At 39.8% G+C, this 88,420-nt stretch carries 65 protein-coding genes; 29 read left to right on the top strand and 36 right to left on the bottom strand.

Annotated features, from left to right (window positions below):
- Positions 1–278: 278 nt before the first annotated feature.
- The gene (locus tag J2X77_RS12460; protein WP_209579141.1) at positions 279–1,301 is read left to right on the top strand and encodes a LacI family DNA-binding transcriptional regulator; all 1,023 of its coding nucleotides are present in this window, start codon (positions 279–281) and stop codon (positions 1,299–1,301) included.
- Positions 1,302–1,441: 140 nt separating this feature from the next.
- Here J2X77_RS12460 and uxuA read toward each other — a convergent pair whose 3' ends face one another.
- The 9 genes from uxuA to ettA all read right to left on the bottom strand — a co-directional run bounded on the left by uxuA (position 1,442) and on the right by ettA (position 12,155).
- On the bottom strand, positions 1,442–2,602 hold the full coding sequence (gene uxuA / locus J2X77_RS12455) for a mannonate dehydratase (protein ID WP_209579140.1): 1,161 nt from the start codon (positions 2,600–2,602) through the stop codon (positions 1,442–1,444).
- Positions 2,603–2,614: 12 nt separating this feature from the next.
- On the bottom strand, positions 2,615–3,433 hold the full coding sequence (locus J2X77_RS12450) for an SDR family oxidoreductase (RefSeq protein WP_209579139.1): 819 nt from the start codon (positions 3,431–3,433) through the stop codon (positions 2,615–2,617).
- A gap of 105 nt (positions 3,434–3,538) precedes the next feature.
- Positions 3,539–3,700 carry a cbb3-type cytochrome oxidase assembly protein CcoS gene (gene ccoS, locus J2X77_RS12445; RefSeq protein ID WP_209579138.1) on the bottom strand — a complete coding sequence of 54 codons (162 nt, stop codon included), beginning with the start codon at positions 3,698–3,700 and terminating at the stop codon, positions 3,539–3,541.
- A 5-nt stretch (positions 3,701–3,705) separates the two neighbouring features.
- Positions 3,706–6,099, bottom strand: a complete 2,394-nt coding sequence (locus J2X77_RS12440; RefSeq protein WP_209579137.1) for a heavy metal translocating P-type ATPase metal-binding domain-containing protein — start codon at positions 6,097–6,099, stop codon at positions 3,706–3,708.
- 9 nt (positions 6,100–6,108) lie between these two features.
- A complete protein-coding gene (gene hemN / locus J2X77_RS12435; protein ID WP_310080982.1) occupies positions 6,109–7,479 on the bottom strand; it encodes an oxygen-independent coproporphyrinogen III oxidase in 1,371 nt (456 codons plus the stop codon).
- Position 7,480: 1 nt separating this feature from the next.
- Complete coding sequence (locus J2X77_RS12430) at positions 7,481–7,897, bottom strand: lactate dehydrogenase (RefSeq protein ID WP_209579136.1); 417 nt, start codon at positions 7,895–7,897, stop codon at positions 7,481–7,483.
- Positions 7,898–8,142: 245 nt separating this feature from the next.
- Positions 8,143–9,210 carry a response regulator gene (locus tag J2X77_RS12425; RefSeq protein ID WP_209579135.1) on the bottom strand — a complete coding sequence of 356 codons (1,068 nt, stop codon included), beginning with the start codon at positions 9,208–9,210 and terminating at the stop codon, positions 8,143–8,145.
- 68 nt (positions 9,211–9,278) lie between these two features.
- A complete protein-coding gene (locus J2X77_RS12420; RefSeq protein WP_209579134.1) occupies positions 9,279–10,463 on the bottom strand; it encodes a PAS domain-containing sensor histidine kinase in 1,185 nt (394 codons plus the stop codon).
- A 9-nt stretch (positions 10,464–10,472) separates the two neighbouring features.
- Entirely contained in the window at positions 10,473–12,155 is a 1,683-nt protein-coding gene (gene ettA / locus J2X77_RS12415) for an energy-dependent translational throttle protein EttA (protein WP_209579133.1), read from the bottom strand.
- A gap of 185 nt (positions 12,156–12,340) precedes the next feature.
- Here ettA and J2X77_RS12410 point away from each other — a divergent pair, with 185 nt between their 5' ends.
- Entirely contained in the window at positions 12,341–14,866 is a 2,526-nt protein-coding gene (locus J2X77_RS12410) for an ATP-dependent Clp protease ATP-binding subunit (protein ID WP_209579132.1), read from the top strand.
- Between the two features lie 137 nt (positions 14,867–15,003).
- Positions 15,004–15,420 (top strand): hypothetical protein, encoded by a 417-nt coding sequence (locus tag J2X77_RS12405; protein WP_209579131.1) that lies wholly within the window; start codon positions 15,004–15,006, stop codon positions 15,418–15,420.
- A gap of 64 nt (positions 15,421–15,484) precedes the next feature.
- On the opposite strand, the gene recN is transcribed toward J2X77_RS12405, so the two are convergent.
- Complete coding sequence (gene recN, locus J2X77_RS12400) at positions 15,485–17,146, bottom strand: DNA repair protein RecN (protein ID WP_209579130.1); 1,662 nt, start codon at positions 17,144–17,146, stop codon at positions 15,485–15,487.
- Positions 17,147–17,447: 301 nt separating this feature from the next.
- Here recN and J2X77_RS12395 point away from each other — a divergent pair, with 301 nt between their 5' ends.
- Complete coding sequence (locus tag J2X77_RS12395) at positions 17,448–18,062, top strand: sprT domain-containing protein (RefSeq protein ID WP_209579129.1); 615 nt, start codon at positions 17,448–17,450, stop codon at positions 18,060–18,062.
- Between the two features lie 68 nt (positions 18,063–18,130).
- The gene (locus tag J2X77_RS12390) at positions 18,131–18,544 is read left to right on the top strand and encodes a hypothetical protein (RefSeq protein WP_209579128.1); all 414 of its coding nucleotides are present in this window, start codon (positions 18,131–18,133) and stop codon (positions 18,542–18,544) included.
- Positions 18,545–18,716: 172 nt separating this feature from the next.
- On the opposite strand, the gene J2X77_RS12385 is transcribed toward J2X77_RS12390, so the two are convergent.
- Positions 18,717–18,977: a hypothetical protein gene (locus tag J2X77_RS12385; RefSeq protein WP_209579127.1), complete on the bottom strand. Its 261-nt coding sequence runs from the start codon at positions 18,975–18,977 to the stop codon at positions 18,717–18,719.
- A gap of 627 nt (positions 18,978–19,604) precedes the next feature.
- On the opposite strand from J2X77_RS12385, the gene J2X77_RS12380 reads away from it, so the two are divergent.
- From J2X77_RS12380 to J2X77_RS12365, 4 genes are all read left to right on the top strand, one after another.
- A complete protein-coding gene (locus tag J2X77_RS12380; protein ID WP_209579126.1) occupies positions 19,605–20,120 on the top strand; it encodes a hypothetical protein in 516 nt (171 codons plus the stop codon).
- A 203-nt stretch (positions 20,121–20,323) separates the two neighbouring features.
- Positions 20,324–21,199 (top strand): hypothetical protein, encoded by an 876-nt coding sequence (locus tag J2X77_RS12375; RefSeq protein WP_209579125.1) that lies wholly within the window; start codon positions 20,324–20,326, stop codon positions 21,197–21,199.
- A 38-nt stretch (positions 21,200–21,237) separates the two neighbouring features.
- The gene (locus J2X77_RS12370) at positions 21,238–22,506 is read left to right on the top strand and encodes a MutS-related protein (RefSeq protein ID WP_209579124.1); all 1,269 of its coding nucleotides are present in this window, start codon (positions 21,238–21,240) and stop codon (positions 22,504–22,506) included.
- A gap of 95 nt (positions 22,507–22,601) precedes the next feature.
- Positions 22,602–23,162 carry a plasmid pRiA4b ORF-3 family protein gene (locus J2X77_RS12365; RefSeq protein ID WP_209579123.1) on the top strand — a complete coding sequence of 187 codons (561 nt, stop codon included), beginning with the start codon at positions 22,602–22,604 and terminating at the stop codon, positions 23,160–23,162.
- 37 nt (positions 23,163–23,199) lie between these two features.
- Here the strand turns inward: J2X77_RS12365 and J2X77_RS12360 are convergent, their stop codons facing one another.
- The 5 genes from J2X77_RS12360 to J2X77_RS12340 all read right to left on the bottom strand — a co-directional run bounded on the left by J2X77_RS12360 (position 23,200) and on the right by J2X77_RS12340 (position 33,526).
- Entirely contained in the window at positions 23,200–24,213 is a 1,014-nt protein-coding gene (locus tag J2X77_RS12360; RefSeq protein WP_209579122.1) for a YhcG family protein, read from the bottom strand.
- A gap of 165 nt (positions 24,214–24,378) precedes the next feature.
- Positions 24,379–26,559, bottom strand: coding sequence for a S41 family peptidase (locus tag J2X77_RS12355; RefSeq protein ID WP_209579121.1), 2,181 nt, complete (start codon positions 26,557–26,559; stop codon positions 24,379–24,381).
- Positions 26,560–26,729: 170 nt separating this feature from the next.
- A complete protein-coding gene (locus J2X77_RS12350) occupies positions 26,730–28,064 on the bottom strand; it encodes an SWIM zinc finger family protein (protein ID WP_209579120.1) in 1,335 nt (444 codons plus the stop codon).
- A gap of 2 nt (positions 28,065–28,066) precedes the next feature.
- The gene (locus J2X77_RS12345) at positions 28,067–31,177 is read right to left on the bottom strand and encodes a DUF6493 family protein (protein WP_209579119.1); all 3,111 of its coding nucleotides are present in this window, start codon (positions 31,175–31,177) and stop codon (positions 28,067–28,069) included.
- Positions 31,178–31,321: 144 nt separating this feature from the next.
- The gene (locus J2X77_RS12340) at positions 31,322–33,526 is read right to left on the bottom strand and encodes a TlpA disulfide reductase family protein (protein ID WP_310080977.1); all 2,205 of its coding nucleotides are present in this window, start codon (positions 33,524–33,526) and stop codon (positions 31,322–31,324) included.
- Between the two features lie 323 nt (positions 33,527–33,849).
- Here J2X77_RS12340 and J2X77_RS12335 point away from each other — a divergent pair, with 323 nt between their 5' ends.
- The gene (locus J2X77_RS12335; RefSeq protein WP_209579117.1) at positions 33,850–34,377 is read left to right on the top strand and encodes a hypothetical protein; all 528 of its coding nucleotides are present in this window, start codon (positions 33,850–33,852) and stop codon (positions 34,375–34,377) included.
- Between the two features lie 63 nt (positions 34,378–34,440).
- On the opposite strand, the gene J2X77_RS12330 is transcribed toward J2X77_RS12335, so the two are convergent.
- Positions 34,441–36,792, bottom strand: a complete 2,352-nt coding sequence (locus J2X77_RS12330) for a BamA/TamA family outer membrane protein (protein ID WP_310080975.1) — start codon at positions 36,790–36,792, stop codon at positions 34,441–34,443.
- An 8-nt stretch (positions 36,793–36,800) separates the two neighbouring features.
- Here J2X77_RS12330 and J2X77_RS12325 point away from each other — a divergent pair, with 8 nt between their 5' ends.
- The 6 genes from J2X77_RS12325 to J2X77_RS12300 all read left to right on the top strand — a co-directional run bounded on the left by J2X77_RS12325 (position 36,801) and on the right by J2X77_RS12300 (position 44,039).
- A complete protein-coding gene (locus tag J2X77_RS12325; RefSeq protein WP_209579115.1) occupies positions 36,801–37,550 on the top strand; it encodes an RNA methyltransferase in 750 nt (249 codons plus the stop codon).
- A gap of 59 nt (positions 37,551–37,609) precedes the next feature.
- On the top strand, positions 37,610–38,782 hold the full coding sequence (locus tag J2X77_RS12320) for an MFS transporter (protein WP_209579114.1): 1,173 nt from the start codon (positions 37,610–37,612) through the stop codon (positions 38,780–38,782).
- A 199-nt stretch (positions 38,783–38,981) separates the two neighbouring features.
- Positions 38,982–39,896 (top strand): hypothetical protein, encoded by a 915-nt coding sequence (locus J2X77_RS12315; RefSeq protein WP_209579113.1) that lies wholly within the window; start codon positions 38,982–38,984, stop codon positions 39,894–39,896.
- A complete protein-coding gene (locus tag J2X77_RS12310) occupies positions 39,893–40,570 on the top strand; it encodes an ATP-binding cassette domain-containing protein (protein ID WP_209579112.1) in 678 nt (225 codons plus the stop codon). Before J2X77_RS12315 ends, J2X77_RS12310 begins: the two co-directional genes overlap by 4 nt.
- A gap of 35 nt (positions 40,571–40,605) precedes the next feature.
- Positions 40,606–41,148, top strand: coding sequence for a GNAT family N-acetyltransferase (locus tag J2X77_RS12305; RefSeq protein WP_209579111.1), 543 nt, complete (start codon positions 40,606–40,608; stop codon positions 41,146–41,148).
- Positions 41,149–41,297: 149 nt separating this feature from the next.
- Positions 41,298–44,039, top strand: coding sequence for a DNA gyrase/topoisomerase IV subunit A (locus J2X77_RS12300; protein ID WP_209579110.1), 2,742 nt, complete (start codon positions 41,298–41,300; stop codon positions 44,037–44,039).
- 163 nt (positions 44,040–44,202) lie between these two features.
- Here J2X77_RS12300 and msrA read toward each other — a convergent pair whose 3' ends face one another.
- Both msrA and J2X77_RS12290 read right to left on the bottom strand, forming a co-directional pair.
- Entirely contained in the window at positions 44,203–44,718 is a 516-nt protein-coding gene (msrA, locus tag J2X77_RS12295) for a peptide-methionine (S)-S-oxide reductase MsrA (RefSeq protein ID WP_209579109.1), read from the bottom strand.
- A gap of 148 nt (positions 44,719–44,866) precedes the next feature.
- Positions 44,867–45,907 carry a N(4)-(beta-N-acetylglucosaminyl)-L-asparaginase gene (locus tag J2X77_RS12290; RefSeq protein WP_409050312.1) on the bottom strand — a complete coding sequence of 347 codons (1,041 nt, stop codon included), beginning with the start codon at positions 45,905–45,907 and terminating at the stop codon, positions 44,867–44,869.
- A gap of 389 nt (positions 45,908–46,296) precedes the next feature.
- On the opposite strand from J2X77_RS12290, the gene J2X77_RS12285 reads away from it, so the two are divergent.
- The 4 genes from J2X77_RS12285 to J2X77_RS12270 all read left to right on the top strand — a co-directional run bounded on the left by J2X77_RS12285 (position 46,297) and on the right by J2X77_RS12270 (position 53,403).
- Positions 46,297–47,523 carry an NlpC/P60 family protein gene (locus tag J2X77_RS12285; protein ID WP_209579108.1) on the top strand — a complete coding sequence of 409 codons (1,227 nt, stop codon included), beginning with the start codon at positions 46,297–46,299 and terminating at the stop codon, positions 47,521–47,523.
- A 7-nt stretch (positions 47,524–47,530) separates the two neighbouring features.
- Positions 47,531–48,586 (top strand): dipeptide epimerase, encoded by a 1,056-nt coding sequence (locus J2X77_RS12280; protein ID WP_293882409.1) that lies wholly within the window; start codon positions 47,531–47,533, stop codon positions 48,584–48,586.
- A gap of 123 nt (positions 48,587–48,709) precedes the next feature.
- Complete coding sequence (locus J2X77_RS12275; protein WP_310080971.1) at positions 48,710–51,916, top strand: TonB-dependent receptor; 3,207 nt, start codon at positions 48,710–48,712, stop codon at positions 51,914–51,916.
- Positions 51,917–51,933: 17 nt separating this feature from the next.
- Positions 51,934–53,403 carry a RagB/SusD family nutrient uptake outer membrane protein gene (locus J2X77_RS12270; protein WP_209579105.1) on the top strand — a complete coding sequence of 490 codons (1,470 nt, stop codon included), beginning with the start codon at positions 51,934–51,936 and terminating at the stop codon, positions 53,401–53,403.
- A gap of 71 nt (positions 53,404–53,474) precedes the next feature.
- Here the strand turns inward: J2X77_RS12270 and J2X77_RS12265 are convergent, their stop codons facing one another.
- From J2X77_RS12265 to alaS, 6 genes are all read right to left on the bottom strand, one after another.
- Positions 53,475–54,878: a M14 family zinc carboxypeptidase gene (locus J2X77_RS12265; protein WP_209579104.1), complete on the bottom strand. Its 1,404-nt coding sequence runs from the start codon at positions 54,876–54,878 to the stop codon at positions 53,475–53,477.
- A gap of 1 nt (position 54,879) precedes the next feature.
- Positions 54,880–55,935, bottom strand: coding sequence for an LD-carboxypeptidase (locus tag J2X77_RS12260; RefSeq protein WP_209579103.1), 1,056 nt, complete (start codon positions 55,933–55,935; stop codon positions 54,880–54,882).
- Positions 55,936–55,944: 9 nt separating this feature from the next.
- Entirely contained in the window at positions 55,945–57,282 is a 1,338-nt protein-coding gene (locus tag J2X77_RS12255; RefSeq protein WP_209579102.1) for a dihydroorotase, read from the bottom strand.
- Between the two features lie 231 nt (positions 57,283–57,513).
- The gene (locus J2X77_RS12250) at positions 57,514–58,209 is read right to left on the bottom strand and encodes a response regulator transcription factor (RefSeq protein WP_209579101.1); all 696 of its coding nucleotides are present in this window, start codon (positions 58,207–58,209) and stop codon (positions 57,514–57,516) included.
- A 103-nt stretch (positions 58,210–58,312) separates the two neighbouring features.
- On the bottom strand, positions 58,313–59,410 hold the full coding sequence (locus J2X77_RS12245) for a TlpA disulfide reductase family protein (protein ID WP_209579100.1): 1,098 nt from the start codon (positions 59,408–59,410) through the stop codon (positions 58,313–58,315).
- Positions 59,411–59,469: 59 nt separating this feature from the next.
- On the bottom strand, positions 59,470–62,085 hold the full coding sequence (gene alaS, locus J2X77_RS12240; protein ID WP_209579099.1) for an alanine--tRNA ligase: 2,616 nt from the start codon (positions 62,083–62,085) through the stop codon (positions 59,470–59,472).
- 421 nt (positions 62,086–62,506) lie between these two features.
- Here alaS and J2X77_RS12235 point away from each other — a divergent pair, with 421 nt between their 5' ends.
- The 5 genes from J2X77_RS12235 (at position 62,507) to J2X77_RS12215 (ending at position 68,662) form a co-directional block, all read left to right on the top strand.
- Positions 62,507–63,355, top strand: coding sequence for a universal stress protein (locus tag J2X77_RS12235; RefSeq protein WP_209579098.1), 849 nt, complete (start codon positions 62,507–62,509; stop codon positions 63,353–63,355).
- 12 nt (positions 63,356–63,367) lie between these two features.
- Positions 63,368–64,210, top strand: a complete 843-nt coding sequence (locus J2X77_RS12230; RefSeq protein ID WP_209579097.1) for a universal stress protein — start codon at positions 63,368–63,370, stop codon at positions 64,208–64,210.
- A gap of 90 nt (positions 64,211–64,300) precedes the next feature.
- Complete coding sequence (locus tag J2X77_RS12225; protein ID WP_209579096.1) at positions 64,301–65,650, top strand: OmpA family protein; 1,350 nt, start codon at positions 64,301–64,303, stop codon at positions 65,648–65,650.
- Positions 65,651–65,796: 146 nt separating this feature from the next.
- Positions 65,797–67,122 (top strand): OmpA family protein, encoded by a 1,326-nt coding sequence (locus J2X77_RS12220; RefSeq protein WP_209579095.1) that lies wholly within the window; start codon positions 65,797–65,799, stop codon positions 67,120–67,122.
- 181 nt (positions 67,123–67,303) lie between these two features.
- Positions 67,304–68,662, top strand: coding sequence for a S41 family peptidase (locus J2X77_RS12215; protein WP_209579094.1), 1,359 nt, complete (start codon positions 67,304–67,306; stop codon positions 68,660–68,662).
- A 48-nt stretch (positions 68,663–68,710) separates the two neighbouring features.
- Here the strand turns inward: J2X77_RS12215 and J2X77_RS12210 are convergent, their stop codons facing one another.
- The 6 genes from J2X77_RS12210 to J2X77_RS12185 all read right to left on the bottom strand — a co-directional run bounded on the left by J2X77_RS12210 (position 68,711) and on the right by J2X77_RS12185 (position 76,609).
- Entirely contained in the window at positions 68,711–68,890 is a 180-nt protein-coding gene (locus J2X77_RS12210; protein WP_209579093.1) for a hypothetical protein, read from the bottom strand.
- A 67-nt stretch (positions 68,891–68,957) separates the two neighbouring features.
- The gene (locus J2X77_RS12205; protein WP_209579092.1) at positions 68,958–69,761 is read right to left on the bottom strand and encodes a hypothetical protein; all 804 of its coding nucleotides are present in this window, start codon (positions 69,759–69,761) and stop codon (positions 68,958–68,960) included.
- Between the two features lie 55 nt (positions 69,762–69,816).
- The gene (locus J2X77_RS12200; RefSeq protein WP_209579091.1) at positions 69,817–71,172 is read right to left on the bottom strand and encodes a hypothetical protein; all 1,356 of its coding nucleotides are present in this window, start codon (positions 71,170–71,172) and stop codon (positions 69,817–69,819) included.
- A 215-nt stretch (positions 71,173–71,387) separates the two neighbouring features.
- Positions 71,388–74,741, bottom strand: coding sequence for a TonB-dependent receptor domain-containing protein (locus J2X77_RS12195; RefSeq protein WP_310080963.1), 3,354 nt, complete (start codon positions 74,739–74,741; stop codon positions 71,388–71,390).
- Between the two features lie 162 nt (positions 74,742–74,903).
- Positions 74,904–75,866 carry a FecR family protein gene (locus tag J2X77_RS12190; protein WP_209579089.1) on the bottom strand — a complete coding sequence of 321 codons (963 nt, stop codon included), beginning with the start codon at positions 75,864–75,866 and terminating at the stop codon, positions 74,904–74,906.
- A 128-nt stretch (positions 75,867–75,994) separates the two neighbouring features.
- Positions 75,995–76,609: an RNA polymerase sigma factor gene (locus tag J2X77_RS12185; RefSeq protein ID WP_209579088.1), complete on the bottom strand. Its 615-nt coding sequence runs from the start codon at positions 76,607–76,609 to the stop codon at positions 75,995–75,997.
- A gap of 262 nt (positions 76,610–76,871) precedes the next feature.
- On the opposite strand from J2X77_RS12185, the gene J2X77_RS12180 reads away from it, so the two are divergent.
- Both J2X77_RS12180 and J2X77_RS12175 read left to right on the top strand, forming a co-directional pair.
- Entirely contained in the window at positions 76,872–78,743 is a 1,872-nt protein-coding gene (locus J2X77_RS12180; protein WP_209579087.1) for a DEAD/DEAH box helicase, read from the top strand.
- A 180-nt stretch (positions 78,744–78,923) separates the two neighbouring features.
- Entirely contained in the window at positions 78,924–80,687 is a 1,764-nt protein-coding gene (locus J2X77_RS12175) for a long-chain fatty acid--CoA ligase (protein ID WP_209579086.1), read from the top strand.
- A gap of 60 nt (positions 80,688–80,747) precedes the next feature.
- On the opposite strand, the gene rlmB is transcribed toward J2X77_RS12175, so the two are convergent.
- A complete protein-coding gene (gene rlmB, locus J2X77_RS12170; protein ID WP_209579085.1) occupies positions 80,748–81,536 on the bottom strand; it encodes a 23S rRNA (guanosine(2251)-2'-O)-methyltransferase RlmB in 789 nt (262 codons plus the stop codon).
- Positions 81,537–81,613: 77 nt separating this feature from the next.
- On the bottom strand, positions 81,614–83,464 hold the full coding sequence (locus tag J2X77_RS12165) for a DNA polymerase III subunit gamma/tau (protein WP_209579084.1): 1,851 nt from the start codon (positions 83,462–83,464) through the stop codon (positions 81,614–81,616).
- A gap of 101 nt (positions 83,465–83,565) precedes the next feature.
- Between J2X77_RS12165 and J2X77_RS12160 the strand changes: the two genes are divergently transcribed.
- Positions 83,566–84,261 (top strand): hypothetical protein, encoded by a 696-nt coding sequence (locus J2X77_RS12160; protein ID WP_209579083.1) that lies wholly within the window; start codon positions 83,566–83,568, stop codon positions 84,259–84,261.
- 306 nt (positions 84,262–84,567) lie between these two features.
- Here J2X77_RS12160 and J2X77_RS12155 read toward each other — a convergent pair whose 3' ends face one another.
- Positions 84,568–84,939, bottom strand: coding sequence for an integrase core domain-containing protein (locus J2X77_RS12155; RefSeq protein WP_310080959.1), 372 nt, complete (start codon positions 84,937–84,939; stop codon positions 84,568–84,570).
- A 166-nt stretch (positions 84,940–85,105) separates the two neighbouring features.
- Here J2X77_RS12155 and J2X77_RS12150 point away from each other — a divergent pair, with 166 nt between their 5' ends.
- A complete protein-coding gene (locus J2X77_RS12150) occupies positions 85,106–86,305 on the top strand; it encodes a hypothetical protein (RefSeq protein WP_293937665.1) in 1,200 nt (399 codons plus the stop codon).
- Positions 86,306–86,412: 107 nt separating this feature from the next.
- Here the strand turns inward: J2X77_RS12150 and J2X77_RS12145 are convergent, their stop codons facing one another.
- Both J2X77_RS12145 and J2X77_RS12140 read right to left on the bottom strand, forming a co-directional pair.
- Positions 86,413–86,850, bottom strand: coding sequence for a hypothetical protein (locus tag J2X77_RS12145; RefSeq protein ID WP_209579081.1), 438 nt, complete (start codon positions 86,848–86,850; stop codon positions 86,413–86,415).
- Between the two features lie 114 nt (positions 86,851–86,964).
- Positions 86,965–88,359, bottom strand: a complete 1,395-nt coding sequence (locus tag J2X77_RS12140; protein ID WP_310080956.1) for a hypothetical protein — start codon at positions 88,357–88,359, stop codon at positions 86,965–86,967.
- Positions 88,360–88,420: the final 61 nt, after the last annotated feature.

The following is an 88,420-nucleotide window of genomic DNA, read 5'->3' as shown; positions in this document are numbered from 1 at the left end:
GGCCAATGGAGGGCATTTAAACCTGCATCATATCATGGGTTAGTTTAGGGTTTAGTTAGGGTTTAGTTAGGGTTAGTTTAGGTTTAGTATAGGTATAAGCTATACTAAACCTAACTTAAGGCTAAGCTATAGGTAAACAAAAACCAAACTAAGGGATAAGAAGGTGGTAACGGTGTATTGCGTAACATGCCTGCTACAGTGTAACAATGCAAGCATATAAAAATGCTTATATACATTTTTTTATGTAGATTTATCTTCTTAAAATAACCAACAAAGCGATGAGCAGAACTACCCTGAAAGATATAGCATTGGCACTCAATATTTCTGTTTCTACGGTTTCCAAAGCATTATCGGACAGTTATGAAATAAGTGAAGCCACTAAAAAGATCGTTCAGGAATATGCCAAAAAGCATAATTTCCAACCAAATAAGTTGGCAAGAAGCTTAAAAATAGGAAAGTCCAACACCATAGGAGTTATCGTATCCAATATCAGTAATACATTCGTTTCACAAATTTTGGATGGGATCCAAATAGCCTCTCAGCAAACCGTGTATGATGTTATTTTCATGCAAAGCCGGGAAGACGAACGGATTGAGAAAAATTGTATTGACGTCTTGCGTATGCGTGGAATTGATGGCTTAATGATAGCTCCGGTATCTTCAGATTCAAATATTGATGAACTAAAAGCATTGATAAAATCTCAGATACCAGTTGTTATCTTTGATCGTATCAACCACCAGCTTGATACATTTAAGGTGGGTGTCAATAATTTTCAAGGCGCCTACAATGCCACAAAGCATCTCACCGAGCAGGGTAAAAAAAGCATATTGCATATTACGGGAAAGAACTTGGGTGTGGCAACCGAACGATTAAATGGCTTTATATCTGCTTTATCAGACGCGGGAATTCCTTTTGATAATAAACACCATATTGAATGTAGTTTGAATAACACCAAAGATATAGACCAAACAATTCGAGAAGTTTTGCTTAAAGAATGTATTGAAAACAAAAATATCGATGCAATTTTCGGTGCTACAGATGTTATTACAACCCGGACGCTGGGTATTTTGGCCGATCTTCAGATCCAGGTTCCTTCTGAGGTAGCTGTAATTGGCTTTTCAAATACACAAATTGCAGCTTCATTAAATCCGGCACTATCCACAGTTGTACAGCCGGCAATAGAAATTGGGGAACTAGCGACAAACAAACTAATCGCCACCATTAATCAAACAAGACCAATACATGAATTTGAAACGATTGAGCTCCCGACACAGCTTATTATTCGCAAATCTTCCCTATAATGTTTGCCATTATAGTGTTTGTCCACATAATTAAAATAAAAGTCGGAAAATAAGAGGTAAGCGCCCCTATTTTCCGACTATCATTGCGTCTGATCTAAATTACCGCATAAGATCGCTAATCTTTACGTGAATTATTGGCATCATTCACCAATAATACCATATTCTAAACCCCGCAATTCAGCTAGCCCTCTCAGTCTTCCAATCGCAGAGTATCCTGGATTTGTCACCTTATTTAGGTCATCCAACATCTGATGGCCATGATCGGGCCTGAATGGAATAGCTATCGATCTCAATTGATTTTCAGCAACCAATATCTTCATAACTTTATACATATTGACATCACCATCCAAGTGGTCTGCTTCGTAAAAACTCCCGATCGCATCCTTCTTCACATTACGTAAGTGAACAAAGTTTACACGCCCTTTGATTTTTTCTAGGATAGCTGGCAAATCGTTTGTCTGACTGGCACCCAATGATCCTGTGCAAAAACAAACACCATTGAATTGCTGTGGAACTGCATTCAGAAAGTAGTCAAAATCTTCGCCATTACTGGCAATGCGGGGTAAACCTAAAATAGGATACGGTGGATCATCTGGATGAATGGTCATACATATACCGTTCTCCTCACAAGTCGATGCAATCCCCTGAAGGAAATAGATCAGATTATCGCGTAAACCGTCTTTTCCAATATGTTTATAGGTATTAAGGCTCGCTTTCAATGCGTCCAATTCCACACTTTTTTCTCCGGGGATTCCCATTAAAACAACATTTGCCAATTCCTGCTTTTGCTGTTCAGAAATTTCATCATAACGTAAAGCCGCCTGTTTGACAACAGCTTCTGGATATGCTGACCTAGCTTCATCACGTTTTAATATAAATATATCAAAGAGAGCCAGATCAATCCAATCAAAATATAAGGCTTTTGAGCCATCTACCATGGTTAAATCCAATTGGGTACGTGTCCAATCCAGCACTGGCATAAAATTATAGCAAATCGTCTTGATACCACATTTCGCCAGATTAACTAATGTCGTGTTATATTTTTGAAGATACTCATCCACCTTTGCCCCTTTTGTCTTAATCTCCTCATGTACCGTCACACTTTCCACCACAGACCAAGTAAGGCCAGCATCTTCAATAATGCGTTTCCTTTCTTGAATATCCGGAAGTGGCCATACCTCACCGTGTGGAATGTGATGTAGGGCTGTCACAATACCAGTTGCTCCAGCCTGTTTAATATCCTGTAAAGATACGGGGTCATTTGGACCATACCAACGCCATGTTTGTTCTAGTTTTCTCATCTTAAAACGTAATTATACGCCGCACCACGCATTAAAGCCGCCATCTACAAAAACAGTTTCGCCTGTCACAAAAGCCGATGCATCGCTCAATAAATAGATTAAAGTCCCTTTTAACTCACGCGGGTCACCCAAGCGATTATAGGGTGTTGCATTAAGAATACGTTTAGTACGATCACTATGTGTACCGTCGGGATTGATCAATAAGTTTTTGTTTTGCTTGGTTAAGAATACTCCTGGCGCAATCGCATTAACACGAACCTGATCACCGTAACGCTGCGCAAGTTCTGTTGCCATCCACTTTGTATAGCCATCGATTCCGTGTTTTGCTACGGTATAGCCCAAAACACGCGTGAAGGGACGACTAGCAGTAAGGGAAGATATATTAACAATGACCCCCTTTCCGCTTTCTGCAATCACCCGGCCAATAATATGGGTAGGAATCATCGTACCATACAGGTTAAGCTCAATGGCTTTGATGGTATCCTGAATATTGCTGGCAAACAGATCTTGATCGGCACCGATTGTTGCACCTGGAATATTACCGCCAACCGCGTTAACTAAGGCGTCTATTCTCCCCCACTTTTGCAACACTTCATCCTTCGCCCTGGTGACATCCTGTTCGTTCATGATGTCTACTTCCACAAATATAGCTTCGCCGCCTAGGGACTCCACTTGCTGAACACGCTCTACACCGATCTGTCCATTACGTCCCAGGATTGCGACCTTGGCCTCTGCCTCGGCTAATGCCTCCACAAATGCCTCACCTAAAATTCCTGTACCGCCCGTAATTACGACTACCTTATCTTTTAATGTAAATGGATTATTATGCATAAATTTTTGATTCAAATTGGTATTTACCCCCAATTTTATTGATAATAACCTTAAATACAAAGAAAAGTAATTGATTTAATTACGATAACGTTTTAGTTACGCCACCTATTTTTCATCTCCTTCTGTCATTTCGTCATCAAACAGAATCCGAATAGCAGGTGTATAGGTATCGTTATGCTGACCAGTCTTATTTGCCCAAAAAAAAGCGCATAGAAAAACCAGGGCCAACAACACACTACACCCGATCAGAATATATATTATTTCCATAAGAACTAGAGTTTACGGCGTTTGGCATACCATCTTGTCATAAGACTTGTAAAGGAGATGATGGTTACCGTACTTATTGGCATTAGAATCGCTGCAAATAACGGCGACATAATACCCTGCACTGCAAAGCTCAACCCAATTACGTTATATAATAGTGAAATGCCAAAGCTCATATGTATTACTTTTACCGCATCCTTGCTAAAAGCGAAGAAATCCGGCATTTTTGAAAATGACTCCCCATCGAGTATCGCATCGCAGCCCGGTGAAAAGTTATTGATATCATCGCTTACAGCGATTCCAAGATCAGCCTTGCGCAATGCTCCTGCATCGTTAAGTCCGTCACCAATCATGCAGACATGCTTTCCAACCTCCTGAAAATTTTGAATTGTCTCAAGCTTTTCCATAGGTGATTGATTGAAAAGCAAACTTGCATTTGAAGGAAAAATGAGCTGCAACGCATCCAGACGTCTATCGTTATCACCAGAGATTAAATGGAGGTGATAATTTACTTTAAAATCTTCAATCAACGCCGAAAGACCATCCCGCCAGGATTGCTCCATAGTAAAGTATCCTTTTAGCTCGCCGCCAATGCGAACAAAAACCACCGACCCATCTGTTTTAATACGTCCAATATCAAGAAAACCTCCGCTACCGATTCTAACTTCATTACCATTTACCTTGGCCTGCATCCCCTTTCCAGGAAATTCCTTAAATTCCTGTACTGCACTAATAGAAGAGACGTTGAGCCACTTGACAATTTCGCGGCTCAATGGATGGCTGGAATTTCTACAAACAGCATTCAGCACCTCTTTGTCGACTGCTGAAAGGCTACCTTCGAAATAAATTGAGGTTGCCTTGGGTGATGATATTGTACCAGTCTTATCGAACACCAAGGTATCAATCGTTGCCATCTGTTCAATGGCAGCAGTATTTTTTACATAGAACTTATTTCGATCAAAAATACTTAACGCCGCAGAAAGGGTAAATGGAGAGCTCAACGCCAACGCACATGGACATGCGATAATCAATACCGCCGTAAAAGCTCCCCAAGCCCTGCTTGCATTTCCATCAACAGCCCAAAATAGCGCTGCCAATAGTGCAATAGCCAATAAAACAACAGTAAAATATTTACTTATAAAGTTGACAAAAGTCTGAAAATGTTTGTCATAATCTTTATAATTATCGTTATTCCACAATTTTGTCAAATAAGATTGTGAAATAGGTTTGACTACTTCAAGTTCTATCGCTTCGCCGGTTTGACGTCCGCCTGCATAGATAATTTCACCCAAGGTTTTGCTCATCGGGCTCGATTCTCCGGTCACGAAACTGAAATCGATCGCAGCATCCCCTTTTAAAAGCATCGCATCGGCAGGGATAATTTCGTTGTTGCGAACCAAGATACGATCACCTACACTGACGTCTGCCAGTTGTACGGGTCTGTCGCCAGATTCGGTCAATACGGTTACTGCGACGGGAAAATAACTGCGATAATCCCGTTCAAACGAGATATGATAATATGTACGTTGTTGTACCCATTTTCCGATCAATATAAAAAACACCAAGCTGCACAGCGTATCCGTAAAACCTGCGCCCGTCTGTGTAATCACTTCAAAAGCAGAACGCAAAAACAATACAAGAATCCCGAGGGCCAACGGCACATCCAGATTCAAACGTCTTTGTTTCAAGCTCAGGTAAGCCGATTTAAAATAGTCCCATGCACAATACAATAAGACAGGAATACCAAAGGCAAGGTTTATATAACCAAAGAAATTGGCATATTCCTTTTCAAAACTCCCCATTCCAAAATAATCGGGAAAGCTGAAGAGCATCGAATTTCCAAAACAGAAACCGGCAACAGCAATTTTTGCGACCAAAGGATTTAGATTATTCTTATTTCCTTCTTTAACAACATCCTGTAAAGTGATTTTAGGATCATAACCTATATTCACCAAAAGATAGACTAAATCTTTCAGTGGTAGTTCATTGTGATTGAATGTAATGCTCGCCTGCTTTTTCATAAAGTCCACACGCGATTGCAACACATGAGGGTTGAGTTTATATAAGTTTTCCAGCAGCCAGATGCAGGAGCTACAGTGAATAGCTGGAATATAAAAAGTGATGATGGTCATCTTATCATCTTTATAATCCACTAATTTACTGGCAATCTCGGGTTCATCCAGATAAGAAAAATCTTCATGCGTAGATTTGTTCGATTTACCAGGATGCTGATTATAGCGATAGTATTGTTGCATGCCACTATCGTTCAGCACCTGGTATACAGTCTGACATCCCAGGCAGCAAAAGTCATGATGATCTAGCCGATAGCCAGTTTCTTCGATTTTATCACCACAATGGAAACATTTTTCTGCAAGTTGCACTTCTTCCCTAAGCTCTCCCATTCCTTTGTTCTAAATTGCTTGACTAAATAATTGATTTCGTGTCCTTGAGCGCAATAATCGCTGGTCAAAGGCCATGCAGATATTTCTTAAAAAAGATCGGCCGACAACAGTACACGCTATAAGGTCGCCCGTTATCGTTACCAAACCGTCTGCTACGAGCTCGGATAATTCGTCTTTAATTTGTCCGTTTAACGGCTCACCTTCTTGCAACTGTACTTTACCTTTACACATCATATCTAAGATATAACGTCTTACAATGAGGTCCTCTTCATGGAGTAAATGCCCCTTTACAACTGGCAACTCGCCTGTTTCAATGAGCTTATGATATTCCTCTACCGTCTTTACGTTTTGAGCAAATGCACCCCAGGCGTCACTGATTGAAGAAACCCCTATACCGATGAGCAAGGGGCTAAATCGATCTGCATAGCCCATAAAATTACGGTGCAATCTTTCCTGTTGAAAGGCTACAAATAACTCATCTTCTTTTTTCGCAAAATGATCCATACCGACATCTTCATAGCCATGCGCCAAAATCATTTTTTTCCCAAGATTATAAAGGGCTAATTTGGCAGCACCACTGGGCAGGTCCGCTTCGGTATAATGCCGTTGACCAGGTTTTATCCAAGGCACGTGCGCATAGCTATAGAAGGAAATCCGATCAGGGCTTAGCTGCATTGCTTTTTGTATCGTATCTTCCACTGTAAATAGTGTTTGCTTAGGCAATCCATAGATCAAGTCGAAGTTAATGGAATCAAATCCAATTTTTCGCGCATTCAACATAACCAATTCCACTTCTTCCAATGTTTGTTGTCTGTTAATCACAAACTGGACAAGAGGATCAAAATCCTGTATACCCAAACTGAGCCGACGGAATCCCAAACTAAATAAAGTTTCTAAATGAGTGACTGTTGTGTTGGCAGGATGAGCTTCAAAGGAGAATGAACTGTCTGAGGCCACATCTGCGAGTTTGAGAATTCCTTCGATAAGCATCTTCAGATTATCCGGATGAAAAAAGGTTGGTGTCCCTCCTCCCAAATGTATCTCTGCCAGCACTGGTCTTTCGCCATTAAATAGAGCGACATACATCTCCCATTCTTTCAAAAGAGATGCGATATAGGGCTCTTCAACACGATGATTTTTTGTGATACGGGTGTTACAGCCGCAATAAGTACATAGGCTTTCACAAAAAGGAAGATGGATATATAAACTAATCCCTTTTTCTTTCGACTGCTGAAATGTCTGGTACACTTGAGCTGTCCAAGCCACTCTAGAAAATGTTTCGTTATCCCAAAAAGGAACAGTAGGATAGCTTGTATAGCGCGGTGCCGCTACGTTATATTTCCGCACCAATTCTTCCATTTTAACCTGCGTTGTCATCATTTTATTTTAGTTTTTTAGCACAGTCGTCTAAACAACAACAGGCTTTTCCCACACACTTTTCTATCCCCCATAGGTTGAGATTCCGAACAGTTTGCTCAGCCAATCCTTTTGGACTTTGATCTTCAAATGGGGCATTAGCAATCTGTATATTCAGATCGCCAGCCTTTGCCAGATCAATATGAGTAGTATCCTTACTTCTGGTCATAATCTTATTGATTCCTAACCCTTTTAAATTAAGTAGCATGCTCTCGTCCAAAATATCGCTCACGGAAATCACTACCGCATCCTTTCCACGCGCGTAGTTCTGTGTTTCCGCATTTAACCCATTTGAAATCAAAGTCAAATCATGTTGTTTGGCATTCGCCAGTGCCCAAAACTCTTTTTCAAATGATCTTACATTATATACTACTACTTTCATCCTGATTCTACAATCACCAATTAAGGTTTATCCTAAGAACAAAAGTAAATCATGCATAAGCGCAAAACCATGATATAGCACCACACCTTAAAATGATTTTTATCACAATTCGCAAATGCCTGTGACGATAGGAGCTGGGTATAAAGCTTCATTCAGAGCAACGACCTGCCCTTTCAGAGAAAAGGCGTGTTCAGAAAAACTGAACACGCCTTTAAAATATTATTTTTAAATCTCCGTTTCTTTACCTACTGTTTCACATCTCGAAGGTTCTTGATCGAATTGATATATATTTTACCTTTCTCTTTCGATATCAATTTTTCTTCTTTAAAATCTGAAAGCATACGGGAAACTGTTTCATTTGCAGTGCCTGCGATTGACGCCAAACCATCCCTTGTCACATCTATCGAACACGTATTGACGGCATTGATATTGATACCACTTTTCTCGGCAACACTGAGTAGCGCATTGGCGACACGTTTACGGACAGAGTGATAGGCAAACCCGAGTAATTGCTCTTCCTTTTCACGTAAATCGACAGAAAGAAGCTTAATAAACTTACTGGCTATTGCTGGTTTTTTCCAAAGCAACTCCAAAAAACTATCTTTTGGGATCAGTACAACTTCGCTTGGTTCAACCGCTTCAGCATAGTCTTCGTAATTATCATTCAACAAGATAGAGGCATAACCAAAGTAATTTCCCTCAATAAAAATACCTGTAGACAGTTCTCTTCCATCTTTATATGACTTAAAGCTACGCACCTGACCAGATTTCACAAAATAGACATATGTTGGCGAATCATCTTTTTCATAAATAGATTGTTTTTTCTTCACTGTCTTTACACGTGAATTAACAATGAGCTCCTGCAGCAACAGGACTTGCTCTTCGGCGTTCAAACTAAAATCTCCCTCTTGAGGGATATCTGCCGCGAGCTGTTCATGTCTTTTAAGGCGTACATCTATAGCGTTCATCAATTCGACATCATCAAAAGGTTTCGTCAAATAATCGTCTGCTCCCATTTCCATCGCTTTACGCATATCTGCACGCTCCGCTTTTGCAGTTAAAAAAATGAATGGGATTTTAGCTGTACTTTCAATTTTACTTAGCATAAATAACACCCCATATCCATCCAGCTCGGGCATCATGATGTCGCAGAGAATCAAATCAGGAATATGCCTGGTCGCCAGGTCAACTCCAATACGTCCATTTTCGGCCGTAATGACATCATACCTACCTGTCAACTCCAATATTTCGGTAGTTCCCTCCCGGATGTCAATATTATCTTCAATAATTAGAATTGTCTTTTTATTTCTCATCTGCAATTAGTTATTCTATCGTCATTATGTTTGAAACGTTTATGCCTCGTTTTATTACCAACTCCACTTTACCTAAAACTCACCCGGAATGAGGTTCCCTTATGCACTTCAGACTCAAATTCCATCTGACCTTCCATGAGTTCTATATACCTTTTTACGATATTCAGTCCCAATCCGGTTCCCGGGATGTTACCTGTGTTATGTGCTCGAAAAAATGGCTCAAACAAATGAACCTGATCTTCTTCGGGTATTCCAATACCGTTGTCCTTTACTGATATTAAGCAACCTTCCTCGTCGATACACGTTGTAAACTCAATTAATGTATCCTCTCCTGAATATTTGATCGCATTGGAAATGAGGTTGACCAAAGCATTTTTCAACAAATTAGAGTCTAAGGTAAAGTGGCCGATTTCTCCAGTATGCTGATAAACAATATGCTGATTTTTTTTACAGATCAACTGCATTTCCTCGGTGATTTCCTCAGCTAATTCGACCAAATTGATATATTGTTTATTTACTACAACAATACCAGTTTCGAGCTTCTCAAGGGAAAGAAAATCATTCAGAATACTGGTCAGCAATTGTACGGCCCCTTTGATCTTATTCGTATGTTTAATGATATTAACTTTATCATCCGGTCTTTCGGCATATTTTTCGATCAGAGAAGCCGACAGTTGAACGGAACTCAAAGGTGTTCGAAACTCATGCGAAGCCATTGACACAAAGCGAGATTTTAGCTGACTCAGTTCAATTTCTTTTTCCAGCGATTTAGAAACTTCTGCTTTGGCCTTTTCCAGTTCGGAAACTAAAGATATCAGATCACTCGTACGTTCGCTAACTTTATTCTCAAGTTCAACCGCATGCTGTCTAAGCATATCCTCGGCATCTTTCTCACGCGTTAGGTCATGAATAAATCCAGTAAAGATATTTTTATCCTTCAACCAGACTTCACTGACAGCCAATCGGAATGGAAATGTTTCGCCATTCTTTTTAAGCCCCATCACTTCGCGCCCAATTCCAATAATTTTTTTGTGGCCGGTAGTCTGATAGTTATGAATATAGGTATCATGATTACCGCGATCTGGCTCGGGCATCAGCATGGAGACATTGTGGCCAATTACCTCGTCTGCCTGATATCCAAACAGTTCCAGGGCAGCAGGGTTAATGCTTTCTACATTTCCCCTGTTGTCTATGGTAATAATGCCATCAATTGCATGATCAATTATAGCAGCTAACAGCCTTCCGCTTTCCATGATTTTATATTACTTTACCAGTTTTTTGTATTTAATGCGGTGTGGTGTCACGTCACCAATACGTTTTTTCCGATTTTCTTCATACTCGGTGTAGTTACCCTCAAAGAAATATACCTGTGAATCACCTTCAAAAGCGAGAATATGAGTACAAATCCGATCCAGAAACCATCTATCGTGTGAAATCACTACCGCACACCCGCCAAAGTTCTCTAATCCTTCCTCTAAGGCACGCAGTGTATTCACATCGATATCGTTCGTAGGCTCATCGAGCAAGAGTACATTGGATCCTTCTTTTAATGTGATCGCCAAATGTACACGATTCCTTTCCCCACCAGAGAGCACACCTACTTTCTTCTGCTGATCAGCGCCATTAAAATTAAATTTCGAAACATAAGCTCTCGAATTCACGGGGCGGTTACCCAACATCATATTGTCGCTGCCTCCTGTAATATTTTCCCAAACTGATTTTTCAGGGTCGAGGTCGTGGTGCATTTGGTCCACATAGCCCAATTTCACTGTTTCTCCCACCTTGAAAGACCCCGTATCTGGCGTTTCCTGTCCTGTAATGAGGCGGAACAAGGTCGTTTTACCCGCTCCATTTGGTCCAATAATCCCAACAATACCCGCGGGCGGCAACATAAAACTTAAATTTTCAAATAAAATACGATCCCCATAAGCTTTAGAGATATTCGTTGCCTCAATGACCGAGTTACCCAGACGTGGTCCTGGAGGAATAAACAATTCCAATTTTTCTTCACGTTCTTTGGTCTCTTCGGAGGCTAATTTTTCATAGTTATGCAATCTAGCTTTTGATTTGGCATGACGAGCTTTTGGTGCCATACGAACCCATTCAAGCTCACGTTCGAGCGTTTTTTGCCGTTTTGTTTCTTGTTTTTCCTCCTGCGCCAGACGTTTTGCTTTTTGATCTAGCCAAGAAGAATAATTTCCTTTCCAAGGAATTCCTTCGCCACGATCCAATTCAAGGATCCATCCGGCAACATTATCCAAGAAATAGCGGTCGTGGGTAACGGCAATAACAGTTCCTTTATATTGTTTTAAGTGTTGTTCTAACCAATCGATTGATTCCGCATCCAAGTGGTTGGTCGGCTCGTCCAGTAACAGCACATCCGGTTCCTGCAACAATAAACGACATAATGCTACACGTCTACGTTCACCACCTGACAAATTGACAATCTTCGCATCGGGTTCAGGACAACGTAAGGCATCCATAGCTCTTTCCAATTTTGAATCAATTTCCCAAGCGTTGGTGGCATCAATTTTATCTTGAAGTTCTCCTTGTCTCGTCAATAACCTGTCCATCTCATCGGCATTTTCATACACCTCTGGTAGGCCAAATTTCTCATTGATATCTTCGTATTCTTGTAATATTGCTGTAATTTCGGCAACACCTTCCTGTACCACTTCAAGCACAGTTTTTTCCAGATCCAATTGCGGCTCTTGTGCCAAATAACCCACAGAATACCCCGGGGAGAATACCACCTCGCCTTGATAAGATTTATCCAATCCAGCGATTATTTTCAATAGGGAAGATTTACCTGATCCGTTCAAACCAATCACGCCAATCTTGGCACCATAGAAAAAAGATAAATAGATATTTTTTAACACTTGTTTTTGAGGCGGATAGATTTTGTTGACACCCGCCATCGAAAAAATGATCTTCTCGTCTGACATAAAATTTAAAAAAATTCGAAAACTCTTGTTATATTAACATACAAATGTAATCTTTTATACTGACATTTTGGACGTATAACGGTCATGGCTTAATTGTTGATGACATTATTTAAAATAAATTTAAGGTTTAAAATGCAGAATTTACTACATTTATATATCCTTAATATAAAACAGAAAGGTATTCAATGGAAGCAAAATTTTCACCGCGCGTAAAGGATGTCATATCGTACAGTAGAGAGGAAGCTTTGAGATTGCGTCACGATTATATAGGAACAGAGCATTTATTGCTCGGTTTAATTCGTGAAGGCGATGGAATGGCGATAAAAATCCTTAAAAACATAGGCATTGACACGACAGCACTACGTCAATCTGTGGAAGACGCAGTGAAGGGAGCATCAGTTTCACGCGCTCCTATTGGCAACATGCCATTAACAAAACAGGCTGAAAAAGTTTTGAAGATTACTTATTTGGAGGCTAAAATATTCAAATCGGATATCATCGGAACGGAGCACCTATTATTGGCTATCTTACGAGATGAAGATAATATCGCTTCTCAGATTTTACAACAATACAATGTGACTTACGACATCTTCAAATCTGAAGTGGAGCAAAATAGAACCACCATTAAGGATGAGGCTCCGGGCTCTCCTACAGGCGATGATGATTTTGCTGAGGATGATCAGTATGTCCAACCTAAAAAGGTTTCGGATATCAAATCTAAAACTCCAGTATTGGACAACTTTGGCCGCGACTTGACCAAAGCTGCCGAAGAGGGTAAATTAGATCCTATTGTAGGTCGCGAAAAAGAAATTGAGCGTGTTTCTCAAATTTTATCCCGACGCAAAAAGAACAATCCCCTATTGATCGGTGAACCCGGCGTAGGTAAATCGGCGATTGCGGAAGGTCTTGCTCTTCGGATCGTTCAACGAAAGGTATCACGTGTATTATTCAACAAGCGGGTCGTCACATTGGATCTCGCATCCTTGGTTGCTGGCACAAAATATCGTGGTCAGTTTGAAGAGCGTATGAAAGCGGTCATGAACGAACTGGAAAAATCACCGGATGTCATTTTATTTATCGATGAGATTCACACGATAGTAGGTGCAGGTGGAGCTTCAGGATCGTTAGATGCTTCCAACATGTTCAAACCGGCTTTGGCAAGAGGCGAAATTCAATGTATCGGTGCAACAACATTAGACGAATACCGTCAATACATTGAAAAAGATGGTGCTTTGGACCGTCGTTTCCAACGCGTAACCATTGAGCCGGCTACACATGACGAAACGGTTGAGATATTGAACCGTATCAAAGAGAAATATGAAGATCACCACAATGTGACTTACACGCCCGAAGCTATTGAAGCCTGTGTATCGTTAACAACCCGTTATATTACGGATAGGTTTTTACCAGACAAGGCAATCGATGCTTTAGACGAAGCTGGCTCTCGTGTGCATTTGAACAACATACATGTCCCACAATCTATTATCGACATCGAGAATAAAATCGAAGAGGTAAAACTAGAGAAAAACAAGGTTGTTCGGAGTCAAAAATACGAGGAGGCTGCGAAGCTGCGTGATACAGAGAAGAAATTGATTGAAGAGCTCGAGAAAGAGAAAATAGCTTGGGAAGAAGAGACTAAATCTAAACGCTATACTGTTTCAGAGGAAAATGTTGCTGAAGTGGTGGCGATGATGACCGGTATCCCTGTGCAACGTGTTAGTCAGTCTGACAGCCAAAAACTGTTGAATATGGCGGAGTTGATGAAGGGAAGAATTATTGGTCAGGATGATGCTGTAGGAAAATTGGTGAAAGCAATCCAACGTACACGTGCAGGCTTGAAAGATCCTAAAAAACCAATTGGCTCCTTTATCTTCTTAGGTCCTACTGGTGTTGGTAAAACAGAATTGGCTAAAGAATTAGCCCGCTTTATGTTCGATACGGAAGATGCGCTTATTCAAATCGACATGAGTGAATACATGGAGAAATTTGCAGTCTCCCGCTTAGTTGGAGCGCCTCCAGGATATGTTGGATATGAAGAAGGCGGACAATTAACGGAAAAGGTACGTCGTAAACCTTATGCAGTCGTCTTACTGGATGAGATTGAGAAAGCGCACCCCGATGTTTTTAACCTTTTGTTACAGGTATTGGACGAAGGCCAATTAACCGACAGCTTAGGCCGCAAAGTGGACTTTCGAAATACCATTATTATTATGACGTCTAATATTGGTGCACGCCAATTGAAGGAATTTGGTCAAGGTGTGGGTTTCACTACTGCTGCAAAGTCACAACAGTCGGATGCACATTCTCGTGGAGTAATTGAAACAGCTCTAAAAAGAGCCTTTGCTCCAGAATTCTTGAACCGTATTGATGATGTGATTGTATTTAACTCATTGACGAAGGAAAATATCTTCAAAATCATCGATATTGAATTGAAGTCATTATTCAAGCGTATCGCAGATTTGGGTTATACCATCAATTTGACGGATGAAGCAAAAGATTTCATTGCGGATAAAGGTTATGACAGTAATTTCGGAGCACGTCCATTAAAACGGGCAATACAAAAGTATTTGGAAGATCCGATTGCGGAAGAAATCCTAAAAGGAACTGTACAAACTGGTTCGGTGTTGACGGTGAGCATTAATCCTGAAACGAAAGATATTGAGGTATCTAGTTCAGATTCTAAGTCTTCAAAAGATACTGCTGAGAAGTAAGCTATAGTCGTATCTAAAAATAATTTTATAAAAATGCACCTTTATGGTGCATTTTTTGTTATAAACAAAGTTGACGTTAAACTTTCGAACTATTTTATCGTCATATAATAAAAAATCTCACAAATAACACACACAATATGAAAAGACTTTTATTCGCAGCATTACTTGGAACCGCAGCTTTGGTTTCATTTTCTTCTTGTAAGAAGGAGTATATCACACAGGAAGTGAACGTTTTAGACGGCACAAGTTATGTGTTTCCTGTAAAATCGACAGAGTGGGTGAAAGAAGGCAATAACACTTATAGAAAAGACATCCAGATCTCAGATCTTGATAAACGTTATTATGAAGACGGTCACGTAAGTGTGGCCATCAATGTGGATGCTACACCTGATCGGTATGAAGCAATCCCATCAGAACTCTATGGATACCAGTTTTCATACAACTACTCCATTGGCGTAGTACGTATTTACGCTAATGACGTAAGTGGCACACCGGCCGCACCTGACAACATGATTGTTAAGGTCGTTCTAACTGACGCTACTATCGGAAACTAGTAAAAAATATAAAAATAACAATGCCTCAATAGTTAAATTCTTTTTGAGGCATTGTTGTATTTCATTACCCCTTCAACAACAACTCCGCATGTTCCAGCGCAGCATCCGTTGGATTGGCTCCGCTGAGCATCTGCGCTATTTCAGCAACCCTACCTGCAGTGTTCAATCGAATAATGTTGGATATTGTCCGATTGGCTTTATCCTCTTTGTACACTTTATAATGGGCAGCACCTTTAGCGGCAATCTGGGGTAAATGTGAAATAGCAATGACCTGCATATTCTCCGCTAAACTTTCCATTACTTCACCAACACGCAACGCCACCTCACCAGAGATTCCGGTATCGATTTCATCAAAAATAATAGTCGGCAAGGCAGAAGTTTTGGCAACTAATGATTTTATGGCTAACATCACCCGTGAAAGCTCACCTCCAGAGGCCACCTTATGGATGAATTGCATTTCCTGCCCTTTATTGGCAGAGAACAAAAATTGGATAGCATCCATTCCGGATTCCCTCATCTCTCCTTCCTTTAAGGGCTCTAAATTAATTTGAAGACGTGCATTGGGCATTCCGACATTTGCTAAGGTAGCTTGCACTTCTTTTGCGATTAACGCCAACACTTTGCTCCTGCTTACTGATAGTTCCCTAGCATTTTTCTGAGCAATGTTCAATTTAACGACTACCTCTTTTTCCAGCCGCTCCAATTGCTCATCGGAAGAATTTATGGCCATCAACTTGGACTCAAGCTCATCCCTCAGTCGAATAAGCTCCTCAACGGAGTCCACATGATGCTTCTTCTGTAATGAGTAAAGTAAGCTCAGGCGCTCATTAATTTCCAACAAAGTACCCTCGTCAATTTGTGTCTCTTCTTCAAGCGCACTTAACTCTGCGGCAACGTCCTTGAGCTCAATCCATGCGCTCTTTAACCGCGCAGCCAAATCTGCTGTTTCAGGAAGAAATGAAGTGATACCTTCCACTTGGTTCATAGCGTCCTTCAAACGGCTTAAAACAGCCGTATCATCATTTTCCAATAGCTGCGATGCACCGGTTAGCGCGCGCTTAATATCTTCTGCATTTTCTAATTGGCGCTGTTGTATTTCGAGCTGCCCCTGTTCATCTGACACCAATTGCGCTGCATCAAGTTCATCAAATTGGAACTGAAAATAATCTTGTTCTAATGCAGCCTTTTTTACCAGCTCCTTAAATTCTTCGAGTTCCTTTTTGGCTTTCTTATAAGCAAAGAAACTATCTCGATAATCTTGCTTTAATGCAAATGTGCCCGCGACACTGTCGACCACTAAAAATTGGAACTGTTCTGTATTGATCTGCAATGTTGCATGTTGAGAATGTACATCGATCAATTGTTCACCCAACTGCTTGAGAATAGTTAGGGTAACGGGAGAATCATTAATAAATGCTCGGGATTTACCATCTGGAGTGATTTCTCTTCGAATAATGGTATGATCTGCATAGTCTAGGTCATTTTCTTCGAAAAAATTGAGTAATTTGTAAGAACCTATTTTAAATTCTCCCTCAATCACACACTTCTTCGTTGGATCGAAAAAGTACTTTCCCTCTACTCTATTTCCTAAAATTAACGATAGGGCTCCCATAATAATGGATTTACCAGCCCCAGTCTCCCCGGTAATCATATTCAAACCTTTATCGAACTGGATTTCCAACTCGTTTATAAGCGCATAATTTTTAATATGTAAGGTATCCAGCATATTTTTAAAGGTCTTATTACAGTTTGGAGGAAATACCTTTCCTCATCATTTTGCATGTTAACATGACTTTTTCTACAGGTAATTTACCTAAAAATCAGACGATTTCAATACATTTTATTAAAAACATAGCTCCTCTGATCTATTGACATATCCGCACGTAACATTTACAAATACTAAATACTAAAAATAATATCATTTTTCCAAATTTAAAACTACTTTTTTTAGTAAATCAATTCTATTTTTGACAAAAGAATGTCGACATGGCGCTTTATTAACATGAATAAATTCCTATTTTTATGTCATGCAAGATTATAGTGCTACACTAAGAAAATACATGCCCGAAGAAGCAGCTCCAATCATATCCAAGTGGATTAATCATACGCAGTGTTTATTTAAGATCTCTCGTTCCAGGAGTACCAAGCTAGGAGATTACCGCGCTCCGTATAGAGGAAGCCCGCACCGTATCTCGGTTAACCATGACTTAAACTCTTATTCATTTTTGATTACGACGATTCACGAATTTGCACATTTACAAACGTGGAATAAACATCAGCATCGTGTCAAGCCACACGGTACGGAGTGGAAAAATAATTTTAAGGAACTAATGAGACCATTTCTTGAACTGAATATTTTCCCAACCGACATCAGCCAGGCTATTCACTGCTATATGGAAAACCCGGCAGCATCGAGCTGCACCGACCTCCACCTGTTTCGTACCTTAAAGTTATATGACACCGTCAAAAGCAGCGCCCTTACGGTAGAATCCTTAGAGGATGGGCACTTCTTTAAATTAAAAAATGGGCGTTCATTTCAGCGTATTGAAAAGATAAGGAAACGTTATAAATGCATGGAATTGGCCAGCAAGCGTATGTACCTATTCCATCCAATTGCGGAGGTATTTCTGTTGGAACAATGATTTTTAACAAATACATTCAATATATTTTTATCTTTGCTAACTTAGGAAATAATTAAAAGAGAGCTTTTATGTTACATTTACACTCGACTATAGCAATTGTCTTATTGCTAGCCCTGGTGATATCGATCGTGATCACCCTATCAAACTATCTAGGCAACAAACCGTACAACCGTAAAATTGCTTTATTGGGTTTCATCGCATCGCATATTCAATTAGTGGTGGGATTGATTTTATTCTTTTATTTAAAGTACCCTTCGATGATCTCTGGTGCTGTAATGAAAGATCCTTCGTTACGATTTAAAATCATCGAACACCCGTTGACCATGATTATTGCTATTGTATTGATCACCATTGGTTATTCTAAAGCTAAAAAGATTGAAAATGCAAAAAAAGCAAATCAAACCGTTTTGATTTTCTTCATCATCGGTTTAATCTTGATGCTTGCTCGTATTCCTTGGTCGACTTGGTCACTTTTCGCTTAATAGCACGCGACACACGATATAAAAAAAGCCTTCCAATTGGAAGGCTTTTTTTATATATGATATTTGTATTTGACAATCCACCTGTATTGTTAACGTCCTAGATCATTCGCTTTATACGTCACAAAAAAAGCCTCAGTAAACTGAGGCTTTAGATATCTTCGCTGAGTAGTAATTAGTCACGGTTTTTTCCAAATCCCAAAATTCCGAACACGGTTTTGAAAGCGATAAGTGCGCCTACGATCATGGAGATGTTAGCTATCGCGGAAAACAAAAATGTTTGTTGACCCATAGACGTACAAACATCCGGTACAAAACGGATAAATGTACCTATTAAACCTAAAGCGATCGCTACTACCAATGTTTTGTAGTAATGTGTTTGATTCGCATTATTATCAGTTGTCTTTGGACCTCTTGGTTGTACAGTTTCTGCCATTTCAATTTCGATTTTATTCGATACAAATGTACAAAATATTCTATGTTTGAAAAATAAATTTGAAAAAAGCAGCGATCATCAATTATTCAGTATATTTCTGTTCATATTTTTCTTTTTTTCGCCTGTAATCATGCGGATGCTCTTTCGTAATATGATATTCACCACAGTGGATGCAACCGTACGGATAGCGTTGCTTTCCTTTCCTGCCCCACTGCCATATCGGTGCTTCCTTCGATTTCTCCCCGGTAGCCACTTCTTATAGCCATTTTAACCAATGAATAAAAAAGCTTGCTTCGCTCCTACTATTAAAACGCACCTTTCCGGTTGCGCGACATTTGCGTCGCTCAATCAAGCTATTTATTTCAAAAGTAGTGAATACTTCATTGATAAACTGCTTTTTGCTCCCCATGTTACTTGCTCCTTTCTCACTTAAATTTTCTGTCACTACTATCTAATAGTCGCATTGCCACCCTATCACGTTTATCCTCCGTGCAAAAGCTGATCATCCCTTTTGATTCATATAGCAGCACACCTGCCTGACGGATGGCAGCACATACTTCTTCCCGACTACTCTGATAACAGATAGCTACTGAAATATGCTTGTCCTTTGGGATACATTCCCATCTTTTGATCGTAAAACCTTCCCAAAGGCTTATCTGCCAAGTGATAAAACGGTTAAACGAAATAGACATTCGCGATGATGAGCTCTCGTTTCTACTTGGCAAGCCTAATAATTATGTCTTTAGTTTCATTATCAAGCCAAGCGATAAGAATCGATTCAACGAAGATCAATTAGATCTTCTCCCCTTTCTTCTCCAATTTCCTTTTTCAAAGATTATAGTGAATGGAACAAAAGATGCAAATATTCAATTACACCATACCAAAGCTATTGACGAAGATGGTTATAAAGGATTTTCCCATATCATTTATTCTGAAAAAGGAGAAGGCACACGCATCATATGGAAAAAGAAAAATGCGCCGAAAGGCAGCACCCGAAAAACTAACAGACCTCTGCTCGAACTTCTTAAAACTTGGATAGAACAAAGCTATTTTGACAGACAAGTTAATGCCTTGGAAATTTTCAAAAGGCTTAAAGCAGAATCAAGCATTAAATTTAGAGTTAGCGACATTGAAAGTGCATGAAGATTCTATGTGGTAGCAGTCAAGCTCTATTGCAGAAAGATTCTATTGATGGAGTGCTGAGGTATTGGAAGGAAGAACTCTAAAAGAAGTGATGTGACAGTTCAATTTACAATACCATTTTATCGGCTAGAATTAAGCGAATTAATATCATTTACTTTATTTTCTTATCAAAAAATTGTATTTTAATCATAAATTACAGCCCCATGAAACGCCTATATATCTTATTTAATTTGTTATTTTTATTTTCTATAACAGTGACAGTAAAAGCTAGGATCTCCTACCATAGAAACTATCCTAACCATTTAACTGATACACTTTCTGATGATATCCGAAAGTATATTACACAATTGGCTGTTTCGGAAGGCTTAGATAAAAGCTCCATTAAAATAAAAACTGATAGCTGGGGAGAGGTAACCGTTTCAGACAACTGGGGTAAAAGTATCAAATACAGCAAAGACCACTGGAACGGATATACAAAAACGGATAACAACGGACTTAAAACATCAGTAAAACAGGATCTTTCCGGCAATATAGTCGTAAAATATAACGAAGGAAAGGAAAAAACGGTCAGGAAAAATATAAGTGGAGATTTTGATATTCCAGATTGGAGTCCCTCCACTAACTTCATGAATACCCTTGATAATTTGAAGATCCGTGACAGCCATGGCAACCTCACTACTATTTCAAAAAACATCTTCGGCGGTTTAGATATCAGTGATGCGAGTGGCAACCACGCCACTGTATCTAAAAATGTTATAGGTGGCTTAGACATTCGTGACAGCCAAGGAAATAGTAGTCGTATATCAAAGGATGTGCTAGGAAACCTGACTATTGAAAATAACACCGGTAAAATTACAACCATTATAACAGACATATTGGGCGGCAAAACAATTGAAGACAACAAAGGGAGCCGTGTTTCTGTAAGAAAGGATATATTTGGAAATTATGAAGCCAGCGATAACAATGGAAACCATGCGTCCATAAAAAAGGATATCTTTGGAATAGTAATCATGGATGATCCAAACGGTATCTTGCAAACTGTAAAACTTCAGCTAATCGAAGATTTAATGCAGCAGTAAAGTCAGCATAAACAATTTTAATAAACCTAAAAGCAATTATGAATGATACACAAGATTTATTTTTATCAAAAGACATTTTACCCATATTTGATTATACATTAAACTCAGATAGTCATTCGGCGCTCTACAAACTTCTACAAAATCCATTATCATCTATCTCCCAAATCAACGATAGACAAACAATCCTAAAACAAATTATTTTGTCCATATCACGCGGGAATGACTACTATTACACTAAAATTGAGTATGCAGATTCACATAAGTTCTTATGTCATTTCCCACTAGAGTACCTAAAAAAAGTCGATTTTCTGACTTACAAAGTCAAAAAACGTAAGAGCAACATCTTACTTGGCGAGTATGCGCAACTAATTAACTTCTTATCTAAGCTTGAAAATGATCTCATAGGAAATATTGAACTGAATGAATTTCCCCATAAATATCAAGAGGATCTTAGGTTTGTCATAAACTATCTCCACTCCTTCAAACTTCGACACTATATATCCAAAATCCGTAAAGGTACACTAGGCTATATTTCCATCCAGGAGCTAAACGCTATTGTTTCTGAAAACCGTAAAAATGGTGATACGCTTTTATTTTTTGAGAAACTAGCTCTTTTCGAAGCTTATTTCTCAATCGGGAAAGCAATTTATAAAAACAATTTTCAGTTCGCTACAATGAATGAATATTGTTTTCAACTCACAGAACTATATCACCCATTGCTATCTAATCCTGTAAAAAATGATATCGATATAAACAACAATATCGTACTTATTACAGGTGCAAACATGTCCGGAAAATCAACACTGCTTAAATCCATCGGCTTATGCGTTTACTTGACTCATTTGGGATTAGCTATGCCTGCCAGCGCAGGAACCATACCTTTTTATGATAATGTATCGATTCAAATTAATCACAGCGATGATCTAAAAAATGGTTATAGTCATTTTATGAAAGAAATTATCAAATTGAAAAACATTGTTCATCAAGCGCATGAGGGTAAACGATGTTTCGTCATTTTCGACGAGCTATTTAAGGGGACCAACTATGAAGATGCATTGGTTATAAGTGTAAAAACGATCAAGGGTCTTCAAAAGTTTGCTACTTCTACATTCTTTATATCTACTCATATAATTGAATTACGGCAAAAAATTGCAGAAGCCAACGTCCAAGTGAGCCCATACTATATAGACTGCAAGATTGTCGAAGAGACGCCAGCTTTTTCTTATGTATTGAAAACAGGATGGTCTAATCTGCAAATAGGTCAATTATTATTCAACAAAGAAGGACTAAATAGTCTTTTAGACTGACAAGAACATCCATTGATTGACAGAGAGTGAGGGATTACAAAAATTACAGCTATTATGAGTTGTTTTAATAGTGAAGAGGAATAAAATAAATACAGATGTTATTACAATTAAAAATACAGATTAAAGGGATAACAAAACCACCAGTGTGGCGAAAGTTATTAGTTCCCGATTATTTCACGTTTGATCGCTTACATCAAGTGATACAAGAAGCATTTGGTTGGCAAAACTATCACCTTTATCAGTTTTCGCCGAAAGGTTTTGGATCATATCCTGAGATTGCCATAATTGACGAAGAGTGGGACGAAGGAAATACCGAAGATGCCGAATTGCTAATATTGAAAGACATTTTAAATCAGCCAGAGCAAAAGTTCACCTACATCTATGATTTTGGTGATAGCTGGACTCACCAAATTGTGGTCGAGGACATTCTAGACAAGCATGTATTAAAAGCGGAGCTACTGGAGGGAAAAGGTGCTTGCCCACCTGAAGATTGCGGAAGTACTTGGGGATATCAAAATGTAAAGGATGTCATGAAAGATATACACCATGAAGAACATGATGAGATGCGAACCTGGCTGGGCTTAGAAGAAGGTGAAAAATGGGATCCGAACTACTTTGATCTCCAAGCTGCAAAGAAAAGAGTAGCAGCGGTATAGTGTTGCATTATAAAAATATATATTGCTCGTTGTAAATTTACGCATCGCCAACTTTACTCACAAAACTTTCCAATTCTTTGCTTACTTCATCCAACAATTGCTGCTCTGTAGGCAAGTAAAGCTCGTATTGACTGGCGACAATCTGTTTTTGGTCTTCGGGAAGGGTAAATTTCACAACCGCATCGTTTTTACTCGCACAGAGTAAAATACCAATCGTGGGATGTTCATGTGGAAGCCTCTCAATACGGTCATAGTAATTGACATACATCTGCAATTGGCCAATGTCCTGATGGGTTAATTTGTGTGTCTTGATCTCAATGATCACAAAGCTTTGCAATAGACGGTTGTAGAAGACCAGATCAACAAAAAACTCATCCCCTTCAATATGTATGCGTTTTTGGCGGGCAACAAAGGAAAACCCATTTCCCAATTCGAGCAAAAACTCTTGTAAATGGGCAATTATAGCGCCTTCCAGATCTTTTTCATAATAGGCACTCTCCCGCTTCAAATCCAAAAACTCCAGTACCATCGGATCTTTTATAATCTCCTTGGCATCAGAGGGCATCTTTTCCTTTTTTGCAACAGCCAATACACTTTCCTTATCGTTGCTAAGCAGCAGACGTTCATATAAATTACTAAAAACCTGTCTTTCCAGCTGGCGTGATGTCCAGTTATTTTTGATGGTTTCAGCCATATAGAATTCTCGTTGTTCGTCCAAGTCAAGCCTCATCAACAACCTGTATTGTGTCCAGCTCAATTGCGAACGCAGTGCGTTCGCAATTGGAGAAACGCGATAAAACTGTCTAAACAACTCAATCTGCCTTCGTGAAAATCCGCTACCAAATTCAGGTTCTAGCGCCTTGGCTAGATACTTTGTAAGATATTTTCCATAATCAGCCCTATCCTTTCCTTGCTGTTCTTCTTCAAAGATACGCTTGCCGATATGCCAGTACATCAACGTACGCTGATGGTCGACAGCACGAATGGCATTGTCTTTGGACTGGGAAATAATCGCTTTTATATCGGATACTAAAGTTTGATCTGTTGGCATAGTTCCTTATTTAAATTGGTATTGACTTTAGAATTGAATAGTATAAAGATAGCTAAATACTATTGAAATACTAAATATTTTAGTATTTATTTTTAAAATAGATCAATTTATAGCATCCGATTTTAAGTCCGCCCCCTTTCACAATCATCGATCGTAAGACCAGACTCATTTATTTAAATACTCCAATGCTTTTTCCATCACCTCATCCTTACCTTCGCGAATCCCCTTTATACTCGGCTTGACAATCTCATCAATTTTAACCCCTACACGCTGAGTTTCACGCTGATCAGGGTAATATACCCCCAGTCCCGAAAGCATTGTCCTTTGATTACCTGGTAAATCAATGGAACTGACATTGCCATCAGCACCTGCAGTTTGAGATCCAAAAACCTTCACATTGCCAGCTGCCTGATAAGCCATCACATGATATTCCGCAGAACTCTGCGTATCCTCATTGACCAGAATAGCCACTTTACCCTGATAACAATCATTGGCATTCTCCCCAACTTGTAATGGGCTGCTCATTACAAAAGTTCCAGGATATTGAAGACTCGTACTGGTAAAACGAACGAAATCAGTAGGCTTGGTCAACAACAAGGGTGTAAGCTTGAACACTAAAAAATCACCGGGATAATTGCGGTCATCAATCACAATACCTTTTACCTTACTCCAGTTTAACCTATTATCTGTAATCATTTTACCACGCAGTAAACTATGATTAATATATAGAATATTATTATCCAGCATCTTAAAAGCCACAGTATCTTTTGGCGCAGGTTTAATTTGGCTAGCAGACATCGCAACAATATTTACTGTAATAGGCTCGCCATCACGCAATATTTCACAGGGTACAAGCTCGCTATTGCTTGTCACAAGCTTTCTTGCCAGATCACGGTTGGCCACAGCTTCATTCGGTGTGCTCATATAAGCCCATAGTGAATCTCTGATTTCTTCAATCTTTTTATGTTCCTTACTGATAAGCACATCTCCTATTCGCAGTTTATCTCCGAATATCTCAGGATCAAGGATTTTAGTTACCACGGCTTTTCCCTCTATTATTCGGATCTCTATTGGCATACGGTACTTGCCATAATAATTTATCAGCCCTTTAGGCGTGCTCCAAAGTCCGGTATGTGCATCTTTTACTTGGGATATCATCTTGAGAAGTGAAAGTCCATAAGATCGATCATCCCGACTAAGGATCATTTCGGGCACAGCGGCTTTTAAAACCGCTTCCCATTTCGGATCCGTCAGGTGTTTATAAGGAGAAAAATACTCGATCATATTCCAGAAGCGAAAAAGCGTCAACAAACGAAATCCTACGTCCGCTGATAATACATTGTCATATTTTTTTTCATTCTTGAAAAGGACATTGCCGATACCTTCAACAAAACCAAAATAATGGTGTTGATCAAAACTACTGTAACGAATACGCTTCAGTTTATCTTTAAGAGCATCATTAAATAGAAGCTCATCGATCCAGCTATAATCTATTTCGTGAACGACGTTTTCAAGCAGTGGCTTGGCATAATTGACCGTTGTGCCGAGACTGTCTAACAGCGCAGCATAATGTGCCTCAACAGATTTATTATCTTTTGCCATAATAACAGCATTTATAGACTTAAATAACTGTTGATCCCAATCATACTTCCCTTGCGCTATCGCCGGATGCCTATATTTCAGAAAACCCCATATTCGTCCCAGATCCACTAAGCGTTGATCAATCTTGGGCGTACTATTAAAGTCAGATATCCCCGAACTTGCAGGTTCACTGATTTCTTTCGCAAATGGCACAAACATTCCCGCTTCCTTGGTAATATCCTTACCATCTACAGTAATGAGCACATCATCAACCCACATCTTACCTTCTCCAGAAAGAAAAAACGCAATGGAGATCCCTTCCGTCTGGTTTGGCACCAATTTAGTTTTCAGCTTAATATTTTCCCAGTTTTTTGTCCCATTCATTTGGCGGTTAGCCATATTATCGAAAAAGATTTCGGGATCTATCCGTAACATCATCGACGCATAAGACCCCGCGATGATGTTCTCGCGCTTAATCATCGCAGACACTTCAATGGAATCGCCCTTTAAATTTGATGGTAACCACATCATAATTCCTCCGAAAGCGCTGTTCTTTTTTAGACTTTCAATCCGAAGCGCTCCTTTTGCACTATAATATGTATTTTGGTCTATACTACTTTTAAAAACCGTCGTATCGCCTATCTTGAACCATGGAGCATTAATCGGTTGATCAAATGAAAAGTTAAAATTTTGTTGACTAAAGACAGGAGTGGCTACTGCTGTTAGAAAAACAATAAGGAAAATAAATAGGCTGTTAGATTTCATAATTGAAAATTTTCCTTAAATTAATCAATTAATGAATTATTAACAAAACCTTTCTAACTTTTGCACGACACTATTTTTCTATTTTCCTTGCGACATTTTTAGATGTTCAGTTCGTAATGTATTTTGCATCATGTTTTACCATAAAGGGGAAAAACATGATGCGCTCTTCGCTACCCATTCAGCATCTTTACCGCGAGTATATGTTTACATAGCCCCCTCTTTCCCTGATGATTAGTAAACCAGTTACAGGTACATTGAAACTTATCGCCCTGTATAATGACAGTATGTTGCACACCGGATCCATCCACTCTCGCCTCGATATAATCCGTTGTATTCTTGACAAACTGTACACCTGCTGTCGCAACAAGTTTTTTCGCATTTTTTAACCGCGGATTCAACGCTAAAATACGTTCCATCTTAAAAGGCAATCGTCTATAATAATGCTGATGACTATGTAAATCATAACCTAACAACCCGATGGAAGATAATGAAGCAGAGAGCGTATCCATCGTATCGAAGTCGACATCATGCTCAATGGAAAGCATTGTTGGGTCGAATAGCTCGTTGGATTTAAGCAATCCATTCACGGCGTGAACCCATTCATCAGGAACGGCCTTAATCATATTTTCCAACACATTACCTTCACCCGAGAATCCGCGATAGCTATCCGGTGACAAAGCCAGAGTCAGTCTCATTTTACCAAAGTCGGCAACAAAAGCCGCGCTCTCACCTCCTTTTTCCTGATAAACAAGTAACCTGTCGGCATAGGTCACCAACCCCTCCAATAGGCGCAATCGCTGAATACCACCAATACGTACCGCATCGCCTGTACTTATGGGTGAAAAGACAAATCGGTTAGCCCTTTTCGTCAAATAGAACTCCCCTTTCACATTCCCTTTGGGAATGCCCTGAAATAATTGGATAAGCTGAATTTTATTTAATTCAAACTGAAGCTCCATACCCGCCAGATATAATTGAACGGAAGTCAGCCCTTTGATCCAGCGTGGTGGCAAACTTACTTTCTTCTCAGTCACTTTGGCTTTATCAGTACGAATAGAAACCTCATTGCTTCCTACTCCCAACACCATCTTTTCGGTCTTCTTGACAGCGTTTAATGCATTGAGCATCGGTTCATTGAAATCTACATTGGTTGTACCACTGGTAATAAACTCACCATCAATAGCATCTTCCAATAAATCTAAACGTGCGTAAACACCGTTACAGGAAGAAAATCCCTCGAAACGAATCTGGTTTGTACCAGCTGAAACGATAGGATCCCGTAAACTCGGAGGTACGGGTCCAAAACTCGATCGCACAACTTTCGACAAGGTCAACAAACATTTAGAAGTCAACAGAGGATCCGTCAAACTCCCCCAAAAGAAACAAGGCACGTTGGCGACTTCTGTCAATTCGGACTGATGAGCTAATACTAATTGCTGAATACCCGATTGGTGGGTCAGTTGTGAATTTCTTGCATAGCTAATCGCTATATCTTGCTCGGCCATATTTATTGTCTTATTTTTTTCAAAATGGGTTGTAAACTCTTGTATATCTCTAGCTTCCCAAAAACCTCTTGCAGTTCAGCTGAAAAACTGTATTGTTCCTTATTCATCAAATCGTAATAGTATTCGATGAGCTTTTTAAAATTCGTGGGCATCTTTTCGGCAATGTTATAATGAATAAAAGCCATCTCCAGCAACTGCAATAACGCATTGTTATGCTTCGAAGATATATCGCGACATTGCTCCAGAACTTCCACGCATCGCCCAATTGGCCCATAGCCGTTACCGAGCAGCAGTCCCAGTTGCACACCTAATTCCGCGGTGTCCAATCTATTTTCGTTAATTGCAGCCAAAATGACTTCAACCGCCATCGCACGCACTTCTTTCTCTTTATTGAAAAACGAAGTTGCCAGATACAGATTGGACTGTTGATCAAAGCGGAAAAAATCGTACAACATCTCCTGCAGATAAGCTGCTGAAGATTTTCCGCCAATATCACTTTTACCATTCAATCCCACCGTTAAGAACATGGAAAGACTTTCTGTATTCTGCGGCATTAAGCTATGCATAAAAGGGACATCCGCCCTATACAAATAATAAGCCAACAGCGTATCATTGCCACGATTAAAAAGATCTTTATGATACAAAAAAGTCTCAGCTCCGTGTTTGAAAGACGGAAAATAATACGTCAGCTTATCACCATTGTATACCTTTTCCGATTTTTTAGTCGTGTAATTGTAACCGTTATAATACGTTGGTTCTATTTGCAATACCGGACGAAATGGCTCCGCAGCAAAGGGGATGTCTGCCAAAGGCTCTTTGGTAAATTCTTCAAAATAAGTATCGCGATGATGCGTACGGGCCACGGTTGCCCATACGCCAATCCAGCTTGCCTGATCGGAATCTTTGAAAGACAATAAATTCTTCAGCCAGGATTGTTGATATAGTTTCATCGAATCCAGGCCTAGGGCATAACTGATCACATCTTGGAATTGCTGTTCCTTAATTTGCTTTATCAGTACTTCGATACCCTCTAAATCTTCACGAACTGTACGGCTTAGCGCAATGGATAAGTCCAATAAATTAATTTTCACGTCTGCTTCCTGATAAGCCAAAATGCGCTGCACGAGTATGGAGGGTGCAATCCAAAACGGCTTATGCGTCGGCAGACTCAACAGCGGTAAGCAGATGCCATCAATCCGATAACGTTGCAGTAACTCCAATTGGCTGCCCATCAAACTCACCCATTTGGAGTAATTGTGGTATCGATCTTTATCTTTATATACTACAGTCGGCTTATAATACATATTTATAAAGGCGCCTGAAAAATGGTTGTACCAAGATGATTCACGATAAGATCCTGTTAGCTGCTTAATGTAAGGCTCCAATTGTATCTGATAGTCGGGGGGAAAAACGGCCGTCTGTTGCACCCAGGCATTCATTAGTATTTCCACCTGAATAGGATCCGAGCCTCCGATGACCTCTCCCACCTTGAAAAACAATTCGTTCCAGGTCTGCGGATATTCATAAGCTTCGTTCAGGCAACGAAATTCTGTCGGCTGATAGACATATCGTTCGGCGGAACGGCCGCTCAGCTCAGCCAAGATTTCAGCTTCTGAATAACCCTCTTTTTGAAAAAGATGCTTTAGGTCAACCGCTATTGTTCCCATCATTTGCGTTTGATATAATTGAAGCTTGTCAGATAACGCTTCCAAAGGCTCATGCTGATTTTTTAAGATAAACTTACTTGCCCTTTCCTGCAACTGTAGGTCCGAAATCATAAATAGATCTGCAGCCAGTAAAACAAATCGTTCGCGCCACGCTGGCTTTTGCTTCAATAGCTTATCAAATTGAATCAAAAGGGTCTTCAGGCTTGACTTAACATCGCTCCGCATAAAGATACATTCTGCCCAATCCAAAAACTCCTGTAAATGAAAATCCTTATGCGAGAGGAATGGCTTCAGATAATCAACTACAAAATTGATCACGGCACTAGATTCAGCATGCAATAAGGAAAAGAATTTTTGCTGGTATTCGATCACTTTATCTTCAGAAAGCTTCATCCGTTCAATAAGCTTTCTGAAATAGCTTTTGAGATTAATATTCCAGTTTTTGGTTTGAGCTTCAAGCGCTCCGGTGATGATAAGTTCTGGATCAATTTTCCCATTGGCCAATAATGTGTCGAACACCTTATCCCATAAGAGTTCATTGACGGCATGCTGATAATCATAATTCCAATAGGCATTTTGAATCCCTGTTTCGTAAGCAAACACCAATGGAATATCTCTTTGGATTGTCAATTCATCGGTGGTGAGTTGTTCAAAAAACCTTTTTGATTCATAATGATTAAAACCAGAAATGGAGCTTGCATAGAGCTCTGGTTCAAAATCGATATGTCCCATTTGCTCCAGTAAGCGAAGATTATCATATGTAATGCGTTGCCAATCATTTTTACGAACTAACTGCAATAAATAACCGCCCAACCAATTGGGTTTGGCATAGTTTAGGATTTGCATCACGTCATGGCTCTTCGCTTGATTTAAAAGCTCATGAAAAATATCCCAGCTACCCGCATCTGAGCCGGAAAATGTGGCCAGAGCCAGCAACTTCACCGCTCGTTGCTGTGTCTTCGTACCTCGTATACCCCAGTTGTATTGGGCTTTACTTTTAAATTCAGGATCTTTGGAGAGATCACTATAATCAACCCAGTAGCGCTTGGCAGCACGAATTTCTTTTTTTAAAACTTCGAGGTTGCCACTAGCGTATTCTTCCAAAAATGGGATGATATTTTCAATCCTTGCCTCTTTGATAAGTAGTCTCAGTGACTCTACCGCTTCTTCTTTCCGTCGGCTAGCAACCGAAAGCGGTCGAACAGCTGAATCTTTTTCACTACGATCGACGCCTAAAGTACCGTCTTCAGAATAGCCTTTTTTTATCTTCTCAGCAATTAGCTTTTCGGCATCCTTTAGACAGGCTGCTTCCGAGTCGAATGTTTTACTTTTACTTTGTCCGGCCGTTCCGTTTCGACCGTAGGTTACGGTATGTCTTACTCCAGTTGTTTGAATTTTCCAAAATTTATCTGATGTGCCGTCTATATACTTTAAATGCTTTAACATTATTTCTAGCTATAATATCAATTAATTCCCTTTCTGTTTAAATATAACGAAAGTAGCACAAAAAAAAGTATATGAAAAGGTCAATGACTAGCTATTCATTTCATAGGGATTAGATAAAAACATTATAAAATAGCGAGAACTATGTTAAAAAAACGCTATTTCTTCTAACAACTGCTGCCAGTCAAAACCAAATGGCATCGCTATCAACTTCCCCTCCGGTGTTAGAATATACTTGCTCGGATAACCCTGCACATTAAAATCTCGTTCCACCCGATTGTCCGACATGAGTACGGGTATCGTATAATTGTTTTTGGCAATAAAATTTTTCACTTTATCTTCTGTATCACTACACGCAATACTGACAAAACCAATTCTTTGCGACCTTTCTTTATTTATCCTGAGCTGGTCATAAAAATCATTGAGTTTCGGCATTTCTGCAACACATGGTCCACACCAGGTACCCCAAAAATCCACCAATGTCCATTTACCTTTCAAATCATCATTTGTTGTTTGACCATTTTGTAAGTTCTTTAAAATAAAATTAGGGGCTTCCGGTAACTGCGAAACAACTTTTTGCATAAAAAATTCGCTAAACTTCTGATCTGAATAGTAATGTTGATAAAAATCACGTAGGCCCCTGTAGCTTGTTCCCTGCACAGTCAAAAACTCTTTAATGTATTTTGATAAGGCAACATCCTTCTGGCCCGTCGAAGCCAGTTCGGTCAGATAATCTTCCGAATAGTTGTTTTTAGCCTTTAAAAAGTTCGTATCGTAATAAGAATCATAGGCAATTTCAGCATCTTTTTTTGGAGAATATAGTGCAGCTTTCTCCAAATAGGCCAAGGCCTCTCTTCTATCATTTTTATGAACTAATTGGTAAGCAAAATAATAGGCGGTGGCAAGATGCGCCCGTGTTATATGTCTATCCTTAGTTTGATCCGTATCATAAAGTGTTGTTAATTTTGCAATGATATCATTTAACATTTGCCTGCTAAACACCTCATCAATCGGCACCATCCGCTGATATATCATCAAAGCATACCGCCCGGCATTTCCATTGGTCCAATAATCAGCATTCAATCCCATCAGCTCATTAAATAGGTTCCGAGATTGTGGTAGATCGTTGTCCAGATCCTCGATTCGTTGCCACAATACCATAGGATAGATGTATTGTTTTTCCAATTCGGAAAAGCCATTCAATAATAGTTCGATCTGTTCACTAGCAGATAGGTATTCCTTCGAAGGTGCATACCCTTGGTACAAACTATTCTGTATCCAGTTATATTTCTTTTCCTTGTCCAGCAAAGGAATCAAAGCCATAAATTTGTCCTTCGATAGCTCGCCTCTATAAAGCAGATTAGAGAGATGGTGTGTTCCTGCAAACAAATTTACTGGTGTATTTTTCAACGTTAAGTCGTATTGTTTATCGTCTTTAATCTGTTGAAGTAGATTTAACTTTTTCTGCACAAAAAACTTATCATTGGGAAAAATAGCATCGTATTTCTTGATGTACTCCACTACTTTCACACTATCGACTGCGCCATCGGTCAATAATTTCTTGCTCACAAAACTGCTTGATAATAGCATTTCGGCATATGTTTCGTCGTAAGTAGGATGCATAATGGTCTCCAATTGCTGTATGTTTGTTGTACTTAAGACAGGGCGATTATCAAACGTATAGGTTTGTCGTTGATTTAGACTGATAAGTTTACAGCCTTTCTTAGCAATCACAAGCTCCCCTTCCAACTGTTTGGAAGTATCTTTGAAGGTTAAATATACTTTCTGCTTATCGCTTTTTGTCATGCTATACCTTTTACTGTCCACCAATTGTGACTCAACTTGGAGTCTTTTCAAGAAATCTTTGTTTATATAGGCATGATTTAGCTCTTGGCTTAACGCAGCCCCCACACCAGCCATATTGTTAGCTACCATTGCAGCGACATCGTCTGTTAGCTCCCAATGCTGGGCTTTTACCCGAATCTCCTTCTTGAGCGAAGTCGTATCGACAATCGTCTGCTCGCCTTGAAAATTAAAATAAATAGGTTGATGCAATTGCATTAAAACATCAGCCAACATGCTCGAATACAAAACATTAAGGCTACTATCTGGGTATAAACTCGAAAAGATGAATTGTCTTTCCGGATCTGTATACGTGATGGCTTTCGTATTTATTTCCAACGGAAAAGCTTGCTTCGATAATGTCTTATTGGAAGACACGGTCACATAAGTCGATTTGGAGTTTGCTAGCTTATTTCCTAGGAATAGCTCTTGTTTTATAAGATAACTTTCATTTTTTTGGCCGAAACACACAGCGTTCACCAAAACAAAAAATAATAATATACTCCTCATTGACAACAGTTTATATGGTTAGCGTCAAAATTAGTAAAATTTAATTGAACACAAGATTATTTAAGTAAAAAATGCAAATGGTCTGAGCCTCTCTGGCTCCTCCATTATCTTGTTGCCGTAAAAGGAGACTGAGTACGACTAAAAAGTGTCGGTATATCGGAAACTTTAAACATTTCCAAAAGAAAATTAAAATACCTAAAATTGCAGTCTTAATTCAAAGAAATTGGATAAAGCTTGTTGATCCCTGCCGACGTTCCAGGCGATCTTGACACTAGGAGAATAAATTCAGCGTGGGTCAATGTAGACTTGTATAAAATAAAAAAATGAAAAAGATTATATTTTTTCTATTAATGATACCTTTTTGGGCTGCTGCTCAAGAGCAAAATATCCAAAACTTTATCGTCAAAGAAAATCTTTCAAAAAACGGAAAGTTAGCAGTTATTGCATTGGATTCCTTGGGAAATACCAACGAGACCATCAATGGCAATTACTTATTTACGATCAATGGTTTCTCTCAGCCTTTACAGTTTCACGATGGTGTTGCTGTCCCAAATCAGAAAATTGAGTCATCAACATTCGTTTTCTTTAGCCATAAAAACCAGCAAACATCTAAAGGGCGCCTATTTTACATCTACAAGAGTGATAGCGGCCTTTCTCCATTTGCCATTAGTGGATTGATGTTTTTAGTTATTCCTGCTATCGTACTAGGAATCGCTTATATGTTTAAAAAAGTGATTATGACAGCCATTGCGCTTGCCATTGTTTTCTTTTTATTCAATCATTCCCAGGGGTTAGATTTAGGCAAAATTTTCGAATCCATTTTTTCAAGTCTCAAAAATCTTATTGGTTAGCGCCAAGGTCTACCTAGATTTCGTATCAATGAAAGCAAGTCAAAATAAATGAAGCGTGGTGCTTTAAAACGGCATACCAATACCAAAATTATATTGAATAAAATTGTATCGGTCTGGTTTGTGGGTTTCATAGTACTGTGCCTTAAATTCTTTAGAATCAAAAAAGTGCTTAATAACCCATTGATCGGCCCCTGAAAACTGAGGGTCTTTAAGTTTAAGTCCGGCATCTAAACGGATCACAAAATAGTCTGAATCGAAACGAAGTCCAAAACCGGTACCAATCGCGACTTGCCCAAGAAATTTATTGATTTTAAACTCTCCTCCGGGGTTCAATTCTTCATCTTTCTTGAGACGCCAAACATTCCCCATATCTACGAATGTCGCTCCGTTCATTTTGGCTCCCAAAAAATTATTGAGCAACCGGAAACGATACTCTGCGTTCGCTTCCAATTTAATTTCGCCGAGTTGATCCAGATTACGCAGATTTAAACGCAGGTCTTCACTTAAACTCTGGCGGTTGTAAGCACCCGGTCCCAACGTACGTGCCTGCCAAGCACGGATACCGTTCATTCCGCCACTATAGAAACTCTTCTCAAAAATCAACAATTTGGAGTTGTTACCATATGGAATTGCTATCCCTGGATTAAAACGGAAGACAAACTGTCTATTTCCTCCAAGATTTCGATATAAACGATAATCGAGTTCAGTTTTGGCATACTGGAGAAAAGGCACACCAAAGATTTTTTTCTCTCCGTCGGCATTCTTAGGCAATTTTGCCAAAGAACTAATAAGATCCAAAAAGTTTCCACTAACATCCAATGTCCCTCTGAAATATTGAAAATCTTCCTTGCTATTCAATTTTTTTCCATTCAACACAAAGGTATACTGGGTCCCCAGACCGAAATACTGGCGGTCGTTACTCCGCACATACAGCTGATAGCCTTCTTGCACGAGCTTGTTCCGGAAATTGGAATCTAGGCGCCCATCCCGGTACTCCAATACGATGGGTGTGAAGCTGTGGTACTTGTTCTCCGTTTCATACCAGGAATAATTTAAGGACGTAATAAAATAACGGTTTGAATAGGTTTTATCCTGATCAAATAATTGCAATGTCATGGAATAGGTCGTTTTAGGCAAGCCAAATTTCCCTCCCGGATTTATATGAAAAGGAACCATCAAGCGCGGAATAACCAAGTTGACCCCTGCCTGAAAATCATTGTTAAAGATCTTACTGGAAAGCCCTCCTGCCAATCGCGGGTCAAACAAAACTCCGTAGCGCAATTTAACCTCCAATTGCTCTGACCCTCCAAAAATATTACGTTGCGAAAAAGTATTTCCGATATTGAACCCACTCATACCCGAACTAAAGGTATACTCACCTTCTATCTGGTTTCCCATTCGAGGTCTTGGAACAAAATCATAATGCACATTAAGCTTATTGGAATCCTTCTTGACAAACTGTATTTTGACAGAACGAAATCCATTCATCTCATACAATCGGTCATAGGATTTATTTTCCTCTTGTAACGAATAGTAATTCCCTGACCGCAAATACATATAACGCTCTAACGGTTTCCAACGAAAGCTATTCGTTTCATCAACAAATAAGAGTCGTTTAGCTGAATCTTGAATGCGACGCGGCGACTTCTTCGACATTGTACCATAATTCCTTATGGTCATATAAACACTGTCAATCTGATACTTTTTATGTATCGTAGAATCCGATGGATTTTCGACATTGATTTTGAGGTCGATCAAATTACCCGCTATAGCCGAATCAATACCTGCACGCATATACTGCCGCAAATAATCGTAATATCCGTTGTTCCGCATCGAAACATAAAGTTTCTCTCTTTCATCGAGTAATTTTGCTGCATCATATTGCGTATTTGGCTTGACGGCAGTCTTTGGCAGCACCTCACGCTCAAAGATATCTTTTATATCTGCTTCTTCAAAGTTACGATCTACACCTCTAATTTGATAAGGAGCACCAGCATCAACCTTAAAGTCTATATGCGCGCGCTTCTTAGAAACAGCGATTTCGGGTGTTACTTTGGCTTTAAAATATCCTTTTGAAAACAAAAATCGCCGGATTTGATTAGCGGACAAATCGACCATTGCCGAATCTAACAAATGAGGTGGTTCACCGACATTCCGAATTTTCTTGGTTTTATAGCGGCCGTTTGTAGTATTGAACGTATTGTAAATAAAGAGATTTACCCTTGAATTAGGTCTTATTTGATTGGAAATATATGTTTCGGATGATTCTTTCAATGCAGGGGTAACACCAGAAATCTGTACTTTTGTAACCAAAGCTTGGTCATCGTCAAGGTATTTTGAAGACCGGCAGGATGCAAAAAGTGCCACTAAAAAGGTTATACTTGCAAATCCGATAAAACGAAGGTAAATAATCATCAATAAAAATGTTGTCAAAAGCGCAAATCAGTCTAATAACGTCTCTGCAAAATAAAAAGTTTAGAAAACAGCAGGGCCTTTTTATCGTGGAGGGTATAAAGTCCGTCATGGAATTTATCTCTTCTCGCTATCAGGTTGAGTCCATTTTCTATACGGGCGACGCCAGCACAAAAGTGGGTAAAATCTCGCATAATATAAAATGCCAGGAACTGACGGAGACTGAATTTCAAAAGATTAGTGCGTTGAAATCGCCGCAGGGAATTCTCGCTTTGGTCAAACTACCCTCTCAACAAACGATTGTATCAGACAACTTAAAAAATAAATTTAGTCTTGTGCTTGATGATATACAGGATCCGGGCAATTTAGGCACTATTATCCGCACCGCGGAGTGGTTTGGCATCAAACATATTATATGCTCTATAGGTACCGTGGACGCCTACAATCCTAAAGTAGTACAGGCAACTATGGGCTCACTGGCAAGACTTCGGATCTATTATACCGATTTAGGGGAATTTATACAGTCAAGTGGTCTGAAGGTGTATGGTGCACTACTGCATGGTCAATCCATCTATCAAACCCAATGGACCGATGAAGGCTTGATTGTTATGGGCAATGAGGGAAACGGTATTAGCAAAGAAATAACAGCATTGATCGATCAAGCCATTACCATCCCACGCTTAGGGCAGGCGGAGTCCTTAAATGTTGCTGTAGCAACAACGATCTTCTGTAGTGAGATTTCTAGACAAAAATTGGTTTAAGAATCCATTCATCGCTCCGAAAACTGTACATTTGCCACATTCCACAATAAAATTCCGCCATGCCAGCTGAACAGAAATCCATCTACACGTTACAATTTATTTTACTCTGCTTAAGCTCGCTCTTATTCTCTTCGAGTTTCAATATGATTATCCCCGAGCTCCCTAATTACCTGAGCAGTTTGGGCGGAGCAGAATACAAAGGTTTAATCATCGCTTTGTTTACATTGACCGCAGGAATTTCGCGGCCTTTCAGTGGAAAATTGACCGACCGATGGGGGCGGGTGCCGGTCATGGCAATTGGATCCATCGTCTGTTTCATCTGTGGATTTCTCTATCCTATCTTGACGTCTGTCGCCGGTTTTTTATTCCTACGATTGATACATGGCTTTTCTACGGGTTTTAAACCGACTTCAACGTCTGCTTACGTAGCTGATTTAGTGCCCCAAAAAAGATGGGGTGAAGCATTGGGTATGCATGGACTCGCTTTTAGCATCGGTACAGCTGTTGGCCCAGCGATTGGCAGCGCCATCTTTGAGGCCTTTGGCATCAATATCATGTTCTACTGTTCATCTCTCATGGCACTTCTCTCCATTATTATCGTCATTAACATGAAGGAGACACTGGCAAAAAAACAGAAATTTAATCTTTCGATGCTCAAAATAAACCGCAAGGATATCATCGAATGGCGCGCGCTACCCGCTGGAATCGTCACCTTTTTATCCTACACAGCTTATGGAGTTATTCTAACCTTAATTCCTGACTGGAGTGAATATTTAGGAATTAAAAACAAAGGACTATTTTTCCTGGCCTTTACGATTGCATCGGTACTGATACGTTTTGTATCCGGCAAAGTCTCGGACCGTTACGGAAGACCGAAAGTCATTGTTGTTGGAATAATCATTATTGCCATTGCACTTGTTGCTATCGGAATGGGCAATAGCTTTGTTGGAATGATGATCGGTGCAAGCATCTATGGGGCAGGCACCGGCATACTCTCGCCTGCTGTCAATGCTTGGACAATTGACCTCAGCTTACCCGAGCATCGTGGCAAGGCCGTAGCAACCATGTATATCTCGCTCGAAGCGGGAATAGGCCTTGGCGCACTGCTTGCTGGCCTGTACTATAGTGATGTTATTCTTCGAATTCCCGTCATTATGTATGGCAATGCAGTGGTTTTGCTGCTTGCACTGGCCTATATGCTGAGCTGGCAACGAAGGCACAAGGCCAACTAGCCTTTAAAGGTCTCGAAAACGCATGCGAGGCAAACAGGGATTTCCGCTATCATCAGTTTTTCAATGGACAACGTGAAAGATCGGTAAATTGCTTAGCGAACAGGAGTGCCGAAAAGAACAGATCGGACCGAATACTTGCCGTTATATGCTATGCAATTATATTGCATATAAAAGGTAATTTATCTAAGTTTGAATTATCATGGTAAGCAATTATTTAAAGCTCCAATACAAATTACTCGTTCGTCATATCAAAGCTACAGGACTACCTGTTCCGATCGCATATCTCCTATTGGTTGGGTTATGCTACTTAGTCTATTATGCTTTGTTTCAATACCCTATTTTTGGCTATTATGCCCTGATACTGGGTAATTTTCAACTGCTTTTTCTACTCACGGAAAAAAACAGGAATGATTTTCTCAAAAACATATTCAGCAGAAGAGATTTTCACAAAATCAGACTATGGGAAAATGCCTTGGTCGTTATCCCTTCGTTTGTCATTCTTCTCCTTCATAATCATTGGCCATATGCACTTTTTTTGATTGTATTAGCTGCACTTTTTGCATTTTTGACATTTAAGGCTTTTGGCAAGTCCATTCCGACGCCATTCGCAAAAAAACCTTTTGAATTTATTATCGGATTCCGTCGGAGTTACCTTCTTTTAATCGTTTTATATCTATTGGCTGGAATAGGTTTTTATGCTGCCAATCCCAATCTTGTCTTGTTTTGTGTTGCATGCATTGGGCTCACCTGCGTTTTATATTATCAATTACCGGAGCCGATTTTTTACCTTTGGAATGATAATCATACACCAAGAGGCTTTCTCATGCGAAAATTTCGACGGGGAATTTTGCAATGTCTTCTAGTTGCATTTCCTCTCCTCCTTGTTTACGTCCTTCTCTTTCCCTCAGCGTTATTCAATGCCTGCATTGTGCTGGGAGGTATACTTTTTCTGCTTCCTTTTGCAATTACATTAAAATATGTCGCTTACCCAAGAGAAATCAATTTCCCGGAAGGCTTTGCTTTAGTGCTTTGTTTTAGCTTTTATCCATTGATACTTGCGCTATTGCCCTTTTATTACATTAAAGCCATCAACAACCTTAAAAATCATTTATGATCGAGCTTACGAATCTCAGTAAATCCTTTGGACAACATCAGGTACTCCGCGAGATCTCTTATACATTTAGCGGTGGAAAGGTATATGGCATTGTTGGCGAAAATGGTGCAGGAAAAACAACCCTATTTCGTTGTCTTGCAGGACTTGAAACGGCCACAGGCACTATAACATCTGCTCTGCAACCGTTAAAGAATAATTTAGGCTACTTAACCTCGGATCCTTATTTCATGTCGAAGCTGACAGGTGAAGAGTATATTTATCTGCTAACAGATGCGCGTGGAAAGAAGATCAAAAATCTTAGTGAAAGAAATATTTTCGAATTGCCGCTGAAGGAATATGCAAGCTCTTATTCCACAGGGATGAAAAAAAAGCTTGCGCTGACGGCAACGTTACTGCAGAACAATAATTACTATATTCTGGACGAACCATTTAATGGTATTGATCTGCAGAGCAGTATCATTCTTACAGAAATTATTCTCCGTCTAAAAGCAATGGGAAAGATCATATTGATTTCCTCCCATATCTTTTCCACTTTAAAAGATACCTGCGATGAAATCTTGGTACTCGAAGCTGGCAGAATCAGTAAATCCGTCAAAAGTGATCAATTTGGAGACTTTGAGGAAGAAATGAAAGAAAAAATACTGAAGAAAGATATCGATAAGCTTTGGCTATAACTAAGGATCAAGTCATTCAACATGAATAAAAAACTATGGAAAAATACCTACCAATACTGGAAACCGAACGTTTAATTATCCGCCCGATACAGCTGGATGATGCTGCTTATTTTTTCGCAATGGATTCACAGCCGGAGGTTCATACTTTTCTGAATAACGAACCTGTACAATCCATTGAAGAAATAAAAAAAGTAATCACCCATATTCAGCAACAATATGAGCGATACGGTATAGGTCGTCTAGGGGTCGTTGAGAAATCAAGCAACGACTGGATAGGCTGGACGGGATTCAAATATATTGACGAATTGGAAAATGGGCGGATTGGATTTCTAGATCTCGGCTATCGTTTCAGAACGGAGTCCTGGGGCAAAGGCTATGCGACAGAAGCGGCGCTAGCCTGTATGCAGTACTATCGAGAACACCTGACCCATTTTGATGTACATGCCATCACACATATCCAAAACAAGGGGTCGCGAAATGTGTTGGAGAAAACAGGTTTTCAGGTGACAGAGCAATTTCATCTCGATCCATGGAATATCCCCTGTTATTGGTATGATTTGGTTCCCGACACCCCATAAAACTAATTATATTAGTTTCAAAAGCTAATTTTTTTAACTTTTCATAGTTTCACTGTGATAAAACAAAATGGTTTTGTATTTTTACACGTTCGAATGAAATAATATTTCGAACATTTCTGTATTGTACAATTTAATCTATTGCTGAGTAAATGAGTGACGAAACAAACTTCCCAAAGGAAGATAATCAAGACGACCTGGGATCAGGAAAAACAGAAAGCGGAAGTCAGACGATACCTTTATCGGGTCTCTACGAAAACTGGTTTTTGGACTATGCCTCCTATGTTATCTTGGACAGAGCCGTACCACATATTAATGACGGTTTAAAACCCGTACAACGTCGTATCCTCCATTCCCTAAAGGAAATGGATGATGGTAGATATAATAAAGCTGCTAACGTCATCGGAAATACGATGAAATATCACCCACATGGTGATGCTTCTATTGGCGATGCCATGGTACAATTGGGACAGAAAGACCTTTTGATCGACTGTCAGGGGAATTGGGGCTTCCCCATTACGGGCGATTCTGCGGCTGCTCCTCGTTACATCGAGGGAAGACTATCCAAATTTGCCAATGACGTGGTTTTTAACCCCGAAACAACAGAGTGGCAATTGAGTTACGATGGCCGTAATCGCGAACCTGTTACCTTACCGGTAAAATTCCCGCTATTATTGGCTCAAGGAGCCGAAGGGATCGCAGTAGGGCTGGCGACGAAGATCATGCCGCATAATTTCATTGAGCTTATTGACGGGTCAATTCAGGTATTAAACGGTGAACGTCCAAATATATTCCCAGACTTTCCTACTGGTGGTATGGCCGACGTCTCAAATTATAATGAAGGTCAACGTGGCGGTAAAATCCGTGTACGGGCAAAGATTGAGGAACGTGACAAAAAGACGCTCGCCATTACAGAAATTCCCTTCGGAACCACAACCGGCGGTCTTATTGAAAGTGTCGTTACAGCCAACGATAAAGGGAAGATTAAGATTAAAAAAATAGAGGACAATACCGCGGGAAATGTCGAGATCATTGTGCATTTAGCACCCGGAATATCTCCGGATGTAACGATCGATGCCCTGTACGCCTTTACAGCCTGTGAGGTCTCCATATCGCCCAATACCTGTGTGATCAAGGATGAGAAACCTCATTTTATGAGTGTCAATGATATTCTCATCGAGAATACCATAAACACTAAAAACCTATTGAAAAGAGAATTGGAGATTCGTTTGAACGATCTTCAAGAGAAAATATTCTTCAGTAGTCTATTAAAAATATTTATCCAGAATGGGATGTACAAACATCCGGATTACGAAAATGCAGGTGACTTCGATACCGTTGTGCAAGTTCTAAATCGCTTGTTTGAACCATTCTTTGATCAATTTTATCGGGACATACGCCCCGAAGATTACAAGAAATTGATCGATAAACCCATGAGCAGCATTACACGTTTCGATGTTAAAAAATCGGACGAAATGATGAAGACGCTCGAAAATGAGATCAAAGAAGTCAAACGTCATTTACGCCAACTGACAGAATATGCCATTGCATGGTTTGAAAAGTTACGTGAAAAATATAGTAAAGACCGTGAACGCAAAACCGAACTGCGCATATTCGACAAAGTAGAAGCTACCCAAGTTGCCTTGGCAAACACCAAACTCTATGTCAATCGTGAAGAAGGATTTATTGGATCGGGCATGAAGAAAGATGAGTTTGTATGCGATTGTTCTGATATAGACGATATTATTGTATTCCGTGAGGACGGTAAATACGTTGTCAGTAAAATCCAGGATAAAGTGTTTGTCGGAAAGGGAATTATCCACGTTGCTGTGTTCAAAAAAGGCGATGAGCGGACAATCTATAACGCCATCTATAAAGAAGGTGAAACGGGCACCAGTTTTATCAAACGTTTCGCTGTGGTGGGTGTCACTCGGGATAAGGAATATGATGTATCCAAAGGTTCCAAAGGATCTAAAATTCTGTATTTCACAGCCAATCCGAACGGTGAAGCTGAGGTAGTCAACATACAGCTTAAACCGCATACAAAATTGCGCAAGTTAAATTTTGATATGGACTTTGCTGAAATAGCGATCAAAGGGCGTGCTTCGCAAGGAAATATTGTATCCAAATATCCTGTTAAAAAAATCAGCTTTAAAAGCTCCGGTGTATCCACATTGGCCGGACGAAAAATATGGTACGACACCATTATGAAACGGCTAAATGCTGATGAACGTGGTCAGTATTTGGGTGAGTTCGATGGCGATGACAAGATATTAATAGTACTCTCGGACGGTAGCTACGAATTATCAAACTTTGATTTGAGTAACCACTTTGATGAGAAAATGATCCGCATCGAAAAATATTATCCAGACCACGTCTATACTGTAATCCATCAGGATGGAAAAAGCGGAACATATTTTGTCAAACGTTTTAAATTTGACGATCAACCTATTGGAAAGCGCATTTCCTTTATCAATGAAGACGCAGGTTCAAAACTGATCTTAATGAGTAATGCGACTGAACCCATCGTCAAATTGGATATTTTAAAAGGCAAATCCCAAACGGAAGAAACTCTTGATCAACCTTTGACTGAAATCATCGATGTAAAAGGAATAAAAGCGCAAGGAAATCGTCTGTCGTTTCATACCGTAAAATCAGTTGTCCTCTTGACTGCTGACGAAGATTTAAGTCAAAAAGAAAAAGCAACGGCGACTTCTGCAAATACTACAACTACAGCGCAACCAACTGAAGCTGCTGTAGAAACAACAGCTACCGCAACAGCAACTCCTCAAAAAGGGGATGAGCCAGCAGACAAAAATGATGATATCACCTTGGAAATAACCAATCCAAACGATATCCAAATCGACGATAAAGGACAGATGGAAATGTTCTAAATCATATACTGTACGTAAAAAAGGCTCGAAGATCAGTTCGAGCCTTTTTTATGCTTATCAATTTTTTATCCTATACTTCGTTTGTACATTTGCGGCATATCAAAAACCTATTTTACACCTTTATTTCATTTGAAACTCTTCCTGTTACTTTGATGTTGTCTTTTTATGCTTTAAATTCTTTAAAGAATTTTTGAAGTTTCGGCGCAATAACAACCGAACAGAAGGGATTTTCAGGATGGGTGTTGAAATAATTGTGGTGATAATCCTCGGCAAGCCAAAATGTTGAAGCGGGCTCAACTGCAGTAACGATAGGATCTTCATACACGTCTTCATTGTCCAACTCATCAATGAAATTCTTTGCTAAGATCTCCTGTTCTTCGTTATGATAAAATACAACTGATCGATACTGTGTACCCACATCGTTGCCCTGACGGTTTAATGTCGTTGGATTATGTGTCTTAAAGAATATTTTCAACAGATCCTCGTAATTAACCAATTCCTCATCATACTCTAATTCAACAACCTCAACATGATCCGTAGTACCGGTACAAACCTGCTCATAAGTAGGGTTATCTATGTGTCCGCCCATATATCCCGGCAAAACTGATGTCACGCCTTCCGTGTTTTGGAAAATAACTTCTGTACACCAAAAACATCCTCCTCCAAATGTTGCTTTCATACTTTTTATATTATTGTGTATTTTAATTTAATTATTCAAACACCTAAATGCTGATGATACAATGACTTCTCCTACTATCACTGCAAAATAAATGTCTACGTTATATGATCTCTGAACACTAAGATCTCATATTCAGACACGCCTCATCTTAATAGTAATGCTTTCCCTTGATGAGTAAATCTTGCTGTTCACCGTCGCAAACTGCATAGGAAAAACCTTGTTGTAAAGCATATGCACCATATTCACCTTTTTTATTGATGGCTAAGAATCCAACTTGGATTTCTTTGGCAATCGCAGGTTTTTTCTTCACGATACGCATAACAGCTTCTTTACAGGCATCTTCAGGCGTATATCCCTGCCGCATCAATTCGACAACCAAAAAACTACCTACATTGCGTATCACTTCTTCACCCACTCCCGTAGATGTGGCCCCTCCAACTTCATTATCGACATACAGCCCAGCACCAATAATCGGACTATCTCCCACACGCCCATGCATTTTGAAAGCCATCCCACTTGTGGTACAGGCGCCAGATATATTCCCGCTGGCATCCAATGCCAACATCCCGATCGTATCGTGGTTATACTGGTTGCCAGGCAAGCGCTCCGCTGCAAAAGACTGGTTTTCGATATTGGCTACCGGCTTGTATTTCTTCTCTTTTAACCACTCCTTCCAAGCCTTTTCACCTTCTGGAGTCAATAGATTTTCTTCTTTAAAACCATTTTCCAAAGCAAATTGCAACGCACCCTCGCCGACAAGCATCACATGAGGTGTTTTTTCCATAACCAAGCGTGCGACAGATATTGGATGTCCAATTTTTTCCATTCCGGCAACAGCGCCGCAATTTCCGTCCGAATCCATGATGCAGGCATCAAGTGTGACATGCCCATCGCGATCGGGATAGCCCCCCTTACCAACGGTCATATTTTTCAGATCGGCTTCGGGCACACGGACGCCTTGTTCTACGGCATCTAATGCCTTCCCTCCCTTTGACAATATTTCCCAAGCGGCTTTATTTGCTGCAATGCCGAAATCCCACGTGGAAATAACAATAGGATATTTTTTCAAATTGCCATTTGCTGCACCCGTCAATCCTTTTGCATCAAATGCTGTCAAGGCCCCCATTGTCGTAGCAGCCATCAAACCTTGCTTAATGAAATTACGTCTTGAACTCATTTTCTTATTCATCTTTTATATAAAATCTTGGTTTAACCTTGCGGCAAACAATTGCTGAAAGCTGGTTTTAGCCTCCCAAATACAACAAATCTCCCATTGACATCAGGAGCACGTATGATTTCGCTGCATTCTACTACATCCAAATCCGCCTCAATCCACTTAAGCGACCTGCGCCAAAGCACAGGATTTCGCATTTTAAAGGCGTCAAACCACGCTAGAACCTATGATTTCACAATCAATAAGCAATATTACAAAATGGTTTTAGCAATTAGATAATTTTATTAAAATTAAACCCAACCATTCGTTTTTTAGCAACATAACATCAAAATCACTCAAAAATCGACATTAAAAATTGCCTTATATTATGAATTAATCCTATCTTTAGAAACAAACTAATTCGCATGAAAAACACTCTAAAATTCGCTATTTTAGCCTATACATGCCTTATTGGCACCGGCAGCAGCTATGCACAACAGCTAGATTCCACCACGTATTTTAAGGTTAAAGAGTTGCAAGAAAACGTAAAAAGTCAATTTGCTCCTGATAAAAGAACCAAAATCGTGGCCATCCAAAAAGCGGATGTCGTACAAAACCAATATGTGATTGAAACAACAGAGAAAGATGCTCAATTCGTTTTGGAACAAAAAGCAAAAGAAATAGCGGCTAATATTCAGGTACAGTTCCTGCCTGACGCCAGTGTAGGCGAAAAAACTTCTGGAGTGATTCGGCTTTCGGTTGCCAATATGCGGACATTTCCAGATAATGCGGCCGAGTTAACGAGTCAGGTTTTATTAGGTACACAGGTGGATCTTCTGCAGAAAAAAAGTGGAGACTATCGTGTCCGCACACCCGACGGTTATATTGCATGGGTACCGGCCTCGTCCATTGAAGTGATGGACAACATTGCATTGGAACATTGGCGGCAAGCAGAAAAAGTTATCTATACTGCAGAATTCGGGAAATCATATTCCGAACCAAATGAAAAGAGTCAACGCGTTTCTGACCTGGTGTATGGTGACATTCTACAATTAAAAGGGCAGAAAGGTAATTTTTATCAGATCGCCTATCCCGATGGACGTTTGGGCTATATTAAAAAGTCAGAAAGCCTGACACTGAAAAATTGGTTTGAAACGCGCAATCCGACAGCAGAAAATATTATCGCCAGTGCGAAAACCATGTTGGGTCTTCCCTATTTATGGGGTGGAACTTCGGTAAAAGGTGTCGACTGCAGTGGTTTTACCAAAACAAGTTTCTTTATGAACGGCTTTGTGATACCGAGAGATGCATCGCAACAAGTTCTAGCCGGAGAAAAAATTGATATTTTAGACGAAGAAGGACATTTTGACCCTGAGAAAGCACTTAAAAACTTAAAACCAGCCGACTTACTGTTTTTTGCTGCAGGAAAAAATAACAATCCAAATGCTCGAGTGACGCATGTGGCGCTTTATATGGGTAATGGCACTTTTATTCACGCGGCAGGTTTGGTTCGGATCAATAGCATGCTCAAGGACGCCACCAACTACGATGATTTCCAAACCCGTACTGTAGTTGCTGCACGCCGTTACCTCGGCACGAAGGATAGCGCTATACAAAAAGTCGCTGAAAGCAATTATTACACCAACAAATAAGATAACGATGAGCAACCAATCTCAATGGATCAATAAAGATTTTGGAGCCTTTAAATTAAGATTCCGCCCGTATACACTAACACTGAACCATGTCTTTACAGTCGCTTCTTTCAGCAGAAGCACAACACCGGTTGTATTGACCGAACTAGAGTATGACGGCATTGTCGGTTATGGTGAAGCGAGTATGCCTCCTTATCTTGGCGAATCGCAAGAAAGTGTCCTATCGTTCCTCAATCAAATCGATCTGACAGGGTTCAACTCTCCTTTTCAAACCGAAGATATTTTACATTACATCGATCAGATTGCGTTGAAAAATACAGCCGCAAAAGCCGCAATTGATATCGCCCTGCATGATGTCCTTGGGAAAATTATGAACCAACCTTATTATAAGATATGGGGACTAAATCCTGATCTTATTCCGCCGACATCGTATACAATAGGCATCGATTCCGAAGAAATGATACGGAAAAAAGTAGCCGAAGCGGATCAGTTTAAAATTTTAAAAGTAAAGCTTGGGCTGGATACTGATAAAATGATTATTGATACCATCCGGCAGGTGACAGACCGCCCGCTGTGCGCGGACGTCAATCAAGGTTGGAAAACGCGCGAAGAGGCCTTGGAGATGGCGCACTGGCTTGCAGAAAGAAACGTTTACTTCTTAGAGCAACCGATGCCCAAGGAACAGATAGATGACAATGCCTGGTTGACCGAAAACAGCCCGATACCAACAATTGCCGATGAAGGATGTCAACGACTTGTAGATGTTCCTGCACTAAAGGGCGTGTATTCAGGAATTAATATCAAATTGATGAAATGTACTGGCATGCGGGAGGCCAAACGTATGGCCGAGCTTGCGCGTTCTCTGGAAATGAAAGTTATGATCGGTTGCATGACCGAAACATCCTGTGCAATCAGTGCAGCAGCACAACTCGCTCCCCTAACAGACTGGGCTGATTTAGATGGTGCTTTATTGATCGGAAATGACATTTATGACGGTATGACCGTTGTCAATGGCAATTGCCTTCTTCCCGACCGTCCTGGAATTGGAATTTTAAGGAAATAACCCTATATTCAGTGCAATGTTTTTTTCTTAAAAAAAAGATTGCACTGAATTGCTTTCGCAAGTTTGACCAACATCCGACAGCACCAAAATATTAACAAACTAAATTAATCAATTCACACTTTTATGAAACAACATGTGCTCACAACGTTGTGTCTCATAGCCTGTAGTTCGATGCAGTCTTTATATGCGCAACAGATCCAAATTGCTGGTAAAATAACAGACAGCAACGGAAAACCAATTAGCGGAGTTACAATAACTATAAAAAGCGCTAACCAAGGAACCTCAACAAACGAAAATGGCCTGTTTACGCTAAACGCAAACACCAACGCGATATTAAGTATCTCTGCAGTAGGTTATAGTCCACAAGAAATTCAGGTCAATGGCCGAAAAACCATTAGTATTTCACTCAGCAGTGATGAACAGGCATTGGACGAAGTCATTGTCATTGCCTATGGAACGGCTAAAAAGAGTACCTATACAGGTTCGGCAGCACAAGTAAAATCAGATGCCATTGATAAACAACCTGTCACTTCGTTTGAAAAAGCTCTTACTGGCCGTGTTGCAGGTCTGCAAATGTCAAATGGATCTGGTCAGGCAGGTGCAACTTCAGCTATACGCATTCGAGGCATAGGCTCTATGAACGCGTCGAACGAGCCACTCTATGTCATTGACGGTGTTCCAGTCATTTCGGGTAGTGTCGGACAGATGGGCGACTATATTGTCAATACGAACAACGTCATGAGCACATTAAATCCCAGCGATATCGAATCTATTTCTGTGCTTAAGGATGCTGCCGCTTCTTCCCTTTATGGTTCCCGCGCGGCAAACGGTGTCATCATCATCACCACAAAAAAGGGGAAAAACGGAGATCCAAAGATCAATGTCAAGTCCTCTATCGGCATTAGTCCTTCCTGGGCAACCAAAAATAATGAACCTGCTTCGGTACAGGATCAAATCAATATGCTCTATAGTGTTTTATACGACTCTAGAATAGCAGCTGGTCAAACGGCTGAACAGGCGAATAAAAACACCTTATTCCGCTTAAATTCTTTGGACTGGAATCCAAATTCGGCAAATTACGGTAAACCAACTTCTTCTTATGGTTTTGGTATTCATGGCTATCAATTCAGCACAGATGGAACCTCACAATGGGAAAATGTACATATCTCAGGAAAAACAGATGGTGTAGAGAATCGAGATGGTAAGTATTATGACTGGAACAAAGCATTGTTTAGAACCGGGATATTCAACAGCAACGATATCTCGGTAAGCGGAGCAACAGAAAAAACCAATTACTATGCGTCTTTAGGATACACGCAAGACAAAAGCAGGATTATTGAGAATAACTTCGACAGAATCAATGGTCGGATTAATTTAACGCAAAAGATTGGGAAATATCTCGAATTTGGTTCAAACGTCAACTACGCTAAAAACAAGCTTATTGGGATGAATGACACCAGGAATACAGGAACAAATTACCTGTATCAAGCGAGTAATTTATTATGGCAGATGTATTGGCCAACTGATTATAAAACAGGTAACGAATATACAGCACGTTATGGTAGTCTCGCTTATAATCCGTTGTATTACAACAAGGAATGGGAAAACTCTTCGAAAACAAGTAAATTATCAGCTATAGAATCTTTATCATTAAAGCTGTTACCTGAACTTACATTGAAGACCATTTTCTCCTATGACAGAACCGAGGTCAAAGATCACATCTATTATAGCGCTAAACATTATAACGGTATGGCAGACAATGGCCGGGTCACAGAGGTGTCTACGTCCATTGAAAAATTGGTATCATCCACAACCGCCAATTACAACAAAAGCTTTGGCTTGCATAATATTGGGTTATTAGCTGGTTTCGAAGCTGAAAAAAACACGACTGATTTTATCCGTGCTACAGGTAAAGATTTACCATCCTCATCACTTCATACAGTCGCCACTGCAGGTATATTGGATGCGTCCGCCTATTCTTGGGGCAATAATATGATGTCTGTACTATCGCGGGCGGAATATAACTACGATGAACGCTATTTTGCCTCGGCATCTTTTAGAAGGGACGGTTCATCCCGCTTGGCACCAGGTCCTCGTTGGGGCAACTTTTGGTCTTTAGCTGCTTCCTGGAATTTGGCCAAGGAATCTTTTATTAAACAGATTGAGGAAATCAATAACCTAAGAATTAGAGGTTCCTATGGGGTAAATGGAACATTACCTACGGATCTTTTTGCCTGGCGCAATTTAACAAGTTATTCCAACAAATATATGACGCAGCCAGGTGGTGGGCTAAATAATTTAGGCAATCCGGACGTAGCTTGGGAGAAAAATTACTCCACAAACGTCGCATTAGAATTTGGCCTATTCCACAATAAACTATTTGGTACAATTGAATATTTTAACAGAGACTCGAAGGATCTCTTACAGAATGTTCCGATCTCCACAATTACTGGTTTCGGCTCCATATTGCGAAATGTTGGCGAAATGAACAATAAAGGTATAGAGATTGAATTAGGTTCAGATATCATTAAAAATGAAAATTGGAAATGGACATTAAGTGCAAATGCCGCAATCATCAGATCCAAGATTACAAAATTATATGGTGGACGAGATATCGTCTGGTATGATCCCACTGGTGGAGACGATAGAGCTCGATTTATTTATCGCGAAGGAGAATCGTCCTTATCATTCTTTGGTCTAGAATGGGCAGGTACAGATCAAACCAATGGCAAAAACGTCTGGTATACAAACGATGGCACTGATGGCGATTTTATCTTTAACGGAAAAGCGGCAAGTTATGATTACAAAAAAGCTAAACAAACCATCATCGGAAATGCTAATCCTAAACTATATGGCGGTATAAATTCTGACATCGATTATAAAAACTTTTCATTGGGATTGAACTTTGCTTATAAAATTGGCGGCAAACTTTATGATGCTACATCCAAAGATGTTGCCGATGACGGCTATTATTGGGAACGAATTCATGCCGCTTATTTTACAGAAAATAGCTGGTCACCTTCAAATACGGATGGAACTTACCCAATGGTTACCGGAAGAGATCTGGAAGATGTGAACCAGATCAGCAGTAGACAACTGTTTGACGCGTCATATCTTAGATTAAAAAACATTTCGTTGAGCTATAGATTACCAAATGATTTTTTAAAACGAGCTGGTATCTCCAATGCAGGGGTATTTTTCAATGGAAGCAATTTGTTGACCGTTTCGAAATACAAGTATATGGATCCGGAAGTTAACCAATTTGGTACGCGGGGCTGGGAAACACCATTGGCAAAAACGTACACTTTCGGTGTTGAATTTAGTTTTTAACGAAAAAAAACAGTATTATGAAAAAGCTTTTTATTGCCTCGTGCATAACAATATCATTAGCAATCAGCTCATGTAGCAATTTTTTGGATGTCACACCGACCAATATGGGGGACTCCAATACCTCCATCCAAACTGCTGCTGACGCAAAGGTTATTATGAATGGATTAATGAGTAAAATGGCAAATGTCGCCTACTATGGACGAAATTTCCCGCTCTATGCTGATGCCAAAGGGGGTGACTTTACGATTGCATCCCAGGGCCGCGGTTATGACTATCTTTATGTATTTAATCATTCGGCCTCTTCTAATCCCTATTCAAGCATCTGGACACAAGGGTTTCATACACTCGTGCAGATCAATAATCTTTTGACAAATATCGATAAACTAATCGCTGCCGGCTCGACAGAAAATTTTAATACGTATAAAGGACAAGCATTGACCGCAAGAGCCCTCATCAATTTTGATCTTGTCAGGTTGTACGGAAAACCCTACAACATGGAAAAATCTGCCCTTGGTATCCCTAATGTAACGAAAGTACTCGAATATAGCGCGCAGGAAAAACGTATCTCCGTGGAGGAAAACTACAAACAAATAGTACAGGATTTAAAGGATGCAGAGAGCTTATTGCCAAAATCCAAATCGGATGGATATTTCAATTTTTTCGCCAATAAAGCACTGCAAGCTCGTGTGTATCTCTATATGAATGATTATGATAATTCGTTAAAATCAGCGCAGGAGGTCATAGACTCCAAAGTCTACACATTGTATAGCAATGAAAACTGGGTAAAATCCTGGACAGGTATGTTTGGAACTGAATCTATTCTAGAATTGGGTGTCTATCCGAATGAAGCTGACGCAGGGACTAGTTCACTGGGTGCGATGTTCCGCAGAAAAGGACATGGCAGTACAGCCATATTGGGAAACTTTATAGCCGCAGATCCATTCTTGGCCAAACTTAAGAAAGACGAGACAGATGTCAGATGGGGTGTTATGGCGTACGATGAAGTCGGCACCACCCATTTAGGAGCGGTCTATAAATATAGCGGTAGCACAACGCTTGCTGGCGATAAAAATTCAACAGCAAATAGTACCGCTGTCAATATTAAGGTCATCCGTTTGTCCGAAGTATATCTTATCGCTGCTGAAGCTGCTCTACTAAAATCATCTCCTGACAAGGCCCTTGCAGCAAATTACCTGAATGCAATACGCCAACGCTCTCCCAAATTAGATGTTGCGACCTCAGGCACGATTACTTTAGATATGATTGCCGATGAGAGAAGCAAAGAGCTCCTTGGAGAAGGTCACCGCTTCTTTGATATGATGCGCTGGAACAAATCGATAACTTTTGATGATGATTTAGGAAATATAAGCACAACAAATAGGCAAAAAACGATCGATAGAACCTTCTTTAAAACCATTCTTCCTATTTCACTGGATGAGATGAATGCAAACCCAGCTATAGCAAATCAACAGAATACCGGCTACTAGTAGTTTCAAAAAGAAAAAGGTCACAGCACAGGCTGTGACCTTTTTTTTTTTTTGAGCTATATTAAGCATTCCTAACTTATCTGATTTTTATACTGCTGTTGCATTGTTTTTTTCAAATCGATCGCATAACCATTAACTACGGCGTAAATGTTCTTGCCTTCTTTACGAAGAAAAAAATCCGCTTGAGCTCCGAGAGCTAATTGTTGTGAAAATTCTATAGCTTTTTTAGTTAATACACGAATTGGAAGGTTATGCAAAAATTCTCCCGGGATCACATTTTCAATAATAATAGCGGCATAGCCTTTTTCAAGTAATCCCATCACGATGGTATCATCTAAATCGGTCAGGGAAGCAAATGGCTCCATATACATCTTGGCTGGAGCAAACTCCGTTCCTGCAACATCAATATCTACATAACCATAAAAATCCTGCAAATCGCCAATATCTTCAACAATACCCTCTACGTAGTAGTCAGAGCCTATCGTCTTTTCATTCTGCCGGATGGCAACATCGACAAGCAATGGTTTACCACTCCGCTCAATGGTCAAATTTCTCAGCAACACATCATGGAGCTTTTCATCATTGAAGGGAATTGTATCATAATCGGTAACCGAATGCTGTTTAAAGGATTGATCAGCAATTTCCTCAAATGCTTTTAACAAAGCCACGAAATTACATTTTCGGACCATCATTTTTTCGGTATCACCAACATAAGCTCCTGATTCAATCAAGATCGTCCTGGCGCCCCATTTTTGAAAATTATCACCGAAACCGCGCGGTGTATGCTCATCGTCATACCTTGCAACCGCCTTTGGAACAAATTCCTGAAGGACTTTATTTATTCCGACAATCACCCGCATCGCATCTCCCCGAGTTTCATTAATACTCCGCGCATAGTCATAGGCAGGTGCCAATAGGGAAATTGTCACTGGCATATTTGTTCCAGGAATGTTGTAGTAATTGTTTTGGTTATGCAGGTTAAAGGCAAAATCAGGTTTTAGCAACATGGCTTGCGCCTTCAATAAGGCCCCTTCCACTGTTGCTGTTGCCCTTGCATCTCTGTTCATATCCACATCCATGGCTGTCCTACGCTGAAACCGTTCGGTTCCATCAGGATTTAGCATCGGAATAAAATACAAGGTCACTTTTGATGCTATGTGATCTCTAAAGGCATCTAAACCATCATCTTTTCCGTTGAAAAAATTAAATAGATCAAACAAGGCCATTGTCGCCGTAGGTTCATCACCATGCATTTGTGACCATAAAAGTATCTTGATTGGCCCTTGTCCGTATTGTAGTCGAAAGATCGAACGATCTTCAGTGGACTTCCCAATTTCCGATACAGCAAAACGTCCAGTGCTCCTGATATTTTCTAATAATGGTAAAATATCAGCATGTTTAAATCTTCTATGCATCAAAGCCTTTTCTTCATATAAAGAAAAGGCTTTGATGAAATCAACTTTTACTAATTTCATATTAATCTTTTAATGCAGGCTCCATTAAAGCAATCGTTCCTTGCGAAGCATCTACACGGACTTTTGCTCCTACGGGCAAAATAAACTGTTCGGCGATATGCCCAACGACAGCCCCTGTATAAGCGGGTATTTTTAACGGTTTGATATAATCATTGAACAATTGGTCAAGTGTTACGGATCCATAGCCACCAGATGGTTTACAATTGGTGCACTTGCCAAAAATAAAACCCTTAATCGCACCCAGTACACCAGTATTTTTCAATTGACAGAACATACGGTCAACACGCTCCATATCTTCGTCGACCTCTTCGAGAAAAAGAATTTTATCTTTAAAATCTGGCAGATAAGGTGAACCACATAAGCCGGTCAACACGGTCATATTTCCACCAAGCAATACCCCATCTACTATACCCGGATGAATTGTGGCAATTCGGTCTTTGGTCTGTACAATGCTATCACCTTTAGACTTGGGGTTTTCAAATATTTCTGGCTGATTGGCTACAAACTGAGCATTGAAAGCCTCTGCCAGTTTCTTAGTCCAGGTACTGATACCCACTGCACCATGAAACGTTATAAGTCCTGTCTTGGCATATAATGCCAAAATTAATGCTGTTATATCTGAATATCCCAATAAAATTTTGGGGTTATTGGCGATCAGTCTGTAATCTAATCGATCTAAAAGACGTGATGTACCCGAACCTCCTCTGATGCAAACAATCGCTTTGACGGTCTTGTCTGCAAACATATCATGAATGTCTGCTATACGCTCCTGATCTGTACCGGCCAAATTACCGTAGCGGCTGCGTATATGTTTACCTTCTTTTACTTTAAAACCCAGTGTCTCAAATATCTCACGTGCAATGCTAATCGACTCTTCATCATCCAATACACCAGCAGGCGTTATTAAACCTATGGTATCCCCTAATTTTAACCTCGTTGCAAGCAAAGCAGCCTGACCGTACAATTCGTCTCTATCTCCGGTTGGCTGCCCCATTCCAAGTACAGGAATAGACAACAGGCTTAAAGCAATCGATTTTAGAAAGGCTCTTTTTTCCATTGCTAAATACTATCGGTTAAACAACAGACGTTCACCAGCACCTTTTTCAATAAGTTGTCCATTGGAGAAAGCAAGTTTACCTGATACGAGAGTATGTTCAATCGTTGAACTAAACGTGTGTCCCTCAAATGGCGACCAGCCGCATTTCGACAGGATATTCGCTTTCGATACCGTATAAGGTTTATTCAGATCGACCAACACAAGGTCTGCCCAATATCCCTCACGAATGTAACCTCTATCTTCAATTTCGAACAATGTAGCCGTATTATGTGCAGACTTTTGCACCAATTGTTCCAAGGTCATTTTATCGGCTTTGACCATATCGAGCAAAGCTTGCAATGCGTGCTGCACAAGAGGCCCTCCACTTGGCGCGGAAGCGTAGGCCTGAGATTTTTCCTCCATGGTATGCGGAGCGTGATCTGTCGCTATCACATCGATATGACCATCCAGTACAGCTTTTAGAATCTGGTCGCGATCATTCGCTGTTTTCACCGCTGGATTCCATTTGATAAAGTTACCTTTTGAGGCGTAATCCTGGTCAGAAAACCACAGGTGATGAATACAAGCTTCAGCGGTAATTTTTTTATCTTTTAATGGAATATCATTCGTAAATAGTGCAATTTCTCTGGCAGTTGATATATGAAGAATATGCAAGCGCGTATGGTATTTTTTTGCGAGTTCGACAGCTTTTGAGGATGATAAGTAACAAGCCTCTTCAGAACGAATTAGGGGATGCATCTCAATTTTCAGTCCACTTTCGCCATATTTCTCTTTAAATAAAGCCAGATTGGCCTTTATCGTCGCCTCATCTTCACAATGCGTAGCTACTAAGGTTGGAGCATTCGCAAAGATCCCTTCCAATGCTTTTTCATTATCCACCAACATATTTCCAGTAGAGGAACCCATAAAAACTTTTATGCCACATACATTCTTCGGATTCGTTTTGAGGACCTCCTCAAGATTATCGTTCGCCGCTCCCATAAAGAATGAATAATTGGCCAGCGAATTTCTAGCTGCAATATCATACTTATCTTGAAGTAACTCCTGCGTTAATGTGTTTGGAACCGTATTAGGCATTTCCATAAAGGAGGTGGTGCCTCCAGCCACTGCTGCGCGGCTTTCATGCCATATATCCGCTTTATATGTTAATCCTGGTTCCCTGAAATGAACTTGATCATCAATAAGCCCAGGGAATAAATGTAGTCCCTCCGCATTGATTTCTTGATCAGCAGGATGGTTAATTTCCTGAGCAATCATTTCGATTCGACCATTGCTGATATATACGTCAGCAACCTCAACTTTACCTTCATTAACAAGTTGTGCAGATTTTATAAGAATAGATGACATGTTGATTTTTTACTTTGCTTTAGGTCAAAAGTAAAGATTTGTAACCGTGATATCAAATGATCTTGCGAAAGAGTTCGATACCGCAACTGTAGTTTCATCAATACGATTTAGGCATCCTGCGCAAGAAAAGTGTCGAATAACCTTTGCCTGTCAGATCTTAAAGGTCTTGCCTAAATTGGGATTTCTTTCCCAAGGATTTGAAAAACAAAGAAGAGGCCTGAGCCTCTTCCTTTATTCTTTATCGAATTTGTATCCCACACCTTTTACAGTGGTTACATAATCGTCACCTATCTTTTCGCGCAGCTTGCGGATATGGACGTCAATCGTGCGATTGGTTACTACAACAGAATCTTCCCAAATACTCTTTAAGATCTGCTCGCGTGTAAACACCTTATTTGGTTTTGATGCCAATAGATATAATAACTCAAACTCTTTCTTCGCTAGAACAATCTTTTGTTCTCCTTTGTAGACCAAGAATGAATCCCTATCAATAACCAAGTCGGAAATTTCAATTTTATCCTGAACAGAGGCATCCGATTCTTCAGTGGCATTTCTCCTCAAGATAGCATTGATGCGACTCATTAAAGCACGGGGCTTAATTGGCTTTGCAATATAATCATCTGCACCAACGTGAAATCCAGCAATCTCCGAATACTCTTCGCTTCTAGCAGTTAAAAATACCATGAATGTGCTTTTAAATTCAGGCATTGCCCGCATAATGCGACAAGCTTCAATTCCATCCATCTTGGGCATCATCACATCCAAAATGATCAGGTCAGGATTTACCTGTTTGGCAACGTTGATCGCCTCTTCCCCATTTTGCGCTGTAGAGACCTGATAACCTTCACGATTTAAGTTGAATGCAATTAAATCCAAGATATCCTTTTCGTCATCAACAATTAAAATCTTTTGTTTCGAAGAACTCATTTGTCTTATTTTTTTTGCTAAATTATAAACAAAATGATAACAATCAGTTAACCCTATGTTACCAAATTATTAAGTAATATGCTATTTAACAATAACACAAGGATTACTTAATTGTTTTCTTCAAAAACGTCTCCAGCTCCCCTCCACGTAGATTTTTCGCTATAATAAAACCGTTCGGATCTAAGATGTAGGAAGTAGGCAAGGCTTTAACCCGGTAATCGATAACAACAGGCGAGCTCCAAGCTTTCAAATCAGATACATGTGTCCAAGTCAACTTATCATCCTCGATAGCCCGCATCCATGAACCAGGATTGTCGTCAAATGAAACAGATAGTATTTCAAATCCTTTACCATGAAAGGCATTATACAACCGAACAAGATTAGGGTTCTCTTGACGACAAGGCATACACCACGAAGCCCAAAAGTCGACCAATGTATATTTACCTTTAAAACTAGACAACTTCACTTCTTTATTGGATGGTGTAAAGGATATCAGTTCAGGAGCAGGCTGCCCAATCGCCATTTTTTTTAGCTTTTGGGTTTCCTCTTTAAATTGGGTCACGTACCTATTCTCCGTAAATTCATCCTTTATTTTATCGGCATAAGCAATAATTTCACTTTCGGCCACTTCGGGATCTAAGGTGGAGATGGCATAAAATCCAGCCAAATCATTGTGTTTATTCGAAAAATCTACCGCTTTCTTCGTATATGTACGTAGTACTGCTGCAAATTTGGCTTTATATTCTGCACGAATCTTTTCAATCTCGTCTGCTGTCGAGTTTGAAGTTAGCTTAGAAAATACCGTTTGCAAAGAATCCTGCACATAATCGCGATAGTTCCGTTCTTTGGCAAAGGGCTGTATCGTTTTTGACAATTCAGAACCTTCCACCTGGTAATCATTGACATCTTTATGAAGGTCTGTATTAAAAGTAATTGTCTCCCCAGGAGAGGCGATCAAATCATACCGATTTTTACCTACCCGCAAAGATAATAATCTGGATTGGCTAGCAGGTCTTACAAACTGAAATTTGTTATTGTCGCCAAAAAACATAGAATCGAGTTTTGTATCCCCTTCATATAACGAAATAACTTTGACATTGCCAGGATTTTCGACATTTCCTGCAATGGTAAACTGCTCCTTATTTTGGCAACTCATCATCAAACCAACAATTCCTACCGCAAAAAAAACTGCCTTTTTCATCCGTTTATTTTTAGTTGTTAATACCTATCCTTAATAGCCTTATTTAACTGCTCCTAAATTTATTTCAAGAAGTCTATTGCGCGCCCAATTGCGACCTTTAATCCCGCAGGATTTTTACCTCCAGCTGTCGCGAAGAATGGCTGACCACCGCCCCCTCCTTGGATATCCTTAGCTAATTCTCGAACAATTGTACTTGCATTTAATCCTTTTTCTTTAGCCAATTCGTCGGATAAAACAACAGTCAAGCTTGGCTTACCATCAAATTCAGCACCTATTACTAAAAACAAGTTAATGACAGCACCTTTTAAAGCATACGCCAATGTTTTCACAGCTTCAGCATTTGGAAGATCAACAATGGTAGACAAGAAATTAATCGGTCCAACCTGCTGGATCTTTGCTTCTAAATCAGACTTCAAGGCTAACGATTTTTCTGTGATACTTTTCTCGACTTCTTTCTTCAAGGCACCATTCTCATCGATGATTTTACCTAACGCAGACACAAAATCCTTTGGATTATTCATGAGCTCTTTCAGGTGATGAACCAATTCGAAATGTTCACGGATAACCGATGCTGAGCGCGTTCCTGTAATTGCTTCGATACGACGGACACCAGCGGCGACAGCAGATTCGGAAACAATTTTGAAAAACCCGATCTGACCCGTTGCTTTGACATGTGTACCCCCACAGAGTTCTTTGGAATATTGATCTTCAAAAGTAATCACACGCACAAAATCGCCATATTTTTCCCCAAATAGGGCTGTAACACCCGAATTAAGGGCCTGTTGGTACGGAACATTTCGTTCTTCCTTCAAGGGTATATTTTCGCGAATCTTAGCATTGACAATATCCTCTACCTGCTTAATCTCCTCGTCGGTCATTTTCGCAAAATGAGAGATATCAAAACGTAAAGTATCGGCGTTGACCAATGAACCCTTTTGGTTCACGTGATTTCCCAATACCTGTTTCAAAGCTGCATGTAATAAATGGGTTGCTGAGTGATTGTTTTCGGTATCGGTTCTTTTGGTTTTATCAACCTGCGCTATAAATGTACCTTTCAATTCAAGCGGCAATTTGTTTGTAAAGTGAACAAATAGCCCATTTTCCTTTTTAGTATCTGTGATATAGATCTTCTCACCTGTTGATTCCGAAATCAATTCCCCAGAATCGCCCACTTGGCCCCCACCCTCAGCGTAAAAGGGGCTAACTGAAAGCACCAATTGGAATTGCTCTTTATTTTTTGCTACAACTTTACGGTATTTAACAACCTCAGTAACGGCAGTTAATGTATCATAGCCTACGAATTCAAACCCTTCATCTTCATTTACTTCAATCCAATCACCGGTGTCAATCGCTGTGGCAGCGCGAGAACGATCTTTCTGAATTTGAAGTGCTTGGCTGAAACCTTCCATATCGACAGTTAAGCCTTTTTCACGCGCTAACAATTCCGTTAAGTCGATCGGGAATCCGTAAGTATCATAGAGTTCGAAAGCAAAATCCCCCTTAATGACAACGTTATTCTCCACATAATTTTCAAATCGCTGTACGCCAGTGGACAAGGTTCTAAGGAACGAAACCTCCTCTTCTAAGATCACTTTCTGTACAAAATCCTGTTGTTGAATCAATTCATCAAATACGCCTGCGAACTGAGACGCCAATACAGGCACAATTTCGTTAATAAAAGGGGTTTTAAAGCCTAAAAATGTATAAGCATAACGTACCGCGCGGCGTAAAATACGGCGAATCACGTAGCCTGCTTTATTGTTGGATGGCAGTTGGCCATCGGCAATTGCAAAACTTACTGCACGGATATGATCAGAAACTACGCGCATGGCAATGTCAGCCTTTTCATCTATACCATATTTTATACCTGATTTTTCAGCGATAAAATCGATAGTAGGTGTAAATACGTCGGTATCATAATTGGAAGTCTTACCCTGTATGCATCGCACCAAACGCTCAAAGCCCATTCCAGTATCAACATGTTTAGCTGGTAGCGACTGAAGCGAGCCATCTTTCAATCGATTAAATTGCATGAATACGAGATTCCAGATCTCAATGACTTGAGGGTGGTCTGCATTCACCAAACTCTGTCCGGAAGTTTGTTCACGCTCTTCTGTGCTGCGCATATCAAAATGGATTTCGGAACAAGGCCCACAAGGTCCTGTCTCCCCCATTTCCCAAAAATTATCTTTCTTGTTCCCAAGGAGAATTCTATCTTCGCTAATCCATTCTTTCCAGAAATTGAAAGCTTCCATATCACGCTCCAAGCCTTCTTTGGCATCTCCTTCAAAAATAGTTACATACAGACGGTCTTTGTCTAACTTATATACAACTGTCAATAGTTCCCAAGCCCAAGCAATCGCTTCTTTCTTAAAGTAATCACCGAAACTCCAGTTTCCTAACATCTCAAACAACGTGTGATGATAGGTGTCAATGCCGACTTCTTCCAGATCATTGTGCTTTCCAGAAACACGTAAACAGCGTTGAGTATCGGCAACGCGAGGAAATTTAATGGGTGCTTCACCCAGAAATAAATCTTTGAATTGATTCATTCCCGCATTGGTAAACATTAAAGTTGGGTCATTTTTTACAACTACTGGTGCTGATGGTACTATTTGATGCCCCTTACTTTTAAAAAAGTCCAAAAAGGCCTGACGAATTTCTCTACTTGTCATTTAATTATCTAAAAATATGTGCAAACTTACTCAAAATTGATAGGTTATGCAATGTGGAATTCCATATATTGACCTTGAAACGACCGTTTTCTCTAAACAACGAAAAGTGCGACTTTGACTTTTCAAACAAAAAATTCAGATGCTAACATTCAGCCAGTTAAGACATACCAATTTTATTGGTGACAGCAATCACAAATTGATATTAAATATAACATTCTAAAAGTGTTATTCGTTATTCATATTTGTGCAAAGCTTCTCAGCTTTCACATGTAAAACGATAAAAACTATTTGACCTGAGGTCATCCACAATTACATTTGTTTTATTACATTTGATAGTAAAATAGGGAATTGGGTATACTTTCAAGCACATTCCCTAGTGCAAAATAAATAAGATTAGATTTTGTAGATTAAATTCCTTCTAATGAAAAAAAACATTCTACTACCGGTAGATTTTTCGGCTCATGCTATCAATGCTGTTAATTATGCGGTGAACCTATCCCTGGAAAAGGGTTATGCGCTCCACCTTTATCACAATTACACCTCTGCTTCTGCGGTGTTCGAGGAAGAAAACAGCCCTAATGACGCAAACTCTCCAATTTTTAAAGCAGATATCCTTATCAAAGATCTGGCAGAATCAATAAAGCTACAACATCCTACACTTCAAATATCGACACAATGCGAGCGAGGTATGATTACAGAAACGCTACCTGAACTTGCTACTCCGGATCAGTTTGATTTTCTAGTTATGGGCACTAAGGGCATCACCAATGAGGACAGTAAGCTTATTGGCAGCACCACGTATGTCATTAGCAAAAAAGCCAAAATACCCGTATTAGCCATTCCAAACGAAGCATATTATACACCTATAGATACTGTCGGCCTACTGTCCAATTTTAAAGAAGAAGAGATCCATACAGTAAAAGACTTTGTCAATATTATCGGTAAAGATTTTGAGTTAAAACTTATGCATGTACACTACGATCACTCATCAGAAAATAGAATCGAGGATAAGCTTGAAGTATGGAAATATAAGATCAAAAAACATATCGGCGTAACCAATATTGCAATAGAAGTTGATTCGATCCAAGGTGATATTGAGGATCTAGATACAGTTCCAGAAGTCATTAACGAGATGATCCATAACGAAAAGATTAAAATTCTATTAGTGACAAGATCGAGAAAATCATTCTTTGAACGTGTCTTTTCGCGTTCGGTCGCAAAAGCATTATTTAGCCATCCGTTAATCCCGATATTTTTCACAAAAGCATAATACCTTATAGCCATGTCTAAACTATTAATACCTGTCGATTATTCCGAAAATGCACGAGTAGCCGCATTTTATGCCGCGCAAGTGGCTGCGATGTCAAATAATGAGATCACACTCTTTCATTCGTTCACATCCCACAGCAATAAATTTGCAAATGCGAAGCATTTAGTAGACCCTACGGAGGTGGAAGCTCATCAGAAAATGGAGAAGCTTGTAGCCGAACTTCTACAAGAATATCCTTCACTTAAAATTTCTACATTATTTGACAACGGCATTTTGGCCGAAACGCTGGAAAAACAAGAGATAAAAGAGACATACCAAACGATTATTATGGGTACAAAAGGAGTCACAGGGCTCGAATCTGTTTTGATCGGAAGTAATACTTATGATGTTATTAAAGAGTCCAAAATACCTGTTTTAGCTGTTCCAAAAAATGCGATAAAGCTAAAAAAAGATACCATTGGGTTGTTAACAAATTTCAAACCTGGCGAACTTGAAGTGCTTAAACAAGCAATTCCATTATATGGAAAAGACTTTCATCTTCAATTGATTCACATCAATAAAAATGAATTAGAAATCAAAGTGTTAGGAAAAAAACTAGAAAACTGGATCGAAGAGATTATTACTGAAACTGGCATTGAAGACATTTCATACATTGTCAAATCCCCAAGTTATTTTGCCGGTTCTCGAGAGAATATTGCTAACGGTATTCATACCATTATCCGGGACGAAGACATTGATGTTATTTTGATTACCAAAAGCAGGAAAACTTTTTTTCAAAACATTTTTACTGAAAATATTGTTAAGCATCTGGCTTTTGAAATTGAAGTGCCAAACTTCTTTGGACGTGTAGAGTAACCAAATAATTTTTGGCAAATTTATTGCAAGAGTGTTCAGTGAGTTAATTTAACAACAGTATTATAGTAGATAATTTTACAAACACGCATTATGAAAATTAGCCTTAAAAAATCAGGATTACTTGTTGCGGCAGGAATTTTATCCACCGCATCCTTTGCGCAAAGCACAAAAGACGCATCAATTGAAGGCACAACACCGTTAGGCTCGGCAACACAATATAGAACGTGGTCGATCGGTGTGGGAGCAGGTGTAACGAGCTTGCAAAATATCGCCAAGTTTAACAACGGTGGTTACGATAAATTGGATTGGAATTTGGGTTATAGTGCTTACATCAAGAAGCAAATCTCCCCTTCCTTTGGATTGAAAGCTACTTATTTTGGTGGAAAAACATCAGGCTACGATAACAGCGATAAACAAACAGGATTTGAAACTAAAACACCTTGGTCTGTAGCGTTGTCGGGCGAGTTTTTAGCAGCAAATACCAACTGGAGATTTTTCAACAGCTTTATTAAACCGTACGCATCCATTGGTGTTGGTGTAATGAACGCCGAGACCGCTGCAATCGCTAACGGGGACAGAGGAGAATATGGTGACTCATATTCTAAGATTTATGTACCAGCAGATTTTGGTTTTAAATTCGCCGTAGCAAAAGGTATCAACTTTGAACTCGGATACCAATTGAATTGGGCGAACCAACGTTTTGACAACAGAATGGGTACCGCTAACCCAGTGGGTCAACAATACAAAAATGACTTATTCACTTATGCTCACGCAGGCCTAGAATTTGCATTGGGTAGTGGTAGCAAACCTGCTTTAAACAATTCTAACCCTGTCGCAACCCTTGTCAATGACTACACGGTTAAATATGATGACTTAAAGGCTCAAAATGATGCGTTGAATGCTAAAAATCAAGCATTACAAGGACAGTTGGATGGTCTTAACAATGATCTGAAAGATGACGACGGCGACGGTGTGGCTAACAAATATGATAAATGCCCAGACACACCTTCAGGTGTTCAAGTGGACGGATCGGGTTGTCCAATTGTTGTTAAAAACGAAACCAAAGTCGTAGAGAAAGTTGTCGTTACAGAAGCAGATAAAAAAGTTGTTGCTGACGCGATCAAAAACTTGGAGTTTGATTTAGGTAAAGCAACTATTCGCTCAAGCTCTTACGCAACATTGAATAGAGTTGCCGCATTATTAATCGAAAAGAATTTCAGCTTAAAGCTCGCTGGTCACACCGATAATACAGGCTCACGCGAATTAAACATGCGTTTGTCTAAAGAACGTGCAGAAGCTGTAAAGGCGTATTTAGTATCGCAAGGCGCAAATGCTTCACGTATTGAGGCCACCGGATATGGTCCTGATCAACCAATTGCAACGAATAAAAATGCAGCTGGCCGTCAACAAAACCGCCGTGTTGAGTTCACCCTTTATTAATAACTAATAAATCAGATAAATAAAAAGGTGTTTTTAAGTTAAAACACCTTTTTATTTATCTGATTGTCATATTTCAACTACAAGCGTTTAGCAAATTTAATTTTCAAACTATTATTTTTGCAGCGGTTTATACAAACACAAATTATATGAAACTAAAATTACAATTCGTACTCGCGCTCGCATCAGCGGGTTTATTTGCGACTAATGCAAATGCTCAAAATGCGAAAGTATCATCCATTGAAGGAACAACACCATTTGGACCAGCTGCACAATATAGAACATGGTCCATCGGTATTGGTGCCGGGGTGACAAATCAAACGAACATTGCTGGCTTCAACCGTGCAAACTACGAGGATTTAGCGTGGAACTTGGGATATAGTGCCTACATTAAAAAGCAAATTTCTCCTTCTTTTGGCATCAAAGCGAGCTACTTTGGTGGTAAAACTGGTGGAGCGTTTAAAGATGGAACACAATCTTTTGAAGCTAAAACACCTTGGTCAGCGGCCTTGTCGGGAGAATTCCAAGCGGCCAACACCAACTGGAGATTTTTCAACAGTTTCATCAAGCCTTATGCATCGATCGGTGTGGGTGTGATGAATAGCAAAACTACCTTAACAACCGGATCAACTTCTCAGGAAGCGGATGGCATTTCTAAAATTTACGTACCATTGGATATGGGATTTAAATTTGCTGTCGCTAAAGGTATTAACTTCGAGCTAGGTTATCAATTAAACTGGGTTAACCAAAACTTTGATGGCATTCAAGGCGGTCAATATAAAAATGACTTGTTTACTTACATCCATGGTGGTTTAGAATTTGCATTGGGTAGTGGTAGCAAACCTGCTTTAAACAATTCAAATCCTGTCGCGACATTAGTCAACGACTACACCTTGAAGTATGATGACCTTAAAGCACAAAATGATGCTTTAAATGCCAAGAACCAAGCGCTACAAAATCAATTGGATGGTTTGAACAGTGACTTGAAGGATGATGATGGTGACGGTGTTGCCAACAAATATGACAAATGCCCGGGTACTCCTTCAGGTGTACAAGTAGATGGTTCTGGATGTCCAATTGTGGTGAAAAACGAAACTAGAGTTGTAGAAAAGGTTGTTGTGACAGAAGCTGACCGAAAAGTAGTTGCTGATGCCATTAAGAACTTGGAATTCGATTTGGGAAAATCGACAATACGTCCTAATTCATACGCTACATTGAATAAAGTTGCAGAACTGTTAATCGAGAAAAACTTCAGTCTAAAACTAGCTGGACACACCGATAATACAGGTTCCCGTGAATTGAACATGCGTCTATCAAAAGAACGAGCTGAATCGGTGAAAGCATATCTTGTATCACAAGGCGCTAATGCATCTCGCATTGAAGCTACAGGCTACGGTCCTGACCAACCTATCGCATCCAATAAAACTGCTGATGGTCGTCAACAAAACCGCCGCGTAGAGTTTACACTTTATTAATCGGTATTCTTCGATATATAGCCCAAAGGCATCCCTCTCCAGGGATGCCTTTTTTTATGGCATTAACGGACTAAACCTGAAATCTCCCTCGTGTTCATAACAAATAAACATCTGAACAACAAAAAGATAACACCAACAATACATACATTATATGTATTTTTATGAAGCTAAGTCTTAAAAAATGCGTAAACCAACCGTTTTTGTTTTAACCCTTTTTTCACTACTTCTTTCCGCCTGTGAAAAGGATCCGTCGCTGAACGATCCGGGGTCAAATGCAACGATCAATCAATGGACGTTAAAGCAGATGCAACAATACTATTATTGGAACGATAAAATCGGGAAAACAAATGATCATCAGCAAGCTCCCGATCTATTTTTTAAAAATCTCCTATTTCAAGAAGACCATTACTCCCGCATATTACAGACACTTAACAGCGACACCTATGGCAATACCTTGACAAACACCTTTGGATTCGATATGGTACAAGTCCAAACCACTGATCAAACCATCCAACTGGTTACTCAAGTTGTTCCGTTTAGCGAAGGATATTTAATGGGTCTCCAGCGAGGCGACAGCATAAGCCATATCAACAATGAGCGCATAAACCAAGGCAATATGCAATTACTGCTAGACAAATCCTTACCGTTACCAACGATGCAATTAAAGCGGAACGATGGTAAACTATTCAATCTGCCCTCTTCCTATATTTCGCAACCGGTCCTCTATGCAGCTAAACTTATCTCCACCTCCCCCACTGTAGGTTATATCTTTTTAAGCCAATTTGACTTTAGTGGCGCTTATTCACTATTGGAAGTTGTCCAACATTTCAAGTCACAACAGGTCCAGGAGCTGGTTGTAGATTTACGTTACAACCCAGGCGGACAAGTTGCTTTTGCTGCATTTTGTGCACTTTTATTAGCAGATATCAAAGAAAATGACATTTTTGCCAGATACCAAGGTAACAGAAACATCAAAAATAGAGAAGACAGCTTCGCAGCAGCACTGCAAGGTCAGCCTGATGGCTATTCATTTTCAGCGAAAGACATTTTAAAACAAGGTTTACATTTAAAAAGAATTTATATGCTTACAGGGCCAAACACGGCATCTGCGTCTGAAATGTTAATGAATGGATTAGCTCCGTATGTGGAGGTTGTTCAGGTTGGCAATAAAACCTATGGAAAAGATATGGCATCGACCACACTAACTACACCCCAGGAAATTCATGGCGCTGAACGTGCCTGGCATTTGATCCCAATGATTTATAAAATATATAATAAAGCAGGACAAGGAAATTACAGTAATGGAATTTCTCCGCAGAAAGTAACGGATGAGTTTGCCTTTTTACCTTTGGTGCCGATAGGTGATTCCAGAGATCCATTGATTCGGGAAGCACTACGAACAATCAGCAATAAGACTACAGGAGCCAAGGGTTTTGCCAATGCAACAGAAAAAATGAATATTTTAACTCCAAAATATATGGGCAGTAGTTATCAGACAATACCTATTGACGTGAGTGCACAGGACAAGACCGAACAATAGTTTTATCAGTGTGCGCAGGAATTCAATGAGGTAATGACCATACGTAGATCAGCTCCAGTCTGCCCATTTTTGGCTAACTTGCGAAGAGGACGAGAGTTCATTAAGATTGGTAAATTCCCGACGCAATTTGTAAAGGACTTCCGAATCTACAACCTGCTTCAGATCTCCCTGGATTTCCAAGGAGATCGCCAATAGTTTTCGATGTTTTAAATCACTGATGCCTCTCATGATGAATTTATGCTAATTGATTTACCTATAACCTCATTATTGACTTCGCTGTATTTCTTCAAATCTCCTATTTTCTTAACCAGATATTCTCCAAGCTATAGCCTATACCGCCAATTTCAGAAACTGCATCAACATCTAAGTAAGCATCGGATTCTTTTTGAGGAAGATATACAATACCTACATCTACCGAAAAATTAAAGAACAAATAGACATTTTGCCCATCCACAAGGATTGGCTTTAAATCGCTATCCAAAACCTGCGCCTTTGCTACAAAAAGGGGATCAATTGGTATCTTGATAAATTCTTCGGTGATTTTATCCGATATCAACCCAGTAGTCAGGATCGGAGTTTCGTCATATTTGACCAAATCCATTCCCCAACTTTCATCATAAACAGGTTTACCTTGATAAACCGCCAATCGAATCGGCTCGCCTTTTGGTGAAATCGTCCTGTTATAATTCAATATCTTTACCTGTATCACACCCGGAATCGGCTTTACATCATCACCTAAAGGGTTCGGTCCAACAACCAAGGAAGGATCAATGGGACTTTTACTATGAACACCAAAGGTATTTAATCCTGATTTGAGGGGCAGTCGTTGCGCTAAGACCACCTGATCCTTGTTATTAAATGCAACGACCAATGAAGAATCGGCATCTTTATTTCGTATAAAAATAAAATTAGCATCGCTTGGATTAGCAACTTTTCCATCTACCGTTACTCTTTTTACATCCACAGACGCAGAACTATAGGATCTAAAAGCAATGCGTGCGATTTCATCCTGCATTTGAACCATCTCGCCTTTTTGACAGGAGGATAACATACACCCGATCCAAAGGGCGCCAAAATATAGAAATATATTTTTTATCATATAGAAGCAACTTAAAAAAGTGAGCCATAAAAATGGCTCACTCAACAAATAAATATTAATAATTTTTTGGATTAAATTGAGTCCAAGTAGCTGTCCAAGGAGCAGTTGTCGGATGGAAAGCACCTTTATAAGTCGTCGTGCCGTCACCATATGCTGGCGAAGTCGACAGCGGCCTTAAGGAAGCCGGGTTAAATAAAGTTGTTGTAGGATAAAAGATATTTCCAGCACCCGCCAGTTTCAAATACGTTGTTGCATCGGTTGAAACATTTGTTTGGTTTCCTGTAGGAGTACCGCCACTAAAAGCTGCAGTATAAGCGTGTACAACGTTACCCGTAAACGTACCTGTTGCACCACCCTCGAATGCAGCACCTGTTGAATAACCGGCGATAATTGAGTTTTGGATATCGTATTCTGACGCTCTTCTCCAACGGTTACCAAATTTCAGTTTTGTATTCGCCACAGTCGCATCCTTAATACCTAAGAAAGTAAAGTTTTTCAATACTGGGCGAGTTTTAGGAGTAGCAGAATATGGTGCTGTTCCCTCGTTATCAGACTCCAGACCATTTGAATCCGAGCTACCACTAGAGGTGCTATTCGTCGAATTAGGATCTTTTAATGACAACGCATATTGAATTGTTCCTGTGTAGCCATGATCAAAATCAAAATCGTCATCGTCATTTGATAATGCAACTAAGTATTTCGCATTAACAGTACCCCCAAAAAACTCGAACGCATCATCTTTACCCCAAGATACCTGAATATTTTCCAAGGTAGTCCCAGTACCGACACCGCCCAATGTTAGTCCGTTAATCTCGTTATCAGCAGTTAAGTTATAACCAGCAAATTCAATGCGTACATATTTCAATGAACCTGAATTATCTGCAGCATTGGTACCACCATAAGTAACGTCTACACCCACAGGTTGAGGAATCCCTTCGATTCTCCTTGTGGCAGCTTGATTGGTCGTTGCGCTACCCAACAATACGACCCCTCCGAAATCACCAGGGTTACGAGATCCTGCCGCATTTGGAGAAGTGAATACGATTGGTGCGGAAGCAGTACCGTTAGCGATTAATTTCGCTGTTTTAGGCACAACCAAAACACCTTTGATATTTTGTGTTATTCCGGTGATTTGGTCATCGTAAGCTTTAGTTAAACCAGAAGTAATGTAAGTCCCCGCTTGAATCGTCAATGTCGCACCCGGTCTTACGAAAGCAACTCCATCAATTTTCCATACGGTATCCGCAGATAGCGTAGTCTTCGTAATAATACCGGCAGCATCTGTTGGGATCGTTGCCTGAGGTTTGTTTGGCAAACCAGCATTCAAATCTGAATTAGGTCCTACATTGTCTTTGTTACAAGAAGCCAATGCGATTGCGCATACGCTTGCTACTGTTAAGATTTTTTTCATTTTGTGTTAAATAATCACTAGTTTTGCCATCACAAGATCATTTTTTAGACTATGCTTCCCTATGGGATAGCATTTCATAAGGTTGCATAGTTGTTTTCAATCACCCGTTTTCTGTATTTTTCTGTCTTATTTCCCTGTTGTGCGGCGTGGACAAACGCGGAACTTATGTACATTATTGAGGAGTGATATGAAACTGCCTCGCGCAGGTATTTTATTTAAAAATTATAAGTAACTGAAAGATTAAATCTTCTTCCATCCTTTTTACGATAGGTTATTATATCCCCATCCGCTTTATTATATTTATTATCTCCCTTTACTTTTGTGGTGACATAGTCACCTGTCTGAGGATCATTGGCAGTCGTAAACCCTTCAGTGTTTTCATAATAGCGTGTCCAATCATCAAGCAGATTAGCTAAATTAAGTTTGACTTCCATTTTTTTATTTAAAAAACGTGCATAAAATTGTGCATCCAACTGCTTTGGAGCCAATTCATATTCAACTGCTGAGAGGTTAAAATTCCCGATATTTGTCCGGTACCCCCTATGGTTATAACTTGTCGTAATTCCGAAATTATCGCCCCAATAACCAACCCCGAGATTTAACAGCCATGGCGATTGTCCCATCAAAGGTCTATCTTGACCCGGATAACGCGACTGGCGACGTTTAGGTCCATCGGGGGTGGCGCCATCAATAGTTTCCCAATGGGATAACACATTGACTTTTGATTTCAGAAGCGTGCCATTAGCTGATATAAATAGATCTTTTAGCCATTCTTCATCGCCTATAAAGGCAAAGTTTTTTCGAATTTCTAATTCTAATCCTAAATTCCTTGCAGATTCCATATTTGCAAAAGTATAATTCCGCTTATCGTCTCCTCGATGTACTAGCTCTATCGGTTTGTCTAAATACTTATAATAGCCCGTGAGGGATATTATTTCACCGGAAGACGGATACCATTCAAAACGCATATCCAGATTATCAATCACAGTACTCTGCACTTGTTCTCCCGACACATAACCATCTAATTCAAAATCATACATCGCAAACATACCTACCTCTCTAAAATCCGGACGAATTACCGTACGCGCATAACTTCCTCGAATATTGAATGTATTGGTTAAACTGAATGTGGCATTAATAGATGGTAAAAACCGCCAGTTATTTTCTTTTACACCAAGTTCATAGGCTTCAGCACCATTTGTATCTCCCTTTTGATACTTTCTTTTATATAGTTCTTCCTGTCTACTATTAAGATCAAAATATTCAGCCCTTACGCCATACACCAATCGCAATTTTTGCCATAGCCTTTGATCAGCCATTAAAAAAAGTGCATGGGAACTCATTTCTCCATTATAATATCTACCGCCAAGACCTTCTGCATAATAATATGCCTGTCCATCTCCATTTCCGATATTTTCATTTGAAAATAATCTATCATAACTCGACTCAATTGGAGGGGCAGGTATGCTAACATTGCCAACCAAGGTCGATCGTGTCATAGGTAAAAATTTAAACAAATCCAACGCTCTTTTTTTGGTCCAAGCCTGGTAACCTAATTTTACAAGAGTTGATACTCCTGTCCCCCGTTGAAATTTCCGAGAAAATGCAGCGCTCCAATTATAATCGGTTTCATCTATACTAGTCCACATTCGCCAATCAGTTACCGCCCCTTTATTAGAAAATCCAGCAGTTGTCAATAAATTAGGTGTTTGAAAATAAGGTTGATCGTCTATCGTGGTGGTTATCCTATAGGAGAGCTTTCGTTCATCTAATATTTGCTGTTTAATCTTATTGATGGTAAACATTCCCTCCGCTTTTACCTGCCAGGGCAGCTGATATTCTCCGATCAACTGATGCTGCTGCAACGACATCGCCTCAGGTAATTGATACGTCAGCCTATTTGCTTTTGGATCAGGGTCAGTGTATACTTTTCGAATACTTTCATTGTAATTATTAGCGTATGTACGTGCATATATATTTCGTAAAGAAACTTTAAATCCATCCGCTTGATACCCCATATTTGCAACCAATCCAGCGTTACTGTTAAAGCGATAAGAGGTGCCGGCACCATTGTCTCCGATACCAGTACTATCTATATAGTGCGCTCCAATTAATGCAGACCCCCTCGTATTATTGAAAGCAACAATATTCTGCTCGTTTCTAAAGTTTACCGAAGCTGCAAAGCCGAATCGATTTCCGTTATTTAACTGATACAAGCGACCAAGCGACAAACGCATATTCTGATTAGGGTAAGCTTTATATTTATATTGCTTCATGGCATCACTGTTAAAGCGTTTGGACTGTGCGATAGCGTCCAAATCGTTGTACTTCACAGCATCGCCAAATTCAGTTGGATTTAAAGGGGTATTATTTAATTCCTCGTCTGTCAAAATATAACCTGGGGGCGCATCTAATAGTAAAGACCTACTGTTCCATTGCCAGGTTCTTATTCCATCGGGCATTTTTGAAGATTTGTCAAAGAAACCGAAATATTCACTTGTATGTCGCTCTCCAAGTCGGTAAAAATCTTTCCCCAAAGTTTGACTATTACTTCCTGATCCAATTTGTATTGTTGTAAAATTCTCTTCAGGAATATCAATCGTATTCACCGAAACCTGTCCGCCGGAAAATTCAGCGGATACATCCGGGGTTGCCGTTTTATTGACCACCACCGAGCTCACCATCTCCGTCGGTATAATATCAAAAGAAAAATCACGTCTATTCTGCGAAGTACTCGGAATCACCACACCGTCCAACATGGCCTGATTGTAGCGGTCGGACATCCCCCGCACAATGACGTTCCGGTTATTGACGGTGGTCAATCCGGTAACACGTTTTAAAACCTGCCCCATATCATTGTCCGGTGTCCGGGCAATCTGTTCGGCGGATATTCCGTCCGTCACCGACGCTGCATTTTTTTGCGCCGCGTACAATCCGGCTACGGAAGCTTTTTTAAACGAGACACTGACAATAGCCGTTTCTAGCGCATTTACCTGCGTCTTCATGGCAATGTTTAACCCCGTCCGTTGTCCGCCCTGTATTTTAACCCCCTCAACACGTTGAGTCTGGTAAGACAGGTAGCTGACTTCCAACATGTAGGTTCCTGGTGCAGCATTTAAAAGATAGCTCCCATCGATACCGCTCTGGGTTGATTTATTGGCCCCGATCAGTTTGATGCTGGCATTGGCCAAAGGCTGACCGCGATCATCAATAACTTTACCTGAAATATACCCATTCTGCTGTACTGGTTTTTCGATCAATGTAATATAGACACCGTTGTCATGAGCCATCAGGTCAGTCTCCCTGAGCAGATAACGCATGACATCGCGGACACTATTACTTTTAAAGATTTTGGCATTTACCTTTTTCTTTGCCAGATTATATTTCGCTGCATCGAAAGCGATATGTATATTTTGGGATTCCAAACGTTCGAAAGCCGCCGGAATAGTGGATTCACTAAAAGAAACTGTAATCTTTTTATTGAGTAACTGGCCGTATGCACCCGAAGCTAAAAGCATTTCGGCAGACACGATCGAAAGAAGTAAACCTACCAACGATGTCCTTATCATAAACTTAATATCGTTTTGCGTAACGTATTGCTTAAATTTCATAATTTTGTATGCGTATATAATATCTCTATAAGTTGTTGTATATGTTATTTATACCATCGCTAAATGGTGTATCATGTAGAGTTGACGATGGCCGTCGTCAGCTCTTTTTTTATCCCCAAACTAGTAAATATGCACTATCCTGCCCTCCTTCCTGGATTTGTTGTAATGAATTGCTTTGATACTTTCTAGGGTTGACGTCCAGGACAGCTGCTTTGATATAGGCATGCTATACCGTTGTTGGGCAATGCGCTGGTCGTCGGTTTTAATATCCACATCATAGATATTTTTGACCGCCAGTGCCAATTCTGCAAAACTGCTTTGCTTAAGATAAACTCTCCCCTCCATCCAGCTATTACGTGTCGTCAGATCAAAAGTCTCCTGATTACTATTGTGGTTATTTTTGGTATAACGGATCTGTTCGCCACGGGTCAGCACACCCAGCGGATTATTATTGGCAATGACCTGCACTTTACCTGTAAATACAGACACCGATATATCATCCAGTTCCGCATAGTTTTTCACGGTAAAAGAGGTCCCCAGCACCTTGGTCTGTATTTGTCGGGCATTCACAATAAAAGCTTTTGTGGAATCTTTCTTGACCTCAAAATAAGCCTCTCCAGCTAGAAGTTCGACAACGCGATCCTTCCTGTCGTAGGAGACCGTATCCAATTTAATTTTGGAATACGCATTCATCACAACAATAGATCCATCAACTAAAAGCACCCGTTTACGCTGTGACGCACCGGTTTCAAAAATTCTGTACCCCGGCTTTAAATTCAATTCGTTTCGGGAGAAATTCAGATCTTGCTGCTTTTTCCAAAATAAAACACCAAAACACAACAGCATGCTAGCGGCAACTGCTCCGCTCCAATAGCTTAGCTTCCGAATGACTGATTTCTTAGGCTTAGTCTGTATAATACATTGCTCTATTCGATTCCACAACCGATCCTCATCAACCTCTCCTTCAGGGATTTCCTGTCGATCGAGCGTATCATACCAGTGATCAATCAAGGACCTTTCGGCCTTATCGGCTTTATTCTGCTGGTATTTATAGATTAAGGATTCAAAAATTCTTCTTTTCACTTTTTTTACTTGCTGTTTATATACAAGTCTTCAAAAATGTCAGAACGTACTTCAATAAATGGTTAATGTTTTATAAAAGAATTGTTAAGTCGATTTTTAGTCCACAATCACTTACAAACAACTGCTATTTACCTGGAAATTTCGTCCAAAACAAAAATTAGCAAGAGAGTAAAACTACCATTTTGAACGTTTTGATAATCAACTATCGCTTTTCTAAGTCTTTTGGATGCTTCGGTAAGGTTATTTTTCACAGTTTGCTCCGAAAGTCCCACGCGTAAAGCGATCTCACGAATTGATAAATGCTCCCACTTTAGCAAAAGTACCTGCCGCATATTATGCGGCATAATTTCCAATTCATCTTCCAGCATCTTTTCTAGTAGGAGGTAAGTTTCAAGTTCTTCGGGATGATGCTGTACATAATCAAAAATATGTTTGCTCCAATGATCCAGTAGGCTATCTTTTGCTTTATTGGAATTGAAAAAATCTATAATTTTATATTTGAGCATTCCCTTGAGATAAGCAGGAAGGTTCATCTGGATATCGATCGTATGACGCTTTTCCCAAAATTGAACAAACAGTTCTTGAAGAATATCTTCCACATCCTGGGAATCGCGAATACGCCGGGCAGCGTGCTGGTAAAGATCTTTCCAACAATATTGATATAACGCAGCGTACGCAGTAGTATCATCCCGTTCTTTAATAGCCCTTAGCCACTGCTGATATATAATTGGTATTTGATCCATACTAACATCAAAAATAAGGTTGGGATATTAAGTTTTTATTAATAAATGAATAAAGAACGCACAAAAAAAAGCAAAATAGTTTACCATGAAAACAATACTTTTCAACCCTTAATTATCTCTATCCCGTTGGTCAAATTTTACACTTTGATTTGAGATTTTTCAATCTCATTAAAAATCAATTATTTAAATTATTTGTTTATTCCGATTTTATTCTTATCTTTGCAACGCCTTAGGCAATAGTGCCTATTGTATATAATATTTCATGAACCCATTTTTAGAACTGGGAATCCGTGAGGAAGTTGTTAATGCCATCTCAGAATTAGGTTTCGAAAAACCTTCTGAAATTCAGGAAAAAGCCATTCCTGTTTTATTGACTGGTAACGACGATTTTGTCGGATTAGCCCAAACTGGCACAGGAAAGACCGCGGCATTTGGTCTTCCATTATTAGAGCAATTAGACTTTTCTCAAAAACACCCACAGGCATTAATCCTTTGCCCTACTCGGGAATTATGTTTACAAATCTCAAAAGATTTAGAAAAATTTGCTAAATACGTTAACAACGTACATGTTGTTGCTGTATATGGAGGTGCAAATATCTCAGACCAGCTACGTCAAATTAGACGTGGAGTGCAAATTGTAGTAGCGACCCCAGGTCGTATGTTGGATATCATTGGCAGAAATGCGATTGATTTCTCAAATGTAAAGTATGTTGTATTAGATGAAGCGGACGAGATGCTCAATATGGGCTTCAAAGAAGACATCAACAACATTTTGTCAGAAACCCCTGACGAGAAAAAAACTTGGTTATTTTCGGCAACGATGCCTTCTGAAGTGCGTCGTATTGCAAAGAATTATATGACCGATCCTGTTGAGCTTACTGTAGGTACAAAAAATACGGGTAATGCCAACATTGAACACCATTACTATTTGATCAAAGCAAAAGATAAATATGCGGCGTTCAAACGTATTGTAGATTCAAATCCTGATATCTTTGGTATCGTATTTTGTCGTACAAAAATCGAGACGCAAGACATTGCTGAAGCGTTGATTAAAGATGGTTACAATGCAGACTCGCTGCATGGTGACTTATCTCAACAACAACGTGACAAGGTAATGAAACGTTACCGTGACCGTAGCTTACAACTCTTGATTGCAACAGATGTAGCTGCCCGTGGTATTGATGTTAGTGACGTAACGCACGTAATCAACTTCTCGTTACCGGATGAAACAGAAAACTATACACACCGCTCTGGCCGTACCGCCCGTGCAGGTAAAACTGGTATTTCTCTTTCGTTAGTTAATGTGAAAGAATTGAGTAAAATCCGTCATCTTGAAAAGATCATTGGTAAGCCTTTTGAGAAAAAGCAAGTCCCTCAAGGTGCTGAAGTTTGCGAAAAACAATTATTTTCGATCGTTAAAAAGATTGAAAATGTTGAAGTGAACGATGAACAAATCAGCCCATTCTTGCCAGCAATTATGGAAAATTTGGAATCTCTTTCCAAAGAAGATATCATCAAAAGATTTGCTTCTCTTGAGTTCAACCGTTTCTTGGATTATTACAAAAACGCTCCAGATTTAAATATCGAAGCGCGTGACGGTTCTCGTGAAGACCGCGGTGATAGACGTGATGGTCGTTCTCGTGAAGGTTCAAAAGGTTACACGCGTTTATTTATGAACTTAGGCTCAGTAGATGAATTCTCTCGTGGAGACATGTTGGGCTTTATCTGTAACAATGCGAACATTTCAGGAAAATCTATTGGTAAAATTGATTTAAAGGGTGTATTTACATTCTTTGAAGTTCAAGATGCTGAGGTTGAGAAAGTATTCCAAGGATTCCAGAACGTAGATTACAACGGTCGTCAAGTACGCATCGAAGTATCTGGTGAAGGAAAAAGTGAAGGCCGTAGCGACCGTGGCGGAAGAAGCCGTGGTGGTGAACGTGGCGGAAGACGTGAAGGTGGATATCGTGGCGGTGATCGCGGTGGAAGACGTGAAGGTGGATATGGTGGCGGCGAGCGCAGCGGAAGACGTGAAGGCGGATTCAGCGGCGAGAGACGTGAGCGTAGCAGCAACAATGGCGGTGGCTTCCGTGATTTCTCTGGAAAACGTAAAGAATCAAAAAGTAAATACTAAGTAAACAGTATTTAAAATAGAGTTTAAAGACTCTGGTATAAAAGCACATAGCTTGATATACCAGAGTCTTTTTCTGTATACCACCATCTCCTCTTACATACGCATTAATCCATGAATTGAATACGGCGGTCTCTATAAAAAAACGTAAATTAGCTGTATTATAAGAACTGGATTTTCACTATGCCAACAGCAACGAGATTATTTGATTTAGCATATCTTCAATATGATATTGCACCAGACTTTCCTATGTTTTCATTTAAAAAAGATAACAAATGGGTAAAACTGAGCAATACTGAATTTATTGAGCAAGTTAACCAGACATCGAAAGGTCTGATCGCACTAGGGGTGCAACCTGGAGAAAAGGTGGCCTTGATTAGTGAAAACCGTGTCGAATGGAATATACTTGACTTTGCTATCCAACAAATTGGCGCTGTTGTTGTCGCGATTTACCCCAATATTTCGACGTTGGATTATACCTATATTTTCAATCATGCCGAAATTAAAACCTGCATTGTCAGTTCAAAAGAACTCTATACAAAGATATTAACGATAAAAGATGATTGTCCTCAATTAAATGCGATCTACAGCTTCGAAAAAGAAGATGATCTCAACCATTGGAAGGATTTCGTTGCAAGTGGGAAGATTATTACAGATGAAACGCTAAACCAGCTACGTGATCATATAAAACCCGATGCTTTGGCGTCCATCATTTATACCTCTGGAACAACAGGAAACCCAAAAGGCGTTATGTTGTCTCATAAAAATTTATTGGCAGATACTTATAGTAGCGAATATTCCTTTCCTGTTCAACGTGGCGACCGGGCACTCTCCTTTCTTCCAGTTTGCCATGCCTATGAGCGCGTGTTCCAATATGTGTATATGTACAAAGGCTTGACAATCTTCTTTGCTCAATCCATGGATACAATAGGTGAAGACTTTAAATCTGTAAAGCCACATATTTTCTCTGCTGTTCCTCGGGTTTTGGAGAAAGTTTATGAAAAGATTATGGCAACGGGAGAACAGCTAACAGGGATTAAGCGGAAACTATTCTTCTGGTCTATAAACCTCGGCGAAAAATACAAACTCGAGGGGCGCTCATGGTGGTATGATCTTCAGTTGAAAATTGCCCGTAAATTAGTTTTTTCAAAATGGCGCAAGGCCTTCGGTGATGATATCAAGGGAATTGCTTCTGGAAGCGCTGCACTACAGCAAAGGTTAATCCGTCTATACATGGCTGCAGGAATTCCGATCTATGAAGGCTATGGTCTTACTGAAGCCGGACCATGTATCGCCGTAAACTGTTATAGAAGAGGTATGAAAATTGGAACAGTTGGCTTGCCATTAATTCATATCGAAATTAAGCTTGCGCCCGATGGTGAAATATTGACGAAAGGAGAAAATAATATGATCGGTTATTATAAAAATCCGGAGGCTACAGCAGAAGCAATTAAAGATGGTTGGTTGTACACAGGAGACATTGGCGAATGGGTAGATGGCAAATTCCTTAAAATTATCGATCGAAAGAAAGAGATGTTCAAGACCTCTGGAGGAAAATATATTGTTCCTCAGCAGATTGAATCGAAGCTGGTAGAATCTCCATTTATCGAACAGGCCATGGTACTTGGAGAAGGCCGTAAGTTTCCTGCAGCTTTGATTTTTTCCAACTATAAAAATCTCTTAGAATGGTCGAAAACAGCATTTCCCACCCTGGCAGATCTTTCTAGACGAGATTTTCTAAACAGCCCTGAATTGAAGCAGAAAATCGAGTCGGAACTAAACCGTATCAATAAAAATTTTGGAAACTGGGAACAAATCAAAAAATTTGCCATCATCCCTAATGAAATGACGATTGAGACCGGTGAATTGACCCCTACTTTAAAGATGAAAAGAAAAGTTATCCTACAAAAATACGAACGAGAGATCGAGCAAATTTATCAAATCTAGCTTACAAAAAAATCCTTTGTTAAAATACAAAGGATTTTTTATTATCAATAAAGTATGGTGCTACTTTTTAGCAATCCGTTGGCGAATTGCTTCGTAGATCACAACTGCCGCAGAAACTGATACATTTAATGAACTGATTTCACCATACATTGGAATCTTTGCAAGGTTGTCCGCAATACGGATTAGGTCATTGGATACACCGATATCCTCCGCCCCCATAACCACACAGGTAGGGGCCGTATAATCGACATCGTATATACTCGTCGTCGTTTTCTCTGTACTAGCGACTAACTGTACACCAGAATCAATCAAAAATTTACCTACTTTTGAAAGGCTGTCGTGGCGGCAAACAGGGATTTTATAAAGTGCGCCCGCGGATGTTTTTATCGCGTCAGGATTAACTTCAGCAGAGCCTTTTTTGGGAACAATGATCGCATGAACACCCGAACATTCAGCTGTCCGCGCGATAGCGCCTAAATTACGCACGTCTGTTACTCCATCCAACATCAAAAGTAAAGGTGTTTCACCCTTTTCATAAATCTGTGGTAGAAGATCTTCAATATCGTGATAGGTGATTGGCGAAATGACAGCGATTACACCTTGATGGTTTTTACGTGTTATCCGGTTTAACTTCTCGATCGGCACCTGTTGAAAAGCGATATTATGCTCTTTTAGCAAGGCTTTCAATTCTAGAATCAAACTACCACTCAAACCACGCTGTATAAACAATGACTCGATCTCTTTACCGCTATCGATTGCTTCCATAACAGCACGAATACCAAATACCATCTGATTCACCTCACGTCTTTCGCCGTGGTCGCGATCACGTCTCTGAAAATTTCCTTGCATAATAAAAACTAAATATTCTGCTCTTCATAGAAGAGATTGCAAATGTACAAAAATAAACAACAATTAAAGTCTCCGAATTAGCTTAGCCCCAAGTTGAACTCCTTCCGCAACGTATCCAATAGTGGGTTTTTATTGACCATGGCTTGATACTTCTCCTGTGAGGTATAGGGTTTGCGCGAAATAGTGTGCTCCATCATCACCCCCTTTAGATCCAACGAAAAATTCTGGAGCTTCACACGCAGATAATTCAGTACATCGACCTTTGCACTTTGCAATACATCCATCTGAACTCCATTTTCAACATCAATTTCAATCAATACACCATTTAATCGGGGCTGCATGGCCGTCATCATGGTGTATAGGTTAATCTTGTTTTCTGCTTTAAGCTGTTCAGCATAACTGTTCCAAACTGCAATAAATTGATCGAATGAAACCTCACGTTGTTCGCTTCCACGTATCAATTCTGGTTCGTCCCCTTCTTTGGCAACCGTATTGTTATCGTATATGGTATTCAAGTCGGGCAAAGAAGGAATAATTGCCGAAGCGGAAGCCCCCCACCCTCCTTTTTTCACTTTTGGAGGAACATTCGAAACAGGATCCTTTTTCGGTTCGGCCTTTGCGTCCGAAGCCTGATAATTTACAGGGGTAGCTTGTGGAGGTGGCGGCGCAACCTGTTTTTCAATAACAGGAACATTGCTTGATGAAATTATCGGAGGTGTAACGACAGCCGAAGCCCCTTGTTTTGGCTGTGCTGCTATTGGCTCAGGAAGTTTTTTTTTTACTTCCTCGCTGGCCGAAGACATCTGGACGGATCCAAGCTGGCTCAATTTGATCGCATGTGCTATATGGCAGGTCTTGAGAAGTGAAAGTTCGACCTGTAAACGTTGATTTTTACTCGTCTTATAGTTAATTTCACATTGATTGGAAATATTCAATGCTGATAACAAAAATCCCGGAGAAGCCTTTTGAGCTTGCTGCAGATATTTTTGACGAATACTATCACTAACTTCTAGCAATTTTAAAGTTGACGGTTCTTTGGCAACGAGCAAGTTTCTGAAATGCGATGACAGACCTGCAACGAAATGACTGCCATCAAATCCGTGGTTCAAAATTTCATTGAAAAGCAGTAAGGATTGTGCTGCGTCTTCGGTTAAAATAGCATCTGTTAACTTGAAATAATAGTCGTAATCTAAAATATTTAGATTATCAATGACAGCTTGGTAGGTGACATTTTTATTGGAGAAGCTGACGATCTGATCAAACATCGACAGCGCATCTCGAAGCCCACCGTCTGCCTTTTGTGCAATGATATGCAATCCATCCTGATCATAAGCGATACTTTCCCGATCTGCGATACTAGCCAAATGGTTAGCCATATCTTCCACTTTGATGCGGTTAAAATCGAAAATCTGACAACGCGAAAGTATCGTCGGTAAAATCTTATGTTTCTCTGTCGTTGCCAGAATAAATATTGCATAAGAAGGCGGTTCCTCGAGGGTCTTCAAAAATGCATTGAAAGCCGCCTGAGACAACATATGTACCTCATCTATGATATAGATTTTATATTTTCCTGCCTGTGGAGGTATCCGCACTTGCTCAATAAGATTACGGATATCATCGACCGAGTTATTCGATGCAGCATCCAGTTCATGAATACTAAATGAATTACCGTTTTGGAAAGATTTACAGCTGTCGCATTCGCCACATGGCTCAGTACCCTCTAAGATATTTTCACAATTTATTGTTTTAGCTAAAATGCGTGCACAGGTAGTTTTACCCACACCACGAGGACCACAAAACAAAAATGCCTGCGCCAACTGGTTGTTGTGTATCGCATTCTTTAAGGTACCCGTAATGTGTTGCTGACCTACAACCGAATCAAAGGTAATCGGGCGGTATTTACGTGCAGAAACAATAAAATTATCCATTGCACGAAGATACGAATTTTAATACTATTTTTCCACGTCACATTGATTTGCAACTGTAGCGGATAGCTGAAAGCTTTCGTTAAGCTTAAAAAAACCAATTTATGAAGCACTTAAAACACCTATTCTACGCTTTTTTATGTAGTACACTTCTATTTGTAGGCTGTAAAAAAGAAGACAGCTACGACGAACTCACAAGTCTGGCAGCAGCTAAAATCCAACAAGCGGTTAAACTAACCGAAAATATTTCCTGCAGTGATTTAAAGGAATGCCGAGTTGACACGCTTTATTACACCTATGTACCCGTACACCCGAGCTTTGAACAAGCCTATAATAAATTAATTACCGAAGCTGCAGCGCTCAGAGAAAGGGCACAGAAAGTATATAAAGGACCTATTGTTTACGACACCAGTGTTTCGCCCAACTATCTTCCTCCTCATTTTGGAATACGTTGCATCGCCGGCAAACTGAAAGTCGCCTCAGCTAGAGATTTGGAACTATCAGAGATCAACCAACGACTGGCAGATCTGCTCCCCAAGCTACAGACCTTTTTTGATGACATTCCCTGCAACGACCCCAGTAAATGGCACATTGCCCCCTTTCGTAAAGACTGCGAGTTTATTTCCATATTGTATACAGACAAAGAGAACTTTGCTGAGTTTGGGAATATGGCAGAACAATATAACCATTTGGACAATGCCAAAAGAACGCTGGATAAAAACTTAAATTGCAGTACGACAAATGACAAACCAGCTAAGGGTGTAATTTGTGAAAATAATAAACCTAAAGTCACCTACTAATCGCGTAATTTATCGAAAAGCTGAGTCTTTAAACTATAGCTTCTTCGCAATTCCTTCGCCCTTGATTCGCCCTTTGTTCGCCGTGCGTCCACTCGCGCTCCACTGATCCCCCACTCTTTCCCCACTGTTTATGTGGGCCCGAGGTGGAGAATCAGTGGGCAGGCAGTGGGGGAACTCCGAAGATGGTACGAATCAGTCCCGAAAAACTAGCGAACAAAGTCTCCCTAACATGCACTGTGTCTTATACTGAAATAGGTTTACATTTACCGAACATCTTACTATATAGATTTTACGATCTATTTTTTTCTACTGGATATGGTTGTCATTGTCTATTTTCTTACTGTTATCGGTTGTCCGTTCTCTTGCTACTGTTTCCCTGGTTTTGCTGCGGAACTTTTTTGTTTCGGGGCTACGTCTTTGAAAGCCTTTGGGAACGTTTTGGCTCTGCCATTGCTGATGTGCCTGCTGGGGGGACATCATGTTGCAGGCCATATGTGGCCTAAAATGATTGTATATATTGACTGCCTTTACCAGCTGCGCAAGAGCCGTTTTGTAGTCCGGAAAGGTTTCAGCCATCCGATATTCGCTTTTTAGGATGCCATTTAGCCTTTCTGCCACGGCATTGTCGTATGGGCTTCCGGATTGCGTCATGCTTATTGCAATCCCATTTTCCTGCAATATATTGACATAATTTGTACTGCAATACTGGATGTGTCTTACACTGAAATAAGTTTACATATACTATCAATTTGCGGTAGGCTAAAAATATTTTCTACAATTTTTTCGAAAAGCAATTACAATTTGTTAAATTTATATTACACTAATGTTATCAAATTGTTAAGAATTGAGATCAAGAAAAATATATCGGGTGTTATTCACCATCATCGTATGGTTGACCTGCGCTTCACAACAGCTGTGGGCGCAACATCATGATTTCGATTTTTATGACGGAAAGGTATCCATTGATGTTCCGACTTCCTTTAACATTCCATTCAAAGACAGCTTGACGATAGCGCATGTACAAAAATTCTATCAAACAGCGGATCAGACAGATTATATACAACTTGTAAACAGTTTGCTTGAATACAAAGATGAACATCATTTGAATGATTGGGTATATTATCAGTTGATTCGCCGTACCGCGCAACAGATTGCTCCGAAAGCTGAAAATTATACACGCTACACGTTATACAAATGGTTTTTAATGTGTAAATCTGGTTATGACGCCCGCTTGGCTGTTGGTAATAATCAAATCATATTTTTCATCCAGAACAAAGAAGATATTTCTGATATTCCATTTTTTGAAATTGACGGCAAGAAATATACCTGTCTAAATTTCCATGACTACGGAAAATTGTTTCAACGAGCTGACACCTACATTCCAGTCAACATAAAGATTCCGGAAGCTATCGAAGATTTCAGTTATAAAATCACAAAATTGCCTGATTTTGTACCCGCAAACTATAAAGAAAAGCAGATCGCGTTCAATTATGGCCATAAAGCCTACCATTTTAACATCAAGTTGAATGACGATATCAGTGACCTTTTTAAAAACTATCCTGGTGTGGATTTTGAAACTTATTTCAATATTCCGCTAAGCAAAGAAACCTATCAATCGCTTATTCCGGCGCTTAAGGACAATTTAAGTGGAAAGAGCCAACAGGAAGGAGTGGATTATTTAATGCGGTTTACCCGGTATGCCTTTTTGTATGAAAATGATGAAGAGAATTTTGGAGCTGAAAAACGTCTTTCGGCTGAACAAACCCTATTAAATAAATACAGTGACTGTGATGATCGGGTAGCCTTATTTTTTTATCTGGTGAAGGAAATTTACAATCTACCCATGATTACCCTGTTATATCCCACACATGTGACGATGGCCGTTCAATTTGAACATCCTATTGGTGACGCTATTTTGTACAATGGAAAATATTATTCGGTCTGTGAGCCTACACCACAAGCGCAAACACTAGATATAGGTCAACTATCTGAGGAGCTTAAAAATCAGTCTTATCAGATTGTCTATCATTATGAGCCCAGATAATATTACTTTTTAAATCGCAGTTCGATATTGGCTTTATAGTATATGATTTAGCTAAAATCAATATTTTGCTGAACAATAAATGATTCTCGACAGCGCTTTTGCGCTTTCTAAAGCTTACTTATAAAATCAAGCACATCAGCATATTTACCATCCGTACGGTTTACGGCTATTGTTACGGTGTTTTCCACGCTTCCAGATCTTACTGTGATTACATAATCCATCCCGTCTACACAACGTGCACACTCTTGGATTTTAGCATCCAATAAGTCGTAAGTTTCGACATATGACGACAGCTTTCTAAAAGTTTCTTCACTGGTTCTATAGCTTTTATCTCTTGCCGTTTGAGGACTTCCATTAGTCTCTGCAGGATACTTTACCGCTGTATTAATTTGATCTACACTGATATTTACAAACTCACCCCAGCCAGAAATTCCTTTTATTTCGACTTTCAGCCCTGTCGTTTCTGAATCAGTTGTATTATCAGATTTCTTACAGCCCAAAAGGAGTAAAATACCCATTAAAACCAAGTAGATCGCATTTTTCATATTTTAAGATTTATTTTATTTCTCTTTACAACGAATTAGCTCATACATATGCTACAAAAAAATCCTGCTCAAGGCAGGATTTTTCTATCTATTTCACTATACAATAACTTTTTTTTAGAAAGAAGCTCCAGTAGCAGCTACTGATGCTGATTTCAGGATGAAGTTTGGCGCTGTTAAACTATATGGGTTAACCAAAAGATTTTTAGCAGCCGCATCATCCAAGAATGTATTGTTATTTGTTGTCAAATACGTTTTTAATAAATCAACGGTAGCAAATGAAGGTATTGAACCATCGGCTATCACAGCCCTTTCTGCCGTAAATGATTGGTAGATATTATTTTTGATCAAAGATGTTTTATCTGTCAATGCATCACCAGTTTCTTTATCACGTATATCAATTCCATAACGCATGTTGATAAAGATTGAGTTAGCAAGGATCATCTTACTTCCTCTTCTCCACAAATTCGCGTACTCATGCTTTGCATCAACCTCTGTATTTCCTGGACCTATCAAAGTCATATTTGAGATTACGGGACGCGTTCTTGGAGAAGAATCAAAAACTTTCTCTGAATTATCGGATTCAATTCCATTTGATTGCCCCGCTTGATCCGCTAATTTCGGATCTCTAAGACCTACTAAGAATTGAAGTTTTCCTGAGTAACCATTATCGAAATCAAAGATATCATCGATATTTGCTGTAGAAACAAGGTGCTTAGCATTTACTGTACCGCCAAACCACTCAAAAGAATCATCACCAGAATAGGCCACTTGAACATATTCAACGGTTGTCTTAGAACCAACTGAACCAAACGTAACTCCGTTAATTTCATTATTGGTCGTATAAGCGATACCAGGAAATTCTACACGTACATATTTAAGAACACCTGAGTTATCGTCCGCAGCAGTCCCACCGTGGTTTCCGTATGGAGCTGTCAAGCCACCTTCGATCAGCCCCGTGCCGCCAGGGATATTGTTAGGAGCTTTACCTAAGATAATTATCCCACCCCAATCGCCGGGAGCTCTTGTACCAGCCGGTTGATTTGAAGTAAATACAATTGGCTTTGCTGCAGTTCCTTCAGCATTTATTTTACCACCCATAGTGACAACCAGCGTTGCTTTGGTATTTTTATCGCCTCTAATAACTGTTCCTGCAGGAATTGTTAATGTAACACCACTTTTAATATATACAAAACCTTTCAACAAATATGTTTTTGAAGCGTCTAAAGTTCTGTCCGTAGCTATTTCACCTGAAAGCTCTTCTGTAGCAGTAGAATATGCCGTTTTGTTTGGCTCATAATTAACCCATCCAGATGTCCAGTCAGTAGTACCGAACGCTCCTTTGTAGGCTACCTTCTCAAAGAATGAATCTGCAAGTGATTCATTTGAATCACCAGGTTTAACAGGAGGATCTATTACTGCAGGATCACTCTTGCTACAGCTTGCAAATGCAGTCAATCCTGCTGCTAAAACAGCTAAAAGATTTAAGTTTAAATTCGTTTTCATTTTCATGTTTTATTTATACAAAAAGAATAATTTAATTTAACGATACAATTAACACTATGTTAAGGAT

The sequence above is a fragment of the Sphingobacterium sp. 2149 genome (genome assembly GCF_031455655.1).
Lineage (GTDB): Bacteria > Bacteroidota > Bacteroidia > Sphingobacteriales > Sphingobacteriaceae > Sphingobacterium.
Note: the sequence above shows the minus strand (reverse complement) of the source record. Positions and strands in the feature narration are given on the sequence as shown.

Bases quoted from the DNA above. Each gene is read 5' to 3' on its own strand.
- J2X77_RS12460 (WP_209579141.1), top strand. From the start codon at position 279: ATGAGCAGAACTACCCTGAAAGATATAGCATTGGCACTCAATATTTCT.
- uxuA (WP_209579140.1), bottom strand. From the start codon at position 2,602: ATGAGAAAACTAGAACAAACATGGCGTTGGTATGGTCCAAATGACCCC.
- J2X77_RS12450 (WP_209579139.1), bottom strand. From the start codon at position 3,433: ATGCATAATAATCCATTTACATTAAAAGATAAGGTAGTCGTAATTACG.
- ccoS (WP_209579138.1), bottom strand. From the start codon at position 3,700: ATGGAAATAATATATATTCTGATCGGGTGTAGTGTGTTGTTGGCCCTG.
- J2X77_RS12440 (WP_209579137.1), bottom strand. From the start codon at position 6,099: ATGGGAGAGCTTAGGGAAGAAGTGCAACTTGCAGAAAAATGTTTCCAT.
- hemN (WP_310080982.1), bottom strand. From the start codon at position 7,479: ATGATGACAACGCAGGTTAAAATGGAAGAATTGGTGCGGAAATATAAC.
- J2X77_RS12430 (WP_209579136.1), bottom strand. From the start codon at position 7,897: ATGAAAGTAGTAGTATATAATGTAAGATCATTTGAAAAAGAGTTTTGG.
- J2X77_RS12425 (WP_209579135.1), bottom strand. From the start codon at position 9,210: ATGAGAAATAAAAAGACAATTCTAATTATTGAAGATAATATTGACATC.
- J2X77_RS12420 (WP_209579134.1), bottom strand. From the start codon at position 10,463: ATGGAAAGCGGAAGGCTGTTAGCTGCTATAATTGATCATGCAATTGAT.
- ettA (WP_209579133.1), bottom strand. From the start codon at position 12,155: ATGTCAGACGAGAAGATCATTTTTTCGATGGCGGGTGTCAACAAAATC.
- J2X77_RS12410 (WP_209579132.1), top strand. From the start codon at position 12,341: ATGGAAGCAAAATTTTCACCGCGCGTAAAGGATGTCATATCGTACAGT.
- J2X77_RS12405 (WP_209579131.1), top strand. From the start codon at position 15,004: ATGAAAAGACTTTTATTCGCAGCATTACTTGGAACCGCAGCTTTGGTT.
- recN (WP_209579130.1), bottom strand. From the start codon at position 17,146: ATGCTGGATACCTTACATATTAAAAATTATGCGCTTATAAACGAGTTG.
- J2X77_RS12395 (WP_209579129.1), top strand. From the start codon at position 17,448: ATGCAAGATTATAGTGCTACACTAAGAAAATACATGCCCGAAGAAGCA.
- J2X77_RS12390 (WP_209579128.1), top strand. From the start codon at position 18,131: ATGTTACATTTACACTCGACTATAGCAATTGTCTTATTGCTAGCCCTG.
- J2X77_RS12385 (WP_209579127.1), bottom strand. From the start codon at position 18,977: ATGGCAGAAACTGTACAACCAAGAGGTCCAAAGACAACTGATAATAAT.
- J2X77_RS12375 (WP_209579125.1), top strand. From the start codon at position 20,324: ATGAAACGCCTATATATCTTATTTAATTTGTTATTTTTATTTTCTATA.
- J2X77_RS12370 (WP_209579124.1), top strand. From the start codon at position 21,238: ATGAATGATACACAAGATTTATTTTTATCAAAAGACATTTTACCCATA.
- J2X77_RS12365 (WP_209579123.1), top strand. From the start codon at position 22,602: ATGTTATTACAATTAAAAATACAGATTAAAGGGATAACAAAACCACCA.
- J2X77_RS12360 (WP_209579122.1), bottom strand. From the start codon at position 24,213: ATGCCAACAGATCAAACTTTAGTATCCGATATAAAAGCGATTATTTCC.
- J2X77_RS12355 (WP_209579121.1), bottom strand. From the start codon at position 26,559: ATGAAATCTAACAGCCTATTTATTTTCCTTATTGTTTTTCTAACAGCA.
- J2X77_RS12350 (WP_209579120.1), bottom strand. From the start codon at position 28,064: ATGGCCGAGCAAGATATAGCGATTAGCTATGCAAGAAATTCACAACTG.
- J2X77_RS12345 (WP_209579119.1), bottom strand. From the start codon at position 31,177: ATGTTAAAGCATTTAAAGTATATAGACGGCACATCAGATAAATTTTGG.
- J2X77_RS12340 (WP_310080977.1), bottom strand. From the start codon at position 33,526: ATGAGGAGTATATTATTATTTTTTGTTTTGGTGAACGCTGTGTGTTTC.
- J2X77_RS12335 (WP_209579117.1), top strand. From the start codon at position 33,850: ATGAAAAAGATTATATTTTTTCTATTAATGATACCTTTTTGGGCTGCT.
- J2X77_RS12330 (WP_310080975.1), bottom strand. From the start codon at position 36,792: ATGATTATTTACCTTCGTTTTATCGGATTTGCAAGTATAACCTTTTTA.
- J2X77_RS12325 (WP_209579115.1), top strand. From the start codon at position 36,801: ATGTTGTCAAAAGCGCAAATCAGTCTAATAACGTCTCTGCAAAATAAA.
- J2X77_RS12320 (WP_209579114.1), top strand. From the start codon at position 37,610: ATGCCAGCTGAACAGAAATCCATCTACACGTTACAATTTATTTTACTC.
- J2X77_RS12315 (WP_209579113.1), top strand. From the start codon at position 38,982: ATGGTAAGCAATTATTTAAAGCTCCAATACAAATTACTCGTTCGTCAT.
- J2X77_RS12310 (WP_209579112.1), top strand. From the start codon at position 39,893: ATGATCGAGCTTACGAATCTCAGTAAATCCTTTGGACAACATCAGGTA.
- J2X77_RS12305 (WP_209579111.1), top strand. From the start codon at position 40,606: ATGGAAAAATACCTACCAATACTGGAAACCGAACGTTTAATTATCCGC.
- J2X77_RS12300 (WP_209579110.1), top strand. From the start codon at position 41,298: ATGAGTGACGAAACAAACTTCCCAAAGGAAGATAATCAAGACGACCTG.
- msrA (WP_209579109.1), bottom strand. From the start codon at position 44,718: ATGAAAGCAACATTTGGAGGAGGATGTTTTTGGTGTACAGAAGTTATT.
- J2X77_RS12290 (WP_409050312.1), bottom strand. From the start codon at position 45,907: ATGAATAAGAAAATGAGTTCAAGACGTAATTTCATTAAGCAAGGTTTG.
- J2X77_RS12285 (WP_209579108.1), top strand. From the start codon at position 46,297: ATGAAAAACACTCTAAAATTCGCTATTTTAGCCTATACATGCCTTATT.
- J2X77_RS12280 (WP_293882409.1), top strand. From the start codon at position 47,531: ATGAGCAACCAATCTCAATGGATCAATAAAGATTTTGGAGCCTTTAAA.
- J2X77_RS12275 (WP_310080971.1), top strand. From the start codon at position 48,710: ATGAAACAACATGTGCTCACAACGTTGTGTCTCATAGCCTGTAGTTCG.
- J2X77_RS12270 (WP_209579105.1), top strand. From the start codon at position 51,934: ATGAAAAAGCTTTTTATTGCCTCGTGCATAACAATATCATTAGCAATC.
- J2X77_RS12265 (WP_209579104.1), bottom strand. From the start codon at position 54,878: ATGAAATTAGTAAAAGTTGATTTCATCAAAGCCTTTTCTTTATATGAA.
- J2X77_RS12260 (WP_209579103.1), bottom strand. From the start codon at position 55,935: ATGGAAAAAAGAGCCTTTCTAAAATCGATTGCTTTAAGCCTGTTGTCT.
- J2X77_RS12255 (WP_209579102.1), bottom strand. From the start codon at position 57,282: ATGTCATCTATTCTTATAAAATCTGCACAACTTGTTAATGAAGGTAAA.
- J2X77_RS12250 (WP_209579101.1), bottom strand. From the start codon at position 58,209: ATGAGTTCTTCGAAACAAAAGATTTTAATTGTTGATGACGAAAAGGAT.
- J2X77_RS12245 (WP_209579100.1), bottom strand. From the start codon at position 59,410: ATGAAAAAGGCAGTTTTTTTTGCGGTAGGAATTGTTGGTTTGATGATG.
- alaS (WP_209579099.1), bottom strand. From the start codon at position 62,085: ATGACAAGTAGAGAAATTCGTCAGGCCTTTTTGGACTTTTTTAAAAGT.
- J2X77_RS12235 (WP_209579098.1), top strand. From the start codon at position 62,507: ATGAAAAAAAACATTCTACTACCGGTAGATTTTTCGGCTCATGCTATC.
- J2X77_RS12230 (WP_209579097.1), top strand. From the start codon at position 63,368: ATGTCTAAACTATTAATACCTGTCGATTATTCCGAAAATGCACGAGTA.
- J2X77_RS12225 (WP_209579096.1), top strand. From the start codon at position 64,301: ATGAAAATTAGCCTTAAAAAATCAGGATTACTTGTTGCGGCAGGAATT.
- J2X77_RS12220 (WP_209579095.1), top strand. From the start codon at position 65,797: ATGAAACTAAAATTACAATTCGTACTCGCGCTCGCATCAGCGGGTTTA.
- J2X77_RS12215 (WP_209579094.1), top strand. From the start codon at position 67,304: ATGCGTAAACCAACCGTTTTTGTTTTAACCCTTTTTTCACTACTTCTT.
- J2X77_RS12210 (WP_209579093.1), bottom strand. From the start codon at position 68,890: ATGAGAGGCATCAGTGATTTAAAACATCGAAAACTATTGGCGATCTCC.
- J2X77_RS12205 (WP_209579092.1), bottom strand. From the start codon at position 69,761: ATGATAAAAAATATATTTCTATATTTTGGCGCCCTTTGGATCGGGTGT.
- J2X77_RS12200 (WP_209579091.1), bottom strand. From the start codon at position 71,172: ATGAAAAAAATCTTAACAGTAGCAAGCGTATGCGCAATCGCATTGGCT.
- J2X77_RS12195 (WP_310080963.1), bottom strand. From the start codon at position 74,741: ATGATAAGGACATCGTTGGTAGGTTTACTTCTTTCGATCGTGTCTGCC.
- J2X77_RS12185 (WP_209579088.1), bottom strand. From the start codon at position 76,609: ATGGATCAAATACCAATTATATATCAGCAGTGGCTAAGGGCTATTAAA.
- J2X77_RS12180 (WP_209579087.1), top strand. From the start codon at position 76,872: ATGAACCCATTTTTAGAACTGGGAATCCGTGAGGAAGTTGTTAATGCC.
- J2X77_RS12175 (WP_209579086.1), top strand. From the start codon at position 78,924: ATGCCAACAGCAACGAGATTATTTGATTTAGCATATCTTCAATATGAT.
- rlmB (WP_209579085.1), bottom strand. From the start codon at position 81,536: ATGCAAGGAAATTTTCAGAGACGTGATCGCGACCACGGCGAAAGACGT.
- J2X77_RS12165 (WP_209579084.1), bottom strand. From the start codon at position 83,464: ATGGATAATTTTATTGTTTCTGCACGTAAATACCGCCCGATTACCTTT.
- J2X77_RS12160 (WP_209579083.1), top strand. From the start codon at position 83,566: ATGAAGCACTTAAAACACCTATTCTACGCTTTTTTATGTAGTACACTT.
- J2X77_RS12145 (WP_209579081.1), bottom strand. From the start codon at position 86,850: ATGAAAAATGCGATCTACTTGGTTTTAATGGGTATTTTACTCCTTTTG.
- J2X77_RS12140 (WP_310080956.1), bottom strand. From the start codon at position 88,359: ATGAAAATGAAAACGAATTTAAACTTAAATCTTTTAGCTGTTTTAGCA.